Below are 115,343 nucleotides of genomic sequence, written 5' to 3' on the forward strand. Positions count from 1 at the left end.
CGTGGGAGGAAAGGCTCAGGATGACCCGCGGATGGGCTCGATGATTTGTGCGCTGGAAGATCCGGAAAAGCGTAACGCCTATCAGAAATTTATTGTGGAAAAGAGTCGATTGGGGATTCCCATGATCTTTGGCTATGATGTGATTCATGGGTATAAGACCATTTTCCCCGTGCCACTGGCCCAGGCTTGTTCCTGGAATCCGGAATTGGTGCGCGAAAGTTGTGTTGTTGCTGCCAAAGAGAGCAAGGCATCAGGCATCGACTGGACATTTTCACCGATGATCGACATCGGACGTGATCCCCGTTGGGGGCGCGTTGTGGAAGGTTACGGAGAAGATCCTTATGCTACGGGAGTATTTGCCGCTGCCGCTGTCAAGGGGTACCAGGGAGAGACTATACCGTATAGAATTGCTGCTTGTTTGAAGCATTTTGTCGGGTACGGCGTGTCGGAAGGCGGACGGGATTATTCTTATACGGATATTTCCCGTCAGGCTCTCTGGGAGACATACCTGCCTCCTTACGAAGCCGGCGTTCAAGCCGGAGCCAGGACTCTGATGGGAGCTTTCAATGACATTTGTGGGGTGCCGGCTTCGGCTAATCCCTATACCCTCAAGGAAGTATTGCGTAACAAATGGGGATTCACCGGTTTTGTCGTGTCGGACTGGAGCTCCGTTCGCCAACTGATGAACCAGGGCTATGCGGCCAATGCGGACGACTGTGTCAAAAAAGCTCTTGAAGCCGGGCTCGATATGGAAATGGTGGATGGATTTTACAGGAGATCCATTCCTTCCCTTGTAAAAAGCGGGGATCTGGATCCCAAATTTGTGGACGATGCTGTGCGGAATGTCTTACGCGTCAAATTTGAGCTAGGGCTTTTCGAACATCCCTACGTGGAGGTCAAGCCTGCAGCCGAACGTTTGCTTTTGCCCGGATACAAGGCTCTGGCGCGCCAGATGGCAGTGGAATCCATGGTGCTTCTCAAAAACAAAGACAACCTTTTGCCTCTATCTCCCGATCTCAAGAACATCGCCCTGATCGGCCCTTTAGCCAAAGACAAGGATTCCTTGATCGGAAGTTGGCGCGGTCGTGGAGAGGCTAGGAATGTGACGGATATCGAAGAGGGACTTCGCAAAGTGTTACCATCCTCTGTCAATCTCCATTATGCGAAGGGTTGCGGCGTGAATGAAGGTTCCGACGAGGAGCTTCAGGAAGCTGTACAGGCTGCAGAGCAATCGGAAGTTATCCTCCTCTGCCTAGGGGAAACCTCTACCATGAATGGAGAGAATGCCAGCCGTTCGACCATTTCCTTGACTTCTCCTCAACAAAAGTTGTTTGCCCGTCTGGCCGAATTGAAGAAGCCGATTGTCCTTCTGCTGGCGACGGGAAGACCAATTTCCCTGCATACGATTGAACCTCGAGTGTCATCTATTCTTGTAACCTGGCATCCCGGCACAGAAGCCGGACCTGCTGTAGCTGATCTCCTTACCGGTCGGGAAAACCCCTCCGGCAGGCTCGCCATTACCTTCCCTCGTACGGAAGGCCAGATCCCGGTGTACTACAATATGCGGAACCGAGCCAGGCCTTACCAGGGTAAGTATCAGGATATTTCCACGGAGCCGATGTATTGGTTCGGAGACGGTATCAGCTACACTACATTCGAATACGGCCCCTTTGGGCTGAGTGCCAGGGAATTGACATCCAGTACGCCTCTGACTGTGAATATCGATATCAAAAATACCGGTTCCCGGGCCGGCAAAGAAACTGTTTTCTTGTACATTCATGACAAAGTGGCTTCAGTATCGCAGCCGATGAAACGCCTGATAGCTTTTCAGAAGGTCGAATTGCAGGCGGGTGAATCTAAAACCGTTTCCTTTACCGTGGATCCTGCGCGAGACTTGAGTTTCGCCAATTCCGATGGACGACGAGTGCTGGAACCGGGTGAATTTGAAATTATTGTCAAAGACAAAAAAGAAACGATCAATCTAAAGTAGATTACCAGCAGGCACGACTAACAAAAGCGAAAAAATATAATACGGCAGAATACAGTATGTGAAAAGGAAAAAGGTGCCAGAAACATCATCTTGAGACACAAAAGGCACGAAAGGAAAATAGCTTTCCACACCCACAAAAATCCCTGCAAGTGATTGACTTGCAGGGATTTTGAAATGGTCGAGCTGACAGGATTCGAACCTGCGACCTCTTCGTCCCGAACGAAGCGCGCTACCAGCCTGCGCTACAGCTCGTTGAATTGGGGTGCAAGATTCTAGGTTGACTGGGATATTTTGTCCAGTAAAAAGATGTTCTTTTTGGAGGAGAAGTTATGACTTGTGTTGGTTGGGCAGGGGATAAGTGAAGTAGGAGATGAGAGTTTGCGCTGCGGAAACGGGATCCATTTTTCCACTGGCAACTTTGTCTTCTACTTGTTGGGCATGGTCGGCGACGGCCGGGTGTTTGGCAAAGGAATCCAGAAGAGCCTCGTGAACGAGTGTATGGACCCACTGGAGGGCTTGCTGGCGGCGTCGCTTGAACCAGTAACCGGATTCTTCGAGAGTGTCTCGGAATTTGATGATTTGGGATTCGATAGTATCCAGGCCGCGGTTTTCCAGGGAGGAGCAGGTAAGGACGTTAGGTTGCCAGCCGGGAGTGGGAGATTGGAGGTAATGGAGAACCATTTTGAGTTCCTGGCAGTGGGCTGCAGCGCGATGGCGGTTGTCGCCGTCGTCTTTAGTGACGATGAGTAGGTCGGCCAGCTCCATGATGCCGCGCTTGATACCCTGAAGGTCGTCTCCGGCACCGGTGATCAGGAGAAGAAGGAAAATGTCCACCATGGAACGGACCGTGGTTTCGGATTGACCGACTCCGACGGTTTCGATCAGAATGATATCGAAGCCGGCGGCTTCGCAGGCGATCATGGTTTCACGGGATTTACGGGCGACGCCACCGAGGGTTCCTCCGGAGGGAGAAGGGCGGATGAAGGCGTTGGCTTCGCCGGAGAGTTCTTCCATGCGGGTTTTATCTCCCATGATAGAACCTTTGGAGAGGGACGAGGAGGGGTCGATGGCGAGGACGGCTACTTTGAATCCGTGACGGCAAAGGGAGGTCCCGAAGGCTTCGATGAAAGATGATTTTCCGGCGCCTGGTACGCCGGTAATGCCGACGCGGATGGCTTTGCCTGAATGGGGAAGGAGTTTTTCAATGAGTTCGCGGGAGGTATGCTGGTCTTTTTCCGCATTGCTTTCAATCAGGGTGATGGCACGTCCCAGCATGGCGCGGTTGCCTTGCAGGACACCTTGAACAAGTTCATCGACGGAAGGACGGTGCGGACGCATCATTTTCATGGGGGAGATGTTAGCAAGATGCCCGTTTGAATCAATCCCCGAAAGATGTTTTTATTTGCGGAAACAGTGGTCGGGCGGATGATAGATATCATGGCCTTTTTTGCTTCGATGGTGACGATTACAATTGCGATGAGGGCAGAAGTCAGGGTTGGAATACATAGGGAGGACGAGAGGTGGAGACGAATCTTTTTGGGGAGGAATGTATATGGCGCTAGAGTATGAAGCCGGATCAGGAGGGATGGGTTTGCCATCTGCTGCGGATTTGTTTTTCCAAGTAGATTTCCACGACTGGAGCCATTGTGGCTCCGGAGCTGTCTGTCTGACGGGGGGGAGCGAACATGAGACGGTAATGCTCAGGCAGGGAATGAGAAAAAGCAGGTAGAATTTCTCATACACGAGCTCATGGATTTTGAACCGTCGCATCATTTCTATTAATAAGCGGAGAAGATGCCGGTTTCTGTCTAGATTTTCTGTATTTTGTGGATCTGCCGGAAATCATGTTTGAGGCGGGGTGGAATACGGTAAAGAACATAAAAACCGCTTCCCCTCATGTGACAGGAGAAGCGGTTTTGGGAAATTGATGGATGGGAGTTTTTGATTATTTGCCCTTCATCATTTGCTGGTTCGTCATGTTCCAGCCTCCGCCGAGGGCAACGTAGAGTTTCACGAGGGAACTGGCGTACTGATAACGGTACTGGGAACGGCTGACTTGGGCCGGGAAGAGGTTCTGCTGGGCATACAATACTTCGAAATAGTCGGACAGACCGGTTTTGTAACGGTCCATGGCAGCGTTCATGGAGGTAAGGTAGGCTTTGACAGCGTTATCCTGTTGGATGTTGACTTCATTCAACTTGGTCCGGGAGACAAGAGTACTGGAGACTTCGGCAAGAGCGTTGAGAACGGTTTGTTCGTAGTCGTTTTTGGCTGCTTCGTAATCAGCCTTGGCTGCTTTTTCCGAGGCACGGAGAGTTCCTCCCTGGAAGATGGGGCCGGTGACGGAGGGCGTAATGCCCCAGCCGTTGCCGCGGGTGCGGTAGGCTACGTTGCGGAGGTCGGAAGTCGCGGTGCCGGCGGCAGCTGTCAACGAGATGCTGGGGAAGTAGTTGGCAATGGCGACTCCTACCCGGGCGTTGGCGGCACGGAGCATTTGTTCTTTTTGGCGGATGTCGGGCCGGCGGTTCAGAATCTGAGCGGGAATTCCGGCAGGGATCTTGACGGCATTGGCAATGGAAACAAGATCTCCGGATCGGCTGATTTTGCCGGGAACGCGGCCCGCTATGGCACTCAATGTATTTTCGAGGCTGGCGATTTGAGATTCCAGCAGCGGGATCTGAGCTTTGGCGGCGGAAAGGGCGGCTTCGGCCGAGGATACCTGGAGAACGTCGCCAACTTCACCCTGCATCTGTTCTTTGAAGAGTCTGTAGGATTCCGTGTAGGATGAGACGGAGTCCTTCATAATGGAGAGTTGTTCATCCAGCTGAAGGAGGGAAAGGTAGCCGTCTGCGACTTGGCTGAGGAGGGAGAGCATGAGAGCCCGTTGACCTTCCTCGGAAGCGAGGTATTCAGCAACGGCGGCTTCCGTGCTGCGGCGGGTTTTGCCCCAGAGGTCAAGTTCCCACGAGATCCCGGCCTGGATGGCGGCGGGGTTGGTGGTCATATTACCACTGTTGTAGATGCTGCCGGAATTGTAATTCTGCCCTTTGGATACATTGGCTCCATAGTTGGCCCAGGGGAAGAGGGGGGCGTTGGCGATGGTGACGTACTGGCGCGCTTTTTCCACGTTGGCGATCATGGAACGCAGGTCGTGGTTGTTGGCGTAGGTTTCGGACAGTAGGTTTTGGAGTTCCTTGTTCTTGAACACTTTCCACCAGGGAAGGTCGGCGATGGAGGCATCCGTGGCAAAGGCGCCTCGGAAGGCGGCCGGGACATCGGTGTCCGGACGCTTATAGTCCGGACCGAACATGCACGAGGTGAGGCCCAAGGCCGATACGGCGAATGTGATTATGGGGCATATATTATGGGCTTTCATAAATAAAGATAGATATCAATAGGTATTGTCGGGGAGGGGACAGCCAGAGTTTTAGTGGGGATGTCCTTCTTGCAGGTATTTCATGGCGATCGTTTCATCAGGGTCTTCTCCATCGTGCTTGGCGGCAATCTTGACGCGGAAGAGGCGCATGATGAAGTAGAAGCTGCATGGAATCAGGAAGACGCCGACAAAGGTGGCCATCGTCATTCCCGCGATGACGACGATGCCGATGACATTGCGGGAATAGGCGCCGGAACCGGAGGCCAGGGCCAGCGGTACGCAACCGAGGATGAAGGCGAATGAAGTCATGAGAATCGGGCGCAGACGAATTCTGGCGGCGGAGAGCGTGGCTTCGATGAGGTCTTTGCCGCGTTCAATCTCAATGACGGCAAATTCGACGATCAGAATAGCATTCTTGGCTGCGAGGCCGATGAGCATGATCAGGCCGATCTGGGCATACAGGTTCAGCTCAAACTTGAAAATGTAAAGACCGAGGAAGGCTCCCAGGGCTGCGATCGGGACGGTCATGAAGATACTCAGAGGAAGTGACCAGCGTTCATACAAAGCGGCCAGGATGAGGAACACGAAGACCGATGAAAGGAGGAAGATTTCCGTGATGGTGATACCGGTGCGAACTTGGTTTTCCTGGAAACTCATGCCGCTGTAGTCATAGCCCATGTCGTTGGGCATGTATTGGTGAAAGACTTCTTCCAAGGCGTCCATGGCCTGAGCTGAGGAATATCCCTTTTGAGCGGATACCTGGAACTGGGCGGAATTGTACAGATTGAACCGGAAGACGAATTCGGGACCTGTGATGTTTTCCTTGGAAATAAGAGAGGACATGGGGACGGCTTCGCCATCCTTGTTGCGGATGTAGAAATTGTCCAACTGGTTGATGTCCGAACGGTCATCCGCCTGTGCCTGGATATACACCTGCCACTGCTGACCATACAAGGTAATATAGTTAATGAACAGGGAACCCATGTAGGCCTGGAGGATACTATTGGCTTCCTTGACGTTAACTCCCTGGGAGTAGCATTTGTCCACGTCCAGTTTGACACGGATTTGTGGAACAGCCGGCATCAGGGTAGAGCGTATGCTGGCGATTTCCGGTCTCTTGGCGGCCTCGGCAGTGAATACCTTGGATTGTTCATCCAGATATTGGATACCGTTACCGGCACGGTCTTGCAGAACAAAAGTCACACCACCGGAGGAACCTACGCCAGGAATAGCCGGTGGGGCAAAACAATAGGCCATGCCTTGCGTTACCTTTTGACCGAATGCTACGTTGAAGTGTGCCGTAAGATCTTTGGCACTTTGTCCCGGAGCGGTGCGTTCGGACCAGGGCTTGAGAGTGACGAAGAAGAATCCGCAGTTGGTACTTTGCACTCCGGTGATCATGTTGAAACCGATGACGCTTACCACTGCATCGACGCAGTTGTTGTCGAGGATGATTTTTTCCATGTCGGAAATGGCGTCGCGCGTACGCTGCATGGAGGAGGCATCGGGTAGCTGGACACCGCAGAAGAGATAGCCCTGGTCTTCTTCCGGGAGGAAACCTCCGGGAATTTTGTTGGCGACGGGGATGATCATGAAAGAAATGATCGCCAGCAAGGGGATGGAGATATAGAGCCTGCGCGTCAGGAAGCGGCAGATCCCGGTATAACCGCGTGCCGTTGCTTCGTAAGATGCGTTGAAAACGTTGTAGAAGGGCGTGAGCAGGCTGTGCGTTTCATTCTTCGATTTCAGAAGGATGGCTGAAAGCGCCGGAGATAGTGTGAGGGCATTGAATGCCGAAATGAGCATCGAGATGGCGATGGTAACGGCAAACTGCTGGAACAGAGTTCCCGTGATGCCTGGAAGCAACAGAGAGGGCAGGAACACGGCGGCCAGAACCAGAGCGATGGCAATGACGGGACCGGATACTTCTTCCATGGCGGCAAAGGCTGCCTGGCGCGGCGTGAGACCTCGCTCCATGTGGGCTTCGACGGCTTCGACGACGACGATGGCATCGTCAACGACGAGGCCGATGGCCAGTACCATCCCCATGAGGCAGATGGTATTCAGAGTGAAACCGAGTAGGGGGAAGACGGCGAAGGTACCGATGATGGAGACAGGTACGGCAATGGCGGGAATCAATGTAGCGCGCCAGCCTTGCAAGAAGATAAAGACGACGAAGACAACGAGCAAGAGTGCTTCGACGAGTGTGTGTTCGATTTCTTCGATGGAAGAACGGACTGCCTGCGTCGTATCCATCGTCATTTTGTAGGAAAGTCCCGACGGGAAACTGCGGGAATAATCCTTCATCATTTTGTTGATGGCGTCAACGGTGTCGATTGCGTTGGAACCGGGGGTCTGGTAAATAGCAATAGCCCCTGTAGGAGAGCCGTTGTAGCGGGCATTGACGGCGTAGGTTTGCGATCCCAGTTCGATGCGGGCGACATCCTTGAGGTAGACGAATTTGCCGTCGACGGCACGGATGACGATATCGCCGAATTCTTCAACAGTAGACAAGCGGCCGGCCGTGCGGATCGTATAGGTAAAGTCTTGTCCGGGGGCTGCGGGTTCGGCTCCTACCTGGCCACTGGGATTGACGGTATTCTGGGCGGCGATGGCTGCCTTAATTTCATCAATAGAAATGTTGAGCGAGGACATGTGCTTGGTGTCCAGCCAGATACGCATGGCATAACGACCGGCGCCAAAGACCTGAACATCGCCGACGCCGGGCAGACGCTTGATCGGGTCGACAAGGCTGACGTAGGCGTAGTTGGAAAGGAACACGGAGTCGAGCGAGTTGTCTGGAGAATAGAGGGACACCAGGCATAACGGGGCGGAGGCCGACTTGGTGAGAGTGACGCCCATCTGCGAAACTTCACCGGGAAGCTGGGCAGTGGATTGGGCGTAACGCATGTAGGTGAGCGTCTGGTCCATGTTCGGGTCGGTGCCGACCTTGAAAACAATGGACATTTTGCAAATGCCGTTATTGGAATTGGTGGACTGCATGTATTCCATGTTGTCTACACCGGACATTTGCATTTCAATGGGTGTTGCAACGGAGTCCGTGACAGTCTGGGCATCGGCTCCCGGGTAGGTTGCTTGAAGACTGATGTTAGGGGGGACGATGTTCGGATACTGCTCAATGGGCAGTGACATCATGGAGAGGGAACCGATGATCACCATGATGATAGAGATCACCATGGCGATAATGGGGTGTTTGATGAAGAACTTGGACATGTGTTACATGCAGGTAGAGATGTGGAATATTTCTGAAGCTTGCGTCAGGTTGAGAGGCTGAACGGGTACAAGCTGCTAAGGAGAAAAGGCCGGTTATTTGGTTTCCTTATTACCGGAGACGGGTTGTTGTCCAGGCGTTTTTAATTTGCCCTTGTCGTCGAAGTCGGAGACGGCCTTGGAATTGATGATGGGCTGGGATTCCTGGAAAACGTAAGGAACTGGGTTGACGGGGGCTTTGCCCTGGCGCGATGCCGCTTGGAGAACCCCTTCGACAACAACAGACATTTTGGGCGGGAATTCTCCCTTGAGCGGTTCGACGACTTGAAGGTGATCAACGACCGGTCCCGGTTTGACGGGGAAGATGAACGGGATGTTGTCCTTGCCTATGCCGAGAATAAAGCTCATGCTTTGCACTTTCATGATGGAGCGCGGAGGGACGAGTGTAGCGTTTTTAATGACTTTGACAACAGCTCTGATACGTACGAACATGCCGGGACGAAGTTCGTGCTTCGGGTTGGGAATCTGGCCGACAATATTAATGGTGCCGGTTTGGCGGCTTACGTTGCGGTCAACGGCTACAGGAGTGCCCAGTTCGGAATAGGGTTTGCCGTTTGCGAGAATGACTTGGAATTTTTCCTTTTCGGGATCAATGCCGTTTTTTTCGAACGCGTCGAGAAGTTGATTTTCACTGATGGAGTAGTCTACTCGGATCGGATCAATGGAGGAAATGGTGGTCAGGGCCTCGGACGATGTGGGAGAAAGAAGGTCTCCGATAGATGGCTGGGCAAGTCCGGCAAGCCCGGAGATGGGGGCATCAATCGTCGTGAACTTGAGGTTGATTTCCGCATCGGCAACGGAAGCCTCGGAGGTTTTGATAGATGCTTCGGCCTGTTTCAAGGACTGGACGGCGTCGTCAAGCTGTTTGCGGCTGACGGAACCGGATTCGACGAGGGGAGTGTAGCGTTTGACGTCCAAACTGAATTTTTCAGCGTTGGCGCGAGCCTGTGCCAGCTGACCGCGAGCCTGGTCGAGAGCGGCTTGGAATGGGCGAGGGTCAATACGGAACAAGATTTCTCCCTTTTTGACATAGGCTCCGTCTTTATAATCCTTGCTCAGGAGGTAACCACTGACGCGCGGGCGGATTTCAGCATCTTCCGTACCTCGGAGAGAACCTATCCATTCCGCCGTGATGGGAACATCCCGGTGGATCAATTCAGTGACCTGGACGTCAGGGGGAGGGATGGCGGCGGAAGATTGTTGCTTGTTGGTGGCCTCATCGCAGGAGGTCAGGGCACCCAGAACGGAAAAAACGGCTAAGACCGTTGTGCAGGAGTGAATCAGATTTTTGTTCATGGTGAGAGAATGGTTAATTTTGTACATCCGTGATGCGCCCGGAGACGAGGATTTTCTGCTTTTTTTCTTGCGAGTCAACACCTTATTCGTGATGCAAAATAGCATAGCTATCTTTGTTAATGAAATAGAATGGTTTCTGTATGTTAATCAATTGTTGGAGGATGTGAATTTTTACTGGCAGGTACATTGCCTGGATTTTTTTCACAGGCTTACGGGATAGGAAATTGCCCGAATATCCGGAAGAGATCATGTGGAAAGGGATATTCGGAGAATACATTGCTGACAAATGGTACATTTGGCAGGTCATAGTTGGATGATAGAAGCCGATGTGAGCAAGTCAAGGTGCCGATGCGGGTGCAAAGTCATACAAAAAAAGCCACCCTTCGTAGAGAAAAGGGCGGCTGAACAGATGCGTCAATACGGTTCGATGACCGGATTGGAAAGATTATTTGCCAAGGATACTGCGGAAATAGGCAAGCGTGGCGGCCAGGCCTTCTTCCAGAGAATGCCGGGGCTTCCAGCCGGCAGCGCGGAGTTTGTCGGCACAGGCGCGGGAGTGTTTGACGTCGCCGGCGCGTTCCGGTGCATGGAGGACTTTGGAGGAGGAATCGGCTTCCTTGATAATCTTTTGGGCAAGGTCTTCGATTGTGATCTGACCTCCGTACCCGGCATTGAATGTTCCGGTTACTTCGGGATGTTCGGCAGCAAAGGTAAGGGCGCCGACGATGTCCTTGACGTAGATGAAGTCGCGGGTTTGCTCCCCGTCTCCATAAACCGTAATGTCTTCGTTTTTCAAGGCTTTTTCGATGAAGATCGGCACGGCGGCGGCATAGGCTCCCTTGGGATCTTGACGGGGGCCGAATACGTTGAAGAACCGGACGGATGCGGTGTTGATCTTGCCGATGGAGCGGAACATGGCGAGGTAGTATTCGCCGTCAAGCTTGGTGATGGCGTACGGACTCTTGGGCTCCGGATACATGGTTTCGATTTTGGGTACGGTGGGGTTGTCACCGTAGATAGCGGCAGAGGAGGCGAGAACAATCTTTTTGACTCCTGCGGCAGAGGCTTCTTCGAGAACGTTGAGAAGACCGCGGCAGTTGATGTCGATGGTTTCTTCGATCTTGCTCATAGATTCCGGGACGGAGACGAGAGCTGCCATGTGGAAAATGTAATCGACACCTTCGACGGCTTTGCGAACGATGTCGCGATCACAAATGGAGCCTTCGATGAAAGTGTGCTTGAGGCCGTCGAGGTTTTTGAGATAGCCGGTGCGGAGGTTGTCGAGGACGCGGATTTCGTCAGCTTTGTCCTGATAGTGTTCGACGATATGGGAGCCGATGAACCCGGCGCCGCCTGTAACGAGGATTTTCATGGATGGATGGTGAGTGGTGGTTGGAGTGAATATCTAAAAAAGGGGGGTGGGCTTCCGCAAACCGGTGCCCACCCCCTGCGGTATAAATGAGGTGGTTTAGTATTTGGCGACCAGGGCATTCATTTCATCCATCTGTTTTTCGATGGATTCAACGAGCGCGATCTGGGTGCGGCACCGGTCCAGATTGTGTTCCGGGCGCTTGATCTTGAAGTACACGTCTCCGGAGAGGTAGTCCGTGAGGAACCGGATACCGCATTCCATTGTCAGGAGTTTGCCGGAGAAGGGCAGCAGTTCTTTTTCAAGCGGGGTCAGGAAGGTTGCTGAGGATAAATAACCCTGCAGCAAGGCTTCGAACATGAACATGCGCATGGTGACCTTGGATATGTCCTTTTCATCTTCGGCCGCGGGGGACGTCGCCGTGCGGATCATGTCGCCGAAGTCGTAGATGGCGGAACCGGGCATGGTGGTATCGAGGTCGATAACACAGATGCCTTCTCCCGTGACATCGTCAAGCATAACGTTGTTGAGCTTGGTGTCGTTATGCGTACAGCGGACGGGCAGTTCTCCAGAAGCCAGGTAGTTGACGACGCGATGGCAGTCTGCTTCGCGTGCCATGAACCATTCGATTTCCTTTTTCACTTCCTGAACGCGTCCGAGAGGATCAGCCTTGATAGCTTCCTGAAGGGCCTGGAAGCGATTGGTCGTATTGTGGAAGTTCGGAATGGTTTCAAACAGGGGATCGCCGGGAAGGTTGGCGGTGAGCTTTTGGAATTCACCGAAGGCCTTGGCTGCTTCGTAGCACTGTTGGGTGGTTTCGATCTGGTCGTAGGTACGGGCTCGTTCGATGAACGGGTAGACACGCCAGCAATTGCCTTCCGCATCAATTGCGTAAGGCTTTCCGTCAATGGCGGGAATCAGGGTAAGGGTACGGCGGTAGGCTTCGGCACAATTGCTTTCCTTCAGCTGGGAGAGAGCATGATCCGTGACTCGCTTGACGTTTTCCATCAGCGGTACGGGTTGCTTGAATACGTTTTGGTTGAGACGCTGGAGGATGTATCGGATGCGCTGGCCTGCCTGATCTACCCAGATGCAGTAGGTATCGTTGATGTGACCGCTTCCGTAGGGGTGTCCGTGGACGAAGTCTCCTCGGAGGTCGAACAGGGCGGCTGTTGCTTTCAAATCGTGCATGGCTTGGAATTAAGCGAGCTTTTCCGGATAAACCCCTTGATCGATGAGAGCCCGGATGCCGGCAACGACAGTGGGCTTGTCTTGGGGATAGGTGACACCGAACCAGTTGGATGTGGTGGCAAGAACTTTGCAGTCGGCCCGGTCGGCTTTGATTAAGGCGTCCATAACGGTTGGAATGTAGCATTCGCTCTTGAGTTCCGTACCGCGTTTGGTGAGGAAGTCGACAAAGTGGGCTTCCGTCAGTTCGATGAAGGACGGGCCAAAGAGCCAGAAATTCATGGAGACGAGTTCTTCGGGATCAACCGGGAGGCGCTTGCCTTCAAGGTTTTCGCCTCGGGTGACTCCGTCTTCTTCTGTCAGAATTTTGACGAATTCTTCAACGCCGGCGAGGAGGCCGTTGTTGATGGTGCAGATACCGCGATTGACATCGCCGTTGTCGGAAAGGGTATTTTTCAGGGGATAGCCGATCATACCGTAGTGGGCTTTGCCGGGTTCGTCCTGAATGGTGTTGAGGAATGTGGCTGCCTGCATGAAAGCGTCGGTGCCGTAGAAGTCGTCCGCATTGATGACGGCAAACGGTTCTTTGACGACATTGCGGGCGGCGCGGAGAGCGTGAGCCGTGCCCCAGGGCTTTTCACGTCCTTCGGGAACGGAGAATCCTTCGGGAAGGTCGTCAAGGGATTGGAAAGCGTAATCCACTTCGATTTTGGAAGCGAAGCGGCTGCCGACTTTTTCCTTGAAAGCCTCTTCAAAGTCACGGCGAATCACAAAGACGACTTTGCCGAAACCGGCGCGGATGGCGTCATAAACGGAGTAATCAAGGACGACTTCACCGTTGGGGCCCATGGGGTCAAGCTGCTTGAGGCCACCGTAACGGCTGCCCATCCCGGCTGCAAGAACAAGGAGTGTAGGTTTCATAATACGGGGAGGATTATGACTCTCTCCTGCGAATTATGCAAGTCATAAAGAAACGTTCGCCTCTTTGAATGTACGGCGAGGAATCAATGGAAGAAGCCGTATCCGGAAGGAGAAAGAAAAAGCCCCCGGTCCTTGGAGGGAACCGGGGGCGGCTGGCGGAATTGCCTGTCTTTTTAGATGTAAGTTTTGATGATGGCTTTGTTGCGTAAACGCTCAATCCACTGCTTGTAGCGTTCATTGCTGCGCTTGCTGCGGACTTGAGCATCGATTTCGTCCTTGATTTTCGAGAGAGGCGGGGCAGGAGCCAGATTCTTTTTCAGGGGAACGGCGATTGTGAATCCGGTAGGTTCGATGAGGGGGCCGACGAGCTGGTTCTCGGGAGTGTCAAAAATAATGGCCGCAAATTCCGGGGATAGTTCCGAACGCTCTTTCATTGGCCATACCCCTCCGTTTTCCGCCATGCCGTCCTTGGAATAGGTTTTAGCCATCTCTTCGAAGGAGGATTTGCCGGATCTGATTTCCTGGGCAACGAGTTCGGCCAGCTTGAGCTGGACGTCGGGAGTAGAGTCATGCTCGTCTCCGAGCATGGGGATAAAGATCTTTTTGAACTGGATGTGGTCCTTCGTGATATCTCGGAACTTCATTTTGGTTTCCTGGTATTCACGGTTGATTTCGTCGGGTGTAGGCGGAATGTCCTGGTCGTATTTGGAAGCGCGCATGGCCATGACGACCATGTTGCGCTTGGTGACTTCGCGAAAGTTGCGTATAGTCATGTTGGAGAGGCGGAGGCTTTCAAGGAAACGATCGCGGTTGCCGTTGAAATTTTCACGAATTGTGCGCGAGATTTCCTGGTCAACATAGGAATCTTTGAGTTGGGCTCCTTTGGAGTCGAATTCGCTCAGGACGAGTTCTCGATCAATCAGATCGTTGATGATTGCCTTTTTAGCGGCGGCGAGCTGCCTGTTGAATTCGGCTCCCTGTCTTGGATATTGGGTCGCAAGTTGGGCTCCGATGGGCATTAGGCGGAAGCTGACTTCACTGGACGTGATGGGACGCCCGTTGACGGTTGCGGCGATTCTATTGACGACCCGTGCGGGCTTGGCTCTGGGAGCTTCCGGTTTCATGGCGGAGGAGGGTTGAAGTCCTCCGGGAAGCATCGGAGCAAGGGATTGTGAAAATCCGGTAGCCGGGGCGAGCAGTCCGATACAGGACAGGATGATGAAGCGGAAAGGGAGCTGCATAATATAATCAGAAAGCCGTTTGTTACGGCGATATTATCCAGGAAGGATCGTGAGACAACATAAATCTGGGTAATGTTATGGCAACGGAGCTTGGAGAAAAGGCGTTTTGACGGGCCGTTGTCCGGTAAACCCGTTGCAGAATTACAGCCCTTCAGGAGCGAACCTTATCCGGTCCGGTGCGTTATGACCGGATAGACCATGAGATGGTTTCTCCCGCTTTCATGGGAACGACGTTTTTGCCATATCCTTCGTAGACGTCAGGGACGGTCATGTCTTTTTTGGCGAGAGTGATGTGTTTGACGGGAGGGGTCAAATGATGGAGGCGGCATGCGTTGCCGGATACGAAGTCCTGAAGTTTCTCCAGAGCTCCGTGGCGTTCAAAGAGATCGGCCAGGACGGGCAGTGCGATGGGAGCGGTGAATACGCCTGCCGCACACCCGCATGTTTCCTTGGCATGGATGGGATGAGGTGCCGAGTCGCTGCCGAACATGAGCTTGGGATGGGCTGCCAGGGCCGCTTGCAAGAGGGCGTCGCGGTCTTCTGGTCGTTTGGCGATTGGTTTGCAGAAGAGGTGGGGGCGCAACATGCCGCCGGCTACGTCGTCCAGAGTAATGATAAGGTGTTGGAGGGTGACGGTTGCGCAAAGGTTTTCGAATTCGTCGAGCAGTTGAACGGCAGAAGCCGTGGTGATGTGCTCCATACAGATGGTAAGTTTGGGAAATGCCGTTGCCAAATGGCGGTAAACATGCAGGAATTCCTCTTCGCGATCCATGACGAAGCCGTGGCTTTCTCCATGGACGAGCAGGGGGATGCCCATTTCTTCCATGATTTTCATAGTGCCTTCTGCGTCATGGATGGCTTTGACTCCTCCTTCGCTGTTCGTCGTAGCTCCGGCGGGGTAGAGTTTGATCCCGAAAATGTCCGGCCTGAGACTGGCCAGTTCCTGCTCCGTATAGGACTGGAAAAACAACGTCATGTATGGCTGGAAGATTTCCCCCTTGGTCGCTTCTTCAACGCGGTTTCTGTAAGCATGCAGGGATGCTGCGGAGTTGACAGGCGGTACAAGGTTGGGCATGACGACTGCTCCCGCGAAAGATTGGGCGCTTAGAGGGGCTACCAGTTTCAGCATTTGGCTGTCGCGCAGATGCAGGTGCATGTCCAAGGGGGAATCCAGCGTTATTTCCATGACGATACCTTAGCGCAACATGTTTTTTTTGGCAATCCCGGAGAAAAATCGCCGGAGCTCCGCCTTTTCTTGAGTCCCGGGTGCCGGATATGTGGTGAATTCCTGAAAAGCATTGAGTTCGTCCATGAATTTCCGTAATTTGAATCTGCGCTATGACTACGGAAGAACAGGTGACGCCCAAGACCCCGAAGAATACATTCTCTCAACATCTTGGGATGTTTTTTTTCCATGTTTTCGAGAAATGCCTCTCTCTGGTTCCCATGTACGTTTTGTGTAAAGCCGGACGTATGGTCGGTTTTATAGTCTATTGTATTTTCCCCGGCAGGAGGCGGATTGTGGCGCGGAATCTCCGCATTGTGATGGATACCCGGTTGCGCGGGAAGGAATTGAATACTCTCGTGAAGGAAAATTTCAAGAGGACGGTTGCCAATCTGATTGGTTCTGCGAAGACGGCTACCTTGTCGGAGGCACAATTGGAAAAGTGCGTTCGTATCGAAAACCATGACGTTTTTACGGCGGGGCTCCGGGAGGGCCGGGGTACGGTCTGCTGCATCCCCCACTCGGGCAATTGGGAAATTCTTGCCAGGATACGGACGTTTTTCAAGGAGGTGGAGCACTTCGGTTCCATGTATCGGCAGATGGATAATCCCTTGATGGAGGAATACCTCTATAAACGCCGCACGGAGCGGGGAACATGTATGTTTTCCAAGGAGAGCGGCATCAAGGCTCCTTTGAAATTTCTCAAGGAACTTGGTTCTCTGGGAGTTTTGAGCGATCAGTTTGTCCAGGAAGGAGTGTTCGTTCCTTACTTTCGCAAAGTGGCGGGGACGACCTATTTGCCGGCGTTGATGTACAAGCGGACGAAGGCGGCCCTGATTGCCGTTGGCGTTTACACGGAGCGTCCGGGGTATTGGGTTGCCGACATGGGGGAACCGATTGACCCGGAATCCGTGGATAGTTCTATTGCCGGGATTACGATTGCCGTGAATCGCAAGATGGAAGAAATCCTGCGCAAGTCTCCGTTAGACGGTTTCTGGATGCACCATCGCTGGAAAGTTCTGGATGCCTTTGTATCATCCGACGAGAAGACGAACCGTTTGCTGGAAGGCATGGATCTCATTCCTTTCCGCATCCTGTTTGCCTGTCCGGAAAGTCTGGAGGAAGCCATCCTTTCCGTGCCCCTGATGCGTGCCCTGAAAGCAGCCCGGTGCGATATCCAGGTGATTGCGTTGTGCCGGCCGGAGCAGGAAACCTTCTGGCAGGAATTGCATTTGCCGGACAAGGTCGTAGCTTTTCGGGATGCCCGGGAACTGGCGGCCCGGCTGGATGAACCGGAATTGTACGACGATGGTCCCTACGACATGGCTTTCCTGCTGGATGGCAGTGAAGAAACGGTAAAGGGACTGCTTCCCTTTATGCCTCTGACTTTTTCCGGTTTTGACAACCATCCCAGCATCGGCAAAGTCAAATTCCGCGTCAAATCACCGTATCGCGACCAGAAAGAACCGGATCGTCCCCGCATTCTGGATTATATGGCTCTTGCAGAAGCCCACTCTATCCCGAACCAGGATCCGTCTCTGTTTCCCTCTCTTCATGAAGGCTATCGCAAGGGCAAAGGGGAAATCCTCCTGGCTCCGTTTTCCAATAGAGTCTCGGGAGAGGAATGGCCTGTCGATTTATGGAAACGTCTTGTTGCCGGGCTTGATAGTCAATGCCGTCTTGTGGCCTTGGATGTGGATGACGGGAATGCACGAACCCTGGCTGCCGAGATTGATATTCCCGTAACGACGGGGAATCCGGGCATCCTGGTTGCAGCGATGCAGAAGGCATCCTGCGTGATTGCTGTAGATGGCCTGTTTCCTGCCATGGCCTCCCATGCGGGTATTCCGTCTGTAACTCTGGCCGATGGCGGTGGTGACCGCCGGTATGAACCGTATGGAGATTTCCACGAAGTCGTGCGTTCCGACGGCAATTTGTCCCTTTTGGAGGCGGATGCCGTGCTTGCGGCTGTCCGTCGTCTGAAAGAACGCCTCCCAGCTATTGTCCCGCATCATGAATGAAACACCGCCGATTTTGCGTATTCTTGTCACGGGGGGGGCCGGATTTATCGGTTCCGCCCTTGTCAGGATGATCGTCCGGGATACGCCGCACGAGGTCTTGAACCTGGACAAGCTGACTTATGCCGGCAATCTCGCTTCCTTGCAGGAAGCGGATCGTTCTTCGCGCTACTCATTTATACAGGCCGATATTGCGGATCGTGAGGCCGTGGATCGCGTGCTGGGGGATTTCCGGCCTCATGCCGTCCTCAATCTTGCGGCGGAGTCTCATGTGGATCGTTCGATCGACGGTGCCCGGCCATTCATGGAGACGAACGTCATGGGTGTTTTCACCCTGCTGGAGGCCGTTCGTTCCTACTGGAGCAAGTTGCCGGAGGATGAGGCGGAGCGCTTCCGTTTCCTGCACGTTTCGACGGATGAGGTTTTTGGCAGCCTCGGGCACGGGGGAACTGCTTTTTCCGAGACGACGGCTTACGATCCCCGTTCCCCCTATTCGGCCAGCAAAGCAGCCGGAGACCATCTGGTCAAGGCTTGGTGGCATACGTACGGCCTTCCTGTCCTATTGACGAATTGTTCGAATAATTACGGTCCCTGCCAGTTCCCGGAGAAGTTGATTCCTCTGGTGTTGATCAATGCCTTGGAGGGCAAACCCCTTCCCGTGTACGGAGACGGTTCCAATGTCCGTGACTGGTTATTTGTCGATGACCATGTCCGTGCTTTGTTGACGGTTCTCAAACAGGGCAGACCGGGCGAATCTTATAACATCGGAGGGAATTGCGAAAAAACGAATCTGGAGATTGTCCGCCAGGTCTGTGCCGTGCTTGACCGTCTACGCCCCCGAGGGGAGGGCGCGTCTTATGCGGAATTAATTTCCTTTGTTGATGACCGGCCGGGGCATGACTTCCGCTATGCCGTTGATTTCTCGAAGTTGTACCGGGAGACCGGCTGGCGTCCCGAAGTTATGTTTGAAGAAGGTATCGGGAGGACTGTACAGTGGTATTTAGATAATCCGGCATGGTGGGAGCCTATTCGTTCCGGGAAGTATGCCGGAGAACGTCTCGGAAGGCGATAATTTACCGGGAAATCCTCTAAAATGCAGTTTGGCGTTCTGCGATATTGACCCGTGGACGCGATTCCAGTAGGACTGGCGCGTCATGACCGTTTTTGATTCTATTATACTCGGGATCGTAGAAGGATTAACCGAATATTTGCCTGTCAGTTCGACCGGCCACCTGCTGGTAACCCAGGCTCTGCTGGGAATTCAAAACGGGGAAGCCGATGATGCCTTTGCCGTTTGTATTCAGGGGGGGGCGATCCTGGCCGTCTTGGGCCTTTACTACCCGCGTGTCCGAGCGATGGTGCAGGGGCTTTTCGGGAAAAACCCCGCCGGCTTGAAAATGCTGATCAATATAATGGTCGCTTTTATTCCCGCTGTCGTCATCGGGTTGATTTTTGACGATACCATCAAATCCGTTCTTTTTGGGATCAAGCCTGTCATTGCCGCCTGGGTTGTCGGTGGCGCCGGAATCTTGGTTTACGTCCGCTGGCGGAACAGGCATGGTTATGAAAACACGGGACTTTCTTTGGAAGAACTAACTCCTCGTAAGGCTTTTATTATTGGTATTTTACAATGCGTTGCCATGTGGCCGGGCACGAGCCGTAGCTTGATGACGATGTTGGGTGGCATGTTTGTCGGGCTTTCTCTGTCGGCAGCCGTCGAGTTCAGCTTCCTTCTCGGGTTGGTAACTCTGGGGGCGGCAACTTGCTATGACGCTATGAAGCACGGGCAAGTGATGTTGGAACACTTTGGTTGGGCACCTCTGGTTGCAGGGACTCTGGCCTCGTGGATTTCTGCCGTTCTTGCCGTTAAGTGGATGGTGACCTACCTGCAGAAACACAGTTTTGCCGTGTTCGGCTGGTACCGCATTGCCATCGGGATCGTTATCTTCGCCGTATTGTTGTACTAATGTTTCTTGCGGGCATGCCTTACTGGATGGGGGCCAGGAGGCGGAAGAAATTGCAGATGATCTTGTAGAGAAGAGGCTTGGAAGCGTAATCTTTCGGGTCGACTAATTGGGAATCGTCAAAATCCTTTTTCAGCATTTGATGGACATTTCCGGCGAATTCTGGATCATGGACGATGGCTGTGATTTCAAAGTTGAGTGTCAGTGATCTGTTGTCCAGATTGGCCGTGCCGACTGTGGCAAGATCGTCGTCGACCAGAATGACCTTCTGGTGCATGAAGCCCTTGGTGTAGTGGTAAATGCGGATACCGAACGGAACGGTTTCCGGAAGGTATGTCATGGATGAGAGTTTCACCATCGGGTGATCCGCTTTTTCCGGCTTGAGAATCCTGACGTCTACGCCGCGCAGAGCGGCTGCTTGAAGCGAGGCAAAGGTCGCTTCATCGGGCACGAAATACGGAGTAGCGATCCAGAGCCTCCGGCGGGCGGCATTGGCCAGGGCGATAACGGTCGTCCTCCATGTCGGCACCCGGTCGGCTGGTCCGGACGGAAGCATCAGGACGGACATGTCCTGGGGCTGTGGGTAGATGACCCAGGAAAGCTCGGGAATATTGCCGTTAGTTGCCCAGAGCCAGTCCTCCAGGAATGTGAGCTGAGCCTGGATCACGGCTGGACCGGACAAACCCAGAAATGTATCGCGCCAGTAGCCGAGGTTGCTCTGACCAATATATTCCAGGCCTATGTTCATCCCTCCAACGAAACCTATTTTACCGTCCACGACCACAATTTTGCGGTGGTTGCGGAAGTTGACGCGCACAATGTTGCGCAGGAAGAAGCGTTTGCCGTTGAAGGGCTGGATGCGGATACCTGCCCGTCTCATACTGGAAATGTAGCCGGGCGGAAGTTTGTGGGAGCCTATTTCATCGTAAATGACATAGACACGGACGCCTTCCCGGGCGCGTTCGATGAGAAGTTTTCGGAGGATGTCTCCGACGAGGTCACTTTTGATGATGTAGAATTCGACGAGGATATAGTCCTTTGCGTTCCGAATGGCATCGTAAATATCGGGATAGGCGGATTGGGCATCAATGAGGAGTTTGCAGGAGTTTCCACGGCAGATGTAGAGATTGGACAAGTGAGTCAGCATTCTGAAAAAACCACTGTGTTTTCCCTGTTCGGATTTCAGATATTCTTTGAGCTGATTGCTGATGTCGTCGGATAAAAGATTGAGAACATCGTTGTTTTTCTGGCTTGTACGCCTCATTTCAATGTAGCCTTCAAACCGCCTCGGCCCGAGAATCAGGTACAGCGGTACGGCAACATAGGGAAAGAACACGAGAGAGATGACCCACGCAATACTACCCTGGGGTGTCCGGGTATAGAGCAGGGCAGGGAATGCAAGCGCGATGCCTGCAATGTGCAGGATGATGAAAACGAAGAAGAGTGGGTGACTCGCCGGATAACTGAACATGCTTCTGATGGGTCTCGAGAGAGGAAGAGAGGCAAGCAATCTGATTGCCTTTCTCGATGGGATTCCATATCATCTGCTTACCAAAAAATAAAGAACCTTTTCGTCATGCGGCAGTATTTGCAATTATTAAACGATGTCCTGGAAAACGGCGTCGGTCGTGAAGACCGGACCGGTACAGGTACGATCGGCGTTTTCGGACGTCAGACCAGGTTCGACCTTCGAGACGGCTTCCCGTGCTTGACAACCAAAAAGTTGCATCTCCGTTCCATCATCCACGAACTTCTTTGGTTCCTCCAGGGAAGTACAAACATCAAATATCTTCACGACAACGGAGTGACGATTTGGGACGAGTGGGCAGACGAAAACGGCGATCTCGGCCCCGTATACGGCGCCCAGTGGCGCAGCTGGGCCGCTCCGGATGGACGGTCAATCGACCAGATTGCCAATCTGATCCGTTCCCTGAAAGAAACTCCCTGGTCCCGCCGCCACATTGTTAGTGCGTGGAACGTGCCTCTCGTGAACGAGATGGCTCTTCCTCCGTGCCATACCCTGTTCCAATTCTGCGTGATCCCGGCCCAGGCCGCGCGTGGAGAAACCAAGCACGGACTTTCCCTCCAGCTCTACCAGCGCAGTGCCGACCTGTTCCTCGGCGTGCCTTTCAACATCGCATCCTATTCCCTCCTTCTGATGATGGTGGCTCAGGTGTGCGGCTATGAAGCCAGGGAATTCGTCCATACCTTCGGAGACTTGCACCTCTACAACAACCACTTGGAACAGGCTCGCCTTCAGCTGACGCGGACGCCCAAGCCTCTTCCCGTTATGAAAATCAATCCGGATGTCCGGGATATCGACGGTTTTTCCTATGAGGATTTCGAATTGACCGGCTACGATCCCTTCCCGGCCATCAAGGCTCCGATTTCCGTCTAACAATTACCCCGAAAACCTATGATAAACCAGGAAACGATGGAATCCCTGAAAAGCGGGAGCGGTTTGACATTCTCTGCCGTTGTCGCGATGACTCCTTCCCGGGTTATCGGGAAAAATGGCGGCATGCCGTGGCATATGCCGGAGGATCTCAAGGTCTTCAAGCGGCTGACGACGGGACATCCCATCGTGATGGGGCGCAAAACGTTCGATTCCCTTGGCAAGCCCCTCCCGAACCGCCAGAATATCGTTCTGACTCGGGATTCCTCCTGGTCGGCAGAAGGAGTATTGCGCATTTCCGCGCTGGAAGACGTTTTTAATTTGGATTTGATGGACAGGGAAGTGTGCATTATCGGCGGAGCCCAGATATACGCCCTGTTCATGCCCCTGCTCGACACTCTCTGGATTTCAAGAATTGCTGCGGAATACGACGGCGACACATTCTTCCCGGACTTTGAGGGGGAATTCCCTCATGCGGAACTTATGGAGATCTTTTCCGGTTTCCAACTGTGGAAATACACCCGTTGAGTTTTTACTGGTCTTCTTCCAGCGTTTTCTTTTCCATACAGCATTCTATGCAAAAAAGAAGGGCTGTCTCATTCGGATTTTTCAATCCTTCGTGAGACAGTCCCTTCAACATGTTCGCTGCCAAATGGCAACGCAGGTTATTTTTTTGTTTTTATTCACGCCCTGAATGGACAATATTGTTTTTATAACCGCGCTTCCTACCAATCTCAGGATTCAATGACCGGCACTTTCTGAAATCCGTCTTCGATAGCGCGGAGAGTGTCGATCTGGGCAATCGACGGCAGCGTGTACGAATTCATCCATTGGAAAACGGTCATTCGCGTTACCTCTATTCGGTCGGCGATCTCTTGGAGTGTAATCCCGTGCGCTTTGCCGTTTTCCACAACCATCCGGACGAGCTTGTCCGGAGGAATTATGTCGCCGTTGTCAGTTGCTACAAGCTTGATATAGTGCGTCATCGTATCAGAGGGTTAGCAACAGAGGCGCATCCAGAGCCTGTGCTCTCGGATGAGTTTCTTGTTGCGGTTACACAAACCGCATGTCCATTTTGTAGGAGTAGATGGATAAAAGGGATTGGGCATTCGGAACAAGTAGATGTGGGATCGTGATCAGTAGAGGAATGAGGGGAATTTTGTTCTTTGAACGACTAACCGCTTACTTGTGTCAAAGGGACGACCGGGAAAGGAATTGTCCTTTTTCCGAAGACTACCTATTATGAGGCTTGACCATTACTATTACCTGAGGCGCGTCCTGCCGTTTTTCGCTTTCTTCGCGGGGATTGAGGTCGTAGAAACTATTATTACGACTTTGTTGGAGGCGGGGAACGTAGACTGGGGGGTGTGGGCTGTGCTCAAGACGTTTGCCGTCTTTGTTGTGGAACTGGTGATTGCTTTTTTGTACTGGATGGTTCCTTATTTTCTTTATCTTCTCGTTTTGCCGCAGAAGAGGCATGGTGGGAAGTTCGACCGGGTGGCGACGTGTCTGTTTTTCGCCTTTTTCCTGGGGTTGAGCCTGTTTGAAGAAATTGCCGAGGGATTTTTCTGGGACGAATTTTCCTCGACCTTCAATTTCATAGCCGTCGACTATTTGATCTATACGAAGGAGGTGATCGGCAATATTTACCAGTCCTATCCGATTATTCCGATTATGAGCGCCCTGGTCGTGGTGGTTGCGCTTGTGACGTGGCTGATGAGGAAGTCTTTGGTACCTTCTTCTCCGGCGCCGGGGTTTTGGAAGCGTTTCTTTCATCTGATCGGTTTGCTGCTGCTCTGCGGACTATCCTTCGTATCTTTCGATACGAAGGATACGGACATGACCGGAAACCGGTACAATACGGAGTTGGCCAAGGACGGGATGTACAGCCTGTTTAGCGCATTCCTGAAGAACGAACTGAGTTACAAGGAATATTATCCGACGACAGACGAGCGTCAGGCGGCCGCGTTTCTGCAGAAGGAATTGAATGAACCCGGGACGGTATTTCTGGCTCCGGAGACGGGCAGCATCGCCCGTACGATCCACAATCCGGAGCAGGAGATCCATCCCAATGTTGTGATTGTGGTGATGGAGAGTATGGGGGCCGAGTTCCTGCCGGAGAACCGGAAGGACGGCCTGATCCTGACGCCGAACTTGAGCCGTCTGGGAGCGGAAGGCGTTTTCTTCCCGCATACGTATGCGACGGGGACGCGTTCCGTCCGCGGATTGGAGGCGGTCAGTACGTCCATTCTCCCGTTGCCGGGCATGGCCATTCTGAGGAAGGAGGGAAACGAGAACCTCCAGACAGTGGGTTCGATTTTTCAGCAGAAGGGGTACGAGGACAGGAAATGGATCTACGGCGGCTATGGGTATTTCGACAACATGAATTATTATTTCGGGAACAATGGATTCGAGGTGCTGGATCGTACGACGATGGACGACAAGGACATTACCCATTCAACGGTTTGGGGGGTGTGCGATGAAGATTTGTTCCGCCGCTGTATTCAGGAGGCGGATCGTTCTTCCGCGTCCGGTAAGCCGTTCCTGCAGTTCGTTTTCACGACGTCCAACCACCGTCCGTATACCTATCCCGATGGCAGGATCGATATTCCGTCCAAGACGGGAAGAAACGGAGCGGTGAAGTATGCCGACTATGCGGTTGGAGAGTTTATCCGGCAGGCAAAGATGAAACCGTGGTTTGACAATACGGTTTTTTTGTTTATTGCCGATCATGGTGCGGGCAGTGCCGGGAAGAAGGATCTGAATCCGGAGACGCACCTGATTCCGCTGATTATCTATGCTCCTTCTCTCATCAAGCCCGAACGTTACGATATGCCGATCAGCCAGATTGATGCCTTGCCGACTCTGCTCGGTCTGCTAAATTGGACGTATGATGCCTCGTTCTACGGCAAGGACGCCCGCAAGCCCGGTTACCGCTCCCGTTACTTCATCAGCAATTACCAGAACATCGGGTACTGCCGGGGGGACGGGATGATCGTCCTCAAGCCGGTGAAGGAGGCTCATTACTATAAGAACGGAGAACCTGTTCCGGCGGATGCGCAGGCGGAGGAAATGCTCCAGGAGGCGATCAATTATTACCAGCATGCCAGCGGATGGAGGAAGAACCTGCCGGTTGCGAGTCTTCCTGCCGCCCGCGAGAAAAAGTAAACGGGATGTGAGCTCCTGCGCGAGAGGAGGGGACTCCCTACAAAAAACCATGGGACTGATAGATCCCATGGTTTTTTATTCCGTAAATTGTTTGCGCCGCGATTACTTGATGGCATCCAGAGCCTGTTGGAGGTCGGCGATGATGTCTTCGGCGGCTTCCGTTCCGACGGAGAAGCGGATGAGATCCGGCTTGACTCCGGCTTCGAGCAATTGCTCGTCGGAAAGCTGGCGGTGCGTATGGCTGGCGGGGTGCAGCACGCAGGTTCTGGAATCCGCTACATGGGTGACGATGGCGGCCAGTTTCAAGCTGTCGATGAACTTGATGGCGCGTTCACGGCCTCCCTTGATGCCGAAGGTGACCACACCGCAGGATTGACCGTTACGGAATTGCCTTTGGCTCAGTTCATGGAGGGGGCTGGAAGGCAAGCCGGGATAATTGATCCAGGCGACATCGGGTTGTTGTTCCAGGAACTCGGCCACTTTTTGTGCATTCTCGCAATGGCGCGGGACGCGGAGGTGGAGGGTTTCCAGTCCGATATTGAGCAGGAATGAATTCTGGGGTGCGGGGATGGAGCCGAGGTCGCGCATGAGCTGAACCGTGGCCTTGGTGATATAGGCTCCTTTGCCGAAGCTGTTCGTGTAGACCAGACCGTGGTAGGAGGGGTCGGGCTCGGTCAGCCCGGGGAATTTGTCCTTATGGGCATCCCAGTCGAAGTTTCCGCTGTCGACGATGGCACCGCCGACGGCTGAAGCGTGGCCGTCCATATATTTGGTGGTGGAGTGGGTGACGATGTCGGCTCCGAAGTCGAACGGACGGCAGTTGATCGGCGTAGCGAAGGTGTTGTCTACGATCAGCGGTACGCCCTGACTGTGAGCAATGTCGGCCATCTTGCGGATGTCGAGGACGTTGAGGGAGGGGTTGGAGATGGTTTCGCCGAAAAGGAGTTTGGTGTTGGGACGGAAAGCCTTGAGAATGTCCTCGGCAGGGGCGTCCTGGTCGACGAAGGTGACTTCAATACCCATTTTCTTGAGCGTGATGGCGAAAAGGTTGTAGGTGCCCCCATAGATGGCGGATGTACTGACGACATGGTCGCCGGATTCGCAGATGTTGAAGATGGCGTAGAATGAGGCGGCTTGGCCCGATGATGTGAGAATGGCGGCGATGCCTCCTTCAAGCTGGGCGATTTTGGAGGCGACTGCCTCGTTGGTCGGGTTCTGGAGGCGGGTGTAGAAGAATCCGGCTTCTTCGAGGTCGAATAGCTTGGCCATCTGTTCGCTCGTTTCGTATTTGAACGTTGTGCTCTGGTAGATGGGCAGGACGCGGGATTCACCTTTTTTAGGTGTCCAGCCGGCTTGGACGCAAAGCGTTTCTGGACGGAGTGGCTGATTCATGTTTGTATAATGATTCGGTGTTTCGGAGGAGGAGGCGGGCCGGTTCGCGTAGCGAAGGCGCAGAGCCAGTGCCGTTCGTAGGAGCTGATACTAGAGGGGATGGGAACATTGTCAAGATCAAGGCGGAACGCTTGCCGATGCCTATCCAATAGTCCGAATGTTGTGACGATTTTATAATCCGTATGCAACATTTTTTTCACCCTTCAATGGTAAACACTTGCTGTCAAGAATTGTGACCTATTGGCTTCTTTATTGATTTGTATTATTATTTATATAATATTAATAATAAGTTAATTATGAGTAATTATTACGGATTATAAATCCGCTATAACTATCCCGCGGGCGGTCGTTCTGCCGCGTCATGTGTTAACTGAATTCCGGGAGGTAATTCGGACAGGTACATGAGACTTACTCTTGTTGAAAAGTTAGAGATGAGCATTTTGAAGAAAAACATCCAGGATGTACTCGCGAATAATTCAAGTCTCTACAAATTTATTGTAGTTGGTGTTGCTTCTTCTTCCGTGCATTGGTGTATTTCATGGTGGATGTATTACCATGTAATTTTCGGAATGACTCTGGTGGCAACATTGTCGGGTTACAGCGGAGGATGGGTGTGTTCTTATATAGGAAATAGATTGTGGAGCTTTAAAATACAGGCTGTTCATACAAGTATTAAAGGATCTGTTTTTCGATTTATAATAAGCCAGTTTGTCGCTGCCATCGTGTTGCTGTCGGCCACATGGATTGCCCAGCAAATCCTAATTCTTTATTTTGACTGGTATATTTTAACTAACCAGGTGGAAAGGACGGATGCTTTAGTTCGTTTTTGCAGGGGAGCTTCCTATCCCCCTTCTTTATTGAGCGGAATGTTTTTTGCCGCTGCTGCCTCCTATCTGATGAGCCGTTGCTTTGTTTTCCGTAATTATCATCTATCACATTCAGAAGTATGAATATTGCTGTAATCGGAGCGGGAGTCTCCGGATTGTCAATAGCCCGCATGTTATCATCCGGGAATAAAGTCAGGGTTTTCGAGAAACAGAGCCGTCCCGGAGGATTGATCAAATGTACCATGGAAGAAGGCAATCTTTATCATTTGACAGGAGGGCATGTATTCAATTCCAAACGTCAGGATGTGTTGGACTGGTTTTGGAGTCTATTCAACAAAGAAACTGATTTTATTCCTGCAAATCGGAATGTAGCGATTGCTCTTGATGATACCCGTATTATTGGAGCTCCCGTGGAAAACCATGTTTATCAGCTGGACTTATTAACACAAGCATCCGTCATACGGGAACTATTGGAAATTGCAATGAACCCGCCTGCGGCAGTCAGTAATTTTGACGATTTTTTAAAAAGTCGGTTTGGAGAAACTCTCTATCGAATTTATTTTGGTCCTTATAATCGTAAGATTTGGAGAAAGAGTTTAAAAAATGTTCCTCTGGAATGGATGGAAGGCAAGCTTCCCACGCCGTCAATTGAGGATATTTTCATCAGTAATATTAGCCGCCAGGGAGAAAGCAACAGCTTCGTCCATAGTTCATTTTTTTATCCTAAAGTAAATGGATCTCAATTTATTGCGGATACGCTTGCAGAAGGATTGGATCTATCTCTCGATACCGATGTTACCGAGATTGTCAAAAATGGGAGCCGATGGGTAATTGGTGATGAGATCTTTGATAAGGTTGTTTTTTGCGGTAATATCAAAGTGTTGCCTTCTCTTTTGAAGAAGAGCGGCATAAGGATAAATGATGCAGAAATTCAAAAACTGGAGTATCACGGGACAACGTCCGTTCTCTGTTATGTGGATGCCAATCCGTACAGTTGGATATACATGCCTGCTGATGATCATGAAGCCCACCGCATCATTTGTACCGGAAATTTTTCTCCTCTGAACTCTCAACCCGGCAGGATGTCGGTTACCATTGAGTTTTCATCTGTATTGGGGAAAAATGAAATATTGGAAAATTTAAAGAAGATACCTTTCTGCCCAAAATATATTACCCATCATTTTGAGGAATATACCTATCCCATGCAGAACGGTATGACGAGGGAAGTCATTCAACAGGTACGCGAAGTTGTGGAACCGGAAGGCTTTTATCTATTGGGGAGATTTGCCGAGTGGGAATATTATAACATGGATGCGGCGATGGGCTCTGCTCTTGATTTAAAGAAACGGATTTTTTCTTGAATATGAAAACTGCAAATTATGGAATAGCCATTCCCATGGCTAATGAAGAAGAGGGTTTTGCCTCATTTATTGAATCTCTTAAGGATGCTTTGGATAATGTCCCTGGAGGTAAAGTTTATCTTGTTGTTGATCGAGCTTCAACAGATTCCACCCCTGACTTGTGTTCACAACTTGCTCAAGATGATTCCCGGTTTGTTTATGTGTGGGCTCCGGAAAACCGTAATGTCGTGGATGCCTATTTGAGAGGATTCAAGGAGGCGTTTCATGCCGGACACGATTATATTGTAGAAATGGACGGCGGAGGGTCTCATAATCCGGCCGCATTGCCTGCGTTTATCCGTGCGTTGCAGGAAGGGAATCAGTGTGCGTTCGGATCTCGTTATATTAATGGAGGCTCTTTGAACGATTCTCCTTTGAAACGCCGTGTTTTGTCAAAATTCGGTTCGTTTCTGGCACGGGTATTGCTAGGATGCCCCATGCGGGACGTGACGAGTGGGTATGAAGCTTTTACTCGCCCTATAATGGGTAAAATACTTTCGTATTCTCTCAGATCAAAAGCTCATTTTTATCAGACGGAACTACGTTATTTGCTCAGGAAGAGTGATTGGGTCGAGGTTCCGATTCACTATGTTTCTCCTTCACCGCGTGTCTCGCAGAATGCGATTAAAAATTCGTTGCAGTGCCTGTTTTATTATACCTTCCGCAGGTGGTCGGGTAAAAAAGACATCATCCGATAATTAGTTATGTTCGACTATTTGAAAAAACATGGGTTTCAGGCGAAAGCTATTGTTTTGTTTTCGTTTCTGGCTGCATTTTTGCCTCTAAGTTCCTATTCCCTATTTTTGCCGTGGATTATTATAGGAGTTATTTTTGTTTATAGGACGTCTTTTGTAGAGGATTCTTTGAACTATTTTTCAGGCGAAAGAAAAGAATTATGGATCATCATATGCCTGGCTTTGATTGGCTCTGGTTTGTATGGTATTGATATATACGGTCGATTTTTTTACCTACCTCTGAATAACGCTGGTGAAGGAAGTAGGATTGGGATTAGGATGCTTTCCCTGCTTCCAGATTCAATATCAATCCATATGCTAATTTCGAAGCTCTTCTCTCTTGGATTGGGGGCTTGCTCCGTACCTGTTGCCATTGTCATAGCAGGTATTTTTGAAGGTATACTACAGGGGAGGTACTGTAATCGTGCACCAATGGGGCAGAATATTTTTGCCCGGAGGAATGGATTTGCCATTCAGACGAGTATTTTTATTGCGGCTGTTGTTTGCATTGTTTCCTTTTCCTATTTATTTGGATATAGAATCAGTCCTGATTCTTGCGGATATTTGCGCGAGGCACAGACTTTGGTTGATGGGCATGGCATGCACAATGATTTTGCAGCCGGGGATCCCGATTCCTGGTTTACATGGTGGCCAGTGGGTTATCCTGCTTTAATCGCGTTCTGCTCATTATTGTTTCGGGTACCGGTGTTACTTGCATCTGTCATTCTTTCTCTCGTGATTCTTGGGTGTATTTTCCTTCTATATTGGAAGAGATTTAGAGATGCTTCATGGGCTTTTTGCCTTTTGTTTGTAACTCCTTTTTCTTTAATGATATTTTCTCAAACATGGTCGGAACAGCCGTTTATTCTGGGATTGGTATCATTCTGTTTTATTTTCTCCGATATTATGGAATGCAGGACGCTCGAAGTACGTAAATTTGTTCTTTTGACTTTATCAGCCTCCCTAGTCATTTTATCGCGCTATATCGGATGTTTTATTACCGGTGTCTTGTGGATGGGTGTTGCGCTACAGTTTTTGATTTATATTAAAGGAAAGAAGAAAAATAATGCCAAGGCAACCATAGGGCTCTTTCTATCAGCAGTAGCGACGAGTATTCTGGCTTTCGGGTATATGTTACTCAATGTTGTGAAGTGCGGTTATGCGACAGGGCTGGAGAGATTCCCGGCGCCGGAATCTATTTTTACTCTTTTTAAAATGCTATTGTATTCCACATTGGCTGAATTCCAGAATAATTTATATATTTCATCCAGTGCGATTATCTTGCCAGTCTTGTTTTTATGTGCATGGGAAATTGCAAGGAGATCCCGCAAGGTGACTTATGAGAAATTGATCAGTTTTGCCGAAGAAAATGTTCTGTCCCTGTGCTTTTGTTGTGTCGGTTTGATCTATTATGCTTTGATCGTTTATTCTCGTTTTACAACGTATTTTGATACTTTAGGTTTCAGACTTTTACAACCGGCTACCATTCTTGTCGCATCCGGAGTTTTGTCTTACCTTATCAAGACGAATGCTGGCAGGAATATATGCGATACTGTCGTGAATCATAAAAAATATACAATTGCCGTAATTTTGTTTTTTATCTGTTCTATAATTGATCCTGTCCAATTATTCAGATCCGTTCGCGCTGGAACATCCTATGCGAAAATGGAACATGGTTTCTTGTTAAAATATCAGGATATTTCCTCCGGATCTTGTGTCTTATGGGCTCCTGACTATATCAAATTTATCCGTCCGGATTTATATGTTTCTAAACCTCAATATTCTCCATTTTTCCCTTATCCTCAAAATCTATCCGAGTTCGAGAAATCTTGTAAGAAATATAAGGCTGTGTATGTGGATGTGGAGACAGCCAAGAAAAGTATGAATAATAATTATCATCCATCCGTGCAGGAACATTTCAAGATGTTCCTCAAGGATGACGAAACCGGATTGAAGCGGTGGAAATGATGAAACTTTCCCCAACCGCCTCTGTCAATAGTAGGCAGGTTGCGTATCGTCTGGAGAGTGGAAGTCGTTTTGGAGGCCGGACCGGTCGGAGTGCATGGTTTCGATCTTGTTGAGCATTTTGATGGTGGCCTTGATGGCTGCTTCCGTTTGATCGGGGTCGAGCCCGCGCGTGCGAAAGGCTTCTCCCCTGTATTCCCATGAGATGAAGGTTTGGACGATGGCGTTGGTTCTCCCGCCTGGCGGGATATTGACCGAGTAGTTGGTGAGGCGGGGGAAATCTCGCTTGAGCTGGTTTTTGTAGATCCGTTTGAGGGCCTGGACGAATGCGTTGTACTGACCGTCGCCGGAGGAGGTTTCCTGATATTCGCGACCGTTGATGAGGATTTTGATGGTGGCGACGGGTTTGAGTCCTTGGGCTAGGGAGAGACTGTAGTTGAGGATGCGGACTTGTTCTTCCTCGCGATCCTGCTTGAGAACATCGGCGATGATGTAGGGGAGGTCTTCGGCGGTGACGACTTCTTTTTTGTCGCCGAGTTCGATGATTCTGTCCGTGACTCGACGCATGGAATCTTCGTCCAGCTGGATGGAGAGGGCCTCCAGGTTTTTACGGATATTGGCTTTGCCGGAGAGTTTTCCGAGTGCATACTCGCGGACGCGGCCGAAACGTTCCGGGAGGAGGTCGTTGCAGTAGAGGTTGTTTTTGCTGTCTCCATCGGCATGGATGCCGGCGCACTGGGTGAATACGTTGGCGCCGATGACGGGCTTATTGGAAGGGATGCGGATGCCGGAGCAGCTTTCCACGATGCGGCTGATGTGGTTAATCTTTTTCTCCACGGCACGGCAGGAAACGTGCAGTTGATCTTTTAATACGGGCAGGATGCTGGAGAGAGGGGCATTTCCCGCGCGTTCTCCCAAGCCGTTGATCGTGGTATGGAGGCCGCTGATACCAGCCTTGACGGCGGCGGCGGCGTTGGCGACGGCCAGGTCGTAGTCGTTGTGCGGATGAAAGTCGAAGTACAATCCGGGGAAGGAGGCTACGATTTCTGCGCAGAAGTCATAGGTGTTCCACGGGTTGAGTACGCCGAGGGTATCCGGCAGCATGAAACGGCGGATGGGGCTGTCCTTCAAGGATTCCAGCATGCCGTGGACGTATCCGGGTGAATTCAGCATGCCGTTGGACCAGTCTTCGAGGTAAATGTTGACGGCGATACCCATGCGTTCCGCCATGTCGATGTTGCGGCGGATGTCGTCCCAGTGTTCTTCCGGTGTTTTCTTCAGTTGGCCTTCGCAATGTTTCAGGGAACCTTTTGTGAGCAGGTTGACCGTGCGGCAACCGGAGTTGAGGATCCAGGCGAGGGAGATGCCGCCGTCGACGAAACCGAGGATTTCCATGCGATCCAGACAGCCGAATTTATCTGCCCAGGCGGTGATTTCACGGGCGCCTTCCATCTCTCCCTGAGAGACGCGGGCGGATGCGATTTCCAGGCGGTCGACGTTCAATTCCTTGACCAGCAGACGGGCAATACTCAACTTTTCCTTCGAGGAAAAGGATGTGCCCGATGTTTGTTCTCCATCGCGCAAGGTGGTGTCCATGATCTCAATGACGCGTTCGCCTTGGGGCATATTGGATAAATCCGGCATAGCACACGCAATTTCTCAGGACTTTTCCTTGAGCGCAAGACCAATTACCGTGCATGATGGGAAGAATGGCGGTAGCGGGTGGAGGACTGACCGATATGTACGCTTTTCCAAGGGCCTCATCGAAGGAGGAACGTTCTGCAAAGAATGTTCAAACTCCTTCGTGCTCTGCGATGAGTTCGAGGAAATCGTCGAGGTATTTGTCCGCCTTGCCGGCGCCGATGCCGTGGATGTTCATAGCTCCTTCGCGCGTAGTGGGTTTGAGTCGTGCGAGGGCTTCCAACGTGCTGTTGTGGAAAACCATGTAGGGGCGGAGGTGGTATTCTTCCGCCAATTCGCGACGGAGATCCTTGAGTTTCCCGAACAGTTCTTCGTCGAATACCCCGAAGTCGGGACGCGCATTGTTGAAGCGCGGGCGGGTGGGGCCTCCTCGCGTAGAGGCCGCAGACGGAGCAAGAACCCGGGCGGGCGTTTTGCTGCGCGCCAGAGGCCAGATCATGCGGACGGGTTCCCGCCCCATCATGGCATCATGGCCTCGTTTGCTGATGGTGAGCATGGGGCGTTCCGCCCCGCAGGTGCGGAGGTAACCGGCTAATTTCAGTGATTGGAAGAGTTGTTTGAGGGCGTCTTCCGTCATGTCGGAGAGGATGCCGTAGGTACTCAGGCGGGGCAGGGATGTTTTGAGAATATCCTGGGTTTTGGCGCCCTTGAGCATTTGAATGATCTTCACCTTGCCCCAGCGTCCCTCCCATTGACCATCCCGGTTGCGGTAGGATGCCCGGGCGATACCGCTGAGAGCTTTACGGACGATTTCCGTCTCCTGCGGCCCCAGTTCCTCTGCGGTATAGCCGTCCATGCCGGCACATTGGTCGCAATGGCCGCAAGGTTCGGAGTCTCCTTCGCCGAAGTATTGGAGAATCCATTGCTGGCGGCAGCCGTCGGAGTAGGCGTAGGAGGTCATGGCCTTGAGTTTGTCGCGGTCACGGTTCTCCTTTTCAATAATAGCCTGGGCGTCGATATTGATGTGCTGGGCACCCCATTCCGGATGGAGGATACGCGTGCCGCGGATGCGTTGTCCTGGGACATCGAAGCGTTCGATGGCTCCGGCCCGGGCGAGAGCCGCCAGAGCGGAACCGACGGACATTTCGTTCTTGCACTGCATTTTGGTGGCGATTTCCTCCATGCTCCACAAAAGCTCGTGAGTTTGGGCGTCGCAGAACTTGCGGAGCATTTCGTACAGGTCGACAATGAAGACGAATCCGGGGTTGGCCCCTTCGATGAAGAATTCCTGTGTTCTCAGATCGGCGTGGTTGAACAGCAGGTCGCAACTGGCATCGTCTCCGTCACGTCCCGCCCGTCCTGCTTCCTGATAGTAGGCTTCAACACTGCCGGGAATTTCAAAATGGGCGACGAAACGGACGTCGTCGCGGTCGATTCCCATTCCGAAGGCGTTGGTGGCGACGGCAACATCGGCTTCTTTGGATATGAATTTGTTCTGAGCCTCCTCCCGGGCATTGTCATCCATGCCGGCGTGGTAGGCAATGGCATTGATTCCAAGGTTACAGAGTTCCTCATAGACGAGTTCCACTTTCTTGCGGGTGGTGCAATATACGATACCCGTCTTGCCGGTGCGGACGATTTCGTGGAGTTTTTTGAATTTCTCCTTGTTCGTATCGCAGGGTGTGATGCGGAAATGGAGATTTTCGCGAGCGAACCCGCGTACAATCACTTCGGGATCATGCATCGGGAGATGGGAAAGGATGTCCTCGCGGACTTTCGGAGTAGCCGTAGCTGTTAGGGCAAGCAGCTGGGGATTACCCAGTTCGTTCATGGCGTAGCCCAGTTTTAAATAATCGGGGCGGAAGTCATGTCCCCATTGGGAGAGACAGTGGGCTTCGTCGATGGCGACAAGATCGATTTCCACTTCCGCCAGCGCACGCCTGAATCCCGGTTGTCCGAACCGTTCCGGAGCCACATACACCAGTTTGTAGAGTCCTTCCCGCATTTTGTGGAGGCGTTCCCGTTGTTCCTGCATGGAGAGGGAACTGTTGATCATGGTGGCGGGTATCCCTTTTTGCTCCAGGGCATCCACTTGATCCTTCATCAATGCAATCAACGGGCTGACGACCAGAGTTACTCCTTCCCGGCAGATGGCAGGCAATTGATAGCAAAGGGATTTCCCGCCACCCGTCGGCATCACGACCAGGGCATCTTTGCCCTCCAGAACAGCCTGGACAACCTGATCCTGGCCTTCTCGCAACCCGGAAAAGCCGAAATAGGTTTCCAGGGCAAGCAGGGGATCTCGGAGAACGCGGAACTCATTCATAATACGTCCCACCTAATTTGCCATATCCTCGGAAAACATGGAAGTCGAAACCCCTTCGCCTTGCGCCATCAAGGAGGAAATAAGGAAAAAGATGAGAATTTCTAATAATTTTTTCCGTTTACTGCTTGACGAAAATCAAGAACCGTGTATATTCCTCTCACCGCTTCGGTGGTACATGATGCAAATCATAAAAGCGCCCGTAGCTCAATTGGATAGAGCGTCTGACTACGGATCAGAAGGTTTGGGGTTCGAATCCCTACGGGCGTGCCATTTGCACCATGAAGACACGGAATCCTGCCTTACGGACAAAGAAGTTCGAACAAAGGGCAGGTTTTTTTGTCTCAACATACATAACGTGGGGGCGCCTTGGTTTCGACTGGAAGTTTGAGGTGCCGGCTGCATGTGAAGGTTGATCAGTTGGCCTTCTAAAAAGCTGATCAAAAAAATAAATGCAGACTCTAACGAGCTCGCACTGGCTGCCTAATTAACGCGGCCTCGTCCGATCACCAACGCCTGCTAGGTGGGAAGACGTCATAATCAGCAGGCTGGTGCAAAGCGGGGTTGCCGCGCCGCGCACGAGATTTCCACAGGCAACTGGCGAGCCTCATAGCTGACGCATGGCGGAGAGGACGCGAGATTGCAGCAATATGCGTCTGAACATGGAGATGCCAGCACCAACGGCATTCAGGACAGGGGTTCGATTCCCCTCGCCTCCACCATTTATTTTAATCCCCGGCGTCTTGTGATAAAGAATCCGGGGATTTTTTGGTCAATGTCAAAATGAATGAGAACCGTTATTTTTCAATCATTCTTCCTTTTCGGAAGCCATTTATCGAACTGGCGGCAGTTTCCCGGTTTCGACAGTCTCCACATTTCCATTGGTTATAACCTTTACTTTTTGAGGGCTAGGCGAAAAAAGCTCCTTCTTCGTTACTTTTCCGTTTTTCCATTCAAAGTTGACGGTAATATTCCCTCTTGCCTTGAGTCCCTTGACACTACCCGACGGCCAGGCAGCCGGTAGTGCGGGCAAAAGAGAAATTTCTCCTGGATTATGCGACTGAAGCAGCATTTCTGCCATGCCCGCCGTAATTCCGAAGTTACCGTCCATCTGCATAGGAGGATGAGTAGTCAACATATTGTCCAGCATATTATACTGGATCAGACTGGAGATCATTTCATGAGCCTTGTTCCCTTCCTGAAAACGAGCCCACAAGGCCGTACGCCAGGGCCACGTCCAGGATCGGCGGCTGTCTCCTGATGTTCCTCGCCAAAGTAGTGATTTTTTTGCGGCTGCCGCCAGTTCGGGGGTTTTCTCCACACTGATCTGGTTACAGGGGTAGACGGCTAGAAGATGTGATGTATGGCGGTGTGCCGTTCGGGGATCACGGTCTATCATCCATTCCTGAAGATTGCCTTCCCGGCCTATTCTATGATCAGCCAGGAGGTCTCTCTTGCGAGCTAGCTGTTCCGCCCATTCCCGGTCTACATCCAATATTTCCGCCGCTATAATGGTCATGTCGAAAAGATTTCTTACCAGTTGCTGGTCGTGAGCCACACCATCTTCCCGAGGACCGTGTTCGGGCGACCACGTATCCGGAGCAACTAGCGTGCCTTTTTTAATATCCTTCAATTCCGGATACTGAGATACATCCAGCTCTTTTCCGTTCGAGACAAGTCCTTTGCCATGTTCTCCGAGTTCCTTCAGATGGTCTTCCCAGAACTGGCAGATTTGCTTCATCATAGGGTAAGCTTGTTTTCTGAGATACGTATTATCCTGAGTGAAGGCGTAATGTTCCCACATATGGCAGGCATACCAAGAGGAACCGGGAATGTTCCACGCCCAACCATGACCTCCGAAAGGATTCTGGCTGAAGGCAACCGTCCATCCTCTCGCTGGAGTTCCCCCCTGATTCTTGAATGTCTTTTTTGTCGCTTGGATACTGGGAAGCGTCATGGCCGTGAAGAAATCCAACAGAGATGTCTGGCACTCCTGCAGATTGGTGGGACCTGCCAGCCAGTAATTCATTTGTATATTGATATCGCTGTGGTAGTCACAGGCCCAGGCCTGCTGTACATGGTCGTTCCAGAGCCCCTGTAGATTAGCAGGGAGCGTTCCCGGACGGGAACTGGACATTAGTAGGTACCGTCCGTATTGGAACAAGGTCTCTTCCAACTCCGGATCCTCAGGTTTATTTTGATAAGCCTTTATTCTCTCATCCGTCGGCAGTGACGCGACAGATGGATCCGTTTTACCCAAATCTAGTTTGACCCGGTCAAACAGGGACTTGTGATTTTTGATATGAACACTCTTCAATTCATTCGGCAACTTTCCTGCGACCTTGTCCAGATAGTTCTTATTTCGTTGTCCAGGAGACATCCCTTTCCAATTTTTCTTGAAATCCATTTCGTAATCTGTCGCTAGAGAAATAATAATGGTCACCGAATCGGCTTTTGACAGATCCAGATAAGGAAGTTTCTCCGTTTTCATGACAGGTTTGTTATTATCGTAAGTTACTGTTACATTTGCCTTAGCGCCTTTGGCGGCAATCTGCCCACCCTGGTTCAGAACAACAGCCCGTCCCTCAAAGGCCATACCGTTTTTCAAGGTGCCGGCCATAATCAATTCATTTCCCTGAGCCGCCATTTTTACCGTATGATTCGGTTTGAACATGAATTTGGCATCTAGACGACCGGGGGAGCTAGCTGTACAAGTCATTACTATTACCTGATCTGGAAAACTGGCAAAGACTTCCTGTTTATACTCTACGCCATCCTTGGTATAAGAGGTCCGAGCGATGCCGTCGTCCAGAGAAAGAGAGCGGGTATAATTACTTGTTTCTCCCGATGAAGCAAATTCGATTAAAAAATCTGCAAAAGGCTGGTAACATCCAAACTGATCTTGTCCCGACAAGGGACCGTATTCATACCCCATAGAAGGGTTTTCCCCACCGCTCCAAAAGCTGATTTCGTTCAGAGCCAAACGTTCACGAACATCTCCTCCAAAAACCATGGCTCCAATTCGTCCATTGCCGATAGGTAATCCCTGTGATTCCCAGGCATTCCCTCTGAGCTGTTTCGGCTGTTGATAGTTTTTTGGATTTCCTTTCCAAGGGGTCCGTATCTCATAAACGTCCCCTGGTTTGTTAAACCAAAGACGATGTGATGCAGCCTGAACTCCTGCTGAGACGGAAACACCGGATACTGTGACCGATGCCATAAATCCCGCGATACATGACGTTATTTTCATAATGGTATTATTTGGTTATTTTCTCTATAGTGTAAAAACACACTTTAGAACAGTGGAAGATCAATATAGAGGGTTCACTCTAACTACGTCCTCAAATAACCGCGTTTATCTGCCAAATGATGGTAGAAAAACGTTAAATTTGAATAAATGTCTTATCTTTTCTTTCTTTCCCGCTGATTTGCTTTTGATCGTCAAGCCTATTATTTCATAAAATTCGTTCAATAGGCGAGTGTGGTTGACTCGGAGGGAAGATACAGATTTCTCTTCTGGCTCGTGTGATATTATATATAAAAGTTGACATGAATAATTTTCAATAGTATTTTAACATTATTAAATCAAATAAGGAAGATTTCATGCATATAATGTCGGATTGGTTCACGCATCTTGAGAATGAAGACATGAACTTCATCAAGCGGTTTGTTCTGTCTTCAGGATCATTGAAGGCTGTGGCGCAGCAATACGGGGTTACATATCCGACGGTGAGGTTGCGTCTGGATAGGTTGATTCAAAAAATCGAAGAGGCAGACACAGTTGAAATGAGAGATCCTTTCGTGATGCACATCAAGCAGCTAGCTTTGAATGAAAAGATCAGTTTGGAGGCAGCCAAGTCTCTGATCAATGAATATCATAAACATAAAACGAGAAAGGAATAAAATATGTGGTTCAATGAGACAACGGGGCATTTGATTGCCAATATTCTTGGAGTGTCGATCGGCCTTTTCGGTGGAATTTGGGGGACGATGACCGGAGTACTTGCTCCCAAAGGCAGGGGTCGAAGTTTTGTCCTGGGGGCGGCAAAGTTTTTTTTCACTGTCGGCGTCGTGTTGTTGCTTGCCGGCGGTGTCGCGTTGTTGACGGGACAACCTTATCATGTATGGTTTCCGTTTTTTATCTGTGGCTTTGTACCTGTTGTAGCGGTATCGTATACTTACAGGATTCTCAAAAAGAGATATACGCAATTGGAATTGAATAAGATGTATATTGATGACATGAAGTAATTGCCGTCTTGGGGACGATGAGGAAAAGAAATTTATCCCGGGACCGGGAATCCGGATCAGGATATGATGCCGAGAGGTTTTGTGGTTTTCCAGCCGTTTCGCGTGAAATCCGGGAACCGGACGGGCATGCCTCCATTCTCGACGGATTGCGCGGATAGAGGGCCGACGGCAGACCAGAATGCTCCTTCGTAGACGTTTTGATCCATGGGGGCTCCCTGACGGAGGCATTCGATGATACGGAACATCATGACGAAGTCCATGCCGCCGTGTCCTCCCATTTTTTGAGCCAGGTCGCCAACTCGTTTCCAGAGAGGGTGTTCGTATTGTTCGTAAATGGCATCCATGTCTTTACCCTGGATCCATTCATGATAGTTGCCCGAGCCGAGTTTTTCTCCGGCGACGCGAGTCGGAAACCCGGCAAGGGTGCCTGCAGTTCCCTGAATGAGGTTGAGACGGGAATAGGGGCGGGGAGTGGTTTCATCCCATTGGATGAGGATGGTACGTCCTAGGCCGGTTTGGACGATGGTGCTGTTCATGTCTCCGCAGATGAATTTGCCGGCATTCCATTTGTGATCCGGGGGGAGTTTTTTTCGGGCGAATTCGGCACGCCCGCGAGCTGGCGAAGAGAGGGAGACAAGGTGGCTGAAGGTGTCTTCTCCGCGGGAAAGATTCATGTATTGGGCGACGGGGCCGAGTCCGTGGGTGGGGTAGAGGTTGCCGTTGGTCAGTTCCATGTAGGCGGTGCGCCATGATCCTTCTCCCCGGTCAGTTTGGAGGAGTTGGTCGCGCAGGTTGTGGATGTAGGCGGCTTCTCCGTGCAGGAGTTCTCCGATGAGTCCCTGGCGTACTATGTTGAGGAACAGGAGTTCTTCTCGTCCGTAGTTGACGTTTTCCATCATCATGCAGTGCTTTTGCGTGGCTTCACTCGTGTCGATGAGTTGCCAGAGTTCAGCAACGGATGGGGAAAAGGGGACTTCCACGAAGGTGTGGGCGCCTCGCTTCATGCAATTGCAGGCGATGGGAACGTGGGAGGCCCAGTCCGTGCTGATGACGACAGCGTCCGGTTTGCACTCCTGCATCATGTTGAGGTAGGCTTCCGGTCCCTGTGCGTATTGCCGGGGAGTTTTGCCGGTTTTTTGCCGGACATGGTTGGCGGCATGGTCGACGAGATCCTGGTGAAGGTCGCATACGGCGACAATGTCCGTTCCTTCGATGGCACATGAGCTGGCAAGATGGGTGAAACCGCGGCTGAGGCCGATGAAGGCAATTTTGACGATGTCCAGTCGGGGTGCGCGGAAGTCTCCCATGTAGATGGAGCCATTTGGCCGGGGGGGGATGCGGGTCCTACGGATGGAGCCGAGCTTGTCGAAGCGACTCGGGCATGGGACGCAGGACTCAGGGCAAAGGCACTGGAGGCAAGCCCCAGAATTTGTAAGAAATGTCTTCTGGATGACGGTTTCATCATGGTGCTATTCACTGATATACGTGAGTTGCTGAAGGTGTCTTTCATTTGTGAACAAAGAAAATTTCAGTAAGACGTAAAACGTTGGAAATATAGTCACTTAAGAAGACTTCCTCTTGACACGAGTCGGTAAAGCAAAGATCATTAATGAAATGTGGGAGCAGAATATCCGTTCCCGGAAGTTTTCAGGATGAGCATTACGAGAGAGTAGAACAATGAACGGAAAAACGAGAGAAAGGACGATTGGAGGATGTGTTGCCGCCATGTTGCTGATATGTGCATGTTCTTCCTGCAGCTGGGTGACTCCGCATGTCAAGGAAACGACGATTCGCAGCGAAACATATAAACCCCGGCCGTTTGATCAGTTGGATGGTTTTTTCAACAACGGTTTGATACCCGGGGATACGGTCAAGTGGCAGGATAATCCTTCTGCTCCGGGAGAACCGGAGATTGTGATCGATAAAAAGAAGCAGATGGGATATTTCTATCGAGGTGATCAGTTGATGGGATATTTTCCTGTGAGTACGGGCAAACACTCGGTGAGTACGCCGGAGGGCGAGTTTAAGGTGCTTCTCAAGAATTCGGAACACCATTCCTGCTATGGGCAGTTTGTTTCGAAAGAAACGGGTAAGGTGATGAATGACAACGCCGATATCCGTGTTCATGCCGTTCCCGAAGGTCAGCGTTTCGTTCCGGCCGAGATGCCGTTTTTCATGCGGATCAAGGATACGGTGGGCATCCATCAGGGGTATCTTCCCGGGAAACCCGCATCGCACGGTTGTATCCGTGTGCCGGATCTCGTTGCGGCGAAGTTGTTTAATGCGACCCCGGTCGGTACCCGCGTACTGATCAAGGGGGATCTGGGTAAGGATTTCTTTGTCAAGAGGGATGCCCAGAAGGCGGCTAAGGCTTTAGCAGCGAAACAAAAGGCGGCTTCCCTTGCTGCTGACGGGCAGAAGACTGTGACTGGGGCGGGCGGCGCTGCAAATCAGGAGAAAGGAGGCGCCGATTCTCCTGCATCCGCCAGCCAGACTCCGCCTGCGACTGTTTCTGTCAATTCTTCCTCTTCGTCCCAGGATGTTCAGGTCCCCGCTGTTTCTCCTGCTCCGTCTCAGGATGTCCCGGCTCCGTCACTGGAGGAACAGAAGGTCCAGGCGCCCGCCGAGTCGGACAAACCTGTTCGGGTCGTGGTGCCAGTGTCGGCATCGGAGGCCGATGAACCGGCTTCATCCGGTACCCCCCAGCCTCTTTCCGCTCCGGCAGTTTCTCTTCCCCAAGCGGAGCCTTGATGGAGAAACGGAAATAGACATGCAAGGAATCGGGCGTGGCAGGGAATATTCGTCTCGCCATGCCCTTTTTTCGGTCAAGAGAAGGAAGGGGTACCCCCCATTTTCTATCAAGAATGAGATTGGATCTCATATCGACATCAGAAAAGAGGCCTTCCCGCCGTTGTGTAGCGGAAGGCCTCTTTTGAGATATTGATTAGAAAAAACGAGGGTGTTTTTTACAGGATGCCGAGTTCGCGAACGGCGTCGCGTTCTTCCTTGAGTTCGGCTTCGGTAGCGGCAATCTTTTCCTTGGAGAAGGCATCGATGTCGAGACCTTGAACGATTTCCCAGGAACCGTCGGCTTTGGTGCGGATCGGGAAGGAGAACATGAGTCCCTTTTCGATACCGTAGGAACCGTCGGAACAGACGGCAACGGAGTACCAGTCTCCTTCGGGGGTGGGGGTGACGAGGCTGCGAACGGTGTCAACGGCGGCGGAGGCGGCGGAGGCGGCGGAGGAAGCTCCGCGGGCTTTGATGATGGCGGCGCCGCGCTGCTGGACGGTGGTGATGAAGTCATTCTGGAGCCATTCGGTGTCGGTGATGACTTCCGTGACGGGCTTGCCGTTGATCTTGGCGTGGGTGAAATCCGGATACTGGGTGGAGGAGTGGTTACCCCAGATAGCGAGGTTGGTGACGTCGGTGACATGAACTCCGGCCTTGTCGGCAAGCTGGCTCTTGGCGCGATTTTCGTCAAGACGGGTCATGGCGAAGAAACGGTTTTCGGGGATGCCGGCGGCGCTGGCTTTGGCGATGAGGGAGTTGGTGTTGCAGGGGTTGCCTACGACGAACACCCGGACATCGGGAGCGGCATTGGCGGCGATAGCCTTGCCTTGTCCGACGAATACCTTGCCATTAATCCCGAGGAGGTCTTTGCGTTCCATACCGGCTTTGCGGGGGACGGAACCGACGAGAATGCACCAGTTGGCTCCCTTGAAGCCTTCGGCGGGATCGCAAGTGGCAACGATATCATTGATGAGGGGGAATGCAGCGTCGCGCAGTTCCATCACAACGCCTTGGAGGGCGTTCATGGCCGGTTCAATTTCCAACAGGCGGAGATTGACGGGCTGCTCGGGCCCGAACATGGAGCCGGAACCGATACGGAAAAGGAGGGAGTATGCAATCTGGCCGGCTGCACCGGTTACTGTGACAGTAATAGGAGTTTTCATGATCTTTGGAAATTTGATGGAGAATTCCACCTGATGCCTATGTCTGTAGCATGGAAATCCCGACGGGTCAATCGTGCAAAATGGCTTCTGCCCGATGAAGTGCCCGAGGGGTAGGAATGTATTCAAATGCTTGATTGAGTGGGGGATTTTATGGTAATTACGACTCCGCAGGAGAGGGGGATGTACCTTCTTTTCTGACAGGATTGATTTTTGCTCTCTGAAACTAACATGCCGGATTCTTCTCAAACTGCGTCCCGTTCGTCTTCCTCGTGGTGGGGGATTTTAATGAGTGTTTTGATTCCGGTAGCAGTCCTGGAATATTGCAGCGAGGGAGCTATTGATCCCTGGATCCGCATGCCGGGACAAAGGGTTTGGGAGATCGGGCCGTTGTGGGCGATGGTAATTGCCCTGGCGTTTCCGATCGGGTACGGACTCCATTCCCGTTTCCGCGATGGGAAGTTTGATTTGATGTCTGCCGTGGGGATGACGGGGGTGATTTTGACGGGAGTAATCAGCTTGTTTGTCATAGCTCCCGACGGTTCGGTGCATTTTTGCACACCGTGGTTATTTGGGGTAAAGGAGGCGTTGATTCCTCTCTTTCTGGGGGTAGTTGTCGTGGTGTCTTCTCGGACGAATGCTCCTTTGTTGAAGACTTTTATTTATAAAGACGATGTTTTTGACGTACGGTTGATTGAACGTGAAATCCGGTCGAGGGGGCATGAAACTGCCTATGATTCCTTGTTGGCGCGCGTGACCTGGATTCTTGCAGGTGCTTTTATGCTTTCAGCCTTTGCGAACTTTGCTGTGTCGTATGGCTTCATGTCTCCGGTTGTTCTGCTTCCCGTGTCCGAGCAGCAGGTTGCTTATAATGTGGCTATAGGGAAGATTACCTGGTGGGGATTTCTGATTATCGGGGTTCCTCTTCTGGCGGCGCTGGGGGTGATCATTGTGCACTTGATCAACAGCCTGGAACGATTGACGGGGCTGGGGAAAAAGCAGTTAATGAAATAAACCATCCTGTGGTTGACAAGAAGTTGGCCTCTTGGGTGGGCTGCTCCGCTTTCCGAGGTTGCGGTACAGTCGGGGATATGTTACAGAGTTGTCCTCCCATGAAAAAAATCTCCCTAGTATTTGGTATTTTATTGACGGCGGCATGTTCGGTATGGGCTGCCGCGCCACAATTTGACCGTGTTTTCGGCAGTCATATGGTGCTGCCTTATGGCAAGCCCGTATCTGTATCGGGGACAGCAGATCCGGGGAAGTCCGTGGTCGTTTCCTTCGGCAACAATAAAGTGAAGGGTAAGACTGACGCTCAAGGCAGGTGGATGGTGTCTCTCCCTGCCATGAAACCGGATTCTACCGGCAAAGTTCTGGCGGTGGAGCAGGGGAAGGAGAAAACCGAATTGGAGGATATTCTCGTTGGCGTTGTCTGGGTTGCCTCCGGACAATCCAATATGGCATGGAGAATGAACCAGACGCCTTCCGGAAAGGATGAAATCCCCTCGTCGGCCAATCCCATGCTGCGGCTTATGCATAACGAACCCCAGGCGGGGACATCCGGCCGCAAGTATGGTGAACATGAATTTTCCGTGTTGACTCCGGAAGGTTTTTTCAAGGGTGAATGGAAGGTGGCTTCCCCGGAAAGCGTGGCTCCGTGTTCTGCTGTCGGGTACTATTTTGCGCGCGATTTGCAGAAGTCGCTCGGGATGCCGGTTGGGTTGATTCATTCCTCGTTGGGCGGTTCGGAAATGGCTGCCTGGCTGCCTTCAGAAATCATTGAAAAACGTAGGGAATACGCATCTTGCCGGGGAAATGAATGGCTGGAATCTCCCTTCATTTCAGCCTGGGTACGAGGGCGAGCCAAATTAAATATTTCTGACCGTTTGGAGAAAGGGGAAACGCCGGAGCATCCTTTCAAACCGGCATTCTTGTATGAGAGCGGAATTGAATGGTTGACCGGATTGCCGGTACACGGGATCCTTTGGTACCAAGGCGAATCCGATGCCGAAATCAATGATTCCAGGCAAAACAGGAAGTTGTTGATGGATTTGATCCAGTCCTGGCGCGCCGGGTGGAAGAATCCGGAACTGCCATTTGTCATGATCCAGTTGCCGCGTATCAAAGATCATAGTCCTTTGCGCATTCACTGGCCTGAGTTCCGAGAGGTGCAGAGTGATGTCGCCGGTGAATTGAAGAACGTAGAATTCGTCAATACGATCGATTTGGGATCGGCGGACAGTAATGTCCACCCTCCGGAAAAGATCGAGGTGGGCAAACGCGCCGCTAATGTGGCCTTGAACCGGTTTTACGGGAGAAAAGGACAGGCCTTTGGCCCGGAACTGAAGGATTGGAAAATCAAGGGAGGGCATGTATTCCTGCAATTCAAGTACTCGGAAGGGTTGGTGACGACAGATGGTCAGACACCGAAGTGCTTTGAACTGGCTGGTGACGACGGTGTATTTTATTCCGCAGAAGCAGTGATGAATTGCGGCAATGGCGGCGTTATGGTGATTCTTTCGTCTCCCGATGTTCGCAAACCTGTGTCAGCCCGGTATTGCTGGGACAGTTTTGTTGAACCAAACCTCGTGAACGGAGCCGGTCTCCCGGCGGTCCCCTTCCGTACGGACGGCGATGAGGAAGAATGAAGACAGCTTTTATTCCAACGATATAAAGCGATGAACATGAAGATCGGAAAATGGATAGGACGCGCTATTTGCCTTCTGCTGGCTGGTTCTGCGTTACAAGTTTGGGCGGAGACAACGAAAGTTGCTTGCGTGGGCGATAGTATTACCTTCGGTTACGGTATTGGCGCCCGGGAGACTATGGGATATCCCGCCGTTCTCGGCAAGTTGCTGGGGCCCGGTTATGAAGTCAAAAACTTCGGCAACTCGGGCAAGACGGCCGGAGATTACCCTTCCCAGAAGAAGAATGGACGCTGGTATGGGGATACTCCCCAGTACAAGGATTCCGTCGCGTATGCGGCCGATGTTTATATTTGTAATCTCGGCATTAATGATACGGGTTCGTGGTGGGATGCCCGATTGTTTGAACAAGGCTACGACAAGTTGTTGACAGCATGGCACAAGGCCAACCCCAAAGCTCATTTGCTGGCATGGGGAAAATTGGGCCCGGATTTTCGTGGACCGGCCGGCAAGAAGGCTTTTCCCGGAAATGTCTTTGCTCCGGATTATAAGTTCTCCGGGACAGACAATGGCTCATCCGCCAGACGGGGCGATGCCGAGAAGCTGATTAGCCGGGTGGGTGGAAAACATAAAGTAAAACTCTTTGATGCGTATACGGCCATGGCTTCCAAGCCGCAGTGGTATGGGGACGGCTTGCATCCGAATGCATCCGGAGCCAGGCGCTTGGCCGAGATTACTTTCGCCAAGCTTGTTCCCGTGTTAAAGATCAAACAGCCTGTACCTGTCATGAAAAAGGAGGATGATCAGTTGGTTATTTCCAATTCCGGGGAAACCGGTATTTTGATGGAAATGTATGCTATTTCCGGCCCCGGAAGGGCGGTGTTTGTTTTTGGAAAAGATACTGTCCTGCATCCCGGTGAGGAGATCGGGATCACTCTTGGTGAGAAAACGGCCAATGATCCGACGGAGAAACTTTGCTGGAAGGTATCTGGAACTCAGGAAACTGATTTCCAATTACGCCCTTTGAAAAAACCATTTCCTTCGGAAAATAAAGTACCGGGACAGGGAAGAGATTGACTCATCCATGTCGTGTGGGTATAAAGAACCGGTTCCATCGATTCTGTATTAAGCCTTTTCGATGAATGATACCTCACACAAACGAATATGAGAACATCCCCATTTATTTTGACTGCCGCCGGCATTTGCATGGTTTCCGCTTCGGTACAGGCAGCGGAAACCATGAAATCGGTTCTTTCCGAATTGGCTGATACGCTTGCTGCCCTGAATACGCAGTTGGATACTATCAAAGATAAGGATTCCGCGACGGCTGCTGCCCCGGAGATTGAAAAGATCGCTACCAAATTCGCCGCTCTGACGGTGAAGATGATGAAGCCTGATAACCTGACCCCGCCTGCTCTCGAAGAAAGTGCCGATTTGCAGGCTCTCCAGAAGAGGATGATGGACATCAATACGAAGTTCCAAGACAATCTCTCTCGCATCGGACAGGGTGGTTTCATTACCCCGGAACTTGCGAAGGCGTTTCAAGCTTTGCAACCCAAGGATCCGTCCGCAGCTCCTTCTCCCGCTCCTGCTGCCGGAGATAAGGAGGAAGAGAAGACCGATAAGTAAGTACGGGTTTATTCCAATCTTTTCCGAAGACCTTCCGGCGTTATGTCGGAGGGCCTTTACCGTTGCCGGAGGGAGAGAAAAAATGTATTTTATTGATAAGTTATTTAATGGCAAATAATATATATTCCCCATGAAGATAGGGGAATCTCGTAGCCTTGTAACTATTTGCTTGCATTATCCTTGTAACCTCTTATTGTGTAGGGCAACGTTCGTGGATTGTGTCCATGGCCGTTTTTTCGTCGGGCATGCCTTGAGAAATTTTAAAATTTTATCCAAGGCCGAAACAATCGGCGGGAGTTGGATTAGACGTTTGATTCGTAGGAATGTACGCCTGGTCACGTTTTCGGAACCCTTCTGGTTTTCCCGGAGATGGAAAAGATTCTTCCTGAGGCACTGCCCGTACCTGACCATCACCTGCGCAATGCCCACCCCTGGCCGGCGCGTGTGATTAGCTGCGGCCGAGGGTGATTGAAAAACAAGAAATATGAGTATACATTCGATTGAATGCAATGTCGGTACAAGCCCCATCATCATTGAAACCGGCAAAATGGCCCGTCTGGCTGACGGCGCTGTAACCGTGCGTAGCGGCGACACCATCGTACTGGTGACGGTCGTCAGTGCCACGAAGATCAAGGAAGGCCAGACCTTCTTCCCCCTGTCTGTGGAATACAAGGAAAAGGCTGCCGCTGCCGGGATGTTCCCGGGAGGTTACTTCAAGCGCGAAGGCCGTCCCACAGAAAAAGAAATCCTGACTTGCCGCATGACGGACCGCCCGTTGCGTCCCATGTTCCCGAAGGGTTATTTCTACGATACCCAGGTGATTTCCCTTCTTCTTTCCGCAGATGGCGAGAATGAGCCGGACATTTTGAGCATCAACGGCGCTTCTGCGGCTTGCGTGATTTCCGACCTTCCGTTTGCCGAACCTGTCGGTGCTGTGCGCGTTGGTCGAGTCAATGGTGAATTCGTCATCAACCCCGGCAACAGCCTCCGCGAAGAAAGCGATCTTGACCTTGTCTTCGCTGGTACGAAGGATCAGGTGATCATGATCGAAGGTTCTGCGAAGGAACTCTCCGAAGACGATTTTATCGCTTCCCTTCACCTCGCCCAGGAAAACGTGCGGATCATCTGTGAAAAGCAGGAGGAACTTCGCGCTCTTTGCGGCAAGGAAAAGCGCTCCTACGAACTCTGCCTTGCCAAACCGGAATTGCTTGAAATCGGTTACGAAATTGCCGGAGACCGCATTGAAGATGCTATTTATGCCGATTCCAAGATTGAACGGCAGAAGAAGGTGGGCGCCCTCCGCAACGAAGTGGAAACCGCTATTAAGGAACGCCATCCTGAAGCGACGGATTTTGATGTGGAACAGGTGTTCGAATACATCCAGAAGAAGGCTTTCCGCATTTCCATCATGGAGAAAGACAAGCGTGCTGATGGTCGTGGCATCAAGGAACTGCGTCCGTTGACCGCAGAAATCAATGTCCTGCCTCCCGTAGTGCACGGTTCCGCCTTGTTCGCTCGCGGTGAAACGATGTCCGTCTGTTTGGCGACTCTTGCTCCGGTGGAAGACAAGCAGTATGTGGATAACTATACGGGCAGCTCCAATGAAAAACGTTTTATTCTTCACTACAATTTCCCCCCGTTTTCCGTGGGTGACACGGGGCGTTTCGGAGGACAGAACCGCCGTGAAATCGGTCATGGCGCTCTTGCCGAACGTTCGATTGCTCCCGTGGTGCCGAGTGCTGAAGAATTCCCGTATGCGATTCGGATTTCCTCTGAAATCATGGAATCCAACGGTTCTACCTCGATGGCTTCCGTGTGTGCCGGCGTGATGTCCCTTCTGGCAGCCGGTGTGCCGCTGAAGCGTCCGGTGGCCGGTATTTCCGTCGGTTTGGTGACGGAACAGAACGACCAGCATGAGATCACCAGCTATAAGACCCTTCTGGACATTATCGGATCCGAAGACTTCTACGGTGATATGGACTTCAAACTTTGCGGTACGGAAGTTGGCGTGACTGGTTACCAGCTCGACTTGAAGCTGCCCGGTATCCCGCTCTCCATTTTGGAAGAAGCTATCCGCCTTGCCAAGCAGGGCCGCATGCAGATTCTGGAAACGATGAACGCTTCCATTTCTTCTCCCGCACCGATGAGTCCGAATGCTCCCCGCATTGAATCCACGAAGATTCCTGCCGACCGCATTGGCGAACTTATTGGTCCGGGCGGTAAGAATATCAAGGCGATCCAGGCTGAATCCGGAGCCGACATCAACATTGAAGATGACGGTACGGTACATATTTATGCTTCCAAACAGGAAGGTCTCGACCGGGCCATGTACCTGGTCAAGCGCATGTTCCAGGAAATCGAAGTGGGTGAACTCTATTCGGGTAAAATCGTTTCCACGACCGCGTTTGGTGCGTTCATGGAAGTGTTGCCCGGCAAAGACGGTCTCATCCATATTTCCGAACTTGCCGATGGCCGCACCGCCAAGACGGAAGATGTGGTCAATGTCGGTGATATGGTAACTGCCAAGTGCATCGGTATTGATGACAAGGGGCGCGTGAAAATGTCCATCAAGGCCGCGATTCGCGAACAGAAAGCGAAGGAAGCCGCAGACCGGGGCATCACGGAATAATTTTCCCCGGTAATTCTATTTTATGCTTTTTCAGCCCTTTCCGGTTTGCCCGGAAGGGGCTTTTTTGTCATCATCCCTCCAGCAGGAAACTTGCATGGTGCCGGGATGCTGCTCATTGATCCGGCGTAAGCCGGGAAGTTATTGACTGTGATGGAAACAGAAAAAAAATCCTCTCGTTTGTCGTGGATCATCTGGATGGTCTGTGGTGCGGCAGTGCTCTTGGGTATCGGTTCGGCTTTGTTGTGGTGGAACCGTTTGAAGACTGATGCAGTCCGACAGGATAGGCCGATTTATCAAGGAGCTAGCGCCCATTGGGACCAAAGCGAGGTGCCGGTTTCCTTGCAATGTGCGGCTTGTCATCCGGAGGAATTTCGTCAGTGGAGTAATTCCGATCACGCCTGGGCCTTCCGCAAGCTGGATCCCCAGCTTGACGCCGAAGCTTTCCATGGCAACAAATTGAAGGCTCATGGGAGTACGCTTGTATTTTCGACAGGGAAGGATGGTGAGAGATCGGTGTCGGATGAGAAGTCTGGTAAAACATGGAAAGTTGCCTGGGCTACCGGTCGTACGCCGTTGGTGCAGTATCTGCTGCCGGCGTCCGATGAAGGTTATCATACGATGAGCGCCGCGTGGGATGTGAACCATAAAGAATGGTTCGATATTTTCGGAAAGGAAGAACGTTCCTCCAACGATTGGGGACATTGGCTCGGTCGCGGGATGAATTGGAACTCCCAGTGCGCATGGTGCCACATGAGTGATTTCCGTAAGAATTACGACCCTGCTGCCGACCGTTATCATTCCACATGGAAAGAACCCGGTGTGAGTTGTATTCAGTGTCATGGCCCCTTGCTTAACAAACCTGAGGACAAGACCGGTTGCATGATTTCCACCGTACGGAAGCCAACTCTGGAAGAGAACCACGACAATTGTGCTGCATGCCATGCCAGACGGGATGAGTTTGACCATGAATTCTCCATTGGCAAAAAATTTGATGACCACTTTCAATTGGTTTTGCCCGTTCAGCCCGGTGTCTTTTGGCCCAACGGTATGCAACGCGATGAAGACTATTGCGAGACGGGGCTTCGTCTCAGCAGGATGGGTAAGGCGGGGGTGACCTGCCTGGATTGCCATGATCCTCATTCCGGCCTGCTCAAGTTGCCTCAGGAAAACAATGCCCTGTGTATGCGTTGTCATGCTACGGGTGAGAAAGTCAACGGAGTGGCGGCTCCGGTGATCGACATGGCGAAGCATACGCCGTGTCCGCCGGATTCCATGGGGGGACGCTGTGTCGAGTGCCACATGCCGGAGAGCCCTTATATGGCGCGTGATCCTCGCCGGGACCATTCGTTCAATTCTCCCGATCCGGCCATGAGCCTGGAATTGAAAATTCCCAATGCCTGTACGATGTGCCATAAGGACAAGGATGACCAATGGGCCGCCCGTGTCGTGGAGCAGTATTATGGCAAGACTCCTAAAATGGCTCGTTATCGGGATCGTACCCGGGCAGTTCAATGGGCCTACGATGGTGATTCACGTGCTCTGGACGCTTTGCTGAAAGCGTATGGACGTGAAGAGAACGATACATGGAAGGCAACACTGATGGAGTTGCTGGATTCCTGGTCTGATGAGCAGCGTGTCCAGTCTTACGCACTACAGGGGATGAAGTCGCCAACACCTTTGTTGCGGGCGGCGGCGGCCAAAGTTCTCGGCAGGACAGATCCCCAGGCGTTGAAACCTTTGCTCCAGGATTCCTCGCGTGTTGTCCGCCTGCAGGCGGAATGGGCTCTTCGGGATGAACTGCCCCAGGAGAGTGCCGGATTTCTGGAATTGGGCAGGGCAGCCATGCACCAAGCCGACCAGCCGTCCGGTGCCATGAAACTTGCCCAATTGGAAGCTGGACGAGGTAATGATGAAGCGGCCCGCGAGTGGTTCGAGAAAGCTCTACGCTGGGATGCCACATCTCCTGTCGTTCGTCGTGATTATGCCGTTTATCTCTCCGGTAAAGGGAAAATTAATGAAGCGGTAGCTCTTATGACAGACGCTGTCAAACTTTCTCCCCAAGATGCTTCCCTATGGTATCTTTTGGGGCTGGGACAGGTTGAAATTGGACAAAATCAACAAGCTTTGACGTCTTTTGAAAAAGCAGTTGAAATTGATGAATTTTTCTCACGTGCCCGTTATAATATGGCATTACTTTACAATAGTTTGGGTAACCATGAAATCGCTATTCGCGAATTGAAAAAATGCATGAAATTTGAACCGGAAAACGCAGATTATCCCTACGCGATAGCCACAATTTATTCCCAAATAGGAAATAAAGAAAAATCAAAGAAATATGACGAACAATCCTTAAAGATTAATTCAAATCATCATGGATCTTGGAGAATTCTGGAACCCTCGTCTAGACAATGAAGAAAAAATGAGATAAAGTCCCGCAAGGCATATTCAAAGAATGGCGCCCATCATCCAAAACCAGATCTCTATGACAGACATACGACGCAAACAGGCTGAACGGTCCGCAGAAACGAGTACTCGGATTCTTGACGGAGCTCAGAAATTGTTTTCCAATAATGGATTTGAAGGTGTTTCCATGCGTGCTATTGCAGCGGAAGCACAGGTGAACCTTGCTTCTATTGTCTATTACTTCGAGAGCAAAGAAGGCCTGTATTTTGCTGTCATCGACCGTTATGCGGAAGATATTCTTGAGCTTCGCCGCAGAGCCGTGGCAAAAGCAGACAAGAACCCGTCTTTAGAGGGATATGTTCGTGCTTTTATGGAACCTGCGTTTCAGATTCTTTTGGATTCCAAATACGGAGGTTGTGAATTTGCCAGACTTTTGTGGCGTCTTCCCCATGAACCCGAATTTATTCAGGAGAGAATGACTCCAAAATACGTTACTCCGATTTATGAGTTGTATGTGACGTGTATCAAAAAACTTTACCCTGATGTTTCTATCATCTACATCCAGTCTATTATGCATATTGCCAGGTCACTCTTCTTTTCTACGCTGGGGCGTAGCGCCAGTAGCAACATCTGGCCTTGCGAGGCCTTGAGCAGCGACTACGAAGAGGTGTTGAATCGCATGGTGAAATCCCTTTGTTCCGCATTGGAATCAATGCTGAAATAAAAAGGCCTGGATTTGCTTGGTTATGTGGATTTACAGGTGGATTAGGCGTGCATTCTTCGCTTGCCAGTGGTAAAATAGGAGCAGATATGAGTGTCATTCCCAATGTTTTAGCGGAGAGGTACGCTTCTTCCGCGATGAAGTCCATTTGGTCGGCCGAAGGCCGTATTGTTCTCGAACGTGAATTCTGGATTGCCGTGATGAAGGCGCAGAAGGATCTGGGCCTGGATATTCCGGACGGTGTGATTGAAGCCTATGAACAGGTCAAGGATCAGGTCAATATGGATTCCATCAATGCCCGGGAACGTATTACGCGGCACGACGTCAAGGCTCGCATTGAAGAATTTTGCGATTTAGCTGGATGTGAACATATTCATAAGGGAATGACTTCCAGGGATTTGACGGAAAATGTCGAACAACTTCAGGTTTGGCGTTCCATGCAAATCATTCGCGACAAGGCCGTCGCGGTTCTCGTCCGCATGAGTACTCGTGCCGGGCAGTGGAAGGATGTACCTCTTGCAGCCAGGACGCATAACGTAGCGGCTCAGACGACGACAGTAGGGAAAAGGATAGCTATGTTTGGCGAGGAAATCGTCCATGCTCTTTCTTCCTGGATTTCAACGATGGATCGCTATGCTGTCCGTGGACTTAAAGGAGCTGTCGGAACCCAGTTGGATCAGTTGTCTCTGTTCCAGCAGGACAAGGTTCGCGTGATTGAATTGGAAAACCGTGTGTGTGCCCATCTCGGCATTCCCTCCAAGTTGATGAACGTCGGGCAGGTGTATCCGCGTTCTCTGGACTTTTCCGTCGTTTCCGGCTTGGTAGAACTTACCTCCGGTTGTTCTTCCTTTGCCAAGACATTGCGCCTGATGGCCGGCCATGAACTGGCGACGGAAGGATTTGCCAAGGGACAGACGGGTTCCAGCGCCATGCCTCACAAGATGAACGCCCGTTCCTGTGAGCGTGTTAATGGTTTCCATATCATCCTCAAGGGATTGCTGACCATGATCGGCGGACTTGCCGGTGATCAGTGGAATGAAGGGGACGTTTCCTGCTCAGTGGTACGGCGCGTTGTGTTGCCCGATTCTTTCTTTGCTGCCGATGGATTGTTTGAGACCTTCCTGACGGTTTTAGACCAAATGGGAATTTACGAACCCGTTGTCGAAGCGGAACTGCGTCGTTATCTGCCCTTCCTGATGACGACGACTATTCTCATGGAAGCCGTCAAGCGTGGTGTTGGCCGTGAAACCGCCCACGAAGTCATCAAGGAACATGCTGTGGCGGTTTCCAATGATCTCCGTAAGGGCTCAATCACATCCAATGACTTGTTGGATCGTCTCGGTGCCGATTCACGTCTCGGCATGACGCGGGCGGAACTTCAGGAAATTTTCGACCATAATTCCCGGGCAACAGGCATGGCCGCCTCGCAGGTGGATTATTTCCGTGATTCTGTGGAAGCTCTTGTAGCGGAGTACCCGGCTGGTGCTTCTTACAAACCGGGGGCTATCCTGTAAATTCAAGAGCTGTCGGTATGGCTGTACCGGCTGCATGATAAATATCCGGGCTGTTTCTGCCGTGATGTGCAGAGAACAGCCCGGATTTTTTTGGGAAGGGAGACACTCAGGCTTTTTTCAGGCGAAGAATGACGATTTCGGACGGTACTCCGAGACGTATTGGAAAGCCGTTCCAAATCCCTGATCCGTTTGAGACAAACAATACCATGTCGCCGACATGGTATGAACCGGAGACGTAACCGGCATTGAATCCGGCTACAATACGGTTTACTCCGACGATCATTCCCCCATGGGTATGTCCTGAAATTTGCAGGTCCACTCCGTTTCGGGAAGCCTCGGGTGCTAGTCGGGGCTGATGGGAGAGAAGGATTCTGGTCATATAGTGCGGTGCGTCGTTCAACGCCTGTTCGATGGAAGGCTGTGGATGTCCTGTACGACCTGCTGTAGGGTCGGTAACGCCCGCCAGTACAATTCCGGCCTTACCCGTACCGACGAGTACATGCTCATTCGGAAGCATTTTGATACCCAAACAGGAGAGAAAATCCATCCATTGATCGTATCCTGAATAATATTCGTGATTGCCCGGAACGCCGTATACACCATACCGAGCGGAAAGATTCTGAAGGGGGAGAAGATCCCTGCCACGGATATTGACCGGTCCGTCTACAAAGTCTCCGACAATGACGGTCAGATCCGGTTTGCAAGCATTGGCTCGATCGACGATAGACTGGATGCGGTCGGCTCGGGTTATACTGTCCGCATGCAGATCGGCCAGTACGGCAATAGTCATGCCCTCCGCTTCCAGGGGCAGATGCTTGAGGAAGACCGTTTCTTCCCGGACATTAGGCACGCTGGTACCATTGATGATGCCGAATGTTGCCAGGATGAGAGATAGGATCAGCAGCACCAGATTGGCATGGTTACTGGCAAATGGGAACTTGGCCTTTCCTCTGCGGCGGAAACAAAGACGCAACAAGTGACAACATCCGTTGAGAATATTAGCAGCCAGAAGCAGGAAAAAAAAGATGAACAAGGTGGCAAACAACCAGGTTGTGATCATCAGAAAACTTTTGGGAAGATCCGGCGCAAAAAACATAGGACCACCGATAAGACCAAGTAGATAGAATTTGAAAGCTACGGCGGCTAGTACCAAAAGGAGTCCTGTTTTCCAGATTCTTTTGATTTTCAACGGCATGATTCCTCTCCAAAAAACATAGAGAGTCAGTACTGCTCCAAAAATAATCATAGCATTCATTCAAGGCTGTTTATAAATGCAGAAGATATGTTCGGCAAGAGAGCTTCCCGTTTTATTTGTCTCCTTCCTTTCCTCTTGTTGTGTTGAGAAGCTGAGAAAAAGTATGGGGATGGTTTCAGGTGTTCTAGAACTAGTCTGATTCTGAAAGTGAGACGATATTTACCAAGTGAAATCAAAAAAGAAACCCTCATAAGCGTTTGTGCTTATGAGGGTTATAAATGGAGCCGATTGTCGGATTTGAACCGACGACCGTCCGCTTACAAGGCGGGTGCTCTACCCCTGAGCTAAATCGGCATGACTTATGTGGGAAACAATATAGTGGCTGTAATTAGTTTGGCAAGGGAATTCGTTGTCAAAATCAGAAGAGAGATCCCTGTGTCATGGGGGGAGATGTATCCTGAGAAGAATCTTCAGGATGTTCTTCCGACGAAGATGCGGAGGGAGGAGGGATTTGCGATTGAGCAGGGACTGGGGAAGCGGGAGTTGCCGGGCTGTCTTCCTGTTGTTTGGATGGCGCCATGATGCGAGAGACTCGGTCTACCTGGTGTTTGATGACGATGTTGCCTTGCGCATTACGGTTTTTGATGCGGAGTTCGCCGAAAGAATAGGACCGGACGAGGTTGCGCAGTTTGAGAACGGCTTTTAGATAGACGTTGACGCTGATGGCGGCGCTGTCTTCTTCCGTGGCGTGTACGCTGAAGTGAAAGATACGCGTACCTTTGGTCCCTTTGGTTAAAGGGTATTCCTTGTCACGGGTAAATCCTCCGATCTTGAAGCGTTTGGCGTACAGGGGACCGTTACGACCATCCCGGTACATGAGGTTGAAGACGGGATCGTCGTCTTTGCGAAGGATATTGATGTAGAGCGGGTTTTTCCCGGCAAAGAATTTTTCCTGAATGCGGACTACTTTCAGGACGCAATCGGCATCAATGATGAGGACGTCATCAAGGGATGAGCACTTGCAAATGGGTTCGCCTTTTTTGACGCCGAATCCGGCGAAACCTTCTTCGTCGAGGTAGAGAGTTTCCAATGCGGCGGCAACTTGGGCGCGGTCGACGGTACCGAATGCTTCCAGACGGGTTTTTCTGGGGAAGGCGGCTCCGTATTTTTTACGGATGTTCTCGAACCAGCGAATGGTGTAGCGGGTGAGGTTGGCGAGGTTTTTTTCAGTTTTGGCGATGTCTTCTTCAAGGTGGAGGAGGTTTTTCTCCGCCTTGTCGGCATCGTATTTGGAGATGCGTTTGATTTTGATCTCGGTTAAGGCAATGATGTCGTCGCGTGTAACGGGGAGCTTGAGGTGGGAGATGAAGGGTTGGAGGGCGTTGTCGATGGTGTCGAGGACGCTTTCCCAGGTTTCGCAATCTTCGATTGTCAGATAGATGCGGTTTTCGATGAAGATACGTTCCAGACTGCAACGGTGCCATTCCTGATTGAGCTCCTGGAGCTGGATTTCAAGTTCCTGCCGGAGAATGCTCCGGGTGTTGTCTGTGTTGTATTTGAGGATTTCACTGACCCCCATGAAGTAGGGTTTATTGTCGCGTATGACGCAGGCATTGGGGGAGATGCTGACTTCGCAGTCGGTGAAGGCGTAGAGGGCCTGGCGCATCTGTTCGGCATCGCTACCGGGGGGGAGGTGGACGAGGATGTCGGCATGTTGTGCCGTGTTGTCTTCGACTTTTTGAATTTTGATTTTCCCTTTGTCGGCAGCTGCGACGATGGATTCTATCAATTTATCGGTAGTGACACCGAAGGGAACTTCCGTGATCCGGAGGATTTTTTTGCTTTCTATTTCAACTCTGGCACGCACGCGGACTCTTCCGGTACCACGGTCTCCATCACGATAGTCCGTGGCATCCATGATGCCTCCTGTAGGGAAGTCGGGTAGGAGGGTGAACTCTTCTCCCCGAAGGTGGGCAATGGAGGCGTCGATGAGTTCGTTGAAGTTGTGAGGAAGGATTTTGCAGGAAAGTCCAACGGCAATACCTTCTGCTCCCTGGGCTAGAAGGAGGGGGAATTTGACTGGCAGTGTAACCGGCTCCTTGTTGCGTCCGTCGTATGAGAGTTGCCATTCGGTGACTTTGGGGCTGTAGACGACTTCTTTGGCGAAGTGCGTGAGGCGCGCTTCTATGTATCGTGAAGCAGCGGCAGGATCTCCTGTGAGGATGTTGCCCCAGTTTCCCTGTGTGTCGATGAGTAATCCTTTTTGTCCTAGGGTAACGAGGGCGTCTCCGATGGAGGCGTCGCCGTGGGGATGGTATTTCATGGTGTCGCCGACGATGTTGGCGACTTTGTTGAAACGTCCGTCGTCCATCCGCTCCATGGAGTGCAGGATACGTCTCTGGACGGGTTTGAATCCATCGTTGATGTGCGGAACGGCGCGTTCCAGAATGACATAGGAGGCATAGTCCATGAAGTAGTCGGCATACATGCCTTCCACTGTCCGGCGGGGTGGAATTATGTCGGGTGGGTTACTCACGTGTGATTAATTATAGGGAAGTGCTTTTCGAAGGGCAAGCGGGATTCCCGTACGGGAGGGATGTAAAATGCATGTGTTGCTACCATATTCCCAAGGTTGAAAGGGATCGGCAGACATAAAAAAACTTCCCTTTGCCGTAGTTGCAAAGGGAAGTTTTAAATTGTCATCCAATCGGATGGGAATTATCCAACGAACTTGGCTCGAAGGGCGTCGGCTTCTTCACGAAGCGCGGTAAGTTTTTCGACAAGGGATTCGAGTTCCGCGATTTCTTCCATAACAGCCGCGAGACGGCGGAGGTCATCAGGATTGGTGACAACGATCATTTTTTTGGAACGCTCGGTTGTATTTTTAGAACCGGGCTTGCGGCCACGCCTTTTCTTGGCTGCCTTAGTCCAATTGGAGATGGTTACTGCGCTGACTCCGAATTTTTCAGCAGCTGCCTTCTGTGCGCCACGTCCCGTGAAATTAGCAATGAAATCAAGGATTTCTGCTTTTTCCGTTTCTGTGTAGCGCTTGGCCTTAGTGGTTTGATTGCTCTCGTTTTCCATAACAAATTGTTTGAGATGAGAAAAATATATAAAATTGAGTGAAGGATGCAAGTAAAAATTACGGATTGGAACTATGTTTTTTCAATATCGTATCATGGCTTCAAAAAATTGCTCTCTTCATGCCTCCATGTTGGCACTCGTGTTTTTTTGGGTTTGTTTTGTTGCATAATTAATTTGTCTGGAACGTATTATATGAAATGGAATGTCTAGCAAAAAAATAATAATGAATCCAGGAATTTGCATGACGACAAGATACCATGGCCAAGGGCCGAAGAGAGAAAGGATGGAATCCGATTCGGGAATATGGAGGACAAATCCAAAATTGGTATTCAATAATATATTAATAGGGTAAATTGCAATGAGATAGCATATGCCGAAGAGTTGCGCCAAAAATTTTCCGGATGACTTCGGAACCCATTTAAAAACAAGGGGGATGAATAAGGCACACAGGATGACGAGCGAGTGGCTGGTAAAAAATGAAAAATAGAGGGGAGTTGGATAATCATACTCCAGAGAAGGAGTTATCAGTGCCTGGGCTGTGGCGGCCAGGGAACAGAAGTAGGTACAGTTTGAGAGGGGAGAGTATGGCTTGAACATGGACCAGGCGCAGCAGACGAGCATGATATCGCAGAAATGAAGGGGGAGAAGTTCCTCCCATGGGGTAGACGGAACTGTGAAGTGTGTCGCCAGGACTCCTCCGGGGATAACGGCTAGGCAAAGCCATCCGAGGATTCGGGCGGTACGGTGTTTTTCGGCTTGGTTTTGCTTTCCGGCATGCCGGATAACCCATGTGCCCAGGATGGCAGCAACGGCTAATGCTGCGAAATGGGAGAGGCTGTATTGGGTAAATAAGGGAAGGAGTGTGCCTTCTACAGACGTTTCGATAGGGTGAGGCATGGATGCTTTATGCCTGAATTGGGCGGTGATTCGAGTCATTTCTTGCTTTTCATGCTGCTTTGTATTGACCATATTCATGCGCATGAAACAGTGGCTGGCAGCTTGTGTGAGCGCGGTAGTGATCGCCGGATTGTGCGGATGCGACGATTCGGAGGAGCGCCGTGCCAGGTATTCTGAGAAAAAACCGGCCCCCAAGCCTTTGGAGAGAACATTTACTCCCCCTCCCGCGCCAATGATCGGAGATCACAAGGAAGAGAAAGTGGTTGTGATGAGCGAGTACGTGGGAGATGACCTGAATCAGATAACCGGGATGTCGGGGCGTAATGTGTTGCTTGTGTTCTATGCTCCATGGTGTCCCCAATGTGCCCAGTATCGGACATCGTTGATGAATTACGCCAAATCTCAGAAAGGGCGTTGTTTTGTACTGACGGTGGATGCGGACAAGTACCCTCAGATTGCCCAGGAGTACGGGGTGGATGCCGTTCCAAAAACTGTACTTTACGTGGAGGGGATGCGCTTGCGCGACATGGTGGGGAATGTGAGTGCCGAACGTCTTGGCGAGTTGATCGATGATACGTTGAAGACGGAATGAGAATTTTTTGATGCCTATTCCCAAGAAGATATGCCAATCAGGAGTGACGGAGAAGAGACGAGAAGCAGGATTCTCAGGGCGGCCGGAGAGGAATTCGGACGGAGAGGGTTCTACCATGTAACGAACCAGGATATTAGTGTAAAGAGCGGGGCTAATAGTGCCGCAATCAGCTATTATTTCCGGGATAAGGCGGGATTGTACCGGGAGGTCTGGTCTTTTCTGCAGGCGCGGTCGGCAGAGATCCATCTGTATTGGATGCTTCACGATTGTGCGGATGTGGCAGCTATGGCTCCTGCGGAATTAAAGGAACGTTTTGTTCAGTTGGCGGGAAGTCTTCTGGACTGGATACTCGACGGCGATTCCTGGGATAGCGAGATCATGGCGTATGAACGTGAAGCTTCTACGGGATTAATTGATGTGGATTGCGATGCCGTGTGTTCTCCCCTGAAGAAAGAATTGTGCCGTGTCTGGTCTGCTGCGTATTCGCTGGAGGAGGGAGATTCTGCCGCCGCTCTCAGGATCGAGATGCTGGAAGCTGATATCAGGATATGTTGCCGCAAGGGGCGTGAGTGGAATTTGCACTGGGATCGCGATGCTATTTTTGATTGTGCGGTGGGTTCCTATTTGAAGGATTTTCCGGAAGAGAGCAAGTGGGGAGGGGATGAGGAGCCCCCCGTTCGCAGGAAATCGGTTCGTCGTACCCAGGCATCCAGGGACGATGTGTCGCAGTTGGAGCTCGGTGTGACGGATGAGGTGGATCCCTTTGAGTTGAAACCCGTGACATTGGAAGACTTATCGCACATGGCACGTTTGCAGGAAGCAGCCCGCCAAAAGGAGAAGGAGGAGAGGATGATTGAAGAAGATGCGCCTCCGATTGTACGAACGGATTCCGACCATTCGTTTTTCCAGACGGAATTGTTTTAATGCTTCTCCGTGTTACCGGGATGACACGGTACCTCTGCTGGAGGATGAACGTATTGCCTTCCGGTTGTGTCCAACCCATATCAGTTGGATAATCCCGGAGGAAGGAGAGAGCTTTCGGGGTTTTGGAAGAGATTGAACTGATTCATAGGTAGAAAGTTGGAAAAACGCCCGCATGTGAAAATCGCATGCGGGCGTTTCTCTGGTAACCGGTTCGTGTTGCCAGGGGCGCATTTCCTTTGTTTTCCGTGAAGAAGTCTTGAATTGCGGCTCTGTATTGTATTGAATAGCGACTGTTATGAGTAAGATGTCCGAACAGATTATCTCTGGGATGAAAGATGCCATGAAGGCCAAGGATTCCATTGGATTGAACACGCTAAGGAGTTTGAAGGCTGCTTTGACGAATGCTGCGATTGAAAAGGGTAGTTTGACGACCGTTCTGGATGCTCCGGAGGAATTGGCCGTTGTCCGGAAGCAGATCAAGCAACGCGAGGATTCCGTGGAACAATATGAAAAGGCCGGACGTTCCGACTTGTCCGAAAAGGAAAAGGCCGAAATTGCCATTTTACAGCAATTTCTTCCTCCTGCCATGAGCGAGGCAGAAGTTACTGCTCTTCTGGATGCCGTGATTGCGGAAACGGGAGCTTCATCCAAGAAGGATATGGGCCAGGTAATGAAACTGATGAAAGAACGTACGGAAGGCAGAGTGGATGGGAAGACTCTTTCCAGCCTCATCGGGGCCAGACTTTCCTGAGCAATCCCTGTTTTTGCACTGAACAGAAATGACTTTCCGAAGGTCTAAACTATCCCGTGATTGATTGTTCCGCTATTATTGTAGCTGCAGGCAGTTCTCGCAGAGCTGGGTTTGACAAGCTCATGGCTCTGTTGGACGGTACTTGCGTATTGCGCCGGAGCCTGGAGGTTTTTCTGGAGTGTCCGCTCATTCGCGAGGTTGTGCTTGTTTGCCCGGAGGATCGTTTTGTACGGGTGATGGAGGGAGAACGGCCCGGCGTGCCGGTGAGGCGTGTGGATGGAGGAAGCGAACGTTGTTTTTCCGTGCTTGCCGGTTTGTCTGCTTTGCAGGGGGAATCTCCTTTGGTTGCTATCCACGATGGCGCCAGGCCGTTGCTTCGTCAGGAACATTTGATGAATTGCATTGAGGCAGCTTCGGTACATGGGGCTGCGGCCAGCGCTCATCCTGTTGTCGATACGTTGAAACGTGCCGACGACGTGCATTTTTCACAGGCAGAGTTTATTGACAGGGAACATCTGTGGGCGATGGAGACTCCGCAGGTATTTGATGTGGCTCTGATTCGCGAGGCGTATCGGCATGTTCTTGAAACGGGTGATTTAGTGACGGATGAAGTGTCCGCGTTGGAACATATGGGACGGGCGACCTTTTTGGTTCAGAATCCCTGGCCCAATCCGAAAATTACATTGCCGGGAGACTTGGCAATGGCGACGGCTCTGCGAGCCATGATCTGACCTACTGATGCAGCCATGAATATTTCCCCAGTTCCAAAAAATAGCGTACTTGTGATTGGCACCGGATATTTGGGCTCTTCGCTTGCTCTTGAATTGAGGGAAAGAGACCATTGTGTCGTGACGGCGGATCTTCAAGGGGAACGGGCGGATTATAAGGCTGATGTCCGGAATCCTGTTGAATTGCAACGATTGAAAAATGAATTGCAGGGAAAGGGCTTTTCTCCGTCATGGATTGTGTACAGCGTTAGTACTCGGGGCGGGAGTGTCGATGAGTACCGGAGGATTTACGTGGAAGGTGTGTCGAATTTGGTGCGGTTGTTTCCGGAGGCCCGGTTGTTTTTCTGTTCCAGTACGGCTGTGTACGGAGTTGCGGATGGAGCGTGGGTGACGGAGGAGCATTCCGCAAACCCCGTGCGTCCGCAGTCCCGCGTTCTGCTGGACGGCGAGTTGATCGTCCGCAAGGCGGGTGGAGTAGTTGGCCGGTTGTCGGCCCTATATGGTCCCGGTCGTTGTGTGCTTGTGGAGAAGTATATGCTCCAGGGGGAAGCTTTGCCGGGAGACCCGGATAGGTGGGTGAACTATGTTCACCGGGATGATGCCGTGTCTGCGATGATTCATTTGATGGATGCAGCCATTCCCGGAGGGTGTTTCAATATTACTGATATGACTCCGATGCGTTTGCGGGAGGTTTATGCCTTTCTGAGCCGTTTGGTTGACAGGCCGATGCCTCGTTTTACGGAGGCTCATCCCTCGTCGCGGAGAGGGATGACTAATCAAAGAATTTCCTGTTCTCTTTTAATGTCTCAGGGCTGGGAACCCCTGTACCTGAGCGTAGTAGATGGAGTACACAATGTCCTTGAGGATTTGGAAATGAAAAACGACGATCTTTTCCCGGTGAGATCATGCTAGAAAAAAAGCTCTATATTTCCCCTTATCTGATCATGGTCGTTGTTTTGTCGATCGTGTTTATTTGGAGCAAGGAGGAAGAACGTTCCAAGACGAATGGCGAAATTACGGAGATTGATAAAATTGTTCGTTCGCAGATTAAGGATGAATTTGCAGACGAAGGGTTTTTGCTGGTCGATGTGCGGACGGGGGGGGAATTCAATGCCAGCCATTGTGATGGGGCGATTAATATTTCCTGTGAATCCGTAGGTAATATATTTCCCATGATGATGCCTCGCAAGGATTACCCGGTGTTTGTCTATTGCAAGACTGGCAAACGAGCGGAACTTGCCCGGGAGAATTTACTGAAACTGGGGTACAAAAAGGTCACCAACCTTAACAAACTCAAACAGTCCCTTCAGGAAAAAGAAGAGTTGTTCGAACCCGAACGCCCTCCAATTCAGAGATGAATATCTTGTTTGTCAAAAACGCCGTATTTTATGTCGGCGGTTATACTTTGGTCAGGAATACCCTGTTGACCGGAGGTCTGGCTCTGGCTTTAGCTCTTCCATCAATGGCTGCCGGGGAGGAAACGTCCGACGGAAAGACTGAAGCAGGTGTGGCGGCTTCTCCCGAGCAGATGATGGCTTTGCAGAGATGTATGAACGATGCTGTTTTCGAATCGATTCATTATCGCCTGACTCTTCATTGCGAAACCTCAGAGGAAGAGGGTATTCCCGGTCCGTACTCGGAACGCATGTTGGAAATGGAAGTGAATGCCATGGCTTCGTTGAATATGGAAGGCGTACCGGACGATGTTCTCAAGAACCATATCAAGGATTTGAAGATTACACGGCAGCTTTTGGAGGCTGTGCCCGGCAATGTTCCGCGGAAAACCCTGGAGCGTTTGAAGACGGAAAAAGAGAAGGCTTCTGCAGAAGGGGATGACCTTCTGATTAAGTACGGGTTTACGGAGGATGTCGTCTCCGGAATTTTCAAGAAATACTACGCGTTGATTTTGGAGAGGATCGACCAAGTGATGCCCCAGGCGATGAAGGAACTGGGCTATACCGACGATAATCCCCCTCAGACCGAAGACGAATTGGAACGCATAGGTCAGAAGGCGGCTCTGATGATTCTGGAGAGCCCGGATTTCAAACGCTGAGTTCTTGTTTCCGTCTGTTAATCGGGCTTGTACGTGATCGTAGAGCGAAGCGGCTTGGAATCCTGGGCGACGGTCTTTCCTTCGATGTAGTCGATGATGGCCTGCCGGACGGTGATTTTTACTGGTCGTGCCTCCTTTTTGTTTGGAATGCTATAGGTAGATAGGAGGTAATTTGATACGGCTACCTGGTAGGAACGGGGTGTGTCGTCGGGGGACTTGCCGGAAGGCAGACGAAGGGTGATGGAGGGGGGAGTCTCATTGGTGATGTGGTAGGAGAGCCCGGAACAATAGAGGTCGATTCTGGGTGAAAGGGGAAAGCGTTGCCGATCAATGGCAAGTCGGTTGAGGATCATGTCTCTGATCTCCTCTTCCGTCATGGTACAAAGGAAGATTGTATTATGGAAAGGTTCTGCCGCATAGATGTGGTGGGCGGTGATAGGTCCCTTGGGGATTTCATTAATGCGAATACCCCGGATGTTATAAAAAGCTATGTCGGCTCCCGTTGCCTCTTTCATAGCATCGCAGGTGAGTTCCGCAAGGTGTGGAGGATCCAGTCTGGTCGCCGCCGTGGCAATTTCTCGTTGGGTGTTGTTGGCTTGTTTGATGGAGTCGACCAGGGTTTGAAAGTGTTTGTCCTTTGCCGGATAGGTGGCAAGTTCGGTAAGGCTGTTTGATATTTCTCCCTGAGGGGAGATTGTTGTGACGCCTGCGTACTTCAAATTGCAACCCGTCTGGGTGATGACGACACCGTTTTCAATGAGGGGGGCGAGAAGGGCCGTATGCGTGTGCGCTCCGATGATGAGGTCGATTTCCGGAAAATGTCGGGCGATTTCAGTGTCTTTGTTGACTCCCATATGACTGACAAGAATAAGAAGATCGACGTTATGATTTTTTTTGAAATTGCGAATCCAGGAGTCGGAAGGCATGTGGAAGGAAGTTCCTCCGAGTTTTTCTCGGGAACAGCTTTCCGCGTTCGTCAGGCCGATAATACCGATGTTGATTCCTCCCAGTGGAAAGAGGATATAAGGCTGGTACAGATCCCGGAGTGTTCGTCTTCCTTGCATGTCTGAGCTCAGGAAATGAAGGGACGGGTACTGGTGTGCCGCCTGGCGGCAGATGGCTTCGAATTGGTCGCAGCCGTAGTCGAAAGCATGGTTGCCGGGGACCATGACGTTGTAGCCCAGTTCTCCCATTAATTGCATGATCGGCCATCCGGGGGAAGGCGCATCGTCAATACAGGGATCTCCCGAAAATTTGTCGCCGGCATCAATCAGAAGAACGTTTTTATGCTGGTTCCTGATATTCTGGACGAGAGATGCCAGTTGAGGAAAATTGTCGATAGAGGCGTGGATGTCGTTGGTAGAGACGATCGTAATGGGTTCCCGGGGTTGGGTGGATGCATATCCGGAGGTATGAAGAACGGCGAAGAGGAATGCCAGAAAGAACAGGAACCTGAACTTATATAAAAAACGAGAGGACATATTGGTTTAGGGGGAAAATTAGATGTTGTTGTCTATAATGGCTGCGTGCAGGAGGCGGAGGTATTTTCTTCTGGGTATTTCAAGAGTTCCGAAGGTGGCTAGGTGAGGTGTTGTCCACTGGGTGTCGAGCAGGGTAAAATTGTTGGATCTCAGGAAACGGACTAGGGCAACCAGTGCAATTTTACTGGCATCTGTTTTGCGGTGAAACATGCTTTCCCCGAAAAAGGCCCTGCCGATAGCGACTCCGTAAAGGCCGCCTTGGAGTCCTTCGGCATCCCAGCATTCCACGGAGTGGGCGAAGCCGAGTTCGTGGAGTCGGCAGTAGGCTTGGTTGATTCGGGAATCGATCCATTGCTCCTCCGGTTTGTCGGCGCGGGCGCATGCGGAGATGACACTGGGGAAGTCGGTGTCCATGCGGATTTCGAAGGGTTTTTTCTTCAAGGTGCGGCGAAGACCGTGCGGGATGTGGAAACGTTCGTCAAGCGGGATGATTGCCCGGGGATCCGGAGAGAAAAATTCAATGGGAGAAGCCGGCCCGGCAGTCGGGTTGGCCATGGGGAAGTACCCTTCGCAGTAGGCGGAGAGCAGGGTTTCCGGGGAGAGGGAATCCATGGTGAGCGGAGAAGAGGAAATGGGAAGAAGCTTCAGGTCTCGTCCGAAAAATTGAGGTTATCCTTGATTTCTTCTTCGAGGAAGGCGAGGGCATCGCGGCGGTCCAGCGTGATTTGTTTTCCCCCATCCAGAATTGCCAGCAGGCCGGGGCGGAGAGAAAGAAGGGCGTGCATCATGGTAAAGACATGACCGAGAGCACAATCGTCTTCCATGGTAAAGATCAGCATCTGGGTATATGAGCCGATGGATTGGAGGGCACGGCGGTCTTTTTTGAAAGCTTTGCGGGCATCTACGATCTGGACTTCCCACCAGACGTCGAATCCGGATGCTCCTTGTTCGTCAAGGCATTCCCCTTCGATGATACCGTCCGGGAGGGTTTCCAGTTTTCCGGATGACTTGAGACGGGCACATGAGTCCATCGTAAACATATCGTCCTGAAGTTCATCCAAAGTAGGAAGTGCTCCGGGTTCTGTAAAAATCCAGAATTCGGGGAGGTCGTCGGTATCGGTATCCGGGTGTGGCTGCATGTTGCCTTGACGATACCATGAATGGTTTGATTGTCCACGGTGTGGAATTGTTTTTTTGATGCATTCCCGGAAAAATATGATAGAAGGAAAGTATGGACAATTATTCTCAGCACGTACTTGATGCTCCTCCTGTTATTCTGACGGTGGCGGGGTCCGATTGCTCTGCCGGGGCCGGGTTGCAGGCGGATCTCAAAACGGCGCACACCCTGGGGGTGCATGCGTTGACGGCAGTGACCTGCGTTGTATCCGAAGTGCCTGGACAGGTGCATGGTATCCAAGAAATGGAGACGAGCATGGTGGCCGACCAGGTGCGTTTGTGTCTGTCTTCTTTTCCGGTGAAGGCGATCAAGACGGGAATGCTGTATTCCCCCCAGATTGTCAGTGTTCTTGCCGCGGAATTGTATGAATGGAAGTTGCCGCTGGTGGTTGATCCGGTCATGATTGCTACGGCAGGCAGCCCGCTAATGATGCAGGAGGCCATCGAAGTGTATGAAGCGGAGTTGATGCCTTTGGCGACGCTTTTAACTCCCAATCTTGATGAGGCGGCGGCCTTGCTGGGGTCTTCTCCCATTACCGAGCCTGACCAGCTCAAGGATGCCGCCAGTGAGATGGCATACCGTTACAAATGCGCCATTTTGTTGAAGGGCGGTCATTTGGAAGGAGAATGTATCGACGTTCTTGTTGGCCAAGACAGCCGTGTTTACGAATGGAAGCATCCCAGGATTCCGGATGTAAGTACGCACGGTACGGGATGTACTCTTTCAGCTGCGATTACGGCATCCCTGGCCAAAGGCATGCCTCTTCCTATGGCGGTGGAAACGGGGCTTGATTTCGTGTACAATGCGATCGCCGACTATTACCGCTGGATGTTGCCGCGCCAGGTTGATGCCCTGAAGGTTTGACAACGTTGCCTTGGGTAGGTCTTGTTCAATCCTATGAGAATTATCTAAAGAAAATCCCCCTTCGGTCTGAAACAGAGCGAAGGGGGATTTGAGAAATCTGGTACCCCCTCACGGGTTCGAACCGTGGACAAACTGATTAAGAGTCAGCTGCTCTACCAACTGAGCTAAGGAGGCGTTGATGGTTACGGATCGGCGGATGGTACCCCCTCACGGGTTCGAACCGTGGACAAACTGATTAAGAGTCAGCTGCTCTACCAACTGAGCTAAGGAGGCATGTATCCGCCGGTCTCACGACCGGGTTGCACTTCATGGAGCCACTGGTCAGGATTGAACTGACGACCCACGCATTACGAATGCGTTGCTCTACCGCTGAGCTACAGTGGCGTCTGGCGTGAAGCGTGGCAGGAATTAACCACAGCACCCCAACCGATGCAAGACTTTTTTTGCTGGCATTGTAAAAAAATTGATCGACAAGATTGTGAAAATGGGCAAAATAACCTACTGCCCTAAAAAGATGAGTTACTTAAGTATGCAGGCCGAAAGGAATGTGTGATTTGTATGTTTTTTGGGTGTGACATTAGATTTGCTGGACAGGGCGGGGGATGTTAGTGTTTATGTCGATAATTACGAACGACCCCTTTACTACTTACTCGACAAACAGATGAAGGCTTATTACATTTTCCAGCAGGCAGACGAAGCAACGATTAGTGACATTCTGGATTGGATGCGCAATCGGGAACGCGCCATTTACCGCGCTGCCGTGCGTGAACTGGGTGCCCTGAAGAAGTTGCGCCCCCAGTATATTCAGCAAAAGCCTCTTCAGGAGCAGTTCCTTTTCTTGAAAAAAATGCTTTCCTGGAAGCCCAGCGAGGAAATTGGCGACCACCTTCTTCAGGTGTGGCTGCTTCGCAAGCATGAATCCATGCTTGTAGATTTCCTGAACACTCTTGGCATTGAGCACAACGGTCATGGTGTCGTGGATGTCTTGCCGGATACGTTGGATCAGGAGAAACTTCAAAAGGCGGTGGATCAGTTGTTTGAAAAATACCCTGCCGGGGTTGCTTCAGTGTATCTTCAGATGTTCCAGTTGCAGACGGAGGAAGGTTGGGACGAATTGGCTGATGTTCTGGCGAACGATCCCCGCGTGACCATTCGCTGATTGTTTTCCTTCTTGCAAGTAATCATTGATTTATGGAGCCGTTTTGCCGTGTGCGAAACGGCTCCTGTTTTTATTGGCGGAGGCGAATAGAAGGGGAACCGGGGGGCACGTATGCTTCCCTTTGTGAAATTTCAGTATTGTTCTTGCGGAAGACGAGTGAATGGCGTATGTTTTCAACGCCCTGGCGGAGGGCGGGGGTCGCTTTCCGCAAACGGGCGAATACCACCAAGCACTAAGACTTATGGATATGATTTCCCCCCGCATTGCCAGCCTCACTCCTTCTCTGACTTTGAAGGTGACCAACCGTGCCAAAGCCATGAAGGCTGCGGGAGAAGAGGTTTATGGACTGGCAGGTGGCGAACCCGAAATGGACACGCCTGAATTTATTAAGCAGGCTGCCATTGATGCCCTGAACAACGGCCAGACCAAGTATACTCCTTCGTCGGGCCTCCTCGCTCTTCGCGAAGCCATTTCCGAAAAACTCCAGAAGGAGAACGGTCTGACATACGAGCCCACGCAGATTGTTGTCAGCTGCGGAGCCAAGCATGCTTGTTTCAACGCAATTAACGCCCTGGTAAGCGAAGGAGATGAAGTGATCATTCCCGCTCCCTACTGGGTGAGTTATCCGGAAATGGTGCGCATGGTCGGCGGCATCCCCGTGATTGTTGAAACGACGCCGGAAACCGGATGGAAGATGACGGTCGAACAGTTCGAAGAAGCGATGACTCCCCGTACCAAGATGGTGATCGTCAACACGCCGACCAATCCGACGGGGGCCGTCTATACTGAGGAAGAGCTTAAGGCTATTGGCGAACTTGCCGCCAGCGAAGACATCCTCATTCTTTCCGACGAAATTTACGAGCACCTCGTGTACGGAGATGCCAAGCATGTCAGCATTGCTTCCCTTAGCCCGGAAATCTATGACTTGACGGTAACGGTCAACGGATTTTCCAAGGGATATTCCATGACCGGTTGGCGGCTTGGCTACACGGCGGCTCCCAAGGAAATTTCCAAGGCGATTCAAACGATTCAGGATCACACGACATCCAATGCCTGTACATTCGCCCAGTACGGCGGTATTGCTGCCTTGAAGGGCGATCAGAGTTTTATCTCCGACATGCGGGACGAATATGATATGCGCCGCCAGTATGTTTATGAACGCCTGAAGGCCATTCCGAACATCAGCGTCGTGGAACCCCAGGGGGCATTCTACTTCCTCGTTGATACGAGCAAGATCGGTTTGACCTCCCTGAATCTGTGCGACAAACTTCTGGAACGCTACAAAGTGGCTGCCATACCGGGTGTTGCCTTCGGTAATGACAAGAGCCTCCGCATTAGCTATTGCACCACGCTGGACATTCTCAAAGAAGGTCTTGACCGCTTTGAAGAATTCTGCAGGGCGCACTAAGGTTGCCGGATATGATTTTCCAAGAGCCTTTCCCGTGGGGGGAGGGCTCTTTTTTATTTTTAAAAATATTTGATTTTCTCTTGAATCGGCAATATCCCGTTTTTGTCGATGAAGCCCTTTGACCGGACTCAGTAATATTTTTGTGTTGTGTCATCTTCGCAGACAAGACGCGGAAAGTGTGGTAACTATGTGTTATCCCCGTACCCCATCAACATTATGAGAAAGAAATTATATATCCCCGGACCTACCGAAGTGGCCGAAGATGTGCTGGCTAGCCTTGCCGGCCCTATGATTGGACATCGTTCCAAAGCGGCTTCTGAGCTGCAGAGGGGTATTTCCGACAAACTTCGCAAGGTTTTTCTGACAGAGAATGAGATTCTTCTTTCCACTTCCTCTGGTAGCGGATTGATGGAAGGCGCCGTCCGTTCCTGCACGGCGAAAAAAGCGGCTGTTTTTTCAGTGGGGGCGTTTGGAGACCGCTGGTACAAGATGGCTGTAGCCAATGGCGTACCGGCCGATATTTTCAAGAGCGAACTTGGCCGGGCCACGACTCCCGAGATGGTAGACAAAGCTTTGGCGACCGGCCAATACGATACGATCTGCGTGACGCACAATGAAACGGCTACCGGTATCATGAACCCGGTGGAAGAAATCGCGGAAGTTATGAAGAAGTATCCCGATGTGGTCTGGTGTGTCGATGCGGTGAGTTCTGCTGCCGGAACCCGGATTGATACCGACAAACTTGGTATCGACATTCTGATTACGTCCACGCAAAAGGCTTTGGCTTTGCCTCCCGGCATGGCGGTTTGCACTCTTTCCTCCAAGGCGTATGAACGGACGGCACAGGTGCCGTGCCGCGGCTTGTATTTCGATCTTCGTGAACTCTACGATTTTATCCAGAAGAAGGATTACCAGTACCCGTCCACTCCGAGTCTTCCTTTGATGTATGCGATGAATTACCAGTTGGAACGCATCATGAAAGAAGGTGTGGAAAACCGCTGGGCTCGTCATATGGCTATGGCTGATTTTACCCGTTCCTGGGCTGACGAGTACTTTTCCGTGTTCCCGGACCGCCGTTATCTTTCCAATACATTGACGGTGATTACCAATACGCGCGATATCAATGTAGGTGACCTGAACAAGGCTCTCGGAGAACGCGGTCTGCAAATCGGCAACGGGTATGGTGCTTTGAAGGACAAGACGTTCCGTATTGCTCACATGGGTGAACTGACTATGGATGACATGAAGGAAGTGACGTCTGCCATTGCGGACATTCTGCATCTGTAATTCCGGGCAAAGCCTTTCATTTATTTGCGTATGGCTACGATACGTCCCTTTGCCGCGTTGCGGCCTCCGACAGATATGGCGGAGCAGGTGTCCTGCCTGCCCTACGATGTAATGAATCATCGTGAGGCTGTTGCCATGGCGGCCGGGAGGCCGACGTCGTTTTTGCATGTCTGCCGCCCGGATGTGGATCTGGCAGACGAGTCCCTGATCCATGCTCCGGAAGCCTATGCCTTGGGACGCGATCATTTGCAGCGTTTTGTACGGGAAGGTATTTTGGTCCGCGATGCCAAGCCCTGTTTTTATATCTACCGCCAGATCATGAACGGGCGGGTGCAGACAGGTATTGTCGGTTGTGCCTCCGTGGACGAATATTTGTCCGGAACGATCAAAAAGCATGAATTGACCCGCCACGAGAAGGAATTGGATCGCATTTGCCATTTCGATGCCTGTTCGGCCCAGACGGAACCCGTTTTTCTTGCTTACCGAAAACATGAGGGGATTTCCGCTTCCGTGCGGGAATGGATCAAATTCCACAAACCGGATTACCAGTTTACTTCCGGAGACGGGGTTACGCATATTCTGTGGCCCGTCGATGATGATGCGGTGATCGAAGCGATCCGGCGGGGATTTGAAGAAGTCGGTGAACTCTATATTGCCGATGGTCACCACCGGACGGCTTCCAGTGCGGCGGTTTCCGCCAAGAGGCGGCAGAGTCATCCTGACTATTCGGGGCAGGAGGAGTTCAATTACCTGATGGCGGTGGTGTTCTGCGACGAAGACCTCTTCATCATGGATTACAACCGTGTGGTCAAAGATCTTGCCGGTCTGGACAAGGAGGCTTTTCTTGAACGTCTCTCCGATGTGGCCGATGTTCGCCTCGAGGAATCGCCCTCCGGATATGCTCCGTCGTCCAAGCACGAATTCGGCATGTACCTGGACGGTTCCTGGTATTCTCTGAAGATCAAACCGGAACTGGTAGACGAAAGCGATCCTATCGAGAGCCTGGACTGTGCCATCCTGCAACAGCTGGTATTGCGGCCTATCCTCGGTATTGACGACCCTCGCACGGATGAACGCATCGATTTTATCGGCGGTATCCGTGGGTTGGAGGAATTGGAACGCCGTTGCCAGTCTGGGGAAATGCGTGTAGCTTTTTCTTTGTATCCGGTGACGATGGAGGATCTGTTCCGCGTGGCGGATTCCGGCATGATCATGCCTCCGAAATCGACGTGGTTCGAGCCGAAGCTGCGCAGCGGCCTGTTTGTTCACGAGTTCGAAGACTGAACGCTTCTTTTTCCTGAAAGAAGATTGTCCGTTTTTTGAGATGCCGGACGGAGGACTGGAGTTCTGCCGTCCGGCTCTTGTTTTTTTGAAGAGGATGCATCCTCACGTCATCCGGGATTTTGGGCTTTTTTCCCTGAACGGGATCGGGTAGGTTCCTCCGCGTATGGATACGACACCACACGCTGCTGATCTCTCGGCGCTCGACACGGCTGCTTTACGCAGTCGTCTTTCCGAGCTCGGGAGCTATCTTTGACTTGGATGGCATTAAACAACAGGTTGCGGAACTCGATGAAAAAATGAGCGCTCCCGATTTCTGGGATAACCCGGAAGCGGCACGGGCTCTGATGGCTCGGGTGAATCCTTTGAAAAGAAGGCTGGAAGCATTCCAGGGGCTGGAAAGCAAACTGGACGACGTTGATGTCATGATCGAATTTGCCCATGAGGATGAAAACGATCATTCTCTGACGGAAGAAGCCGTACGCGAATATGCGGCATGGCAGAAGGCTCTCGCCGATTTCGAACTGCTGACTCTGCTCAACGGAGAACATGACCAGGCTGGTTCCTACATCACGATCCATGCCGGGGCGGGTGGTACCGAAGCCTGCGACTGGGCCAGTATGCTGCTCCGTATGTATATGCGCTGGTGTGAACGCAGGGGGTATGAAGTTACTGTGATGGAAAGTACGGATGGAGACGATGCCGGTATCCGTTCCGTCACTCTGAAAATCGATGGAGACTACGCGTACGGCTACTTGAAGAACGAACGAGGCATTCACCGTCTGGTACGCATTTCCCCGTTCGACTCTGCCGGTAAGCGTCACACTTCATTTGCATCGCTGGATGCTACCCCGATTGTTGACGACACGGTCAACATTGAAATTCTTGACCGCGACATCAAACTGGATACTTACCGTTCCGGCGGCAAGGGTGGTCAGAATGTCAATAAGGTGGAAACCGCCGTTCGCATTACGCACATTCCGACGGGCATTATCGTTGCCTGCCAGAACGAACGCAGCCAGCTTCGCAATAGGGAAGAAGCCATGAACATGTTGAAGGCCAAACTGATTCAGCTGGAGGAAGATCGCAAGCGTTCCGAAGCCGACCGCCAGTACAGCGAGAAGGGCGACATTGCCTGGGGAAACCAGATCCGTTCCTACGTCTTCCAGCCCTACCAGATGGTCAAGGATTTACGCACGGGTGAGGAATCCGGCAATATTCAGGATGTGATGGACGGCAATCTCGACCCCTTCATCGAGGCGATGCTGCGCGGTCAGAAACGCGGTTAATTCTTCCTGGGCAACCAACGATTCAAATATTAACCAATCATCCTTTTCCGCCGTGGCTGAACCATCTCTTCAAATCGATGTGCTGACCCTGTTTCCCGAGATGGTGGAAGCGCCTCTTGGTGAGAGTATTCTGGGCCGAGCCCGGCAGAAAGGGCTGATTGAGATCCAGGCGCACAATATCCGCGACTGGACGACCGACAAGCACCGCAAGACGGACGATTACCTGTGTGGCGGAGGGCAGGGCATGCTGATGAAGCCCGAACCGATTTTCGCCGCTGTTGAAGCATTGCGTCGCGCGAACACGCGTGTGGTGCTGATGACGCCGCAGGGCAGGGTGTTCAACCAGGGAATTGCCCGAGAGCTTTCCGTGGAGGGAGGTCACTTGATTATTCTTTGTGGTCATTACGAAGGAGTCGATCATCGGGTGGTCGAGCAACTGGTGGACATTGAGCTTTCTATCGGCGATTATATTTTAACCAATGGCGCTATTGCTGCTGTGATCGTTATTGACGCTGTAGCGCGCCTGATACCCGGGGCTTTGGGTGATGAGCGCTCTCCCGTGGACGAGTCTTTTGCAGACGGTCTTTTGGAAGCCCCGGCTTACACCAAGCCCAATGTGTTCCGCGACATGGCTGTGCCGGATATCCTCCTGGGAGGCAACCACCCTGCCATTGAAAAATGGAAGCATGCGATGTCATTGGAGCGGACGCGTACGAATCGTCCGGATCTTTATGAGGCATGGGTGAAGAACCACGGTGGTGAGGCTAGATAGATAACCCCGGATTGCGTTACGCAGAGAAATCTTGGAATGGCCGTGGTTTTGGTGTAGGGAGGCATGGATATGAGTTCTGTTGTAAAGCGTTTTTTGAATTATGTACGGATTGATACGCAATCCGTTCCCAATGCAGGAGTGATTCCCAGTAGTGAGAAGCAGAAGAATCTCGCATTCCTGCTTGCGGATGAGTTGAAGGAACTGGGGGTTGTCACCGTTTCCGTTGATGAGTCCGGTACCGTTTATGCGTCGATTCCTGCCTCGGCGGGTATTGAGAATCTGCCCTCAATCGGATTTATAGCGCACATGGATACTTCTCCCGCCGTATCCGGCAAGGATGTCCGGGCTCGCATTGTTTCGAACTACGACGGTGGTGACATTGTGCTGAATGAAGCACAGAGGATTGTGCTTTCTCCGGTGGATTATCCGGAAATGCTCCAGTACAAGGGACAGGATTTGATTGTCACGGATGGTACGACCTTGCTGGGAGCGGACGATAAAGCGGGCATTGCCGAGATTATGACTATGGTGGAGACTCTGATGAACCGCCCGGAAATCTCTCACGGCGAAATCAAGATTGCCTTTACCCCTGATGAAGAGGTCGGGCATGGTACTGATGCTTTTGACGTAAAGCGTTTTGATGCGGATTTTGCCTATACGGTCGATGGCGGTCAGCTGGGTGAGATCGAGTATGAAAATTTTAATGCCGCCAGTGTTAATCTAACGATTTCCGGGAAAAACATTCATCCCGGCTATGCCAAGGGCAAGATGAAAAATGCCTTGTTGATGGCGATGGAATTCCAGCAAATGCTGCCCGTGTTTGACAATCCCTCTTTTACAGAGGGTTACGAAGGCTTTTTTCATTTGGAAGCCCTGTCTGGTACGGTGGAACAGGCCCGGGCGGAGTACATCATCCGGGATCATGACCGCAATTCGTTTGAAACCCGGAAGGAATGCATCCGTTCCATTTGCTCTTATCTTAACGACAAGTATGGCGAAGGTGCGTTTACCGCGGAAATTGAGGATAGTTACTACAATATGAAGGAGAAGGTTGCCCCCTATCCCTTCCTGATGGATCATGCCAGGCAGGCTATGATAAATCTTGGCGTTGAAGCGTCCATTGTCCCTATTCGCGGCGGTACGGACGGAGCCCGGCTTTCCTTCATGGGACTTCCCTGCCCGAACCTGTGTGCCGGCGGACATAACTTCCACGGACGCTTTGAATACGTTCCCGTCCAGTCCTTGGAAAAAATTTCCGATATTCTTGTGGAAATAGTCCGTCTCTTTGGCACGGCGGGTGGTGTTTGATTCCTTTTTTAAAAGCCGTAAATACCTCGCAAAAGGGCGTATCCGGAGATCCCGGATACGCCCTTTTCCTTTGGGGTTGGTTGAATTTTTACTTGGTGACGGTGAGGGATTTTGCCTGTTCCTCCGTCAGTTCGATGCAAGTCCAAGGAAGCCCCCGGAGGTTGAGTTCCTCCATGAAGGGATCGGGATCGTTCTGTTCCATGTTGAAGACACCCTTGCCGCCCCACTTGCCCTCGAGGATCATGCGGGCTCCAATAGCGGCGGGTACTCCGGTCGTGTAGGAAATAGCCTGGGAACCGACTTCGCGGAAGCATTCCTCGTGGTCGCAGATGTTGTAAATGTAAACGGCTTTGAATTGACCGTCCTTGATACCGGTGATGACCGTGCCGATACAGGTTTTGCCGTGCGTCGTTTTGCCCAGGTCTCCCGGATTGGGGAGAACGGCCTTCAAAAACTGAAGAGGGACGATTTCCACGCCGTTGTACACGACCGGGTCGATACGGGTCATGCCGACATTCTGCAGGACCTCAAGATGCTTGAGATAGTTCGGAGAAAAGGACATCCAGAACTGAGCCCGGCGGATAGTGGGGATGTGCTTCACGAGGCTTTCCATTTCCTCATGGTACATACGGTAGATTTCGTAAGTACCGACGCCGTCCGGACAGGAGAATGTCTGGTGGAGACTCATCGGAGGGGTGGTTGTGAAATTACCGTTTTCCCAGTGGCGGCATTCGGCTGTGACTTCGCGGATATTAATCTCCGGATTGAAGTTGGTGGCAAAAGCCTGTCCATGATCTCCGCCGTTGACATCAATGATATCCAGCGTGTGGATTTCGTCGAAATGGTGTTTGAGAGCCCAAGCCGTGAAGACATTTGTTACGCCCGGATCGAAACCGGAACCGAGCAGGGCGTAAAGCCCGGCATCGCGGAAGCGATCCTGGTAGGCCCACTGCCAGGAGTATTCGAATTTGGCGACATCAAGCGGTTCATAGTTGGCCGTGTCCATGTAGTGGACACCTGCCTGGAGGCACGCTTCCATGAGGTTCAGGTCCTGATAGGGCAGGGCGACGTTGATGAGCAGCTTGGGTTTGACCGTCCGAAGAAGGGCTGTCGTTGCTTCGACATCGTCCGCATCAATGGCGTGCGTGGTGATGTCACGGCCGGTGCGAGCCTTGACGTCCTCTGCAATGGCGTCGCATTTGGCAAGAGTTCTGGATGCCAGATGGATTTCATGGAAGATGTCAGAAAGCTGGGCACATTTATTGGCGACGACATGGCCGACTCCGCCGGCTCCGATGATCAGAACGGTATTCATGTTGGATGGATAGATCAGAAATAACGGGTATGCGGGGTATCCTCCAGCCGGAGGAGTTCCTGCGAACACGCACCCAACAAAAAGGAAAATCCCGGTAATTGCAATACAAGAATTGTCGACATAGTGTCACAGAGGGAAAGGCCCCGTCTTCCCATCTTCTTCCGGAAGGACTCCGGAAAACGAATTTTTATTCTCCGGGGCCACTTTACGTAAAAAATGATTGCGGGATTGCCCTTGGATTAGTAGCATGAATGAAATCTGACCTTTTTGCTATTCCCTATGTTCTCTAAAAAAAATCTCCCCCGTTTGTCACGTTGTGGTTTTACGTTGGTGGAACTCATTGTCGTTGTGGCGATCATAGCCATTATGCTTTCTCTTGGAGGCAACATGTTAAAAAATGTCGGGCAGGGGCAGGGACTCGAAGCATCTGTTCAGATGCTGCAGGATACGGTGCGTGAAGCGCGCCTGGAAGCCATCGGCAAGACGACATGGTCGCGAGTGGTTCTTGTCAGCAATCCGGACGACGATTCTCCGAAGACGAAGAATCTGCACTATCTGATCGTCATGTACAAGGAACCGATGCGTATGACTCAGGCGACTTCCATCGACGACGGAGAATGGAAGATGTCCGGACGCGGTCGGTATTTGCCGAGCGGATTTTTTGTCAGCCCTAAATACAGTACTCTCCTGAAGACGGAGAAAAACGTCAATGATGCCATGTTCCGCAATAACAAGGAATTCAAGGATTTGACGGACAATATGCGCATTTCTAACAAGGGTAATTCAGAGATCTTTTATCTCGAATTCGATCCGCAAGGCCGTTTGACGGAGCCTGCCCGTCCGACTCGTCTGGTGGTTATCGGCGGAGCTCCGGACAAGAACGCCAGTTCCGACAACTTCGGCATTCGTCCCTATCCCGTTAATCCCAAGACCAAGCTGCCGACCTCGGCTGCCGGTATTGTGGTATGGCCCAAGGGCAACATCAGCATGTTGCGTACGCCGGAACAGATGTTTGCCGATTTCAAGTAATTATCGGATTGGACACGGTTAAAAACTGAAATTATACTACCTTGAAATTCCCGCCTCCTTCTCTCAACTATTATTTCCATATGAAGCCGAAATCACACAAAGGGTTCACTTTGACGGAAACCGTTTTAGCAATCGGTATCGTCGGGGTTTTGCTTGTCGTCTTTGTTGCCATGTTCTTTCCGGCGCGCAGGTCTGTCCAGGCTGCGTTGACCATTCAGGAATCAGACCGTATCGTCAAGACTCTGACGTCGGAACTGAATACGGTTCGTCCCGACGAGCGTGCGGCGAGCAATGTTCGTATTTCCACGCGCTACAAATACACCAGTGCGTTCGACAAGGCTTTCTATTGGATGTTGTTTACGTCCAAGCCCGAGACGACAATCCTGATTTACAATTACCGTGGGGATTTGAACAAGCCCCTCCGTGAAGACGGCACCTACCAGCCGGCTGCCAACGGCGTCGGTGTTCCCGGTTCCAATACGGTTTTGATCCCTGCTTGTACGCTTGCTTCCAATAAATTGCGTTGGGAAGACTTCCGTGCGACAGTGGGACCGGTATTTGCCGTGAGGATGACACAGCTTGTCGTCGATCAACGCGGCACCCAGTTCCAGTATATGCTGAACTCCAAGCCCGGCGTTATCAGCAATCCTTATGACTACAAGAGAGTGATCAACAAGCCGGAGGATTATGTCTATGAGCCGGGCAATAAACGCTATCCTGCCTGGGGAGCGGAAGTGATGTATTACGCCGAGTTCTTCCAGCTCAACTCTCCGTCTCCTGAACGCATGGTCGGCATGAACTGGGGACAGTTGAAGAATCCCGTGTTTTCCCGGAATCTCGTTTTCAGACGATAATGGTTGGGAAGTCATCGACGAAAAGAACGTATTAAGATTGTTTTTTGCTCCTATAACCTATGAAAAATATTATTTTCAAGAGTGTCCGCCGAGGTTTTACTTTGGTCGAACTGATGGCAGCCATGGCCATTACCAGTATCCTGATTGTGGTGATTGTTTCTCTGACGGCACGCGGGATTGATATCTGGCGCATGGTCATTCAGGATGTCCGTACGACGGGCCAGGCAAGAATGGCTATGGATACCATGATGCAGGATTTGGAATCCATGCAGGTGCGAGCCGGTAATAATTATCAGTGGCTGGATGTGCAGAGAGATGATACTCTAGGTACCAAATCTCTGAAAATGGGTCCCAAGGGAGCTCAGTTTTCCAATGCTGCTCGTTTGATTTTCTTCACGACGGCTATGGATCGCAATGCGGCCATGTTGAGTGGAGAAGCCCGGGTTTACAATTCCCGAATGGCCTCCCATCGGCAGACGGTGGGCGATGTTAACTGCGTGGCGTACAAGCTGGAATACCGTGACCAGATTCTGAACCGTGATGCCGAAGAAGGGAAGGGCGTTCCCGGATTCCCCGTGTATGCCCTGTACCGTAATCTCGTGCCTGCGTACAAGACTTTTGACGATCTGCTGGGCAAGACGGATCTGTACCAAGCTTATAGGAGGTATCAGGCCGACGAAGCGAGGCCGATGAACTTCCTCGTGGAAAATATTGTCGAAATGACGTTGATTTTCGATGTTGAATACCGGGACCGCCAGGAAAGTGGTCAGCAGAACAGCACGGCCTGGATTGAAGTCCAGCCCGTACCGATCATCGCTACCGGCGTTGCCAAGAGCGGATCTTACCGCGAGCTTGAGATTTTCGGTAATCGTATCAATGCCGAAAGTGTCGGCGGGCGCAACAGCAAAATGCTTTATGGTACGGTGATCGGTGTGACGATCAATCTGACGGTTGTGACGGATGAAGGCATGGTTCTTGTGGATCAAGTGCGCCAGGGAAACCGCGCCCTTCCCAAACCGGAGGATTTCTTCCGTCGTTATACGCGTTCGTTCAGCCAGAAGGTTGAAATCCCCAAACCCAACTGATGCATTTGAGCGGAACTATATTTTCAGGTCCGGGGGAGGCTGTTAATTTGCCTCCCGTGGACCTTTTGCTTCTGTGGCGCGATCCCGTTGCCCGCACAGGCGAGGAAGCAATGGCGGCCGACGAGGTTCTGCTGGAATGGGATGAATATTCCGTCATGCGGGTCTATGAATGGAAGGAACCGACGGTGACCTACGGCTTCTTCGACAGTGAAGAAGAAGCTTCCCGTATTTTTCCAGATCCCGGACTTCATTTTGTGAGACGCTGGACGGGCGGAGGGATTGTCGATCATCGTGCCGATATTCCTTTTACCCTTGCTTTGCGTTCCTGCGACCGAGAAGGACGTCCGCAAAGTGCTGCTTTGTACCGATGGATCCATGGTGGTCTTGCACGGGTACTGAGGAGTTGCGGCGTGGAATGCGTGTTGCTTGATGGAGATGCTCCCGATGGGGGACGGGCTTGTTTTTCCAGTCCGGTGACCAGCGATTTGGTGTTGCCCGACGGTTCCAAACTTGCAGGAGGTGGCCAGAGGCGTGCCAAATGCGGTGTTTTGCATCAGGGGAGTATCCAGAATTGTACCTTGCCGGAAGGATGGGATTTGCAGTTGGCTGAGCGTCTTTCCCTGGATGTGAAGCTGTTATCCTCAATTGAGCCTTTCCCTGGTTTTCAGGACAAGGTTGACGAGCTTGTCCGTACCAAATATGCCACGGAAGCATGGAGGTATGGAGGACATCGCAGGCCTCATCATTAGTATTGTCGCGTTTGGGCCGAGATAGCCAGTAAAAGGAGATTTGCATCTCAGAGAAGGCCCGTAAACACACAAGGACCGTTCCGACGTTTGTTGAGGAACGGTCCTTGTGTGTTTTGGGTGATGGATTTCCGGGATCAGTTTGTTTGGAACTGAACCTTGTCCCGGCTTACGGGCATGCCGTGTTCGCAAAACCAGGGGAAGAGGTCCTTGCCGGCAGCAATGCTCATGATGGCGACTGCATCGTCCAGAGAATAGCCGTGTTTCAGTTTGGCAGGTACATATTTGCGCTTGGCCTGGAAGTATTTGGCGAGGAAGTCGGGATTGTCCTTGCGGAGCTGCTCAAAGACCCAGAAGGATTTACCCCAATTGACGGCTCGTTGTTGTCCCGGATCCAGTTTTGGTGCACTGTCCGGTCCGTTGCCGTTCAAATCGTACAATTTCATTTCGGGATCCACTGCGAGAGCAGGCTTGATAGTGTTGGCGATGCGTTTGGCTGCTTCCTCGGGATATCCCTGATCTCCCATGACGAGGTCTCCGACATAAGTGGCAATGGGTTCATTCCAATAAGGTTCCGCATGAGGGTGTACCCAGGAGTGGACATTTTCATGGGTAATAAATTCGATCATGCTATCTTCCCTTTCCGGGAAACCTCCCCAGAAGACGGCTAGTCCGATATGGCGACCATTGGAATACCCTCCTCCTCCCGTTGCGAGCAGGCCCACTTCGCTTGACATGCCGGGAGAGAGTGGAACACCCATGAATTTCTCAATACTCGGACGGCATCGGGTATCCATTTTGATCATAGCTTCTGCGCTGGGGGCCAGATAGTCGCTCCAGTGATAGACGAGTGAACCGACTTGCCGGGAATTGTCCGTACGGACAAGATCTCCTCCATCCACTTTTTGATCCAGGTTGACTTGGCGGCCTGAACCCAGCCGGACGAGAAGTCCGTTGATCCATTCATTGTTGATAGATCCTTCTTTTTTCTGAGAACGTTGGCCGAAGAGAGTGGATGATGCGGCCAGGACTTTCCCATGGCCTACTTTTTTTTCTGCCAGGACGGGAACTCCATCGGCATTGACAACGAGAGGTTGCCACTCTTCCGGCTTGCTGAATGTGAGAGTAAATCCGTTGGGTGACTCGATCTCTCCGGAAAGTCCGGAATTGGCCGTGAAACTCAGCGGTGCTTTGCCGGAGGCGCCGAATTGTACATCGAAGACGCCGGCTATGGCGTTTTGCTGTTTGCTGCCGGGGGACCCCATGATGACAAGGCCACCTCCGTTTTCGACGAATTTTTTCACGATGGCTTTGTCGTCATCGGTGTAGGGGACTTTGTCGTCACAAGCCGGGAGGATGAAGACGTTGGCATTGTCGAGTTGCAAATTTTTGAGAGATCTCCAGTTGTTGACACCGTTTTGACCGGGTTTCATGTAGTGGTGCAGAAAGGTCCCGAAACCCGTGTAGAAGGAATAGCCGTGGGTAAGGTCAACGACGACGGACAGAGGGGAAGACGATGTTCCCGTACCAGTGGTGGTAGTGCCGATTGCCGAGGTAACTGCCAGTAGGGGCAGGATGAGAGATAGAAAGAAACTTTTCATGACTCTCCTACTTACGTAAGAGGAAATGGACTTCTTTCACAATCCTTTTTTCGGAGACAGACTAAGGGAAACAGGCTATTGACACGATTTTATGTGTCGGAATGACATGTAAAATAGGGGGGATGATCGGATGGGAATCTTTCAAAAAACTGTTTAAGTAATTTTTCCATAGCCAGGAATTAAAAAATATATTTCCGATGTATTTACGTTTTTTGATTTTTTCTGGATATGTAGATGATTCGTAAATATATTAGATCACTCGTTTTTAGTATATTATTGTAATTTCAAAAACTTGATTTTTTGTTTTATTCGTTTGCTTTGATAAGTATTATTTATATTTATTCAGACAATTTTTCACGAGTGGTTTCATATATCGAAAAAATCTTTGATTTATTATGTGAAAATTTGGTGATTTGGAATGTATGTTTTTAGTCTTGTGCGACGAAAATAAATCTGTTTCGTTCTGCCTGGAATTAATATCCATTACAAAAATCATGAGACCCATTCTTCCCCTTCAATTGCGACGCTGCCTGCTGGCGAGCTTCTTCCTGTCTTTTTCTTCCTCGGGTGCGGACTATACCATAGACGCTTCTCAAGCTTCCAACCCTGGACGGAATGTCTACCAAACACTGGCGGAATTGGTTTCCTCCGGAACCTTGTCCGCAGGAGACACAGTCATTCTGAATAATGACGACTTTTCTCTTGTGTCCGGTTTGTCTGTTCCCGTCAATTTCCGTTCGAATGATCCGGAGACGCCGCGCAAGGTAGATCTGACCGGATTGGGGAATACTCCTTTGTTTAAACTATCCCGGGGTGACTATATGATCGATATGAAATCCGTTGTCTTGACCAATGCTTCGGGCAGAGTAATTTATTGTTTAGATCAATCCTCCAGTTCCGGGACTGTTTCTCTGAAAGTTTCCGACGATGTCGCATTCAAGAATAATCACAGTTCTGGCGTGAATGAGTATGGAGGAGCGATTTCCTTGTATTCATACGTAGCTTCCAAATTGGCCGTAGGTGATAATACCACGTTCGAATCGAATTACGCTACCGGTAGCGGTGGTGCCATTAGTGTTCATTCATACGGGAGTAAGGAAGCTGTGCTGACTATGGGCAACAACGCCGTTTTTACTGGTAACTATGCCGGTAGCGGTAAAGACGGAGGAGCAATTCATGTATACGGCGCTGGCGGTTCCACCGTGAGTCTCGGGGATAATATGAAATTCGTTGGTAATTATGTCCCCAATGGTTATGGTGGATCAGGCGGTGCTATTTATGTCGTTATGCCTGACAGTACAAAATACGGTGAGAACAGTCTTTCTTTGGGTTCCAACGCTGTGTTTACCGGGAATTATGTCAATGGTCGTTACAGTTATGGGGGGGCTATTGCAATGCATTCTGCTTCTCGATCGGAAATCTCAACATTGGTCCTGGGAACCGGAGCCGTCTTTACCGGGAATTACATTTTTTCTACAGCTGGAGCCGGTTATGACAGCTACGGCTATGGGGGGGCGATTTATGCAGCGTCAGGAAGATTTGTGAATCTCATTGTTCAGGACGGAGCCGTCTTTACCGGCAATTATGCCTGGTCAAGAGGCGGAGCTATTTATCTGCAAAGCAGCAAGGAGGGGAGTACCAGTCAGTTGCTGGCACTGAGCCGGGATGTCATTTTCAGCGGTAACAAGATTGGAGGTACGTTTACCCAACACTCGGATGGTACCTTTTCCGTCGAAAACGGTATTGCCAATGCGATTCATATAAGAGGCCAACAAGACGTGCAACTTGCCGCTTCTGAAGGAAGGCAGGTTCGGTTCAATGATCCTCTCGTCACTTCTGCTGCCAGTGCGGGGTCTTATCCCAATTATACAGAGCTTGAAAATATCACCCTTTCCATTAATCAATACTCAGACACCAGCGGCTCCGTTTACCAAACAGACGGTACGGTTATTTTCAGCGGGGAACTCTATCAAGGGGACTCTTCCCATCTGGTCGCGAGCCGTTATAGTGATTTCAAGGGACAAACAACTCTCTACGGGGGGACCCTCATTTTAGAACATAACGTGGTTTTCGGTAATTCCGAGTTGCGGGACGACACATCCATGGTCCTTAAAAACGGAACCTTGGAAATCACCGGTGGCAGTACGATCAATGCTGCTTCTTTCACCGTCTCCCATGCGGACATTGTTTTGCGTCCGGGAACCAGCGCTTTCATCAATGCTAAAAACGTGGATATGTCTCAAGGCTTTGTTTTCGACATGCAGAGGCAGTTCCAAAGCTCCGCTTCCCTGGAGTTGTCTCACGGAATGTCCATCTCGGCCTCAAATTCCTTCCTGGTGGGTGGTAACATCGGCATTTTGGATAACTACGTATCCTCCGATTACTTTTATGCGGACAACTCTTGGGCGCAAGAGCGTGTCTTCGTTGTGCTGACGGATTCGGACAAGACTCATGACGGTGATTTTTCCGGTACTTATTCCATGGCTACTGGTTCCGAGTATGTGGAGAGTCCCTATACTTATACGGGAGTTTGGAGTTATCAATGGCTGGATGCGGACGGGGACGGTTTCCCGGAACAGCTTCAGCTTGTCTGGACGCCCGACCGCGTAGATCCTCCCGATCCGGTGGACCCTCCCGATCCGGTAGATCCGGAGGAGCCTGTAGATCCAACTCCTCCCGTTCCTCCAACACCTGGCATTCGGGACATTTTGCCCGAATTGGCGGGAGGACTCGCAATGAACTCCATGTGGTCTTCCGCCTCCAACGTCCTCGGTATGTCGGGAGCTGCTCTTGAGGGCCTGGATACGCTGAGATTCACTACGGGGCCGGAAAACAACTATTGGATCAAGGGGCTGGGAGATTTTCTTTACCATGCCTCCGAAGGTGTCCGGGACGGATTCGACTACAACGGCGGAGGATATGCCGTGGGGGCGGATCGCAGAGTAGCGAAGAATACGATTCTTGGCCTGGGGTTCGGCGATCTCTATGGTAGAATGTACAGCCGCAGCTTTGTGGGTGACATCGGTCAGCAAACCGAAATCGCCATGCTTTATGGAGGATGGAACAAAAACCTCGACAGGAACAATACTCTCATCGTGACGGGTTCCGTAGGCTATGGCTGGACGGACAACAGAATGAATTCTTTCCATACCGGCGGATGGTCTCACGGAAAATGGACTAACCGTACTTTGGGCGCTACCCTCAATGGGAAATGGAGCCGTCGGGTGAGTGAAGCTGTGTCGATGGATTTCATACTCGGACTGGAATACACGGACGTGACGCAGGAGTCTTTTACGGAAACGGGGTGGGATGCTCGCCGTTTTGAAAAAGGACATTTGAAGAATTTGTCCATGCCTGTAGGAGTGGGTATGACCTGTCGTAGCGAGCTGATGGGAAGGGAGTGGCTTAACAGCGTGGTGGTGAGTTACCTGCCCGATGTGTACCGGGAAAATCCGAGTGCATCTGCGGAACGTCTGCTCAACGGCTATCACTGGGAAGCAAAAGGTGCGACTCCCTCCCGAAACGCCGTGAGGGTGAATGTGTCCAGTGCTCTCCAGTTGAATGATCGCTGGAGGGTGTACGCAGGTTATGAGTTTGAAGGAAGGAACAAGGCCGTGGCACACCGGTTTAACGCAGGGGTGAGTTTCTCCTATTGACGAGAGATTGAAAAGCTTCCCTTTTCCTCTTTTGTAGAGGGGAAGGGAAGCTTTACGTATTTGTTTTCCGGTTATGTCCCATGATCCTATATGTCTTTTTGTATGGCATTGGGCATTGTTGTTCTCTATAAGAGAGGTCAGGTATGAGTGTTCTTCTTCATATTTGCTGCGCCCCCTGTTCCATTTCCTGTATTGAGTTGCTGAGAGGGGAGGGAATCGAACCGACTGGATTCTGGTTTAATCCGAATATTCACCCTTATAAGGAATACCAGGCCAGGAAGGATACTCTGGTAGAATATGCGGGGGAGATCGGGTTGGAACTGATTACAAGGGATGAGTACGGACTGAGACCGTTTATCCGGGCAATTTATCCATCGCTGGAGAATCGTTGCGGAACGTGTTACCGGATGCGTTTTGAAGCAACGGCTCGTTTTGCCGCCGAAAACGGTTTCGACGGGTTTTCTTCGACTTTGTTCGTAAGTCCGTACCAGAATCATGAATTGCTGCGTGAAACGGCCGAAAAGGCTGCGGAACAATTCGGTGTCCATTTTGTCTACCGTGATTTTCGTCCCGGTTTCAGGGAAGGACAGCAAAAGGCCAGAGCCCTTCAATTATATATGCAAAAATATTGCGGATGCGTGTTTAGTGAGGAGGAACGTTACCTGCAACGGAAGAAGTAACGTTCCCTATTGTCTATCATGCTCCGGATTTTGTCCGTCCCTTGGTCAATTAACCGGCGTTGCCGGCTTCTATGGATTGATTTATTTTTCCGATGTCGCTGCTTTGTAGTCGGCATCGGAGACCGGTTCCCGCCAGGTGTTCTTGTTCGTTTGCGGATTGCATTCGATGGCGAGGTGGGAAAACCATCTATCCGGTGCGGCTCCATGCCAATGTTCTACATTCGGCGGGATTTCCACCACGTCTCCTGCCTGTAGCTTGCGGGCTGATTTTCCGCGTTCCTGATAGTAACCGATTCCTCCGACGGCAATCAGCATTTGTCCTCCGGTATGGCTGTGCCAGTTATTGCGGCAACCCGGTTCAAAGGTAACGTTGGCGACAGGAACTCCGAGTCTCTTGTCCTGCGTCAAGGGAGCCAGCCATGACTTTCCGGAGAAATACTGAGAGTATCCCGTATTTTCTCTTCCTGTTGGAAACGGGCTGATTGAGGGAATCCCGTTATGGTCTGTTCTGGCGATGGCGACGATTGCCTTTGTCTGTTCATCGTTAAGGCCGTTGTGCTTGCCAATGGCAATGTGGCCGTTCAACTGGCTGTCCACACCGTCCATTGCGGCGAGCATGGCAATTGTGGCCACCTCACGGGTTTGCCAGTCCAGATTATCACGTCCGAAAATGTCTCCGAAGAGATGGGCTTTCAGGAACTCGTCAATAGACGGTGCAAATTCGTAGATAGCGCCTTGAACGGGTACTCCTATAAGTTTCGTCTGGTTTTCCGTCCCGAATTCAATGCTTTTCCCTGCGGGGAGAGGTCCGGGCAATTTTCCCTGCCGATCTTTGTTTCCGCGTTCCTCAAGGAGGTTTTTGAATGTGTTCAAGGCATTGAGACTACGTGGAAATCCGCAGTAGGCGTAGACTTGTACGAGGACTTCCTTCAACTCGTTGACCGTGACTCCGGCATTCAGACCGGAAGTAAGAGCTTCCTTGAGTCCGTCTTGGTTGCCTTTGGCTGCCATGGAAGCGGCGGCGGCTATTTTCTGCTGTCTGATCGTTAGCGAATTCATGTTGGTGTCATTTCCATAAGTTACAGTACAAATTACGGCGAGAAGTGCGCCCAAAAAGAGTGATTGCATAGTTTTTCTCCTTTGTCTCCGGTGTTTGTTTCCCAACTGCTCCGACAAGCGTTATTTGGCCTCATGATCCGTGATACGAGTCCGTATTTCCTTTTTAGCATGCTTTTACATCATAGCAAATACTTCTTTAGTATGGACTATTATACTTGTTAGGCATAGTGTATTATCTTATGGTAAAAAGATAATAAGAAGGAATAATTAATGGAAATCAGAGTATTACGTTATTTTTTGGCAGTAGTGAGGGAGGGGAGCATTACGAGGGCGGCAGAATCTCTGCATGTTACCCAGCCTACGCTTTCCAGGCAGTTGAAAGACCTGGAAGACGAGTTGGGTCAGAAACTTTTTATCCGGAATTATCACCATATCACCTTGACGGAGGAAGGAAGGTTGTTCAGACAGCGAGCTCAGGAGATCATGGAGATGGTCTGCAAGACCGAATCTGAATTTGCAGCCATGGGAAATACCGTTGGCGGGGACATTTATATCGGGGGGGGAGAATCTGTTGCGATGAGGTTGATTGCCCGAGTGATGAGAGAAGTACAGACCGCCTATCCGGATATCCGATTTCACCTTTACAGCGGAATTGCAGATGACATTATGGAACGCCTTGACAAAGGTATGTTGGATTTCGGTCTTCTGATTCAGCCGGCCAATACCGCTAAATACGATTGCATCGACTTGCCGGCAAAAGATACATGGGGAGTTATTATGAGGAAGGACTCTCCCCTGGCTACGAAAAAGACTATTGATCCCCAGGACTTGCTGGGACTTCCCCTGATTTTCTCTTCCAGACAAATAGTCCGGAACCAATCCGGGATGATTGGATATCCCGAATGGTTTGGCGGGAATTTCGACAAATTGAACGTGGTGTCTACTTACAACCTCATTTATAATGCGGCTCTCATGGTGGAGGAGGGGCTCGGTTATGTCATTGGCCTTGACCATTTGATTCATGTAACAGGGAACGGAAATCTTTGTTTTAGGCCATTGCAACCCAAATTGGAATCGGGAGTGAGCATTGTGTGGAAGAAATTCCAGGTGTTTTCGAACGCTGCTGAGATTTTCCTCAAAGCGCTTCGGCACCAATTTACCCAGCAGCAAGACTCCGGAGAATGAATTGGAACGGGTTGATGATTCCTCTTCTCGGAACGTGTCGGAAGCAGATCCCCAAAAATCAAACTTGAGAAAAATTATTGAAACTTTTCCTGCAAGGTGGAGTATAATTCTCCGTGAACGGTTTTTTGAAAATTGGTATTGTAGTAGGTGTAGCGGCTGTCGGGTGGTGGGGCTGGTCAATGTGGAAGGCGGAAGATGGCATTCAGATTCAATTCAAAACATCTCCTTTGGAAAAATCGGACTTTCGGTTGACTATTGATTCAACGGGAACGGTGGAACCTACGGAGCTTGTGGAAGTGAGTGCCCAGGTGACCGGGATTATTCTAGAACTTGGCAAGGATGTGAATGGCAAGACGGTCGATTATGCCAGTGAGGTCAAGCAGGGCCAGCTTCTGGCAAGGATCGACGACGTTGTAGTGAAGAACGACATCAAGAGAGCTGAAGCCAACATTGCTCAGTCCAAGGCTAATATTGCCCAGTGCGAGGCCAATATCCTGCAAGCCGAAGCCCAGCATCGCCAGGCGAAGCGTGATCGTGCCCGTGCGGAGAAGCTGGGGCCGGGCGATGCATTGTCCCAGTCCAGTTACGATCAGTATATATCTGCGGAAGAAGTGGCGAATGCCGCCGTGGCGTCTTCCAAAGCTTCTTTGGAGCAGGCTAAGGCTTCTTTGCTGGCCGCGGAAGCCGCCTTGGTGATTGAGAAGCGCAATCAGGAATATACGACGATTACTTCCCCCGTGGACGGTACGGTCATTACTCGTCTTTATAACGTCGGTTCGACAGTGGTGTCCAATATGAGTGCGACGACCATGTTCTATGTGGCCAAGGATTTGAGTGAAATCCAGGTCTGGGCTGCCGTGAACGAAGCTGACATTGCCAATATCCACCCCGGTCAGAAGGTTCTCTTTTCCGTTGATGCTTACCCTGGGCGTTCCTTTAGCGGAACGGTCAACAAGATCCGTCCGAATGCGACGATGACATCCAATGTTGTGACCTATATTGTGGAGGTCGATGCCAAGAACCCCAACAAGATTCTGCGTCCCTACATGACGGCCGATGTCAATTTCATCGTGCAGGATTTGAAGGATGTATTCGTTGTGCCGAATGCGGCGTTGAGATTTTCTCCGACGAAGGAAATGATCGATCCTGCAATCAAGGACGAATTCAAGAAGAAGAGCGAAGAAATTTATGCCAAGATCCAGGAAGATGTCGCGCAGGCGGACGGCAGTGGCAAAGAACCGGAGAAGGAGCTTTCCCTGATCTGGGAAAAGAAAGGAAATTATGTAGCTCCCATCTGGGTGATGGCTGGTGAAACCAATGGAATGGTAACTCCGGTTGAGTCCAAGCAGTTGAAAGAAGATATGGAGATTGTTCTCTCGGCTACGGGTCAAGACGGTTCCGCCGCCGTGGAAAGCGATGAGTCGGCGACGACGAATCCCTTCGTGCCCAAGATGCCTCCCAGACGTAAGAATCAAAACAAGAAGAGCAGTTCCAACAGTGGGCCTCCTCCTCGTCCCTGATCCATTCGGGAAGGCCGGCCCTTTCCCGGAGTTCCTCCGGTACGGAAGAACTCCGGGAGCGAAAGGGAAGCTGTTGTTTCATCCAAAAAAGTTTTATTCTGTTGTGATTACATTGCGAGACATAACCAAGGTTTACCGTCTGGGCGAGATTGATCTGGAGGTACTTAAGGGGATTTCCCTGAGTATCGGCGAAGGTGAGTTCGTCTCCCTGACCGGGGCATCCGGTTCCGGTAAATCTACCTTGATGAATATCCTGGGCTGTCTGGATCGTCCGACAGCCGGACAATACATTATCGCCGGTCAGGATGTGGCCGAGGCGAATGCCGACCAACGCGCCCTGTTGCGCAACAAGAGGATCGGATTCGTATTCCAGAACTTCAATTTGCTTTCCAGAACGTCCGCTTTGGAAAATGTGATGATGCCGGCTGCCTACTGTCATCCCCCCAGGTCGATGAAGGAAATTCGTTCCCGTGCTGAGGAATTGCTTCATATCGTCGGACTTGACGATCGCATGGATCATTCTCCCGCCCAATTGTCCGGTGGTCAGCAACAACGTGTGGCTATTGCCCGTTCCCTGATTAACAATCCCAGTATTCTTCTGGCAGACGAACCGACGGGTAATCTGGATTCTTCGACTTCCCGCGAAGTTCTGCACATGTTCAGGGATTTGAATCGAGAACAGGGGATTACCGTCATTTTGGTGACGCACGATCCGAAGATTGCCTCTTTTACCGACCGAGCTATCCACATGGTGGACGGGCGTATCAGCGAAGGGGTATCCTCCATGATTAATGAGGACAAGTTATGAAATTCATTCCCCTTCTCAAAACCTGTATCCGAGCTCTCGTCCGCAATCCGATGCGGGCGTCCTTGACGATCCTCGGTATTATTATCGGTATTGCAGCCGTGATTGCGATGATGGAAATCGGACGGGGGTCGACCGAGCAAATCAAGAGCCAGATTGCTTCCATGGGGGCGAATACGCTCAATATCTTTCCCGGTTCCGTTACACGCGGCGGCGTTCGTTCCGGTGCCGGTGGGAGAGCGTCCCTGACTCCCGGAGATTGCGAGGCCATTGCCCGTGAATGCGAAACCGTTGTCCGGGCTACGCCCGTCGTGAGAACGAGCGGGCAGATTGTGTACGGCAATACAAACTGGAGCGCCGGTTCTATTGAAGGCGGTACGGTAGATTACCTCCGTATCCGCGATCTTGAAGATCTTGAATCGGGGAATCCCTATTCAGAGGCGGACGTAACAAGCGCCAGGCGGGTTTGCCTGCTGGGGCAGACGATTGTTCGGGAATTGTTCGGAACTGAAAATCCCATAGGAAAAGATGTCCGCATCAAGAACGTATCATTCAAGGTGATCGGTGTCCTGAAAAAGAAGGGAGCCAATATGATGGGGCGCGATCAGGACGATATCATCGTCATGCCGTGGACGAGTATTTCCTCCCGTCTTCAAGGGCTGGGCGGATATGCTTCCGCTTCCTCCTCCTCCTCGGCGACGAGTACGACGGTCAAGAATGCCCGTTCGCTTTCCTTCCCGACGACATCTGTCAATTACTATGCAACGACGGAGAAGGAACCCTACTCGGATGCTCCTCATCCCCGTCGTTTCAAGACTATTGAAAACATCATGGTGGAAATCTCCAATCCGGCCGAATCCCAAAAGTGCATTGAGGAGATTTCCCTGGTGCTGCGGGCGCGCCACCGTCTGCAGGAAGGCGACGATGACGATTTCCGCGTCTGGGATATGGCGGAAGTATCCCGCGTGATGAGTTCCACTTCCGAGGTGATGACCAATCTTCTCCTTGTTGTGGCTATGATCTCCTTGGTCGTCGGCGGCGTCGGCATTATGAACATCATGATGGTATCCGTAACGGAACGTACCCGTGAAATCGGTCTGCGCATGGCTGTGGGAGCCCGTCCTCGCGACATCATGCGTCAATTCCTGCTGGAAGCCGTGCTTCTTTGCCTGATCGGCGGTGCCATTGGTATTGTCTTTGGACGTACTGTGTCTCTGATTGTCAGCCATGTGCTCAAGTGGCCAACGGCAACAGCCCCGGAAGCTATGGTTCTGGCAGTGGCCGTTTCGGCGGCTATCGGTTGTATTTTTGGTTGGTATCCGGCGTGGAAGGCTTCCAAGATGGATCCTATCGACGCATTGCGCCATGAGTAAACGTAATAGTCAGTTTTTTGTCCTCTGTACCCATATCTTTTTATTCCATGAGAATTGCTTCTTACATTTGCCTGTCCTCCTGCTTGCTGACCTCCTGTATGGTGGGTCCTGATTTTACAAAACCCGAGAGCAGTTTGCCTGCTTCCTGGGCGACGGCGCTTCCTCCGAAATCGAATTTGAAAGATCTGACTGCCTGGTGGACGATTTTTGGAGATCCTCAATTGAACCGTCTTGTGGCGCAAGCCGAGTCGAACAATCCCGACATGAAAATGGCCCTGATGCGCGTTCAGGAAGCCCGTTCATCAGCCAGGATAGCGGGAGCCTCCCTGTTGCCTTCATCCAGTGCCGGCTTCGGTGCAGGCCGGGGAACATCCGACGGCTGGGGAAGGTCTTCTTCCTCATCATTCTCTCTGAATGCGGATGTGTCCTGGGAATTGGACGTATTTGGCGGCAATCGCCGTACGGTGGAAGCGGCAATGGCATCCCTGCTTTCCACGGAGGCTAATGCTTTGTCCGTGAAAACGGCGCTTATGGCAGAGGTTGCGACGACGTATTTTTCATGGATTGCATCGGTGGAGGAATTGCGCGTTGCCAGGGAACAACTTGAACTTCAGAAAAAGACGCTGGATATCGTCACGAGACGCAAAAATGCGGAACTGGCATCTTCCCTCGACCTGGAACAGGCCAGATCCCAGGTTGCCAGTACGGAGGGCAATATTCCGGTGATGGAGGCCAACATGAAGGAGATGGAAAATACACTGAGCGTGCTCCTCGGTTCCTATTTGAAGCAAGGACGCTTGACTACTCCTTCTCTGGAATTGACGGGTAAATTGCCGACGGTACCGATTGGCCTGCCTTCGGAGTTGCTGAGGAGGCGTCCCGACATCATCGGCGCTGAAGCGGATCTCCACGCCGCCGTAGCCAATGTCGGTGTTGCCGTTTCCGATTTGTATCCGCGTTTCAGTTTGACGGGATCTGCCTCGTCGGGAGCCCGGTCGTTTGACGATGTGTTTCGCAGTCATTCCGCCAATTGGTCTCTCGGCAGCAATGTGAGCCAGCCCTTGTTCCGCGGCGGGGAGCTGAGGGAACGAGTCAAGATGCAGAAGGTGGCGGCCGAACGGGCTGGAGAGGCGTATCGCAAAGTCCTCATTACGGCTGTGAGCGAGGTGGAAAGCGCCTTGATTGATTATGCTTCCAGCAAGGAACGGCTCTCTTACCTGATTGAGCAGAATGAATCCAACAAGAAAGCTGCCAAGTATTCACTGGATCTGTACACGGCCGGGCAGACGGATTTCCTGAATGTGGTGACGGCGCAAAGTTCGTGGCTGCAGTCGGAAGTTTCTATTGTTTCCATGCGCCAGAATATCCGTAAATCCGTTGTCAAGCTAGCCCTTGCCCTTGGCGGCGGCTGGTAAACATGAGAGAAAGCACAGTGCTTGTCTTGCGTTTCTGTTTCAGTTCTGCTTTGGGGAGGATTGGAGGCGGGGCATGACGGGAATGTGGTACTCAATGGCGTCGAGTTGTTTGCCGGTATCACTACGGATTTCGGAGCGGTCAGCCATGATACCTCCGCAGGATTCCGGGATGCGGCGGCTGGCGATGTTGCGTCTGTCTGCCTTATAGATGAAGTAATCGGGGTTGAGACAGGAAGCTGCAAAATCCATGATTCCCAGAATGGCCTCCTTCCCGAATTGGTGCCCATGTGCTTCTTGTTTCAGCCAGATGCCTAATTCCGGAGTCGGAGTGTGGTATTCGTGGAGGCCGGAGCAACCGAGGAATTCTCCGGTTTCCGTCAGGATGATGGCGAATTCGAGATCTGTACCGTTTTGTCTGGCCGTAATCGCGTTTTGGATGAATTCCCGGGTATCTCTGATATCACCTGTGGGCTGGGGGATCATGTAAGCAGTGATATCCAGAGTGAAAAAGCGGAAGATATCATCTTCGAAACGTTCCGTCAGAGGGACGAGTTGCAGACGTGCCGTAATGATGGTTGTCTCTGCAATATTCATGATGGGACGGAGGAATACGGAAATGTGGTGCGCGATAGGCGAGAACGCAGCCAAGGGGCAGTCGGGGAGATATTGCGGGTAGCAATTTCGATCGGAGTCCCCTGGTCGACGATAATACCTCCATTTTTCCCGGCGCCGGGCCCCATGTCAATCATCAGGTCGGCTGCGGCAAGCATGTCCAGATTGTGTTCAATACACAAAATGGTATGTCCCGCATTCCTTAGTTCGCCGAGTGCCTGGATGAGCATGGCCACTTCTTGGAAATGGAGACCGGTGGTAGGTTCGTCCAGAATGAACAGGCTGGGCGGAAGTCCTCCGGGATTATCGGGAATTTTGGCCAGTTCCGTAGCGATTTTAACGCGTTGCGCTTCTCCACCGGAAAGCGTGGAGGAGGGGCGGTCTAGCGTCATGTAACCGAGGCCTATACGCTGGAGGCTTTTGAGGATGGCCGCTGCTCTGGGGATGGGGGCGAAGATTTCCAGAGCTTCATCTACGCTGAGGGCAAGGAGTTGAGCAATGGATTTGCCTCTCCAGGTGACTTCCAAGGTTTCCCGGTTGTAGCGGCGGCCCTGGCAGGCGTCGCAGGGGACGATGACATTGCTGAGGAAGTGCATGTCCACTTCGATGAATCCTGTACCAAGGCACCGTTCACAGCGTCCGCCGCGTACATTGGTAGAAAAGCGCGAGGCGGTGTACCCTCGTTGGCGGGAAAGGGGAAGATGGGCAAATAGAGGTCTTAGGATGTTCAGAAAACCTGTGGCCGTAGCAGGAGTCGAGCGCGGAGATTGGCCGATGGGAGATTGGTCGATGAGGGCGAAACGGGAAAATGAGGATGCCCCTTCAAGGGAATCCCAAACGGGACCGGCGCCTTTGGGGTCGGCGTCTTTTAACGCCGGGATCAGGCAGTCCATGACAAGGGTAGATTTGCCGGATCCAGATGGGCCTGACAGGCAGGTAAGCGTTCCTCCGCGAAGGATGAGATCCACATTTTTCAGATTGTGGGCATGGGCACCTTTCAAGACAAGGCCGGAGGGGGATTCCCGGAGGGGGGCTGATGAAAAGGACGGCATTTGCCTGGAACCGGAGAGCCATGGGCCGGTGATGGACTGGGGGGCATCCATGATTTCCAAAGAGGTCCCCTGAAAGAGGACGGAACCGCCTAAAGGACCTGAACCGGGCCCCATATCTACCAGATAGTCCGCTTCACGAAGAAGCTGCTCGTCGTGCTCGATGACGAGGATAGTGTTGCCCATGTCCCGGAGGCGTTTGAGAGCCTTGATCAACCTGTCCGTATCTTCAGGATGCAAACCGATGGTCGGTTCATCCAGGATATAGAGAACTCCGGAGAGGCCTCCTCCCAGCTGGGAAGCTAGCCGGGCTCGTTGAAGTTCTCCTCCGGACAAGGTAGATGCCGGGCGAGAGAGAGACAAATAACCCAGGCCGAGAGAATTGAGGAATCCCGTCCTCTTTTCGATTTCGTTTTTGACCTGGCGGATGGCCGGTTCCATGAATCCGGGAATTTCCAGATGAGCCATACATGCGGCAAAGTCTTCAAGCGGCATGTCCAGGAGTTCCGGAAGGGATACTTCACTGCTGCCAGTGAGGAGGGTGACGGCGCGTGCAATGGGATTGAGACGGCTCCCCCGGCATTCCGGGCATTTGATGGTATGGCGTGCTTTTTTTCCGGAGGAATTGGCATTCACCGTGCCCATACCTTGGCAGGCAGGGCAGAAGCCTTGAGGGGAATTGAATGAGAAATGTTTGGGGGTGAGCTGGGGCAGGACGAAGCCCGTATCCGGATTGCGGTATCGGGTATAGAAGGATTCATGACGGGCAGGAGCGTCTTGTGGCTGAAGAACGGCACTGATTTCGTCCGGGTTGATACGGAATGCCGTTTGCATGGAGTCTGCCAGGCGTGAGGCGGATTCCTCGCCGCGTAGAATGATGCGGTCGATGACGATGGAGAGATGTTCCGGTGCGCTGTTGAGGGCTCCGGTCAGAATATCGTCGATGTCGCGGATTTCTCCGTCCCACATGACGCGCAGGAATCCCTGCCTGAGGAAGTCCCTCAGGGTATCCTTCACATCCGATTCTTCTCCGGACAGGAAACCGGAATGTACGGGGGACAGGAGGGTAAGGCGGGTTCCTGCCGGATTGGCCAGAAGAGCTTCGGCGATGGAATCTGACGTCATGCGGATAAGTTCGCGACCGGTATCCGGATCGTGGGGAATGCCGATTGCAGCGAATGCGACACGAAGATAGTCGATGATTTCCGTGATGTTACCCAAGAGAGAGCGCGGACCGTAAAGGCCGGGGGATTGTTCCAGACAGAGGGCAGGAGGGAGGCCGGTGATGGAATCCGCGTCTGGTTTGTCCGGCTGAGTCATGGATTGCCGGATTTTGGATGAAAGGCAGTCGAGGAAACGTCTTCTGGATTCGGCGAAGAGCGTATCAACGGCCAAGGTCGATTTTCCGGATCCGGACGGTCCGCACAGGACGATCAGGGAGTTGCGGGGCAGATCGATATCAATGTTTTTGAGATTGAACTGCTTGGCTCCGCGGATGGATATGGGGAGTTTGGCGTTCATGCGGGTACCGTTTTGGAGTACTGGCCGAAGTGGGAACCTCCTTCTTCAATGATAAGGTTGGGGCAGTTGACATCGCCGAGGATTTTGCCGGTTCGTGTGATGGTGATTTTTTCTTTACAGTTCAAGGTTCCATTGAAGACTCCGGCGATGGTAGCATTCTGAACCGAGACAGGCTGGACGAACGTAGCATTGACTTTGCGTTCAAGGATGAGTTCCCGGGCGCATAGCCTGCCTTGAATGTGTTGATCCTCCTTGATGGTACAGGTGCCGGAACAGGTGAAGTTGCCGGAGAGTTTGCCCATGAGGGTCAAGTGACGGGCTTCAATCGTGATTCCTTCCAGCCGGGTTCCTTCCCGGACGAGGACATCGCCGCGCGTGCGGGCTGTAGTTCGATAGGATCGGCTGTGAATGGCAATGTCATCCAGATTGATGTATGCGGAGCAGTGGTGGCATTTGGCGGAAAGGGCGGCTTCCGGAACGAGGGAAATTCGTCCGCATTCAAAACAGATGACGGGTTTTTGAGAGATATTTGCTTTGGGGGTATCCCCTATAGCGGAGAGGGTCTCCATAAAAGATGTCTTTGGCACCGTATCGGTCATGCTCCGCTTGCCGGAAGGAGCCTCCGTTTTTCTGGGAATAGGATGGAATGTCGATGAATGATTCATGCGGGCCGGTAAGGTTGGAGCCGAAGAAAACGGTACCCCTGCGCGCCGTGATGACGGAGGGGTACCATGAAGATATGGAAAGAGGAAAAATAACTCCGTTTTCCTGTCCGCAACCGGCTTATTCGCCAGAGACGAAGGATGAGGGAGGAATATCGTCTACGGTAAATTCGCTCTGTTTGACGGAGGAGATTTCAGGTTCTTGGGGAAGAGGAATGGAGGTGGAGGGAACGCCTACCGTGGAACGTCCGATGAAGATGGCTCCTGCTTCGACTGAGAGCTGGGCTGCCTTGATATCGCCGACGAGTTCTGCGGAGGCTTTTAGTTCCACTCTGTCGGTGACGGTGATATTACCGATGACTTTACCGTGGATTGTGACGGATTTGGTATTGATTTCCGCCTTGATTTCCGCGTTTTCTCCAATGGTTAGGATACCGTCGGAAAAGATTTTGCCTTCTACATAACCGTCGATCAGCAGATCGTCCACAAAACGCAGGGTACCGACAACTTCTACATCTGAGTTGAGTACGTTGCGAGTGATGGACTGGGGAGCCCGGGTCATGGGGCTTTGTGCGGTAAAGGAGGGTACTTCCGGTGCGGGAGCGGGAGCTTCATCATGGATGGAGTTCCATGCTGGAGAGGAGGGCTGCTGGTACGTATCGTGGGAATCCGTATCAGTAGGCGTGGAAGAAGGGGGAACCGTTTTAAATGACTTGAACATGATGGTCGGGTAGGGGGTAAAAGTTGCCGTTGGAGAATTCCGAAAGGAATCTAGAATAGATACGTTGCAAATGGAACATTTTTTATCGTATGCAATGAAAAAAAGGGAGATTATTTTTTCTTCTTCCCGGGACGTGAACTTTGTGTGGTGGATTTCTTTTTACCCTGCGACGGTTTTGTTGTTGTTTCTTCTTCTAAAGTCTTTTTATACAGTGGGTAGTTTTCTTTTTCACCAGCTGACGGATCGGGGTATTCAAGGCGAAGGGATGCGAGTTTTTCAACAATGGCGGTGAGGACAACGATACGTGCAAACCATTTGTTGTCGGCCGGGACAATATACCATGGGGCATTGCTGGACGAAGTGTGCGTGATCATGGATTCAAACGCTTTTTGGTAGTCGTCCCAGAAGACGCGTTCCCGGATGTCGGAAGGGGAGAATTTCCAGTTTTTTTCCGGGATGTCCAAGCGATCCAGAAAGCGTTTTTTCTGTTCTTCGGGCGAGATGTGGAGGAAAAATTTGATAATGTGCGTCTTGTTGCGGGAAAGATGTTCCTCCATGTGACGGATGGATTTGTAGCGATCCTTCCAGAATTTCCCATCAGCTTTGCCAGGGGAGAAGCCTTCTTCTTCCAGTAATTCAGGATGGACTTTGGTGACAAGTACTTCTTCGTAGTAGGAACGGTTGAATATTCCGATCATGCCGCGTTTGGGCAGGCATTGGGTCGTTCTCCACAGAAAATCGTGTGCCAGTTCGTCATGGGATGGCTGTTTGAAGGAATCTACTCGGCAACCTTGAGGGTTGACACCGCTCATGACATGTTTGATGGTACTGTCTTTACCGGCTGCATCCATGGCCTGGAGAACGATGAGCAGGGAATGGCGAGCGCTGGCATAGAATACTTCCTGAAGGGATCCCATGTAGCTGATTCCATTTTCCAACCTTTCCATGAGGGCCTTTTTCTGATTTTTCCGGAACGGGCCTGTATCTCCCGGATCGTAGGATGAAAGGCGGAAGCCATTTCCGTCCGTGATACGGAAGGGAGATATAAACTGGCTGCACATTCTGGCTATTTCCCGAGGGTGGGAATGAGGGGTAATCAAAGGTTTCCGGTTCTCCATGATGTTACGACACAATGAGGCTCTTCATTGTTCAAATGAAGAGCCTTGAGAAGAGAGATATGGAAATTTGTTTCGGATTGTGATTATTTGCGCTGGGCGTTTTTCCCTTCTTCGATCAATTTCCAGAACGTTTTGGATTCTTTTAAAATTTCATCTTCGTTGACGTTGCTTAGCTTGGAACGGAAGAGGAAATCCGAGAAACTGTTTTTATCCAAGACGCGGTGGACGACGACTTTACCATCCAGAATTTCGAAGTAAATGCGGTAATCTTTAGCTCTGAAACGGTACAATGATTTGCCATCGTGTTCGATTATTCCGAATGACGTGCCAGCCAGATTTTGGAGTGTCGATTCCGATACTTGGAATTCTCCGAGCAGATCCAGTTGTTCCAAGGTAGGGATTTGAGAGATTTCAGCGGCGCTTATCTCATTGAAGACGATTTGAAGCATGGCTTCTTTTGTAGTGGCAACGCCTACCGTGATCAAGCATGTATCGTTGGTAGCAATAGGAAAATATCCTGAATCGGAATGGATGAGCTCTTTTCCTTCCTGGAAAAACAGAACCGGGGTTACCGCTTTATTCTCTGGATATCGGGAACGATATTGTCGATCGTCAGTATTTTCGTCCCCCGGATAACTTTGATGCTAATCGGTTTGTCATCTCCAATGTAATGAATTGCATTGAGGAAATCCTTGTATTTGTTGATGGACTTGCCGTTGAAAGAGATGATGATGTCGCCGGGACGTACGCCGGCTTTGTCCATCGGCCCACCGGGAGTGACTTGCACGACTTCAGGAGTACAGCAGTTGACATCCATTTGGCAACCGAGCCGAATTCTATCCGCTGCTGGGTGCTGCGCGAAAAAGGATACGAATTGGGCCGGGAGAAGATAATAGCTTCCTGTGTCGTGCGACAGGCTGGTCATGACAAATCCAACAAAAGTTCCCTGCGGCGTGAAACAAGCTTGTCCGCGGTCTGGGCGTATCTGGCCTGTGGGAAACTGAACACGGCAAAGCGGAATGATAAAACTGATGCCGGAATGGTAATGTTCCTCCCCGATATAAACTCCGTCGATTTCATTCCCTTCTTTGTCATAAAAAACCACTGCATCACCCCGTTTCAGATCGGAAGAGGAGGTTGTTTTGACGATCTGATCTCCGGGAGGAGGGGATGAGAGCCTGAACAAGGTCAGGCCCAATCTGCTTCTGTTGGACAGGAGATCACATGGGATGGTTTCTTCCTGTCGGTCTTGAGGTGAAATCGAAAACTCACATGCCATTTGCAACGCAAGGTCTTCCTTACGGGAGATCAGAGCCGCTGCAATGTCTTTCTGGATGAGAACGACATTGGTGGATATAACCGAAGGTTGCTCATGCTCGCCGGTACACGTTAAGCGGAAGGATCTATTCGTTGCGAAGGCGACTGATTGAGCGCATAGTAATCCCAATGCAATGGTGAAAATATGTCTCATGTCACCGGATGGGGTAGTAAGTTGGCCGGAATTAGAAATCAGCCAGTTGCCTGGTTATCGGGAGGACCTTTTCTTTTTGTTCCGTATCCTGGAGATCTCTCTGATTGGATGGAACGTTTTCAATGATCAGCGTTGGCTGTTCAAGGCTCACAGGGGTACTGGCTCCTCTATCGCCCGGACCGTAAATTGCAGGGCCGGGATCGCCTTCCGAGGAGAAGACAATGGCACAGGCAATGAGCGCCGTACAAGTTCCCATGGCACCATAAGCCCATTTCCAACCATTGAAGTTCTGAAAATATGCGTGAATATGTTCTTTGAAAAGGGCGAAGGACGATTGACGAACGATTTCGGAAGAACTACGTTTCTGAAAGTCATTCAGGAAACGATCTTCGAAATCGTCCGGATATGGGACTTCCGCTCGGAGTGTTGCCAGCATCTTGACAAGCTGATCCTCACGGGAAATATTTGCTTTTTGATCCATGTCGGGAATTTTGTTGAATTATTGTTGGATAGATACCAAAGGGGACGGAATGCATCACAACTGGATAAGTTGACAGTTTCCAAGCCCGTCGTGTTCAAAAAAGATATATTTTTTTATTCGAGATATTCAGATAAAATCCCTTGGAGTTGTTTATGGGCGTAATGAAGGCGGGAACGCATGGTTCCTTCGGAGATGCCAAGCATGACACTGATTTCGGAATGGCTCAGTCCCCGGACATCGTGGAGGACGACGATTTCACGGTGTTTATCGGACAGTTTAAGAAGGGCTTCACGGATTTTATCCTTCAATTCGGTCATTTGAAGTACTTTCTCCGGATCGGAGCCGTTGGAGTCGTCCGCCATGGACATGTCCTTCTCTTCGTGGGAACCGTACTCATCGTCATCCAGACTGTACATGGCACGTTTGTTCCTTTTTTTCAGGAAATTCCTCGCATGGTTCAATGCGATGGAATGCAACCATGTGTAGAAGGCGCTTTGTCCGTTGAAGTAGCGGAGGGAACGATAGGCCTTGGCAAAAGCTTCCTGGGCAATATCGTAGGCATCGTCGTAACTGTCCGTCATCTGATAGAGGACGGAGTGCAGCTTGCGGCTGTGTCTTTTGACCAGTTCGTCATAAGCACGGGACTCGCCATTTTTGGCAAGTTCGACGAGCTGGACATCGTCCATATCCTTTATGGAGCAAGAACTGTTCATAGGTAATATAATTGTCCGGAGAATATGCATGAAAGATTGCTGTAAGGGCAATCTTTCTTTTTAAAGAGGTAGGTCATACGCACGACCATCCTCGCCCAGGAACCACTTGATGTAGGCTACGTTGACGGTCGTATAGCCGCCCGGAGTCGGATAGTCTCCGGAGAAATACCAGTCGCCGCAGGGGCCTTCGATGCTCTTGTGGAGGTCTTCGATTGTCTGGAAAATGACTTCAATGGGACATTGGGCATCGTGCGGGGTAACCAGACGGGTTATTTCTTCAGTGATTTCCTGTTCGGTGAACGGAGCGTAGATGGCTTTGACGCAGTTGCGCCGTTCTTCTTTGGGCTTGGTGAGTTCTTCTTTACAGGCTTGGTAGACCTCATCCAGAAGGATGCCCATGTTGCGTTGTTTGATGAGGGAAATGGCAGCTTGGAAGGCAATAAATTTGCCGAGTTCCGACATGTCAATGCCATAGCAATCCGGGTAGCGGACTTGAGGGGCTGTCGAGGCAATGACGATCTTGCGGGGCTTGGTACGGCCCAGAATGCGTAGAATGGATTTGCGGAGGGTCGTACCGCGGACGATGGAATCGTCGAGGGCGACGAGGACGTCATCCGGTCCGACGGCGCCGTAGGTCAGATCGTAAACGTGGGAAACAAGTTGGGCGCGACCTTTTTCCTGTGTGATGAAGGTGCGCATCTTAATGTCCTTGTGCGCGATTTTTTCACCACGCGGCCAGCGTTTGAGGATGGCCGTGTCCAGAAGTTCTTCCGTGATTGTACCGTTGTTGAATGAATCGAGCAGGATTTTGTGTACTCGTTTACGGCGGTAGAGTCTCAACCCTTCCAGAAGGCCGTAGTAGGCTGTTTCCGCCGTATTGGGGATGTAGGTAATGGCGGCTTTGTCGAAATGGTCTTCAAGGGATTCGACGACGCGTGTAGTCAGCGCTGCACCCATGGCTTTGCGTTCCCGATAGATAATAGGATCGTTGCCGCGTGAGAAGTAGATTTTTTCGAAGGAACAAGGAGTCGGTTCCAGAGGCGTTGTATAGGGAGAGATCGCATACCTGCCGTCGGACTCAATGGTGAGGACGTGTGCAGGGGGAAGTTCCTGGACTTGTTCGTTTTCTACTTCGAAAACGGTCATGAGAGGGACACGTTCCGATGCGACGGCGATGTATTCGTCCGTAATGAGATAGTGGCAGGGACGTATGCCGTGAGGATCGCGCAGGCAGAAGAAGTCGCCGTTGCCGATGGCTCCGAGAATGGTGAAACCGCCGTCCCAGGCTTCTGCGGAGGAACGGATAATCTGGGGGATGTTCAGGTATTCGGAGATCAGTTTGGGAATTTCCGGGCCGGGGATGCCTTCTTCCCGGTACTTGCGGTAGAGTTCGTTGTGGGCTTCGTCGAGATGGTAGCCGATTTCTTCAAGAACAGTTTGGGTATCCGTGCCGAAGACGGGATGCTGTCCACGGGCGATGAGACGCTGGTTGAGCTCTCCGGCGTTGGTCATGTTGAAGTTACCTAGTACCATGAGCGTGCGTGTCGTCCAGTTGGTGCGGCGCAGGTAGGGATGGCAGGAACCTTCGTCGAATACGCCGGAGGTGCCGTAGCGCAGATGCCCCATGAGGATTTCACCTCCGTAGTCGAATTCACGTTTGACTGCCTCGGCATCGGTCAGGTCGAGCTGTCCCTTGCGTGATTTTTTGTTGAGCTTTTTAATCTGCCCGTTGAAGATATTGGGCAGGGCGTCTTTGCTGGCATCACGGGTACGGAACAGGTAAGGCTGGCCGAGGGGCATGTTCAGTTTGACGCAACCGACACCGGCTCCGTCCTGTCCGCGGTTGTATTGCTTCTCCATGAGGAGGAACAACTTGTTGAAGCCCCAGAGGCAGGAACCGTACTTGTCTTGGAAATAAGAGAGAGGTTTAAGGAGGCGGATTGCGGCGATGCCGCATTCGTGTTTCAAGAAGTCGCTCATCGAAGTAAATACCTTGAGGTCTTATTGAGAGGAACGTTTTTACTTGTTGTCGGCAACTTTGACGGTGATGCCGGCTCCTTCCCTGAGGGTCCCGATGACTGTGCCGCCCGGACCTGCCGAGAGCGCTGCTTCCACGTCTCCGGGGCTGACGATGGCGATCCAGCCGATACCCATGTTAAAGGTATTGAATCGGTCGTTGTCATCAACGAATTGGAGGATTTTTTGAACGGGGGCGTTGTCCCAGTAGGGAATCGTCAGGTCGGCACCGAAATCGCCGAGGAAACGTTCCAGATTTTCCGGCAGTCCGCCACCGGTGATGTGCGCATAGGCTTTGGGGGTGATGCCAAGTTTGCGCATGTCGGCGACAACGTCATGGTAGAGGCGAGTCGGCGCGAGCATGGCGCGGAGTTCTTCTTCGTTGACGACGTCGGGATTGCTTTCGAGAACGCGGCGGACGAGACTCCAACCGTTGGCATGGAAACCGTCCGATTTGTAGCCGACAAAGACATCGCCGGGTTGGACGGTCGTCGGATCGATCATCTGGCTTTTTTCGCAGCATCCGATGCAGAAACCGGAGAGTTCTACGATGTCTTCCGGAACAACTCCGGGCATTTCGGCTGTTTCTCCGCCAGCGAGGATGCAGTTACAGGATTCGAGGTAATCGCACATTCCGGCAACGAGGCGGGTGATGCGGGTGCGTTCCTTTTCTACATTGGAGATGCCGAGATAGTCGAGGAAGAGCAGAGGATCGCCTCCGGTCGTCAGGATGTCGTTGACGTTCATGGCAACGAGGTCTTTGCCTGCCGTTTCGGGCATGTCCATTTCGAAGAGAATTTCCGTTTTGGTACCTACGCCATCGCATCCGGTTACGATTACCGGTTCCTTGTAGGAACTCAGATCGTAGGCAGCGGCAAACAGGCCGAAAGCCTGGTGCAATTTGCGGTGTTTTTGAGTACGCTTAACGTGTGCACTGATGGCGGATACGAATGAGGCGGCTTCTTTCGTATCCACTCCCGATTGCTTGTAGGTCAATTTACCGGACATGTGAAGAGGACTGTGTGAAACTATCCTAGACTTTGGCTTGCCTCTAGGCGAGTCCAAAAACATATTTCTGTGTCCATGAATGGCGTGGGCGGCTTTTTCCTCTTTATCGGCAGAGGTTTTTTCGTTCGGGCATCCATGGAAACAATGGAAAAAACAGAACCGTTTCCCTCGGAAAAGGAGGGGAAACGGCTCTGGATGATAAAATCGCGGCTATGATATCAACCGATCCAGTTCCAGGTGATCGGGATGTCGATGTCGGGATGAAGGCTCTTTTTGACCGGACAGGTCAGAGCGGCGTTTTCCAAGGCACTGCGATCAGGATGGTCGGGTGGCAGCGGTACGGTGATGGTGACTTCCAGTTTACCGATGCGACGGGGATCGGCATTCATGTGTTTGCCTACTTCTACCGTCATGCCTTCAATCGGAAGTCCTTTTCTTTCGGCGACGATACCCATGATGGTACTCATACAACCGGCAAGGGCGGCTCCGACGAGATCAGTTGGGGAGAAGCTTTCTCCCTTGCCATGATTGTCGAGGGGGGCATCCGTGTAAACCTGTGCTCCGGAAGGTTCGTGAACCGCAGAACACCGAAGGTTGCCTTCATAGCGTGTAATTGTTTTGACCATGTCACTATTCTATACCCTCCGCGGGCTTGTGCAACTCTCAAAAGATTGTCAAAGGTGGTAATTCTGCTAAAAACGGTTCATGAAATTGTTTTTTAAAAAATGGATCGTTTTGTTAACGCTCCTATGTTGCGGATACAGCGGCGCTGACGGTGCCGGACTTGGCGCCGGGTTGCCGGGAGGAATGAGCTTACCGGGCATGGAGGGAATGCAGGATGGGGGTGACTCCCCTATGGCTGGAGTGAAAATCGGAGCGACGGTAGAGTCTTACAGTGACAAACCTTTTGTCGTTGTCTCTGAAATCAAACTTGCCGATGCTTGGCACGCCTATTTTACAAATCCCGGGACGGTAGGTCTGCCCGTGGAGGCTGTGATGAAGCCTGTGCCGGGGTTCGATATTAAAGGGCCGTTCTGGGCTGTGCCCACTCGTTCTGCATCTGACTTGGGCGTGTTCTATGGTTATTCCTCTCCTCGTGCCGCTTTCGTTGTGACTCCGGGTGCCGATGCTCCGGACAAGGTGGATTTGTCTGTGGAGATGACATGGCAGGCCTGCCGCGACGGCCAATGTTTGTCGCCGGAATCAAAGGAATTGACTCTTTCTCTCAGCCGGGGCGATGGTCGTGAATCGTCCGATGCCTCTTCTCTGGTCAAAGGCATTGTCGGTCTTGAGCCTCCGGTTTGGGCTCGCGGACTGCAGGCGACCTGTTCCGTTGATGGTCAGAAGATTTTCCTGTGTGTGAAGTTAGCGGCAAATGTCACTCTTCCGGAGGGAAAACCTGTTTATTTCTTTTCTCTGACGGGAGAGATCATGCCGACGGCAGAGCAGGTATGGAAGAAAAATGCTGACGGCAGCTACACGTTGGAAATGGAGAGGAATATGAATAAAGATTCCCTCTATCCTAATTCCAATGAGGGTGAAGATGGGGCTCTTCTTCCGGTTTCCTCTCTCAAGGGGGTTTTGGCAATTGATGGTGAAGGAGTCTTGGTTGATGCGCCCTCTGTTTCAAATGCTCGGGGGGAGGCAATTGCGGAACAACAGATTCCTGCTTCCGGGAATTCTGCTGTATCTCCGATTGCAGCCAATGCCCGGGGGATTGCCGCTCCTGCCGGGGAAGATGATCCCGGATTATTGGTAATCTGCGGTTTGCTCTTCCTGGGAGGTTTGATTTTGAATCTGATGCCGTGTGTTTTCCCCGTATTGGGCTTGAAGGTGCTTAGCTTTGTCCAATTGGGTGGGGGAGAACGCCGCAAAGTGTTTACCCATGCCATGGCGTTTGTCGTTGGCGTGGTAGCGTCGTTCTGGGCAATTACATTGCTTCTCATTGTATTGAAATCCGGGCTGGAGGGAACCGGACAAACGATTAACTGGGCATTCTGGATGGAAGAGCCGTGGGTGATTTATTCCCTGATGCTGTTGATGCTGATTTTGGGCATGAGCATGTTCGGTATCTTTGAAATCGGAGTTGGGGCGACAGCTGTCGGCAATGACTTGCAAAACCGCAAGGGCTACGCCGGTTCATTCTGGTCTGGAGTGCTGGCGACCGTCGTGGCGACTCCGTGCAGCGCACCGTTCCTCGGGACAGCCATTGCTCCGGCTTTGGCATTGCCTTCTCTAGGCATGTGGCTGGCCTTTACCTGCATGGGGCTTGGGATGGCTTTCCCCTATGTGATTCTTGGCGCGTTCCCCGGGTTGGTGAAATATTTGCCGAAACCCGGTGCCTGGATGGAGTCCTTCAAGCAGGGGTTGTCCTTTTTCCTTTTTGCTGCCGCTGCCTGGCTGTTGTGGACGTATATGGGCTTTTTCACGGATTCCAGTCTGTTGTTGAATGCCATGATCGGACTTGTTGCTTTCTGTACTTCCGGCTGGATCTATGGAAGATGGTGTCCGATGTACAAGAGTAAGCGGACGCGTCTGATTGGCGGAGCGGTCGCCATCATCGTTGCTGCAACCGGCATTTGGTTCTCTATGCCGATTCATCAGGATGATGCCTCTCCGGCTGATGTGCCTGCGGTGAATGTGAATACCTCGGAATGGGGAACATGGTCTCCGGAAGCCGTTCAAGAAGCCTTAAATGCAGGACATCCGGTTTTTGTCGACTTTACCGCACGCTGGTGTTTGACGTGTCAGGTTAATAAAAAAATGGCCTATACGGAGGATGTCAAAAAGATGATGGCGGAATATGGCATTGTGCTGCTCCGTGCGGATAAAACCAGACCGAATCCGAACATTGACAGTGCATTGAAGGAATTAAACCGCTCCAGTGTTCCCGTCAATGTCCTGTACGTACCGGGTCAGCCCAAGCCCTTCATTACATCGGAAATTCTTACGTCCGGCTATTTGACGGACTTCTTCAAAGAACATCTAGGCTCTCCCGAGCAGTGGAGCAGTAGAGACAAATAAAAATCAATTTGAGGAACCCTCGAAAATCCTTCCATGAAAGCTTCCGGAATTATTCTTTGTCTTTTTACTGTTGCCGTTTTCGGAACATTTTCGGATGCAGCTCCTCCTCGAAAGTTGCCTGGAGGATGGACTCTCATCTGGAATGATGAATTTAATGGCAATAGTCTGGATACTACGAAATGGAAACCGGAATTGGGAGTGATCCGCAATGCCGGTTCCCAGCAAACCTACACGGGGCGGCGTGAAAATATCCGGGTGGAAAAGGGGTATCTGGTGCTCGAAACACGGTTCGAGCGCTTTAAGAATATCCATTTCAATCCCTCGGGGAAAGGTTGGATCCAGCAAACGGAATACATGCCTTATACCTCCGGTTCAGTGACGACCAAGGACACCCGGCTGTTCCATTACGGCAGGTTGGAAGTGCGGGCCAAACTCCCCAAAGCCAAGGGGATTTGGCCTGCTATCTGGCTTTTGGGAAAGAACCAATGGTCGTGGCCGGCCAATGGTGAGATCGACATGATGGAAAATATTTCCCAAGAGCCGAATACTGTCTATTCGACCTTCCATATGAGCCGTGACGGGGTTTCACTTCAAGACGTATCCAAAGGCGGAACGGTCAAAATCCCCCACTTGCCGGATGATTTCCACCTCTATGTGATGGAATGGACACCGGATGCCATCCGTCTGATGGTGGATGACAAGTTGGTAAAATCCATCGACTTGGGACAGACTGAATACCCGGGAGGCGCCGGCAATCCCTTCAGGACTCCCTTCTACTTGATTCTCAATTCTGCAGTCGGAGGGGAATGGTGTGAAAAAGCTCCTGGAGACGGTGCGGGATATCCTGTCAAATTTCTCGTTGATTATGTCCGCTTCTATCAGACGAAAGAGCTTTACGAAGCAGAAAAAAATGCGAAGTAGCCCCGGAAGGCTGGAAGCTCGTTGTGCTTCATTATAAACGTACGCCGGGAAAAGGCGTGAGAAGAAGAGATGTGCTGAGATGTTTTCGTCTTGATACCCTGAGAGACGTTCGGATACACTAGTAGCATGCGTGTACTCCATCTCCCTGCTTTTCTCATGGCGTTATCCGTATCGCTTCCTGCGATGTCCGTTTCTGGACCCGATGTCTATCCCACTCCGCAAAAGGCCGGATTTACGGGCCAGTTTGTGAAGGCGGCTAAGGTCCAGATCGTTCATGGGAAAAAAACGCCGAATGCTCCTCAATTAAAGGATGTCCCAAAAATCCAGGGGGCTTATCGACTGACTGTTAAACCGGGATTGGTTACTGTTGCCGCGCACGATGATTTAGGAATTTTTTATGCCAAACAGACGCTGTCTCAGTTGCTGAAGGGAATTGAAAAAGGGAAATATGCTCAGAATGATCCTTTTGCCGGTAAAGAGTTGAACGATATCGCAGCTCTTGGGGAATTGGCCGAATGCGATATCATCGACTGGCCCGACGTCCTGAACCGTGGTACTGTGGAAGGGTTTTACGGCATGTACTGGAGCCATGAGGCCAGAAAGAAGCAACTTGAGTTTTACGGGCGGAACAAGATGAATACCTACATCTATGCTCCCAAGGACGATCAATACCATTCCCACCACTGGCGCCAACCTTATCCTGCCAAGGAAGCCGCCGAAATCAGAGAACTTGTCGAGACCGCCAAACGGAACCATGTCAATTTCGTGTGGGCTCTCCATCCCGGATTCAGTATCAAATGGACGGATGAAGACAGGAAGAATGTGTTGCAGAAATTGGAATGGATGTATGATCTGGGAGTTCGTTCGTTCGGTCTTTTCTTTGACGATGTAGGAGGGGAAGCTGCCCGCATTGACAAGCAGGTTGAACTTGTCAGCCTTGTCTATAAGGATTTTATTAACAAAAAAGGTGATGTAGCCCCTCTGATCTTTTGTCCATCGGGTTACAACAGATCCTGGACAAATGCGAACAATTTGTCGGAGTTGGGGAAAATGGAACCTTCCGCTCAAATCATGTGGACCGGCAATTCAGTGGTTCACGATATTACGACAGAGGGCCAGGAGTGGGTAACTGGCCATCTCGGACGTCCCGTCTATATCTGGTGGAATTTTCCAGTGACGGATTATTGTCATGACAAGCTTCTCATGGGACGTGTCTATGGGCTGAGCCAGGATGATGGAATCGAGAAAACCATGAGCGGTTTTGTTTCCAACCCCATGGATAGACCGGAAGCATCCAAAATCGGGATTTTCGGCATCGGCAACTATGCGTGGAATGTTAAAGGCTACGATTCGGACAAGACGTGGAAGGATAGTATTAAACGTCTCTATCCTCAGACGCATGAAGCCATACAGACCTTTGCCGACCACAATTCCGACATCGGCCCTTCGGGACATGGGATGCGGCGGGAGGAATCCGTCGATATTGCTCCGGCTGTGGCCAAACTCAAAGAAGATTTGAAATCCGGGAATAGGCAGGGCATGGTTCAGGGGGCTGTTTACGGCGAATATGAAAAGATTGCCAAGTCGGCCGATGTTCTGCTGAATTCCAAGGAGAACCCGGACTTGCTTCATGAGATCCAGCCCTGGGTGAAAGCGTTCAGGCAATTGGGAATAGCCGGAATGGGCGCGATTAACGCTCTGCAAAACGATTCTATCAACGATTTGGCAAAATCCGTTTCTGCTCTGGATGAAATGGGCAGAATTCCGGATGATTATAAGCAGGTGGCGGATGGGAAGTTTTTGCGAAAAGGCCTTTCCACAGGGGCTTTGGTGATGACTCCGCTGGCCCGGGAACTTGTCCAAATGGCAGCGGATGAACAATTCACGGCCTTGACGGGCAGAAAGCCGATGCATGGTATATTCTCCGTTTCCGGAGGTTCTGACGCTGACTCTGAACGCATGATGGATGGCAAATCCGAAACGTTCTGGCACTCGGGTTCCTACCAAAAGCCCGGAGACTGGTATTGCCTGGATTTTGGACAGAATGTTCCGGTCAAAAATGTTCTTCTGACGATGGGCAGGAATGATAAGGACTCGGACTTTGTTGCCAAGGGGCAGCTCGAAGCCAGCAGGGATATGAAAAAATGGGTGCCTCTGGGCAAGGAAACCACAGGCAGGCAGGTTTTTTGGCAGAGTACGGTTCCCGTCCAGGCCAGGGCTTTGCGTTATCGTGTTATCGAACCCAATTTTGTCAACCCCGACAAAAAGGGTAATACGGTTTGGACTGCTATCAGAGAGTTCGCCGTGAATTGTCCGCTGCCGGCTATGGCTTCTTCAACGGTCCCGGGCCTGTCATCACTCTCTGTTCAGGAAACCGATAAAATGATAGGAATCAATAAGGTTATGGAGGTCCATTCCATGAAGAAGGGAGATTCCATTACATTGGCTCTGCCGGAACCGGTTGATGCGACGTGGATGGAAGTGAATCTGGACAACGGCAATCTGCCCCAGTGGGCGGAAGTTAGCGTGGAAACCGTTTCGTCTGCATCTCCGGTCGTTTTGAAACTGGAACCATACCAGAACAAGGCTTTTGTGACCAAGGGACCGGGACTTCCCAAGGGGATCAAATCCCTTCAATTGAGGAATAAAGTATCTCAGACTCAAGATATCAAACTGAACATGTTCAAGTTCGATGTCCCTCCCCGTAATATGACCCACAACAAATCTGCCGTCATGGATGGCAATTTGACAACAGTCTATCGTGCGGACGTACCTTTTGACGTGACTGTGGAAAATACGGATTATCCTGCGGCGACCAAGGTCATTATTGTGGGGACGGCCACCTACAAATTCCAGGTACAGGCATCCAACGGCTCATGGAGCAAAACCATGGGCAGTGTCCCGAATCAGGCCGTTACTACTTTCACGGGCAAGGGCGGGATTAAGGCTGTCCGCCTGATTTCGACAAATCCCCAGCCGGGCCAATCCATCCATGAAGTAATTTTCAAATAATTCCGTGGAAGGCATGATCTTTGATCGAAGATTCGTGTTGTAACAGTATTTTGCCTCCCCTCCTCGTGAAATCAACTGGTTTGCGAGGGGGGAAAAAACTTTTTTCCGTGAGATCTTTCCGTAAATCGATTGTTGCATGGAAGTACCAATGACCCCGAAAAAATAGGGAAGGGCAGTTTTAGGCTTGTCATTGTACTGTGATTTGGTAACAATCTTTCTCCGACAAGTTTGCGCTTGGTGCGTAAACTTATTAACCGCAAGCAAAATTAGACCATCATGGCACGCCTTTTCGGTACAGAAATACCTAATGAAAAGCGCATCGAAGCAGCCTTGCCGTACATTTACGGTATTGGCCGCCAGACCGCTAAGAAGATCCTGGAACAAGCAGGAATCGACCCCGACATTCGTACGGGACAGCTCACGGATGAACAACTTACCAAAATTGTTCAGGCCATCACGTCCACCGGCATCCTCATTGAAGGTGACCTTCGTCGTGACAAGCAGGCTGACCTCAAGCGCCTTACCTCCATTAACTGCTACCGTGGCATTCGCCATCGTCGCGGCCTTCCCGTGCGCGGTCAGCGTACCAGCACGAATGCCCGTACTCGCAAGGGCAAGAAGAAGACCGTCGGTGCACAGGCCAAGAAGAAGTAAACCGCAGACATTATTATTTAATCACTAAAGTTTTCCTCCAATGGCTGAAGAAATCATCAATGACACTGCAGAACAGCCCGTGGCTCCCGTTGTAGCCGCAGAAACGGATGTTGCTGCTACTCCCGCACCGGCTCCCGCCGCCGAAGAAAAGAAACCTGAAGCCCGCCGCGATATTTTCGCAGAAATCGGATTGGGCGACTCTGCCGACCAGGTCAAAATCCTTAAGGCCAAGGGCAGCAAGAACATTTCCAGAGGGATCGTTCACGTTTCCTCCACCTTCAATAACACCGTTGTCAGCGTCACTGACGAACGCGGTAATGT

General features: G+C 51.3%; 92 protein-coding genes, 6 tRNA genes and 1 other RNA gene (2 of these 99 cut by a window edge). 55 read left to right on the plus strand and 44 right to left on the minus strand.

Annotated elements, in window-relative coordinates; genetic code table 11:
• On the plus strand, positions 1-1,990 hold the 3' portion of the coding sequence (locus QET40_RS07025) for a glycoside hydrolase family 3 N-terminal domain-containing protein (protein WP_280126465.1). 221 nt of this gene lie to the left of the window's left edge; only the last 1,990 of its 2,211 coding nucleotides appear in the window; its start codon lies off the left edge, out of view; its stop codon occupies positions 1,988-1,990.
• A 175-nt stretch (positions 1,991-2,165) separates the two neighbouring features.
• On the opposite strand, the gene QET40_RS07030 is transcribed toward QET40_RS07025, so the two are convergent.
• The 10 genes from QET40_RS07030 to pyrC form a co-directional block, all read right to left on the minus strand.
• Positions 2,166-2,242: transfer RNA gene (locus QET40_RS07030), tRNA-Pro, on the minus strand.
• A 75-nt stretch (positions 2,243-2,317) separates the two neighbouring features.
• Entirely contained in the window at positions 2,318-3,337 is a 1,020-nt protein-coding gene (gene meaB, locus QET40_RS07035) for a methylmalonyl Co-A mutase-associated GTPase MeaB (RefSeq protein ID WP_280126466.1), read from the minus strand.
• A 598-nt stretch (positions 3,338-3,935) separates the two neighbouring features.
• Positions 3,936-5,366: an efflux transporter outer membrane subunit gene (locus QET40_RS07040; RefSeq protein WP_280126467.1), complete on the minus strand. Its 1,431-nt coding sequence runs from the start codon at positions 5,364-5,366 to the stop codon at positions 3,936-3,938.
• A gap of 51 nt (positions 5,367-5,417) precedes the next feature.
• Positions 5,418-8,600, minus strand: a complete 3,183-nt coding sequence (locus QET40_RS07045; RefSeq protein ID WP_280126468.1) for an efflux RND transporter permease subunit — start codon at positions 8,598-8,600, stop codon at positions 5,418-5,420.
• Positions 8,601-8,693: 93 nt separating this feature from the next.
• Positions 8,694-9,953 (minus strand): efflux RND transporter periplasmic adaptor subunit, encoded by a 1,260-nt coding sequence (locus QET40_RS07050; protein ID WP_280126469.1) that lies wholly within the window; start codon positions 9,951-9,953, stop codon positions 8,694-8,696.
• 445 nt (positions 9,954-10,398) lie between these two features.
• Entirely contained in the window at positions 10,399-11,325 is a 927-nt protein-coding gene (locus QET40_RS07055) for an NAD-dependent epimerase/dehydratase family protein (RefSeq protein WP_280126470.1), read from the minus strand.
• 96 nt (positions 11,326-11,421) lie between these two features.
• Complete coding sequence (locus tag QET40_RS07060; protein ID WP_280126471.1) at positions 11,422-12,513, minus strand: aminoglycoside phosphotransferase family protein; 1,092 nt, start codon at positions 12,511-12,513, stop codon at positions 11,422-11,424.
• Positions 12,514-12,522: 9 nt separating this feature from the next.
• On the minus strand, positions 12,523-13,431 hold the full coding sequence (locus tag QET40_RS07065; protein WP_280126472.1) for a sugar phosphate nucleotidyltransferase: 909 nt from the start codon (positions 13,429-13,431) through the stop codon (positions 12,523-12,525).
• Positions 13,432-13,604: 173 nt separating this feature from the next.
• Positions 13,605-14,672 (minus strand): peptidylprolyl isomerase, encoded by a 1,068-nt coding sequence (locus QET40_RS07070; protein WP_280126473.1) that lies wholly within the window; start codon positions 14,670-14,672, stop codon positions 13,605-13,607.
• 181 nt (positions 14,673-14,853) lie between these two features.
• The gene (gene pyrC / locus QET40_RS07075) at positions 14,854-15,858 is read right to left on the minus strand and encodes a dihydroorotase (RefSeq protein ID WP_280126474.1); all 1,005 of its coding nucleotides are present in this window, start codon (positions 15,856-15,858) and stop codon (positions 14,854-14,856) included.
• 215 nt (positions 15,859-16,073) lie between these two features.
• Between pyrC and QET40_RS07080 the strand changes: the two genes are divergently transcribed.
• The 3 genes from QET40_RS07080 (at position 16,074) to QET40_RS07090 (ending at position 19,882) form a co-directional block, all read left to right on the plus strand.
• Positions 16,074-17,918, plus strand: coding sequence for a hypothetical protein (locus QET40_RS07080; RefSeq protein ID WP_280126595.1), 1,845 nt, complete (start codon positions 16,074-16,076; stop codon positions 17,916-17,918).
• A gap of 13 nt (positions 17,919-17,931) precedes the next feature.
• Entirely contained in the window at positions 17,932-18,987 is a 1,056-nt protein-coding gene (rfbB, locus tag QET40_RS07085) for a dTDP-glucose 4,6-dehydratase (protein ID WP_345783063.1), read from the plus strand.
• Positions 18,988-19,069: 82 nt separating this feature from the next.
• Positions 19,070-19,882, plus strand: a complete 813-nt coding sequence (locus QET40_RS07090) for an undecaprenyl-diphosphate phosphatase (RefSeq protein ID WP_280126475.1) — start codon at positions 19,070-19,072, stop codon at positions 19,880-19,882.
• Positions 19,883-19,901: 19 nt separating this feature from the next.
• On the opposite strand, the gene cls is transcribed toward QET40_RS07090, so the two are convergent.
• Positions 19,902-21,350, minus strand: a complete 1,449-nt coding sequence (gene cls, locus QET40_RS07095) for a cardiolipin synthase (protein ID WP_280126476.1) — start codon at positions 21,348-21,350, stop codon at positions 19,902-19,904.
• Positions 21,351-21,455: 105 nt separating this feature from the next.
• On the opposite strand from cls, the gene QET40_RS07100 reads away from it, so the two are divergent.
• Complete coding sequence (locus QET40_RS07100; protein WP_280126477.1) at positions 21,456-22,277, plus strand: thymidylate synthase; 822 nt, start codon at positions 21,456-21,458, stop codon at positions 22,275-22,277.
• Between the two features lie 18 nt (positions 22,278-22,295).
• Positions 22,296-22,802, plus strand: coding sequence for a dihydrofolate reductase (locus QET40_RS07105; protein ID WP_280126478.1), 507 nt, complete (start codon positions 22,296-22,298; stop codon positions 22,800-22,802).
• Between the two features lie 206 nt (positions 22,803-23,008).
• Here the strand turns inward: QET40_RS07105 and QET40_RS07110 are convergent, their stop codons facing one another.
• Positions 23,009-23,260: a helix-turn-helix transcriptional regulator gene (locus tag QET40_RS07110; RefSeq protein WP_280126479.1), complete on the minus strand. Its 252-nt coding sequence runs from the start codon at positions 23,258-23,260 to the stop codon at positions 23,009-23,011.
• Between the two features lie 256 nt (positions 23,261-23,516).
• On the opposite strand from QET40_RS07110, the gene QET40_RS07115 reads away from it, so the two are divergent.
• Positions 23,517-25,442 (plus strand): alkaline phosphatase family protein, encoded by a 1,926-nt coding sequence (locus QET40_RS07115; RefSeq protein WP_280126480.1) that lies wholly within the window; start codon positions 23,517-23,519, stop codon positions 25,440-25,442.
• Positions 25,443-25,544: 102 nt separating this feature from the next.
• Here the strand turns inward: QET40_RS07115 and QET40_RS07120 are convergent, their stop codons facing one another.
• The gene (locus QET40_RS07120) at positions 25,545-26,834 is read right to left on the minus strand and encodes an aminotransferase class I/II-fold pyridoxal phosphate-dependent enzyme (protein WP_280126481.1); all 1,290 of its coding nucleotides are present in this window, start codon (positions 26,832-26,834) and stop codon (positions 25,545-25,547) included.
• 401 nt (positions 26,835-27,235) lie between these two features.
• Here QET40_RS07120 and QET40_RS07125 point away from each other — a divergent pair, with 401 nt between their 5' ends.
• From QET40_RS07125 to QET40_RS07140, 4 genes are read left to right on the plus strand one after another with little or no spacing between them, the layout of a single operon-like run.
• Positions 27,236-27,784 (plus strand): GtrA family protein, encoded by a 549-nt coding sequence (locus tag QET40_RS07125; protein WP_280126482.1) that lies wholly within the window; start codon positions 27,236-27,238, stop codon positions 27,782-27,784.
• Positions 27,781-29,022, plus strand: a complete 1,242-nt coding sequence (locus QET40_RS07130) for an NAD(P)-binding protein (RefSeq protein WP_280126483.1) — start codon at positions 27,781-27,783, stop codon at positions 29,020-29,022. The genes QET40_RS07125 and QET40_RS07130 overlap by 4 nt, the downstream gene beginning before the upstream one ends.
• 2 nt (positions 29,023-29,024) lie before the next feature.
• The gene (locus QET40_RS07135; protein ID WP_280126484.1) at positions 29,025-29,759 is read left to right on the plus strand and encodes a glycosyltransferase; all 735 of its coding nucleotides are present in this window, start codon (positions 29,025-29,027) and stop codon (positions 29,757-29,759) included.
• Positions 29,760-29,765: 6 nt separating this feature from the next.
• Entirely contained in the window at positions 29,766-31,763 is a 1,998-nt protein-coding gene (locus QET40_RS07140; protein ID WP_280126485.1) for a hypothetical protein, read from the plus strand.
• A gap of 24 nt (positions 31,764-31,787) precedes the next feature.
• Here the strand turns inward: QET40_RS07140 and QET40_RS07145 are convergent, their stop codons facing one another.
• Together QET40_RS07145 and QET40_RS07150 are read right to left on the minus strand one after the other, a co-directional pair.
• Complete coding sequence (locus tag QET40_RS07145) at positions 31,788-33,356, minus strand: alpha-isopropylmalate synthase regulatory domain-containing protein (RefSeq protein WP_345783064.1); 1,569 nt, start codon at positions 33,354-33,356, stop codon at positions 31,788-31,790.
• A gap of 196 nt (positions 33,357-33,552) precedes the next feature.
• Positions 33,553-35,727: a RecQ family ATP-dependent DNA helicase gene (locus QET40_RS07150; RefSeq protein WP_280126487.1), complete on the minus strand. Its 2,175-nt coding sequence runs from the start codon at positions 35,725-35,727 to the stop codon at positions 33,553-33,555.
• A gap of 193 nt (positions 35,728-35,920) precedes the next feature.
• Between QET40_RS07150 and QET40_RS07155 the strand changes: the two genes are divergently transcribed.
• A tRNA-Arg gene (locus tag QET40_RS07155) sits at positions 35,921-35,997 on the plus strand.
• Between the two features lie 87 nt (positions 35,998-36,084).
• Positions 36,085-36,446: a transfer-messenger RNA gene (ssrA, locus tag QET40_RS07160) on the plus strand.
• A gap of 110 nt (positions 36,447-36,556) precedes the next feature.
• On the opposite strand, the gene QET40_RS07165 is transcribed toward ssrA, so the two are convergent.
• The gene (locus tag QET40_RS07165; RefSeq protein WP_280126488.1) at positions 36,557-38,974 is read right to left on the minus strand and encodes a glycoside hydrolase family 95 protein; all 2,418 of its coding nucleotides are present in this window, start codon (positions 38,972-38,974) and stop codon (positions 36,557-36,559) included.
• Positions 38,975-39,327: 353 nt separating this feature from the next.
• On the opposite strand from QET40_RS07165, the gene QET40_RS07170 reads away from it, so the two are divergent.
• The gene (locus tag QET40_RS07170) at positions 39,328-39,627 is read left to right on the plus strand and encodes a DUF2089 family protein (RefSeq protein WP_345783059.1); all 300 of its coding nucleotides are present in this window, start codon (positions 39,328-39,330) and stop codon (positions 39,625-39,627) included.
• A 30-nt stretch (positions 39,628-39,657) separates the two neighbouring features.
• Positions 39,658-39,972 carry a hypothetical protein gene (locus QET40_RS07175; RefSeq protein WP_280126490.1) on the plus strand — a complete coding sequence of 105 codons (315 nt, stop codon included), beginning with the start codon at positions 39,658-39,660 and terminating at the stop codon, positions 39,970-39,972.
• 56 nt (positions 39,973-40,028) lie between these two features.
• Here QET40_RS07175 and QET40_RS07180 read toward each other — a convergent pair whose 3' ends face one another.
• Positions 40,029-41,279 (minus strand): Gfo/Idh/MocA family oxidoreductase, encoded by a 1,251-nt coding sequence (locus QET40_RS07180; RefSeq protein WP_280126491.1) that lies wholly within the window; start codon positions 41,277-41,279, stop codon positions 40,029-40,031.
• A gap of 418 nt (positions 41,280-41,697) precedes the next feature.
• Between QET40_RS07180 and QET40_RS07185 the strand changes: the two genes are divergently transcribed.
• A complete protein-coding gene (locus tag QET40_RS07185) occupies positions 41,698-42,723 on the plus strand; it encodes a L,D-transpeptidase (RefSeq protein WP_280126492.1) in 1,026 nt (341 codons plus the stop codon).
• 215 nt (positions 42,724-42,938) lie between these two features.
• Here QET40_RS07185 and QET40_RS07190 read toward each other — a convergent pair whose 3' ends face one another.
• Positions 42,939-43,928 carry a malate dehydrogenase gene (locus QET40_RS07190; protein WP_280126493.1) on the minus strand — a complete coding sequence of 330 codons (990 nt, stop codon included), beginning with the start codon at positions 43,926-43,928 and terminating at the stop codon, positions 42,939-42,941.
• A 228-nt stretch (positions 43,929-44,156) separates the two neighbouring features.
• On the opposite strand from QET40_RS07190, the gene QET40_RS07195 reads away from it, so the two are divergent.
• The 8 genes from QET40_RS07195 to purB all read left to right on the plus strand — a co-directional run bounded on the left by QET40_RS07195 (position 44,157) and on the right by purB (position 55,466).
• Entirely contained in the window at positions 44,157-44,939 is a 783-nt protein-coding gene (locus tag QET40_RS07195; RefSeq protein WP_280126494.1) for a VC0807 family protein, read from the plus strand.
• A 98-nt stretch (positions 44,940-45,037) separates the two neighbouring features.
• Positions 45,038-46,573: a sialate O-acetylesterase gene (locus QET40_RS07200; protein WP_280126495.1), complete on the plus strand. Its 1,536-nt coding sequence runs from the start codon at positions 45,038-45,040 to the stop codon at positions 46,571-46,573.
• Between the two features lie 36 nt (positions 46,574-46,609).
• Complete coding sequence (locus QET40_RS07205) at positions 46,610-47,647, plus strand: GDSL-type esterase/lipase family protein (RefSeq protein ID WP_280126496.1); 1,038 nt, start codon at positions 46,610-46,612, stop codon at positions 47,645-47,647.
• 87 nt (positions 47,648-47,734) lie between these two features.
• Positions 47,735-48,199, plus strand: a complete 465-nt coding sequence (locus QET40_RS07210) for a hypothetical protein (protein WP_280126497.1) — start codon at positions 47,735-47,737, stop codon at positions 48,197-48,199.
• A gap of 484 nt (positions 48,200-48,683) precedes the next feature.
• Entirely contained in the window at positions 48,684-50,828 is a 2,145-nt protein-coding gene (locus tag QET40_RS07215; RefSeq protein ID WP_280126498.1) for a polyribonucleotide nucleotidyltransferase, read from the plus strand.
• 150 nt (positions 50,829-50,978) lie between these two features.
• Complete coding sequence (locus tag QET40_RS07220; protein ID WP_280126597.1) at positions 50,979-53,240, plus strand: multiheme c-type cytochrome; 2,262 nt, start codon at positions 50,979-50,981, stop codon at positions 53,238-53,240.
• A 70-nt stretch (positions 53,241-53,310) separates the two neighbouring features.
• Complete coding sequence (locus QET40_RS07225) at positions 53,311-53,955, plus strand: TetR/AcrR family transcriptional regulator (protein WP_280126499.1); 645 nt, start codon at positions 53,311-53,313, stop codon at positions 53,953-53,955.
• Positions 53,956-54,041: 86 nt separating this feature from the next.
• Positions 54,042-55,466 (plus strand): adenylosuccinate lyase, encoded by a 1,425-nt coding sequence (gene purB, locus QET40_RS07230; RefSeq protein WP_280126500.1) that lies wholly within the window; start codon positions 54,042-54,044, stop codon positions 55,464-55,466.
• A gap of 106 nt (positions 55,467-55,572) precedes the next feature.
• On the opposite strand, the gene QET40_RS07235 is transcribed toward purB, so the two are convergent.
• The 5 genes from QET40_RS07235 to QET40_RS07255 all read right to left on the minus strand — a co-directional run bounded on the left by QET40_RS07235 (position 55,573) and on the right by QET40_RS07255 (position 60,642).
• Positions 55,573-56,661 carry a metallophosphoesterase gene (locus tag QET40_RS07235; RefSeq protein WP_280126501.1) on the minus strand — a complete coding sequence of 363 codons (1,089 nt, stop codon included), beginning with the start codon at positions 56,659-56,661 and terminating at the stop codon, positions 55,573-55,575.
• A 279-nt stretch (positions 56,662-56,940) separates the two neighbouring features.
• A tRNA-Thr gene (locus QET40_RS07240) sits at positions 56,941-57,015 on the minus strand.
• Between the two features lie 64 nt (positions 57,016-57,079).
• Entirely contained in the window at positions 57,080-59,197 is a 2,118-nt protein-coding gene (locus tag QET40_RS07245) for a DNA gyrase/topoisomerase IV subunit A (RefSeq protein WP_280126502.1), read from the minus strand.
• Positions 59,198-59,379: 182 nt separating this feature from the next.
• The gene (locus tag QET40_RS07250; protein ID WP_280126503.1) at positions 59,380-59,745 is read right to left on the minus strand and encodes a hypothetical protein; all 366 of its coding nucleotides are present in this window, start codon (positions 59,743-59,745) and stop codon (positions 59,380-59,382) included.
• A 117-nt stretch (positions 59,746-59,862) separates the two neighbouring features.
• A complete protein-coding gene (locus tag QET40_RS07255; protein WP_280126504.1) occupies positions 59,863-60,642 on the minus strand; it encodes a TIGR02206 family membrane protein in 780 nt (259 codons plus the stop codon).
• Between the two features lie 76 nt (positions 60,643-60,718).
• On the opposite strand from QET40_RS07255, the gene QET40_RS07260 reads away from it, so the two are divergent.
• From QET40_RS07260 to QET40_RS07290, 7 genes are all read left to right on the plus strand, one after another.
• The gene (locus QET40_RS07260; protein ID WP_280126505.1) at positions 60,719-61,234 is read left to right on the plus strand and encodes a thioredoxin family protein; all 516 of its coding nucleotides are present in this window, start codon (positions 60,719-60,721) and stop codon (positions 61,232-61,234) included.
• 30 nt (positions 61,235-61,264) lie between these two features.
• A complete protein-coding gene (locus QET40_RS07265) occupies positions 61,265-62,158 on the plus strand; it encodes a TetR family transcriptional regulator (protein WP_280126506.1) in 894 nt (297 codons plus the stop codon).
• A 295-nt stretch (positions 62,159-62,453) separates the two neighbouring features.
• Entirely contained in the window at positions 62,454-62,909 is a 456-nt protein-coding gene (locus QET40_RS07270) for a GatB/YqeY domain-containing protein (protein ID WP_280126507.1), read from the plus strand.
• Positions 62,910-62,965: 56 nt separating this feature from the next.
• The gene (gene ispD, locus QET40_RS07275; RefSeq protein ID WP_280126508.1) at positions 62,966-63,640 is read left to right on the plus strand and encodes a 2-C-methyl-D-erythritol 4-phosphate cytidylyltransferase; all 675 of its coding nucleotides are present in this window, start codon (positions 62,966-62,968) and stop codon (positions 63,638-63,640) included.
• Between the two features lie 15 nt (positions 63,641-63,655).
• Complete coding sequence (locus QET40_RS07280; protein WP_280126509.1) at positions 63,656-64,549, plus strand: NAD-dependent epimerase/dehydratase family protein; 894 nt, start codon at positions 63,656-63,658, stop codon at positions 64,547-64,549.
• Positions 64,543-64,995 carry a rhodanese-like domain-containing protein gene (locus QET40_RS07285; protein WP_280126510.1) on the plus strand — a complete coding sequence of 151 codons (453 nt, stop codon included), beginning with the start codon at positions 64,543-64,545 and terminating at the stop codon, positions 64,993-64,995. The genes QET40_RS07280 and QET40_RS07285 overlap by 7 nt, the downstream gene beginning before the upstream one ends.
• Positions 64,992-65,690, plus strand: coding sequence for a hypothetical protein (locus QET40_RS07290; protein WP_280126511.1), 699 nt, complete (start codon positions 64,992-64,994; stop codon positions 65,688-65,690). Before QET40_RS07285 ends, QET40_RS07290 begins: the two co-directional genes overlap by 4 nt.
• A gap of 17 nt (positions 65,691-65,707) precedes the next feature.
• Here QET40_RS07290 and QET40_RS07295 read toward each other — a convergent pair whose 3' ends face one another.
• From QET40_RS07295 to QET40_RS07305, 3 genes are read right to left on the minus strand one after another with little or no spacing between them, the layout of a single operon-like run.
• On the minus strand, positions 65,708-67,171 hold the full coding sequence (locus QET40_RS07295; RefSeq protein WP_280126512.1) for a 5'-nucleotidase C-terminal domain-containing protein: 1,464 nt from the start codon (positions 67,169-67,171) through the stop codon (positions 65,708-65,710).
• Between the two features lie 18 nt (positions 67,172-67,189).
• Complete coding sequence (gene aat / locus QET40_RS07300; RefSeq protein WP_280126513.1) at positions 67,190-67,783, minus strand: leucyl/phenylalanyl-tRNA--protein transferase; 594 nt, start codon at positions 67,781-67,783, stop codon at positions 67,190-67,192.
• Between the two features lie 32 nt (positions 67,784-67,815).
• Positions 67,816-68,310: a hypothetical protein gene (locus QET40_RS07305; protein ID WP_280126514.1), complete on the minus strand. Its 495-nt coding sequence runs from the start codon at positions 68,308-68,310 to the stop codon at positions 67,816-67,818.
• Positions 68,311-68,402: 92 nt separating this feature from the next.
• Between QET40_RS07305 and thiD the strand changes: the two genes are divergently transcribed.
• The gene (gene thiD / locus QET40_RS07310; protein WP_280126515.1) at positions 68,403-69,212 is read left to right on the plus strand and encodes a bifunctional hydroxymethylpyrimidine kinase/phosphomethylpyrimidine kinase; all 810 of its coding nucleotides are present in this window, start codon (positions 68,403-68,405) and stop codon (positions 69,210-69,212) included.
• A gap of 98 nt (positions 69,213-69,310) precedes the next feature.
• Here the strand turns inward: thiD and QET40_RS07315 are convergent.
• The 3 genes from QET40_RS07315 to QET40_RS07325 form a co-directional block, all read right to left on the minus strand.
• Positions 69,311-69,386, minus strand: a tRNA-Lys gene (locus tag QET40_RS07315).
• Between the two features lie 23 nt (positions 69,387-69,409).
• A tRNA-Lys gene (locus QET40_RS07320) sits at positions 69,410-69,485 on the minus strand.
• A 36-nt stretch (positions 69,486-69,521) separates the two neighbouring features.
• A tRNA-Thr gene (locus tag QET40_RS07325) sits at positions 69,522-69,596 on the minus strand.
• 187 nt (positions 69,597-69,783) lie between these two features.
• Here QET40_RS07325 and QET40_RS07330 point away from each other — a divergent pair.
• The 7 genes from QET40_RS07330 to pepT all read left to right on the plus strand — a co-directional run bounded on the left by QET40_RS07330 (position 69,784) and on the right by pepT (position 77,716).
• The gene (locus QET40_RS07330; protein WP_280126516.1) at positions 69,784-70,371 is read left to right on the plus strand and encodes a hypothetical protein; all 588 of its coding nucleotides are present in this window, start codon (positions 69,784-69,786) and stop codon (positions 70,369-70,371) included.
• Positions 70,372-70,612: 241 nt separating this feature from the next.
• Positions 70,613-71,779: a pyridoxal phosphate-dependent aminotransferase gene (locus tag QET40_RS07335; protein ID WP_280132878.1), complete on the plus strand. Its 1,167-nt coding sequence runs from the start codon at positions 70,613-70,615 to the stop codon at positions 71,777-71,779.
• 216 nt (positions 71,780-71,995) lie between these two features.
• Positions 71,996-73,066 carry an alanine--glyoxylate aminotransferase family protein gene (locus tag QET40_RS07340; RefSeq protein WP_280126518.1) on the plus strand — a complete coding sequence of 357 codons (1,071 nt, stop codon included), beginning with the start codon at positions 71,996-71,998 and terminating at the stop codon, positions 73,064-73,066.
• Positions 73,067-73,096: 30 nt separating this feature from the next.
• Positions 73,097-74,350 carry a DUF1015 family protein gene (locus tag QET40_RS07345; protein ID WP_280126519.1) on the plus strand — a complete coding sequence of 418 codons (1,254 nt, stop codon included), beginning with the start codon at positions 73,097-73,099 and terminating at the stop codon, positions 74,348-74,350.
• A 163-nt stretch (positions 74,351-74,513) separates the two neighbouring features.
• A protein-coding gene (gene prfB / locus QET40_RS07350) for a peptide chain release factor 2 (protein WP_345783060.1) occupies positions 74,514-75,636 on the plus strand; the annotation gives its coding sequence in 2 pieces (ribosomal slippage) (positions 74,514-74,600 and positions 74,602-75,636; 1,122 coding nt in all).
• A gap of 52 nt (positions 75,637-75,688) precedes the next feature.
• The gene (trmD, locus tag QET40_RS07355; RefSeq protein ID WP_280126521.1) at positions 75,689-76,408 is read left to right on the plus strand and encodes a tRNA (guanosine(37)-N1)-methyltransferase TrmD; all 720 of its coding nucleotides are present in this window, start codon (positions 75,689-75,691) and stop codon (positions 76,406-76,408) included.
• Positions 76,409-76,477: 69 nt separating this feature from the next.
• Positions 76,478-77,716 carry a peptidase T gene (gene pepT, locus QET40_RS07360; RefSeq protein ID WP_280126522.1) on the plus strand — a complete coding sequence of 413 codons (1,239 nt, stop codon included), beginning with the start codon at positions 76,478-76,480 and terminating at the stop codon, positions 77,714-77,716.
• A gap of 88 nt (positions 77,717-77,804) precedes the next feature.
• On the opposite strand, the gene QET40_RS07365 is transcribed toward pepT, so the two are convergent.
• Positions 77,805-79,031: a saccharopine dehydrogenase family protein gene (locus QET40_RS07365; RefSeq protein ID WP_280126523.1), complete on the minus strand. Its 1,227-nt coding sequence runs from the start codon at positions 79,029-79,031 to the stop codon at positions 77,805-77,807.
• A gap of 306 nt (positions 79,032-79,337) precedes the next feature.
• Between QET40_RS07365 and QET40_RS07370 the strand changes: the two genes are divergently transcribed.
• The 4 genes from QET40_RS07370 (at position 79,338) to QET40_RS07385 (ending at position 82,748) form a co-directional block, all read left to right on the plus strand.
• A complete protein-coding gene (locus tag QET40_RS07370; protein ID WP_280126524.1) occupies positions 79,338-80,060 on the plus strand; it encodes a prepilin-type N-terminal cleavage/methylation domain-containing protein in 723 nt (240 codons plus the stop codon).
• 80 nt (positions 80,061-80,140) lie between these two features.
• Positions 80,141-80,914, plus strand: coding sequence for a prepilin-type N-terminal cleavage/methylation domain-containing protein (locus tag QET40_RS07375; protein ID WP_280126525.1), 774 nt, complete (start codon positions 80,141-80,143; stop codon positions 80,912-80,914).
• 59 nt (positions 80,915-80,973) lie between these two features.
• Complete coding sequence (locus QET40_RS07380) at positions 80,974-81,999, plus strand: prepilin-type N-terminal cleavage/methylation domain-containing protein (protein WP_280126526.1); 1,026 nt, start codon at positions 80,974-80,976, stop codon at positions 81,997-81,999.
• A 56-nt stretch (positions 82,000-82,055) separates the two neighbouring features.
• Positions 82,056-82,748 (plus strand): hypothetical protein, encoded by a 693-nt coding sequence (locus QET40_RS07385; protein ID WP_280126527.1) that lies wholly within the window; start codon positions 82,056-82,058, stop codon positions 82,746-82,748.
• A gap of 134 nt (positions 82,749-82,882) precedes the next feature.
• Here the strand turns inward: QET40_RS07385 and QET40_RS07390 are convergent, their stop codons facing one another.
• Entirely contained in the window at positions 82,883-84,346 is a 1,464-nt protein-coding gene (locus QET40_RS07390) for a hypothetical protein (RefSeq protein WP_280126528.1), read from the minus strand.
• A gap of 494 nt (positions 84,347-84,840) precedes the next feature.
• Here QET40_RS07390 and QET40_RS07395 point away from each other — a divergent pair, with 494 nt between their 5' ends.
• Both QET40_RS07395 and QET40_RS07400 read left to right on the plus strand, forming a co-directional pair.
• A complete protein-coding gene (locus QET40_RS07395; protein ID WP_280126529.1) occupies positions 84,841-88,002 on the plus strand; it encodes an autotransporter outer membrane beta-barrel domain-containing protein in 3,162 nt (1,053 codons plus the stop codon).
• A 143-nt stretch (positions 88,003-88,145) separates the two neighbouring features.
• A complete protein-coding gene (locus tag QET40_RS07400; RefSeq protein WP_280126530.1) occupies positions 88,146-88,682 on the plus strand; it encodes an epoxyqueuosine reductase QueH in 537 nt (178 codons plus the stop codon).
• 81 nt (positions 88,683-88,763) lie between these two features.
• Here the strand turns inward: QET40_RS07400 and QET40_RS07405 are convergent, their stop codons facing one another.
• Positions 88,764-89,741 (minus strand): carboxymuconolactone decarboxylase family protein, encoded by a 978-nt coding sequence (locus QET40_RS07405; RefSeq protein WP_280126531.1) that lies wholly within the window; start codon positions 89,739-89,741, stop codon positions 88,764-88,766.
• A gap of 270 nt (positions 89,742-90,011) precedes the next feature.
• Between QET40_RS07405 and QET40_RS07410 the strand changes: the two genes are divergently transcribed.
• The 5 genes from QET40_RS07410 (at position 90,012) to QET40_RS07430 (ending at position 96,039) form a co-directional block, all read left to right on the plus strand.
• A complete protein-coding gene (locus QET40_RS07410) occupies positions 90,012-90,926 on the plus strand; it encodes a LysR family transcriptional regulator (RefSeq protein ID WP_280126532.1) in 915 nt (304 codons plus the stop codon).
• A 125-nt stretch (positions 90,927-91,051) separates the two neighbouring features.
• Entirely contained in the window at positions 91,052-92,446 is a 1,395-nt protein-coding gene (locus QET40_RS07415) for an efflux RND transporter periplasmic adaptor subunit (protein ID WP_280126533.1), read from the plus strand.
• A gap of 103 nt (positions 92,447-92,549) precedes the next feature.
• Positions 92,550-93,254: an ABC transporter ATP-binding protein gene (locus QET40_RS07420; protein WP_280126534.1), complete on the plus strand. Its 705-nt coding sequence runs from the start codon at positions 92,550-92,552 to the stop codon at positions 93,252-93,254.
• Positions 93,251-94,624, plus strand: coding sequence for an ABC transporter permease (locus QET40_RS07425; RefSeq protein WP_280126535.1), 1,374 nt, complete (start codon positions 93,251-93,253; stop codon positions 94,622-94,624). The genes QET40_RS07420 and QET40_RS07425 overlap by 4 nt, the downstream gene beginning before the upstream one ends.
• A gap of 47 nt (positions 94,625-94,671) precedes the next feature.
• Positions 94,672-96,039, plus strand: coding sequence for a TolC family protein (locus QET40_RS07430; protein WP_280126536.1), 1,368 nt, complete (start codon positions 94,672-94,674; stop codon positions 96,037-96,039).
• 39 nt (positions 96,040-96,078) lie between these two features.
• Here QET40_RS07430 and QET40_RS07435 read toward each other — a convergent pair whose 3' ends face one another.
• The 12 genes from QET40_RS07435 to QET40_RS07490 form a co-directional block, all read right to left on the minus strand.
• Entirely contained in the window at positions 96,079-96,633 is a 555-nt protein-coding gene (locus tag QET40_RS07435) for a GNAT family N-acetyltransferase (RefSeq protein WP_280126537.1), read from the minus strand.
• On the minus strand, positions 96,630-99,221 hold the full coding sequence (uvrA, locus tag QET40_RS07440; RefSeq protein ID WP_280126538.1) for an excinuclease ABC subunit UvrA: 2,592 nt from the start codon (positions 99,219-99,221) through the stop codon (positions 96,630-96,632). The genes QET40_RS07435 and uvrA overlap by 4 nt, the downstream gene beginning before the upstream one ends.
• A complete protein-coding gene (locus tag QET40_RS07445) occupies positions 99,218-99,886 on the minus strand; it encodes a polymer-forming cytoskeletal protein (RefSeq protein WP_280126539.1) in 669 nt (222 codons plus the stop codon). The genes uvrA and QET40_RS07445 overlap by 4 nt, the downstream gene beginning before the upstream one ends.
• A 118-nt stretch (positions 99,887-100,004) precedes the next feature.
• Positions 100,005-100,604: a polymer-forming cytoskeletal protein gene (locus tag QET40_RS07450; RefSeq protein ID WP_280126540.1), complete on the minus strand. Its 600-nt coding sequence runs from the start codon at positions 100,602-100,604 to the stop codon at positions 100,005-100,007.
• 110 nt (positions 100,605-100,714) lie between these two features.
• Positions 100,715-101,722, minus strand: a complete 1,008-nt coding sequence (locus QET40_RS07455) for a polyphosphate kinase 2 family protein (RefSeq protein ID WP_280126541.1) — start codon at positions 101,720-101,722, stop codon at positions 100,715-100,717.
• Between the two features lie 83 nt (positions 101,723-101,805).
• The gene (locus QET40_RS07460; protein WP_280126542.1) at positions 101,806-102,207 is read right to left on the minus strand and encodes a hypothetical protein; all 402 of its coding nucleotides are present in this window, start codon (positions 102,205-102,207) and stop codon (positions 101,806-101,808) included.
• Between the two features lie 83 nt (positions 102,208-102,290).
• Complete coding sequence (locus QET40_RS07465) at positions 102,291-103,193, minus strand: PDZ domain-containing protein (RefSeq protein ID WP_280126543.1); 903 nt, start codon at positions 103,191-103,193, stop codon at positions 102,291-102,293.
• Between the two features lie 31 nt (positions 103,194-103,224).
• Positions 103,225-103,674, minus strand: coding sequence for a hypothetical protein (locus tag QET40_RS07470; protein ID WP_280126544.1), 450 nt, complete (start codon positions 103,672-103,674; stop codon positions 103,225-103,227).
• A 113-nt stretch (positions 103,675-103,787) separates the two neighbouring features.
• Positions 103,788-104,387 carry a sigma-70 family RNA polymerase sigma factor gene (locus tag QET40_RS07475; RefSeq protein ID WP_280126545.1) on the minus strand — a complete coding sequence of 200 codons (600 nt, stop codon included), beginning with the start codon at positions 104,385-104,387 and terminating at the stop codon, positions 103,788-103,790.
• Positions 104,388-104,447: 60 nt separating this feature from the next.
• On the minus strand, positions 104,448-106,367 hold the full coding sequence (locus QET40_RS07480; RefSeq protein ID WP_280132861.1) for an amidophosphoribosyltransferase: 1,920 nt from the start codon (positions 106,365-106,367) through the stop codon (positions 104,448-104,450).
• Between the two features lie 39 nt (positions 106,368-106,406).
• The gene (gene purM, locus QET40_RS07485; RefSeq protein ID WP_280126547.1) at positions 106,407-107,411 is read right to left on the minus strand and encodes a phosphoribosylformylglycinamidine cyclo-ligase; all 1,005 of its coding nucleotides are present in this window, start codon (positions 107,409-107,411) and stop codon (positions 106,407-106,409) included.
• 218 nt (positions 107,412-107,629) lie between these two features.
• Positions 107,630-108,037, minus strand: a complete 408-nt coding sequence (locus QET40_RS07490) for an OsmC family protein (protein ID WP_280126548.1) — start codon at positions 108,035-108,037, stop codon at positions 107,630-107,632.
• A gap of 79 nt (positions 108,038-108,116) precedes the next feature.
• On the opposite strand from QET40_RS07490, the gene QET40_RS07495 reads away from it, so the two are divergent.
• The 5 genes from QET40_RS07495 to rpsK form a co-directional block, all read left to right on the plus strand.
• Positions 108,117-110,435 carry a thioredoxin family protein gene (locus tag QET40_RS07495; protein ID WP_280126549.1) on the plus strand — a complete coding sequence of 773 codons (2,319 nt, stop codon included), beginning with the start codon at positions 108,117-108,119 and terminating at the stop codon, positions 110,433-110,435.
• A gap of 33 nt (positions 110,436-110,468) precedes the next feature.
• Positions 110,469-111,356 (plus strand): glycoside hydrolase family 16 protein, encoded by an 888-nt coding sequence (locus QET40_RS07500; RefSeq protein WP_280126550.1) that lies wholly within the window; start codon positions 110,469-110,471, stop codon positions 111,354-111,356.
• Between the two features lie 126 nt (positions 111,357-111,482).
• A complete protein-coding gene (locus tag QET40_RS07505; RefSeq protein ID WP_280126551.1) occupies positions 111,483-114,368 on the plus strand; it encodes a beta-N-acetylglucosaminidase domain-containing protein in 2,886 nt (961 codons plus the stop codon).
• Positions 114,369-114,644: 276 nt separating this feature from the next.
• Complete coding sequence (rpsM, locus tag QET40_RS07510) at positions 114,645-115,022, plus strand: 30S ribosomal protein S13 (RefSeq protein WP_280126552.1); 378 nt, start codon at positions 114,645-114,647, stop codon at positions 115,020-115,022.
• Between the two features lie 40 nt (positions 115,023-115,062).
• Positions 115,063-115,343: the 5' portion of a 30S ribosomal protein S11 gene (gene rpsK / locus QET40_RS07515; RefSeq protein WP_345783061.1), read on the plus strand. The gene runs 268 nt beyond the window's last position; 281 of the gene's 549 nt are visible here — the first part of the coding sequence; the start codon lies at positions 115,063-115,065; the stop codon falls past the right edge of the window.

The organism is Akkermansia sp. N21169, from assembly GCF_029854675.1.
Lineage (GTDB): Bacteria > Verrucomicrobiota > Verrucomicrobiia > Verrucomicrobiales > Akkermansiaceae > Akkermansia.

Coding starts and splice junctions, on each gene's coding strand:
- QET40_RS07170 (WP_345783059.1), top strand. CDS start 39,328: ATGCATATAATGTCGGATTGGTTCACGCATCTTGAGAATGAAGACATG.
- QET40_RS07065 (WP_280126472.1), bottom strand. CDS start 13,431: ATGAAACCTACACTCCTTGTTCTTGCAGCCGGGATGGGCAGCCGTTAC.
- QET40_RS07130 (WP_280126483.1), top strand. CDS start 27,781: ATGAATATTGCTGTAATCGGAGCGGGAGTCTCCGGATTGTCAATAGCC.
- purM (WP_280126547.1), bottom strand. CDS start 107,411: ATGTCCGGTAAATTGACCTACAAGCAATCGGGAGTGGATACGAAAGAA.
- QET40_RS07140 (WP_280126485.1), top strand. CDS start 29,766: ATGTTCGACTATTTGAAAAAACATGGGTTTCAGGCGAAAGCTATTGTT.
- meaB (WP_280126466.1), bottom strand. CDS start 3,337: ATGAAAATGATGCGTCCGCACCGTCCTTCCGTCGATGAACTTGTTCAA.
- QET40_RS07045 (WP_280126468.1), bottom strand. CDS start 8,600: ATGTCCAAGTTCTTCATCAAACACCCCATTATCGCCATGGTGATCTCT.
- QET40_RS07390 (WP_280126528.1), bottom strand. CDS start 84,346: ATGAAAAGTTTCTTTCTATCTCTCATCCTGCCCCTACTGGCAGTTACC.
- QET40_RS07475 (WP_280126545.1), bottom strand. CDS start 104,387: ATGAACAGTTCTTGCTCCATAAAGGATATGGACGATGTCCAGCTCGTC.
- QET40_RS07295 (WP_280126512.1), bottom strand. CDS start 67,171: ATGTCCTCTCGTTTTTTATATAAGTTCAGGTTCCTGTTCTTTCTGGCA.
- QET40_RS07110 (WP_280126479.1), bottom strand. CDS start 23,260: ATGACGCACTATATCAAGCTTGTAGCAACTGACAACGGCGACATAATT.
- QET40_RS07145 (WP_345783064.1), bottom strand. CDS start 33,356: ATGGACACCACCTTGCGCGATGGAGAACAAACATCGGGCACATCCTTT.
- QET40_RS07450 (WP_280126540.1), bottom strand. CDS start 100,604: ATGTTCAAGTCATTTAAAACGGTTCCCCCTTCTTCCACGCCTACTGAT.
- aat (WP_280126513.1), bottom strand. CDS start 67,783: ATGGATTCCCTCTCCCCGGAAACCCTGCTCTCCGCCTACTGCGAAGGG.
- QET40_RS07165 (WP_280126488.1), bottom strand. CDS start 38,974: ATGAAAATAACGTCATGTATCGCGGGATTTATGGCATCGGTCACAGTA.
- QET40_RS07280 (WP_280126509.1), top strand. CDS start 63,656: ATGAATATTTCCCCAGTTCCAAAAAATAGCGTACTTGTGATTGGCACC.
- QET40_RS07060 (WP_280126471.1), bottom strand. CDS start 12,513: ATGCACGATTTGAAAGCAACAGCCGCCCTGTTCGACCTCCGAGGAGAC.
- QET40_RS07400 (WP_280126530.1), top strand. CDS start 88,146: ATGAGTGTTCTTCTTCATATTTGCTGCGCCCCCTGTTCCATTTCCTGT.
- QET40_RS07200 (WP_280126495.1), top strand. CDS start 45,038: ATGAAAAAAATCTCCCTAGTATTTGGTATTTTATTGACGGCGGCATGT.
- QET40_RS07255 (WP_280126504.1), bottom strand. CDS start 60,642: ATGCCTCACCCTATCGAAACGTCTGTAGAAGGCACACTCCTTCCCTTA.
- QET40_RS07185 (WP_280126492.1), top strand. CDS start 41,698: ATGTTGCTGATATGTGCATGTTCTTCCTGCAGCTGGGTGACTCCGCAT.
- QET40_RS07215 (WP_280126498.1), top strand. CDS start 48,684: ATGAGTATACATTCGATTGAATGCAATGTCGGTACAAGCCCCATCATC.
- QET40_RS07120 (WP_280126481.1), bottom strand. CDS start 26,834: ATGAATCAGCCACTCCGTCCAGAAACGCTTTGCGTCCAAGCCGGCTGG.
- QET40_RS07180 (WP_280126491.1), bottom strand. CDS start 41,279: ATGGGAGACTTCCGCGCACCCCGACTGGACATCGTCAAAATTGCCTTC.
- QET40_RS07490 (WP_280126548.1), bottom strand. CDS start 108,037: ATGGTCAAAACAATTACACGCTATGAAGGCAACCTTCGGTGTTCTGCG.
- QET40_RS07040 (WP_280126467.1), bottom strand. CDS start 5,366: ATGAAAGCCCATAATATATGCCCCATAATCACATTCGCCGTATCGGCC.
- QET40_RS07265 (WP_280126506.1), top strand. CDS start 61,265: ATGCCAATCAGGAGTGACGGAGAAGAGACGAGAAGCAGGATTCTCAGG.
- QET40_RS07070 (WP_280126473.1), bottom strand. CDS start 14,672: ATGCAGCTCCCTTTCCGCTTCATCATCCTGTCCTGTATCGGACTGCTC.
- QET40_RS07285 (WP_280126510.1), top strand. CDS start 64,543: ATGCTAGAAAAAAAGCTCTATATTTCCCCTTATCTGATCATGGTCGTT.
- QET40_RS07195 (WP_280126494.1), top strand. CDS start 44,157: ATGCCGGATTCTTCTCAAACTGCGTCCCGTTCGTCTTCCTCGTGGTGG.
- purB (WP_280126500.1), top strand. CDS start 54,042: ATGAGTGTCATTCCCAATGTTTTAGCGGAGAGGTACGCTTCTTCCGCG.
- QET40_RS07500 (WP_280126550.1), top strand. CDS start 110,469: ATGAAAGCTTCCGGAATTATTCTTTGTCTTTTTACTGTTGCCGTTTTC.
- QET40_RS07505 (WP_280126551.1), top strand. CDS start 111,483: ATGCGTGTACTCCATCTCCCTGCTTTTCTCATGGCGTTATCCGTATCG.
- QET40_RS07445 (WP_280126539.1), bottom strand. CDS start 99,886: ATGAATCATTCATCGACATTCCATCCTATTCCCAGAAAAACGGAGGCT.
- QET40_RS07335 (WP_280132878.1), top strand. CDS start 70,613: ATGGATATGATTTCCCCCCGCATTGCCAGCCTCACTCCTTCTCTGACT.
- QET40_RS07260 (WP_280126505.1), top strand. CDS start 60,719: ATGCGCATGAAACAGTGGCTGGCAGCTTGTGTGAGCGCGGTAGTGATC.
- rpsM (WP_280126552.1), top strand. CDS start 114,645: ATGGCACGCCTTTTCGGTACAGAAATACCTAATGAAAAGCGCATCGAA.
- QET40_RS07150 (WP_280126487.1), bottom strand. CDS start 35,727: ATGAATGAGTTCCGCGTTCTCCGAGATCCCCTGCTTGCCCTGGAAACC.
- QET40_RS07455 (WP_280126541.1), bottom strand. CDS start 101,722: ATGGAGAACCGGAAACCTTTGATTACCCCTCATTCCCACCCTCGGGAA.
- QET40_RS07345 (WP_280126519.1), top strand. CDS start 73,097: ATGGCTACGATACGTCCCTTTGCCGCGTTGCGGCCTCCGACAGATATG.
- QET40_RS07340 (WP_280126518.1), top strand. CDS start 71,996: ATGAGAAAGAAATTATATATCCCCGGACCTACCGAAGTGGCCGAAGAT.
- QET40_RS07380 (WP_280126526.1), top strand. CDS start 80,974: ATGAAAAATATTATTTTCAAGAGTGTCCGCCGAGGTTTTACTTTGGTC.
- QET40_RS07305 (WP_280126514.1), bottom strand. CDS start 68,310: ATGCAGCCACACCCGGATACCGATACCGACGACCTCCCCGAATTCTGG.
- cls (WP_280126476.1), bottom strand. CDS start 21,350: ATGTTCAGTTATCCGGCGAGTCACCCACTCTTCTTCGTTTTCATCATC.
- uvrA (WP_280126538.1), bottom strand. CDS start 99,221: ATGAACGCCAAACTCCCCATATCCATCCGCGGAGCCAAGCAGTTCAAT.
- thiD (WP_280126515.1), top strand. CDS start 68,403: ATGGACAATTATTCTCAGCACGTACTTGATGCTCCTCCTGTTATTCTG.
- QET40_RS07270 (WP_280126507.1), top strand. CDS start 62,454: ATGAGTAAGATGTCCGAACAGATTATCTCTGGGATGAAAGATGCCATG.
- QET40_RS07190 (WP_280126493.1), bottom strand. CDS start 43,928: ATGAAAACTCCTATTACTGTCACAGTAACCGGTGCAGCCGGCCAGATT.
- QET40_RS07205 (WP_280126496.1), top strand. CDS start 46,610: ATGAAGATCGGAAAATGGATAGGACGCGCTATTTGCCTTCTGCTGGCT.
- QET40_RS07365 (WP_280126523.1), bottom strand. CDS start 79,031: ATGAATACCGTTCTGATCATCGGAGCCGGCGGAGTCGGCCATGTCGTC.
- QET40_RS07090 (WP_280126475.1), top strand. CDS start 19,070: ATGACCGTTTTTGATTCTATTATACTCGGGATCGTAGAAGGATTAACC.
- QET40_RS07135 (WP_280126484.1), top strand. CDS start 29,025: ATGAAAACTGCAAATTATGGAATAGCCATTCCCATGGCTAATGAAGAA.
- QET40_RS07430 (WP_280126536.1), top strand. CDS start 94,672: ATGAGAATTGCTTCTTACATTTGCCTGTCCTCCTGCTTGCTGACCTCC.
- QET40_RS07250 (WP_280126503.1), bottom strand. CDS start 59,745: ATGGAAAACGAGAGCAATCAAACCACTAAGGCCAAGCGCTACACAGAA.
- pepT (WP_280126522.1), top strand. CDS start 76,478: ATGAGTTCTGTTGTAAAGCGTTTTTTGAATTATGTACGGATTGATACG.
- QET40_RS07480 (WP_280132861.1), bottom strand. CDS start 106,367: ATGAGCGACTTCTTGAAACACGAATGCGGCATCGCCGCAATCCGCCTC.
- QET40_RS07210 (WP_280126497.1), top strand. CDS start 47,735: ATGAGAACATCCCCATTTATTTTGACTGCCGCCGGCATTTGCATGGTT.
- QET40_RS07100 (WP_280126477.1), top strand. CDS start 21,456: ATGCGGCAGTATTTGCAATTATTAAACGATGTCCTGGAAAACGGCGTC.
- QET40_RS07425 (WP_280126535.1), top strand. CDS start 93,251: ATGAAATTCATTCCCCTTCTCAAAACCTGTATCCGAGCTCTCGTCCGC.
- QET40_RS07105 (WP_280126478.1), top strand. CDS start 22,296: ATGATAAACCAGGAAACGATGGAATCCCTGAAAAGCGGGAGCGGTTTG.
- QET40_RS07235 (WP_280126501.1), bottom strand. CDS start 56,661: ATGCCGTTGAAAATCAAAAGAATCTGGAAAACAGGACTCCTTTTGGTA.
- QET40_RS07375 (WP_280126525.1), top strand. CDS start 80,141: ATGAAGCCGAAATCACACAAAGGGTTCACTTTGACGGAAACCGTTTTA.
- pyrC (WP_280126474.1), bottom strand. CDS start 15,858: ATGGAAATAACGCTGGATTCCCCCTTGGACATGCACCTGCATCTGCGC.
- QET40_RS07125 (WP_280126482.1), top strand. CDS start 27,236: ATGAGACTTACTCTTGTTGAAAAGTTAGAGATGAGCATTTTGAAGAAA.
- QET40_RS07470 (WP_280126544.1), bottom strand. CDS start 103,674: ATGGATCAAAAAGCAAATATTTCCCGTGAGGATCAGCTTGTCAAGATG.
- QET40_RS07410 (WP_280126532.1), top strand. CDS start 90,012: ATGGAAATCAGAGTATTACGTTATTTTTTGGCAGTAGTGAGGGAGGGG.
- QET40_RS07290 (WP_280126511.1), top strand. CDS start 64,992: ATGAATATCTTGTTTGTCAAAAACGCCGTATTTTATGTCGGCGGTTAT.
- QET40_RS07495 (WP_280126549.1), top strand. CDS start 108,117: ATGAAATTGTTTTTTAAAAAATGGATCGTTTTGTTAACGCTCCTATGT.
- QET40_RS07115 (WP_280126480.1), top strand. CDS start 23,517: ATGAGGCTTGACCATTACTATTACCTGAGGCGCGTCCTGCCGTTTTTC.
- QET40_RS07050 (WP_280126469.1), bottom strand. CDS start 9,953: ATGAACAAAAATCTGATTCACTCCTGCACAACGGTCTTAGCCGTTTTT.
- QET40_RS07405 (WP_280126531.1), bottom strand. CDS start 89,741: ATGAATTCGCTAACGATCAGACAGCAGAAAATAGCCGCCGCCGCTTCC.
- QET40_RS07220 (WP_280126597.1), top strand. CDS start 50,979: ATGGAAACAGAAAAAAAATCCTCTCGTTTGTCGTGGATCATCTGGATG.
- QET40_RS07055 (WP_280126470.1), bottom strand. CDS start 11,325: ATGAAAATCCTCGTTACAGGCGGCGCCGGGTTCATCGGCTCCCATATC.
- QET40_RS07395 (WP_280126529.1), top strand. CDS start 84,841: ATGAGACCCATTCTTCCCCTTCAATTGCGACGCTGCCTGCTGGCGAGC.
- QET40_RS07465 (WP_280126543.1), bottom strand. CDS start 103,193: ATGAGACATATTTTCACCATTGCATTGGGATTACTATGCGCTCAATCA.
- QET40_RS07225 (WP_280126499.1), top strand. CDS start 53,311: ATGACAGACATACGACGCAAACAGGCTGAACGGTCCGCAGAAACGAGT.
- QET40_RS07435 (WP_280126537.1), bottom strand. CDS start 96,633: ATGAATATTGCAGAGACAACCATCATTACGGCACGTCTGCAACTCGTC.
- QET40_RS07080 (WP_280126595.1), top strand. CDS start 16,074: ATGTTTTTTTTCCATGTTTTCGAGAAATGCCTCTCTCTGGTTCCCATG.